The sequence below is a fragment of the Streptomyces sp. NPDC055287 genome (assembly GCF_053646035.1).
On sequence record NZ_JBSHNE010000014.1, the window covers coordinates 1 to 110,629 of the forward strand.

The following is a 110,629-nucleotide window of genomic DNA, read 5'->3' on the forward strand; positions in this document are numbered from 1 at the left end:
GTCCTGGTCATCCAGTCCTGGCTGGTCGGCGTGGGCATCGTCATCTTCGGCGGTGCCCTGGTCGGCCGACTGCTGCACGAGGAGATCCCCCGCGCCGCACACGCGCTGAAACGGCGACGATGAGATGGGGCGGCCTGCCGTCTTGTGGCGCGTCGCGTACCTTCGCATCCGCCCTCCGCGACTCCTGCCGCCGACTGTTCGGCGGAGTGCCGGTAGATCTCAGCGAAGCCATCCGCTCACACGTGAGCTGCGCAGCGAAGCCGGACGTGTCCTCCAGCTAAACCGCAGCGGCGTCCACTTCGGCGGTCAGCACAGTCGAAGATCGGGTACGCCGGGGGCGTTTGTGCCAGTGATCGGGCGAACGAGGTACGGGCAGCGGCGGTCCGTGCAGCACATGGTCGACGGCCCGCTGCTCGTTCGGCAGACCTCATGCCCCTCCCAGAGGTCAGTCCACAGCAAACAGGTCCGCCGTGCCACAGTTGTGCCAGAACGAGCGGGGAACCACGGGAAAACAAGGTTCCTGACGGCCACGACACCCGGAACCGGCCCTAGCCGGGCTCTCGCAGGTCAGCCCGCATGTTGCCCCACCTCGCTTACAAAGCAGATGTCGGCGGTTCGAACCCGTCCGCGCCCACCAGTACAAAGGCCCCCAGCCGATCATGGCTGGAGGCCTTTGACATCCAGATCTGACATCAACCGGGGCGGTCATTCACGACCGGCGGTCGCTTTAGCATCCGGTCCAGGTGGCTCACTGCCTCACGCTGCGTGTCCTGGACGACGTGGGCGTAGATGTTCATCGTGACGGCGATCTGGCTGTGACCGAGGATCTCCATCACGACACGGGGAGCGACGCCAGCAGCGGTCAGCAGCGTCGCGCAGCCGTGCCGGGCACCGTGCAGCCGGATCACTCGAATCCCGGCTGTCTGCGCCACGCGGGTGAACGAGCGGTACAGGTTGCGCGGCTCGATCGGCCGGCCGGTGCGTGTCGTGAAGACGTAACCGGTCTCCTCCCACTCGTCCCCGGCGCTCTCGCGCAGCGCCGCCTGCCGCATCCGCTGCCACCGCAGGGGAGCGACGCAAAGAGCGGGCTGAGGCAAGGTCTGCCGACGGCGGCGCCCCTTGGGATCGTCCTCGTATGCCTCACCCCGGACACGCTGTCGCTGGGTACGGACGCGGATCTCACGCTTTTCGAGGTCGAGATTCTCCCAACGGAGGCCGACCACCTCACCGCGGCGGAAGCCGAGCGCGATGGCGATTGCGAAGGCCGCGTAGAGCGGGTCCTTTCGGGCGGCCGTCAGGAAGGCCAACGTTTCGTCCAAGCGACCACGGCGATATGTTGCGCGATTCGACCGAGGGCGGCTCGACCAGCGTCGCCACGTTCCGCATGACCAGCTCTTCCCTGCACGCGGCGGTCAACGCGGTCCTCAGGACGCTACGGCCCCACCCGGCGAGCCAGAGCATGGGCCCGGGTTGCGGGATGCAGTGAGCGGGCGAAGAGTTGTTTTGTAGTGCCAGTGCACCGTTGAGCTATGGAGCTCCGGTGACCTTGGGCCGCCTCGAGGGGCCAAGTCCACAAAGGCAGAGCAGCACACTGCAAGCGCACCTGGATTCCTCATGGCCAAAAACGCCCGGCGACGAATCTCCCGCATTGTTGGCGCGTCCTGCTTGGCTGCCGCGCTCGCGGTGCCGGTAGGCATGGGCACTGCTGTGGCAGCGCCTGATGTCATCGCTCAAGTTGCGACGGCGGGGTCACCAGATCCTCCGCCGCCGCCGCCTCCGCCGCCGCCGGATCAGCAAGAGGAGCAGCCGGAACAGCAGGAGGAGCAGCCGGACCAGCAGGAGGAGCAGCCGGAACAGCCGGAGGAACAGCAAGAGCAGCAGCCGGACCAGCCGGAACAGGAGCAGCCGGACCAGCCGGAACAGGAGCAGCAGGACCAGCCGGAGCAGGACCAGCAGGAGCAGCAGCAGGAGCAGGAGCAGCAGCAAAAGCAGCAGCAGGAGCAGCAGGAGCAGCAGGATGGACAGAAGCAGTTCGTGACGCCGCAGCGGCAGCAGGAGATGGAGGAACAGGTAGAGAAGGCGCCGGAGCAGGTGAAGGCCGAGCTGGACAGGGTTGTGGCCGAGACGCTGAAGATAATCAACAACCCGGCAACGTCGGCCAAGGACAAGGCCGTGTACACAGAAGTCCTGAACCAGCTCAGCGTAACGCTGAACAAAATCGATGACGTGAACACCTCGGCGGAGGACAAGGCCATGTTCACGAAGGCCGTGGCGGGGATGGCCGAAGCGCTGAAACTGGCCCAGGACACGAAGAGGTCAGCGGCTGACCGGCTCGCGTACAGGGATATCGCGCAGAGCATCGGATTTTTCTCTTCGGTTGCGGGGGATCCCAGTGTGTCGGCGGAGAGACGAGCTTTTTACAGGGTGAACACGGAATTGCTCAGCGACGCGCTGGTCGCACTCGCGAAGCCGAAGGCGACCCCGATGCCTCCGCAGGAGCAAAAGAAGATCGAGACGGGCGTGAAGAAGACCGTCGAAGCGATGAAGGCAATCGAGAATCCGAAGACGAAGCCGAAGGATCCGAAGGATCAAAAGGCGATCCAGCAGGTCGTGGAGAAGAACACCAAGGCGCTGCTGACAGTCCAGAACCCGGACGCGCCGGAGGGTGAGCGGAAGGAAGCTCAGACAACGGTGGACCGTCTGGACGGCGCTTCCCAGAATTCCCAGTACCAGGAATTCCTGCAAGAAGTAAAGCGCCTCGGGGCGCCCGCGTCCTGTGTCGAGAAGATCGAGAGCCGAACGGATGAGGCTGGTTGGCCGGAGGGATCTCTCTGGGGTCTTTCTGACCCGTCGTGTGCCGATACGGTATCTACGGGTGCCAGCGAAGGCGGCAAGTGGGGTCCGCTGTTTGAATGCGTGGGGCGCAATCCATTCTCTGAATGTGTGGGTACCGTTCCCAAGGAGTAAGGCCCCGAGGTCAGGTCCAGGCTTCCGGTAGGCCACGAGAAGGCCCCCCCGCGGCGAATCCGCATGGGCCTTCTTCTGGTCGCGTTCCTGCTCTTCCGTCCACGCTGTTACGGCCAAAGGCCCCGAGGATGGCCGAGCGGCTGGTCGACGAGCCCTTCGCCGCTCTGGACGAGCAGACCGTCGTCGTTCCGGGCACTGAGGCAGCCGCGCTGATCGTCCCGAGCCTGGCAAGTTCACTAATTAGCAGCGGTTCAGATCAAGAGTGGCGTCAAGTACCGCCGGGCGGTTGGCTACGCGATCCCATGCCGAGAGCACGTCGAAGACTGGACCAGGAGCCGAATCCCTGTCATCGGCGTCGCCTATGACCCTGAAATGCGGAATTACTATTGGGTCGCCTTGGTCGAGTATCTCCGCCATGAGGTATTGGGGGGAAGAAGCCCAAAAGCGTACCCGTAAGCGAGGAATCTGCGCTCGATGACGTAGGCATTGATGAAATGGTGACATCGGTCCGCGAGTGCATCTCTGAAACCCTCGGGAACAACGAGCAGCAATGCAGGGGGCTGCGCGGCGCAATCCAAAGAACGGTTGATGACCGCCGCCAGAAAAAGGCCGACCATTTCGCTTCGGCACCCCTTGGTGGACAGCGCGGGGCTCGATTGGTGGCTGGCCTTGTTCTCTGTGCTGGAGTCAGAGTCGCCGCAGCCAGCCAGCAGGGTGGCGGATGCGGCGAGGAGCAGGGCGGCGGTGGTGGTGCGCATGGTCCCCCCAAGGACGTGCGTCTCGTGGTCGCGTCATCCCGGCTGTGCGGATTCCGGGGACCAGAGTGACGGAATGGTGACCCTCACGAGCGACAGGTCGAAGTGCGCGGACCGCGCGGAGGACCCGCTGGAACTGGGCCTGGCCTACCTGAGGCATAGAACTAATGGTCGAACTTAAGAAGCAGATGTCGGCGGTTCGAACCCGTCCGCGCCCACCAGTGCAGAGGGCCCCAGCCGATCATGACTGGGGCCCTCTGCCGTGCGCTGCCGGCACATGGCGCGCGTGTGTCCGCCGGTCGTGATGCACTGGACTGACAGGAGGTGCGTCGTGTCAGGTCGCGTCGGCAAGTCCCGGAACATCCTTCTCGTTTGGCTGGTCTGGCCGCTGATCACGCTGGGTATCTACCATCTGGTCTGGTACTACAAAGTGAACCGTGAGGCCCGCGACTTCGACCATCGGATCGAGGTCAGTCCGGTGTACGCCGTGCTGGCCGTCACCGTCGGCTTTCTGGTGATCGTCCCGCCCTTCGTGTCGGTGTACAACACCGGTCAACGCATTGCCCAGATGCAGCAGTCGGCCGGGATGCGGCCCACCTGCAATCCCTGGATCGGGCTGATTCTCATGATCGTCGCCGGTCTGCACTCGCTCTACTACCAGCACGAGCTGAACCAGATCTGGGCTCAGTACCAGAACCTGCCGGAGGGCGAGCAGGTGCCGCTGGCTGCCTGACGTGCAGAGGGACCCATGCCCCCCCCCGGCTGTGATCAGCCGGGGGTCTCCTTCGTGGGCGAGGGTGGGCGCGGGCGGGTGTGGAGGGTGGGGCTCGGGGGACGGCTCGGGGTGTGGTCACGGGGGGTGAGCTATGTTGAGCACCAGTGGGACGAGAGGGAGGCACACCGGTGCCATCACGGCAGCAGGCACGCGCACAGGCGTCTGCGATCACGCCTGGTAGGCAGACTCCGGATACGGAGGCCTCTCCCACCGACCGGGTTCGCGCACTGTTCGGCGGGCACCGGCTGTCCCCGGCGCAGCGGCGTATCGCCCAGTACATCGTCGACCACCTCACCGAGGCCGCGTTCCTGTCGATCACGGATCTCGCCGAGCGCGTGGGGGTGAGCCAGCCGTCGGTCACCCGCTTCGCGTCCTCCCTGGGATTCAGCGGGTTCCCCGCACTCCGCGAGGCTCTGCAGCCCATCGCGCTCAGCTCTGTCGCCGGTGCCCCGGACACGCGGGAGGAGATCCGCCGCAATGAGCTGCAGGCGGCCGTCGATGCCGAGATCGAGAACCTGGAGAGTCTGCGGCGCACCCTTGCCGACCCCAGCCGGGTGCTCGACATGGGGCGGGAGCTGGCCCGTTCGGTGCCTCTGACCGTTCTGGGCCTGCGGATCTCCGTGTCGTTGGCGGAGTACTTCGCCTACGCCGCGCGGCGCATTCACCCCGACGTGCGGCTGGTGACCCGCGGGGGCAGCGTCGCCTACGACGCGTTGCTCCAGTCGCGGGAAGCGGGCGGGACCTGGGTGGTGGCGTTCGCCATGCCCCGGCATGCCAACGAGACCCTCGCGGCGATGCAGGCCGCCCGCAGCACGGGGCTGCGCGTCGCGCTGATCACCGACCTGACGCTCGGGTCGCTCGTGGACGAGGCCGACGTCGCCCTTACCGCCGGCACCGGCTCCCGCCTCGTCTTCGACTCCTACTCGGCACCGGGGGTCCTCTCCGCAGCCGTTCTCCAGGCCATGGCCGACGCCGACCCCGTACGCACCCAGTCGCGGCTCGAGGGGTACGAGCAAGTCGCCGAGCAGCACGACTTCTTCCTCGAGGACTGACCCGACCCGGGCCCCTGACTCCGGGGCCCCGGCTCCGGGCACCGACTCCGGGCCCCGGAGCCTGACTCCCGCTCCCGGCCTCCGACCACCCCGCCGGTTACAGAGCGCCTCCTTTCAGCGCACGGAGGGTATGAATTTTTTCATACCCTTGCGTACTCGGCGGTATATATGTTTACTGCGTGTGGCCGACAGAGCCTATGCACCTCACATCAGTGGATACCCACGAGCGGCGCACTCCTCCTCACGTCGCCCGCGGGTGTTCTCTCGGGGCTCCGCTTTCCTCGGCGGAAGCCCTCCTTGGCGGTCCCGGTCTACCCCTGGGCCGGGACCGCCGCATACTTCCGCGGCATCCCGCGATCAGAGCCCGTCCACCACCCGCCGGAGCGACGACGATGTCCCAGACCCTCTCAGCGATCAGCCCCGACTGGCCGTGTCAGGTCAAGGCCCCCGGCAGTCACGACTGGGAGCGCACGGCGGCCCGCTGGCTGCGAGACCTCCTGCCGGCCCGTTACGCCGGATACTCGACGCTCACCCGCCACCCCGTCCTCCTCGCCCGCCACGCGCAGCTCCAGGTCGAGCACGAGATCCGGGCCGTGCGGGTCGCGCTGCGGACCTGCCGGGCGGAACTGCCCACCATCGGCGTCTCCGAGACGGTCATCGAGGGCACCATCAAGATGTACGCCGTCGAGCTCGAGCAGCTCAACCGCCTGGCCCGTGCCGTCCGGCTCATCACCGAAGCGCTCCTCGCGGGCACCGGCGCCGGCCGGGGATGGTCGGGCCGCTAGCGGGACCGCCGCCCGCGACGGCTGTGCCGAGGAAGCCTCCGACCCTGCCCGCCCGTGCCAAGGGCGGGCGTCCGGGGCTACCGTCGTGGTATGTGCCGCAGCATCAAGACGCTCCGCCCGCCCGTCATCCCCGAAGAGGCCACCGACGAGGAGATCCACGCCGCTGCCCTGCAGTACGTGCGTAAGGTCTCCGGGTTCCGGGTGCCCGCCGCCCACAACCGCGAGGTCTTCGACCAGGCCGTCGCGGAAGTGGCCGAGTCGACCCGGAAGCTGCTCGCCGGTATCGAAGTGCGAGGAGCGCGGGGAGCGAGAGCGGCCGTACGAGACGTGGCCGGGCAGAACGCTTAAGCCGTCGCCGTCGCCGTCGCCGTCGCCGCCGTCGCAGGCACCGGGCGGCGTACGAACAGCGCCGCCAGCGAGCCCGCCACGAACAGCGCCAGCATCGAGACCGCCGCGCCCAGCCACGACGCGCCCAGCCACTGGCCGCCGAAGTATCCGAGTCCCACGCTGTAGCCGGCCCACGCCATGCCCGCCAGGACCGACCAGGGCAGGAACTCCTTGACCTTGCGGTGCGCGGCCCCCGCCCCCAGGGAGACGACGGAGCGCCCCGCCGGGGCGAAGCGGGCGATGACGACGAGGATGCCGCCGCCGCGGCTGAGCGCGGTGCCGAGACGTTCCTGCGCAGTGGTCAGGCGGCGGGAGCGGGCGATGGCGCGGTCGAGGCGGTCGCCGCCGCGCCAGGCCAGCCGGTACGCCACGAAGTCACCCAGTACGGACGCGGTCGTCGCGCAGACCATCAGCGCGAGGATGTCGGGCACCTGGTGCGCCACCTGGCCGGCTGTCGCGACGGTCGTCGTGCCCGCCGCCGCGGCGGTGGCGGCCGTGATCACCAGTACTCCGCTGGGGAGGACCGGCAGGAAGACGTCCATGACCACCGAGACCGCGACCACCGCGTAGATCCACGGGCTGCCGGTCAGCGCCCCCACACTTTCGAACAACGTGACTCCCCGGTTCGTAACAACGCCGCGACGTCGCAGGGGAGCGGCAGGGGCGGCTGTACAGCCATACAGCGTACGCCTGCCATATCGGCGGAGATCGTCAGGGGCCCGACGATGTTGGACATGTCACGTTCAATGCGGTGTCGGGAATACGCCCGGGAATACGCCCCGGATACGGCCTGTATGCGGGCCTGGGCACACCCCCGGGGAGCCCGGAGCGTGGAGCGGACCCGCGGCTCAGCCCGGTGTCCGGTCCGCCGGCTGCGAGGTCAGGACCGCCGTCGTACGCAAGCGCACCGCCGCCCGCAGCGCCGCGCGGGCCACCGCGTCCGCGTCTGTCAGCGTCACCGAGTCCACCCCGGGCCTGGCGCCCGCCGCCGTGACCCAGTGCACGCCCTCCGTGGGCACTCCGAACGCGAACCGCCGTGGGTGTGCCCGCCCCTGACTGTCGATCAGGCGGTACGGGCGGCGGGTGACGTCGAGGCCGCCCGTCTCGTACCCGCCGACCGTGTGCGGTCGGCACTGGCCGGTCTTCAGGAGCCGCGCGAGGAGCTCGTCCGACGTGCGCCGCAGATCGGGCTCCGGCAGCCGGGCCTCCACGAGGGTCCTGGCCGTGACCTCGGACCCCGGGATGTCGGGGGACCGGGCGACGAAGGCGTCGCCGGTCGTCTCCACTGTCATGCGCGGGCCTATGACGTCCAGTACGCCCGCCTCGATCAGTGCCGTCATCTCCTCGATCCTGCGACGCGGCGGGCCTATGGAAAGAAACGCGTTCAGCGGTGTGTACCAGCGGTCGAGGTGGTCGCGGCGCGACGCGCCGGGCAGGCCGGCGTGGTCCACGATCTGCCGCAGTTCGTTGCGCAGGTCGCGCAGTACGTCGAGGGCCGCCTTGCGCGGACCCGCCACATTGCCGAGCGCCGCGTGCGCCGCGTCCCGCCGCAGGTGGCGCAGCAGCCAGGCGCGGTGGTCCGCCGGGTCGCGGAAGGCGTGTCCGGTGTACGGGCGGGCCGTCCGGTCCCAGCACCAGCGTTCGTCGTGCGGTACGCCGAACTCGCCCAGTACGTCCGCCTCCTGGGCGCTGCGGTGCGCGGTGGCGAGGAACCGCCCGCGAAAACCGGTGCCTTGTGCGGCGGCCTGCGCACCGAGCAGCGTCTCGTAATAGACCGTCTCCACCTCCTTCGCGACCAGCGGCCATATCTCGGCCAGGAAGTCCGGAGGGTCCCCGGCGTCCGCGCGGGCGCGGAAGGCCGCGATCACGCGGGGGGTGAGGAGCAGCGGCTCGTGCCTGCCGTACGGGCCCTTCGCGTTGTCGCCGCGCGCCTGGTGCGGTACTCCGCGCCGCGACCCCGCGTACAGGCGCGGTTCGCGGCCCGACGGGTGGTAGACGAGGCCGCCGCCGGGGGCGCGGGTGAACGTGCCGCCGCGTCCCGCTGTGAGGAGGGCCATGTGGTCGAAGAAGTTGAGTCCGAGGCCGCGCAACAGGACCGCTTCACCGGGCGCGAGGGCGGAGAGGTCCAGATCGGCGGGGTTCGCGGGCGGCAGGTGACGCAGGCCGCGGCGGGCGGCGTACGCGGCGAGGTGCGAGTCCGACCGGTCCGGGTGGACCGGGAGATGACCCTGGGCGAGGACGACCGCGCTCAGGCCGGTCAGCGTCTCGCCGTTGTCGAGCGCGAGTGTCTGGGTTGAGTCGGGGGCGTCCTGGAGGCTCACGGCCCGGGCCCGGTGCACCCGCACGGTGACCGACTCCGGTGCGCCGCGCACCACTTGGCGGAACACCCACTCCAGGTAGCGGCCGTAGTGGGCACGGGTCGGGTAGTCGTCGGGGCCGAGCGCCGCCTCGCCGTCACGAGGACCGTCGCCCTGGCATTCGCCGCCGTGCGAGGTCGCCCACTCGTACAGGCTCGGCCCCGGGCGTATCGGGCCCTCGCAGGCGACGCTCGCGTCGGTGAAGAGCGTGACCTGCGAGGCGACGGTGTTCATCAGCAGCTCGGCGGGCTGTTTGGTACGCCAGACCTGACCCGCCCCCGGGGGCGCCGGATCGACGACGTGCACCGTCAGCCTCGCGTCCGGTGCCAGCGCGGGCACGGAGGCGCAGAGCCTTTCGAGCACGCTGGTGCCACGGGGGCCGGCGCCCACGACAGCGAGGGCTTGGTGCACGGACAAGGCGGTGACTCCCGGGGCGAGCGTGGTGTGGGGCGCTGGAGGCGGAGGGTCCGCATCATCATGCCGGTGGAGTGCGGGAAGTCGTACCCCTGTCGGGCAGGATCCCCGCCGCTGTGGGAAGGATCACGGGAGGCCCGCCGGGGTGCCCGCGCCGGGCCCGGCGCGGCCCGGTCACCCCCGGGTCGCGTGTTCGGGATCCGGGTCCGCCAGTTCCCTCTCCAGTACGGTCGACAGCCCCGCGCCCCCGCCCTTCCTCGCCCGCGCCTGGTCCAGTCGCAGCACTGCCGACCGGCCCCGCAGCGTCAGGGTCATGAGCTGGTTGCCGAACCACGGACCCGACGTCTTGCGCCAGTCGATCCGTGGTTCACCGACCCGCCCGTGCCGTGCCAGGAAGCGGCCGAGGCGCCGTCCGGTTCTGCTCCAGCCGAAGCGGAACCCGAGCCGTATCGAAGCGGGAATGCTGTTGTGCACGGGGGAGCAGGTCAGCTGGAGCACCCGCGCCGCCGGGCCGCCCCCGCCGAGCCAGTCCGGTTCGGCGACGTACGCGTGATGCACGTCGCCCGACAGCACGCACACCGTCGCCGGCGCCGCGGGGCCCGAACCCGCCTCCGCGATCAGATCCGTGAGCTGCTCGAAGGACGCCGGGAACGCGGCCCAGTGCTCCAGGTCCGATCTCCGGCGCAGATCCTCGCCGAACCGCGCCCAGCGTCCGCCGCGGCCACCCCGCTCGCCCCGGCACAGCGCCGCGTTCCATCCCTCCGCGTCATGGATGAGCGGCGGCAGCAGCCATGGCAGCGAGGTCCCGATCAGCAGGTGGTCGTACGAGCCCGGGTCCTCCAGCGCCTGTTCGCGCAGCCACCTCGCCTCGGCGTCGTTCAGCATCGCGCGCCGGTCCTCCTCCAGGACGCGGGCCGCCCGCGTGTCGACCATGAGCAGTCGTACCCGCCCGAAGTCGCGCCGGTAGCTCCAGCGCACGCAGGCCGTGTCGGCGTCGGCCCGCGCCGCGAACGCGCGCAGGTGGTCCGTCCCGTCGGGGACCGCCCGTACGGCCGCGAACAGCTCGTCGGCCGCGAGCACGGCGGGCGGGAGATTGCCCAGGTGCTGGTAGACCCAGTACGACATCAGGCCACTGAGTATCCGCTCCCGCCACCAGGGGGTGGTGCGCATCTCCGCGAGCCACGACGCGCTGGTGTTCCAGTCGTCTATGACGTCGTGGTCGTCGAAGATCATGCAGCTGGGGATGGTGGAGAGCAGCCAGCGCACCTCGGGGTCCAGCCAGGACTCGTAATAGAGGCGGGTGTACTCCTCGTAGTCCGCGACCTCGGCGCCCGGCGGCTCGCGCAGATCGCGCCGTGCGGCCAGCCAGCTGCGCGTCGCCTGCGACGTCTCGTCGGCGTACACCTGGTCGCCGAGCAGGAGCAGCACGTCGGGGCGTACCGCCGTGGGGTCCGCCGCCAGGCTCGTGGCCAGCGTGTCCAGGGCGTCGGGCCCCACCGGGTCGTGCTCGCCGTCGGCCGGCGCGGCCCACCGGCACGAGCCGAAGGAGACACGCACCTCCTCGGTGCCCGCGGCCGGTGTACGGATGGTGCTCGGCGGGAAGCGGGTGCCTTCGAGGGGCCACACCCGCCGCCCGTCGAGCAGCACCTCGTACGCCGTCTCCGAGCCGGGCCGCAGCCCGGTCACGGTGACGAGCGCGTAGTGGTGGCCGGCGATCTGGAACGTACGGGACGAACCGCCCGCGCCGTCGTCGCACCGCACCTGCGCCGTGCACGGCCGGTCCGTCTCGACCCAGACGGTCGCCGCGTCACCGGCCTCACGGTCGACGTACCGCAGCAGTGGTCCCAGCCGAAGCCCGGCCATAAGTCGTCCTCCTCAGTCGCCCCGTACGGTACGGAACGACGGAGGGGGATGGCGAGGTTCCTGCGTTCCCGGTTCTGATCCCGGTGCTGGTCGCGGGCTGATTCCGATCCTGGTCAGCAGTTGTTGAGCACGCCCTGGAGCGCGCTCTTCTCGGCGGAGTCCACGCTCAGGTTCCAGTGGTGCTTCACGTGGACCCACATCCGGGCGTACGTACAGCGGTAGGCCGTGCGGGACGGCATCCACTCCGCCGGGTCCAGGTCGCTCTTGGCCTGGTTGACGTTGTCGGTGACGGCGATGAGCTGCGGGCGCGTCAAGTCGTTGGCGAACGACTGGCGCTGGGCGGTCGTCCAGCTGCTCGCGCCCGAGCGCCAGGCCTCGGCGAGGGCCACGACGTGGTCGATGTCGAGGTCGGACGCGGCCGTCCAGGTGGCGCCGTCGTACTCGGAGTACCAACTGCCGCTGACCGCCGCGCAGGCGGAGTCCTGCTGGACGTTCGTACCGTCGCGCTTGAGGACGACCTCGCGGGTGTTGCAGGCGCCCGACTGGGTGATCCAGTGCGGGAACTTGTCGCGGCTGTAGCCGGTGGACGAGCCCTCGGCGCGCTCGGTCAGCTGGCCGAGGTACGTGCGGGCGGTGGCGGCGCTCACGGGGGTGGGCGGGGCGGCCTGGGCGGTGGGGGCGGTGAGCAGGACGCTCGTGCCGACGAGGGCGGCGGTGGCGGTGAGGACGGCTATTCGGCGCACTGCTCGACGCGCGTAGACACCTGACATGCGAACTCCTCGATGTGTGGGGGGGCTGACCGGTACCGGGACGTGGCGATGCCCGTCGCCGGGCTCGGTCATCGTGGCGGCGCCAGGTTGCCGGGGGATGGGCGCCAGGTAACAGAGTGACGACATGAGCACGTCACATCAAGGGATTCTGACGTCCCGACACGGTTCCTTCACCGCCCTAGAGTTGGCCGGGTGCCCGACCCGCCAGCGACCCCCCTCGCCGCCGATGCCCAGGTCCTGCTGCCCGCCAACCCCACGCTCGGGGCGGTCCTCGCCGTGCTGCTCGCGGTCGCCGTGACCGTCGTCGCCTGCGCCCGCCTCTCCGACGACGGATCGCGGCGCCGGGCCCGCTCCGTCGCCGTCGCCGGTCTGCGGGCCGCCGTCCAGCTCGCCGCCGTGTCGCTGCTGATCGGCTGGGTCGTGCGGTCGGGATGGCTGCTGCTCGCCTTCCTCGCCCTGATGTACGCCGTCGCCGTGCGCACCGCCGGACGCCGGATCACCCCCAACGCCACCTGGTGGTGGGCCGCCGTGCCGATCGCCGCCGGTGTCTTTCCCGTCGTCACCGCGCTCCTGCTCACCGGCCTCGTGCCGGCCGACGGCATCGCGCTCGTCCCCGTCACCGGCATCCTCATCGGCGGCGCGCTCACCGCGACGGTGCTGGGCGGGCGCCGGGCGCTCGACGAGCTCGTGGTACGGCGCGGGGAAGTGGACGCGGGCATGGCGCTCGGCCTCCTGGACCGCGACGCCCGGCTGGAGATCGCCCGCCCCGCGGCCTCGGACGCGCTGCTGCCCGGACTCGACCAGACCAGGACGGTGGGCCTGGTCACCCTGCCCGGCGCCTTCGTCGGCATGCTGCTGGGTGGCGCCTCGCCGCTGCTCGCGGGGGTGGTGCAGCTGTTCGTACTGGTCGCGCTGCTCGCGGTGCAGGCGGTGGCGGTCGCGGCGGTGCTGGAACTGGTGGCACGGGGGCGGCTGCACCGGGAGGCGGCGGAGAAAGAGGACGCGGAGGAAGAGGATGCGGACGAGGGGGGAGGGGCGGGGGACCAAGGGCCCTGACGGGGCCCGGCCCCGGTCGCGTACCCTGTTCGGAGCAGAAGGGGAGTAGCTCTTCGCCGGACCGTCGACATACTGCTGAGCACGCCTCAGCCGGCGCCCGGAGGCGGACAGGAATCCAGCCGGAATCCAGCCCGCCAGCGAGACCTTCGGCCGCAGTGTTGTTGTCTTTGCGACGCTGCCGTGCCGAAGCGACCCCTGATTCACGCAGGTTTCTCTCGGTGCGGGCAGCCCGACCGATTGAGGAACCCCACCCCATGATCAGTTTCACCATCATGGCGATCACCTTCGGCACCGTCTTCCTCGCCGAACTTCCCGACAAGACCGCCCTGGCCGGCCTCATGCTCGGCACCCGCTACCGCGCGTCGTACGTCTTCGCGGGCGTCGCGGCCGCCTTCGCCGTGCACGTGGCCCTCGCCATCGCGGCGGGCAGCGTACTGACCCTGCTGCCGCACCGGCTGGTGCAGGCGGTCGTGGGTGTTCTCTTCCTCGCCGGCGCGCTGGTACTGCTCTTCAAGAAGGACGACGGGGAGGAAGAGGTCAGGGCCCCCGCCGACCAGTCGTTCTGGAAGGTCTCGGGCGCGGGCTTCATGCTCATCCTCGTCGCGGAGTTCGGCGACCTCACGCAGATCATGACGGCCACCCTGGCGGCCCGCTACGACAACCCGGTGTCCGTGGGCATCGGCGCGGTGCTGGCCCTGTGGGCGGTGGCGGGCATCGGGATCGTGGGCGGCCGCACGCTCATGAAGTACGTCCCCCTGAACCTGATCACCAAGGTGGCGGCGGCGCTGATGCTGGCGCTGGCGGCGTTCAGCCTCTACGAGGCGATCGCCGGCTGACCGCCGGACCGGCCCGCCCTCGTGCGGCGCTCAGGCGGCGATGTGAAGCCGCAGCGTGCCGTCGGGCAGGGCCTCGATCCGCACCTGCGTGAGGTCGTCCACGTGCACCGTCGGGCTGTGGACGGCCGCGCGCGGGCCCACGCCCACGACGCGCATGCCGGCCGCCCTGCCCGCCGTGATGCCCGCCTCGGAGTCCTCGAACACGACGCAGTCGGCCGGGGCGTGGCCCAGCTCCGCCGCGCCCTTCAGGAAGCCCTCGGGGTCCGGCTTGCTCGCACCCACTTGCTCGGCCGTGACGCGGGTGACCGGCATCGGCAGCCCGGCGGCCGTCATGCGCGCCTGGGCGAGGGCTTCGTCGGCCGACGTGACCAGGGCGTGCGGGAGGCCGGACAGCGCGGACATGAACGCGGGGGCGCCGGGGACCGGTACGACGCCGTCGACGTCGGCGGTCTCCTGGGCGAGCAGCTCGCGGTTGTCGGCGTGGTTCTGCTCGACCGGACGGTCCGGCAGGAGCACGGCCATGGTGGCGTACCCCTGGCGGCCGTGTACGACCTTGAGGGCGGCCTCCGGGTCCAGGCCGTGCGCCTCGGCCCAGTGGCGCCAGACGCGCTCCACGACGGCGTCGGAATTGACCAGGGTGCCGTCCATGTCCAGCAGGAGCGCGTTGGCGTTCAGAACGGTGGTGGCCGGCATCGACGTACTCCAGAGCGCGGAAGAAAGAGACAAGCGGCCCCGCCCGCCGGTCAGGGAAAACGGGCGGAGGCCACTTTGTTTCTCCAAGGTACAAAACAAACGGGGAGAGCGCCACCCCGCCCCCCGCCGCCCCCTCCCGAACTGCCGCACGCTCCGGCTCTCGCTCCGGCTCACGGCAGCGGCAAAGCCTCCGTGACGGCGGGTGGGGAGGGCTTCGGCCTGCGCGGTTCGCGCACGCCGGAGGGCGGCGGCCCGCCGTCGGGACCGTTCCAGGTGCCGGCGGTACGGCGGCGCAGCAGCCGGAAGATCAGCAGCAGGGGAAGGAGCGGAAGGAGCGGAAGGAGTGGCAGGGCCCGCAGCAGCCAGGAGTTCTTGTTCATCCTTCGACAGTCCGCCCGGCGCGGCGCGAAGGCCATAGTCCGTCAGGGCCCGTCGGAGCGCCCGACTTCAGGGCTCCCCTCTCAGGGCTCCCGCGTCTCCGCCTCCAGCGCGCTGCGGGTGTGGGGGCCGTAGGTGCCCGCAGGGTCACCCTGGATGTCGTGGGACGACTGGTACGCGCGCAGAGCCTGCTCCACGCGGTCGTTGAACTGACCGTTGTCGGGACCGTTGTAGAACTGGGCCTGGGCGAGCCGGTCCTGCAACTCCGCGACCTCGGGCCCCCGGTCGCCCCTGCTGAGCACCGCGCCGCCGGCGGGCGGCTCCGGCGCCTGCTTCACAGTGCCGGTGTTCTCCGCCGTGGAGGGCGCCGACGACGGGGTCGCCGTGCCCGGCTCCGACGAGCCGGCCCCGATGCCCGGGGAGGCGCCGGCCGACGCCGGGGCGGACCCGGTCGCGGCCCCGGGCGAGGAGGCCGTCGCCGACGGGCCCGGAGCGTGGGACGCGGCGGCGGACTCGGGGCCCTTCGACGCGGACGTCTCGGGGGTGCCGCTCGGTGCCGGTGGGCTGGTCGCGATGTCCGGCAGCGCGAACTCCTGCTCGTCGCTCCCCGAGAACAGGCCCCCGGCGAACGCGGCGGTGCCCACGACGGCGACGACGGCCGCACCCACCGCGAGCCACAGCGAGGGCCCCTTGCGCTGCTCACGGCGGCGTGCGGCACGCCCCTGACCGGAGCCGAATGCGTACAGGTCCTCGGCGGTGTCGGCGCTCGGGTACTCGGAGTCGAAAGCGCTGCCCGGACCCGCCCCGGGCAGCGGTACGGCAGCCATGGCCGCGGTCGCGCCGTCCTCCTGCCCGCCTTCCGGCCCCGGCCCGTTTCCGGCCGGCCCGCCGAGCACCCCCAGCGCTCGTGTGACGGCCGCGGCGCAGTCGTGCTCCGGGTACGGAGGAGTTGCGCGCCCTCCCGTCTCCGGCGGGCCGTGGAGCGTCACGTACGGGCGTATGCGCAGCGGACTGAAGTCCTCCGCCGCCCGCTCCGCACACCCGCACCCGGGTCTGCCGTCGTTGGACGCGGCACCCCGGTCCGTACCGCACTCGGGACATGCATGTCCGTTCACCGTGGGTCCCCTCCCTCGAACTGCCAGCGATTATGCAGACCGGCGGACCCGATGCCCAGCGGGGTTCCCCGCTCGGCAGGCCATATCGGCCCACAACGATCAGGATGGAAGATGCACGACTCCCAGGGGACCCGAGGAGTAGTCCATGGCCCAGCAACCGAGCGGCGCCCCCGCCGCGGCCCCGGTAGCCGGCCCCGGCACAGAACCGGGCGACAGCCGACGGACCGTTCTTGTAGCCATCGGAGCGCTGCTGCTCGGCATGCTGCTCGCCGCGCTCGACCAGACCATCGTCTCCACCGCCCTGCCGACGATCGTCAGCGAACTCGGCGGCATGGAGCACCTGTCCTGGGTCGTCACGGCGTACATGCTCGCCGCGACCGCGGCCACGCCGCTGTGGGGCAAGCTCGGTGACCAGTACGGCCGCAAGAAGCTTTTCCAGGCTGCGATCGTCATCTTCCTGATCGGCTCGGTGCTGTGCGGCGTCGCGCAGGACATGTCGCAGCTCATCGGCTTCCGCGCGGTGCAGGGACTGGGCGGTGGCGGACTGATGGTGCTGTCCATGGCCATCGTCGGCGACCTCGTGCCACCACGCGAACGCGGCAGGTACCAGGGCCTGTTCGGTGCGGTCTTCGGCGCCACCAGCGTCCTCGGACCACTCCTCGGCGGGCTCTTCACCGAGCACCTCAGCTGGCGTTGGGTGTTCTACATCAACCTTCCCATCGGCGTCGTCGCGCTCCTCGTGATCGCCGCCGTACTGCACATCCCGGTCGGCTCCGCGCGCCACACCATCGACTACCTCGGCACCGCCCTGATCGCATCGGTCGCCGTCTGTCTCGTCCTCGTCGCCTCGCTCGGCGGCACCACCTGGGCCTGGGGATCGGCGCAGATCATCGGGCTGGCCGTCCTCGGCGTCGTACTGCTCGTCTGGTTCGTTCTCGTGGAGCGCAAGGCCGCCGAGCCCGTCCTGCCGCTGAAGCTCTTCAAACTCCGTACGTTCACGCTCGTCGCCGTCATCAGCTTCATCGTCGGCTTCGCCATGTTCGGCGCGATGACCTATCTGCCGACGTTCCTCCAGGTCGTTCAGGGCGTCACGCCCACCATGTCCGGCGTGCACATGCTGCCGATGGTGCTCGGCATGCTGATCACGTCGACCGCCTCCGGCCAGATCGTCAGCCGTACGGGCCGCTGGAAGGTCTTCCCCATCGCCGGTACGGGCATCACCGCCCTGGGCCTGCTCCTGCTGCACCAGCTGACCGAGACCACCGGCACCTGGGAGATGAGTGCCTTCTTCTTCGTCTTCGGCGCCGGCCTCGGCCTCGTCATGCAGGTGCTGGTGCTCGTCGCGCAGAACGCCGTCCGGTACGAGGATCTCGGCGTCGCCACCTCCGGCGCGACCTTCTTCCGCTCCATCGGCGCGTCCTTCGGCGTCGCCGTCTTCGGCACCATCTTCACCAACCGGCTGCTCGACAAGCTCGGCGACGCCCTCGCCGGCCAGCAGCTCCCGCCGGGCATCGGCCCCGACCAGGTCGCGGCCGACCCCCGGGACATCGCCCTGCTGCCGTCCGGACTGCGTCCTCCGGTCCTGCACGCGTACTCCACGTCCATCACCGACGTCTTCCTCTACGCCTCGCCCGTCGTCCTCATCGCCTTCGTGATCGCCTGGTTCCTGAGGGAGGACAGGCTGCGCAGGTCGGTGACGGCGCCCGACGCGGGCCAGACGCTCGCGTCCAACCCTGTCGAGCGTTCCTCGTACGACGAGTGCGTCCGCGCCCTGTCGGTGCTCGCCACCCGGGAGGGGCGTCGGCACATCTACGAGAAGATTACCGCGAAGGCGGGCTACGACCTGCTGCCCGCGGCCAGTTGGCTGCTGCTGCGCGTCAAACGCGAGGGCGCCGTCGAACCCGCCATGCTCGCCGATGTCACCCCGGTGCCGCTGCGGGTCGTCACCGACGCCGCACGGCAGATCGAGGAGCGCGGGCTCGCCCGGCGCGACGGCCTGCAACTGGTGCTGACGGACAAGGGGAAGGAGGTCGCGGAGAAGCTGGTCAAGGCCCGCGAGGAGTCCCTGGCCGAGCTGCTCGGCGACTGGTGGGGGCCCGACCGGCCGACCGATCTGATCCAGCTGGTCGAGCAGTTGAGCGCCGAGGTGAGCGGCTCCGACCAGGACCGCCCGTACAGCCCGGCGCCCACACCCGATCATCACTTGTGAGCGCGGGCGACAGGGCCGGGCGCGTTACAGCGGCTTGGCGAACCAGTGCTCCGCGTACGGCCCCTGGTTGAACGCCGGCACCTCGGTGTACCCGTGCCGTGCGTACAGCGCGCGTGCCTCCACCAGGTCGTTGCGCGTGTCCAGCCGGACGCGCTTGACCCCGAGGTCGCGGGCCGCCGCCTCGGCCTCGGCCAGCAGCAGCCCGCCGCCGCCGGTGCCGCGGAAGGCGGGGCGTACGTACACCCGCGTCAGCTCGGCGGTGTCCGGGTCCACCACGCGCAGCCCGGCGCAGGCGGCGGCCGTGCCGTCGTACCGGCCGACGACGAACTCGCCCGTGGGCCGCACGAGTCGCTCCACGCCGTCGTCGGTGAGTCCCTCGTCGATCTCCCGCGCGGTCGCGGGCCGCCCCCAGTAGCGGCTGGCCACCTCGTCGTAGTAGTCGCGGCGCAGGGCCGTCGACTCCCGGGTGTCGTAGCGCTCGGGGGTCACGTTCCAGTTCATGGTCACGTCTGTACCGGAGCGCCCGGCCGTTTGACCAACGAATTACGGGCAACTCGCAGCGTGACAAGCCGTTGACAGACCGAGAACCGGGAAGGCAGCCATGTCCACAGTCTGGATCATCGCCCTGATAGCGGTGGTCGTCATTCTCCTCGTCTCCGTGTTCCTCGTCGCCGGACCCGGCAGGCGCGGTGGCGGGCGCGGGCTGAAAAGGCGGTTCGGTCCCGAGTACGACAGGGTCGTCGCCCACCACGACGGCGACACGAAAGCGGCTGAACGCGAGCTCGACGAGCGCGTGAAGCGGCACGGGTCGCTCGAACCGCGGCCGCTGACCCCCGAGATCCGTGAGCAGTACGTCGCCCGCTGGGCGGCGGTCCAGGAGCAGTTCGTCGACTCCCCGCAGCACGCCGTCGCCGAGGCCGACCGGCTGCTGGCGCGGCTGGCGGCCGACCGGGGCTTCCCGGCGGACGGCCAGTACGACGAGCAGGTCTCCGCGCTCTCCGTCCACCACGCCGACAAGGTGCACGGCTACCGCAGGGTGCACGGCGCGGCGCACACCGACAGCAGTACGGAGCAGATGCGCGAGGCCATGCTCGACGCGCGTGAGCTCTTCGAGACGCTGGTCACCGCCAAGCCGACGGACAGCGGCAGGAACCGCCCGCAGCGCGCCGACGACCGCCACAGCCGTTCGCACGCCCCGTGGTCCCTGGGCAAGGGCCATCACCCGAAGGGGAGTGGTGCGTGATGACGTACGACGCCGATCCGGACACCAGGGCCCAGCAGTCGCGACAGCGGGCGGAGCAGCCGCCGCGCGCCGTGCCCGAACGAGGCACCCCACGGCCGGCCGGTCCCGGCCCGGCCCCGACCCCCGAATCCACCTCTGTGGGGATTCCCGCGGACACCTCAGCGACCACCTCTGCGGGCACCCCGGCCGGCACCTCCGCGACCACCTCCACCCAGGCGCAGCTCATCCCGCGGGGCGAGCGCGACAAGCTGGCCCTGCGTCTCCAGCAGGCCGTCAACACCTTCGTGGACGGCCCCCGGCGCGCGGTCGAGGAGGCCGACAGCGTCTTCGAGGAGGTGACCCGCTGCCTGACCGACGCCGTCACCGAACGGCGCGGCTCCCTCCGCTCGGGCTGGGCGGCCGAGGACCACGAGGCCGAGACGGAGGAGCTGCGGGTCGCCCTGCGCACGTACCGCGAGGCGACCGAACGCCTGCTGCGGATGTGACGCGGCGGTTCCGGCGGTCAGCCGTTCTTCGGACCGGCCTGCTGGACCACCTCGAACGACCACAGCGTGGAGCCGGAGGCGGCGGGCTTGGGACGCTCGCCGCCTTCACCCGCGCCCGGACCCTGGTGCGCGGCCTTCATCGGCCCCTCCATCCAGGCCTGGAACGACGCCTCGTCGGCCCACCGGGTGTAGACGAGGTACTGGTCGGTCCCCTCGACGGGCCGCAGCAGCTCGAACCACTCGAAGCCGTCGGAGTTCTCCACGGCCCCGGCCCGCGCGGAGAAGCGCTTCTCCAGTACCTCACGCTGCTCGGCCGGCACACTCAGCACATTGATCTTCACGATACTCATGCGCCCATCCTGCCGTACGGAGCGCGCAGTTCCCGGGCTTCCTCCTCCGTGGCCACCGACGGCGGCGAGCCGGGCAGCGGCCTGCGGGCGCTCTCCGTCATGAAGAACACCGCCACGCCGCCGACGACGGCCGCGGCCATCATGTAGTAGGCGGGCATCATCATGTTGCCGGTGGCGCCGATCAGCGCGGTGACGACCAGCGGCGTCGTACCGCCGAAGAGCGAGACCGAGATGTTGAAGCCGATCGACAGCGAGCCGTAGCGCACCTTGGTCGGGAAGAGCGCCGGCAGCGCGGACGGCATCGACGAGGTGAAGCAGACCAGGAGCAGTCCCAGCGCGCCCATGCCGCACGCGATGGCGAGCAGCGAACCCTGACGGATCAGCAGCAGGGCGGGGACGGACAGGACCAGGAATCCGGCGCAGCCCGCCGCGATCACCGGGCGGCGGCCGACGCGGTCGGTGAGGCGGCCCATGAAGAGCTGCGCGCACATCATCAGCGCCATCACGCCGAGGACGACGAGCAGGCCGTGCGTGGCGTCGTACTTCAGCTGCTCGGTCAGGTACGTCGGCATGTACGACAGGAGCATGTAGTCGGTGACGTTGAAGACGAGCACCAGGGCGATGCACAGCAGCATCGCCCGCCACTGGCCGACCACCATGTCCTTGAGGCCGGCCTTCTTCTTGCGGTCGGCCTGATCGGCGCGCGCCTCCTTCTCCAACTGGGCGAAGGCCGGGGTCTCTTCGAGGCGCAGCCGCAGATAGAGGCCGATGATGCCCATCGGGCCCGCGATCAGGAACGGGACGCGCCAGCCCCAGGAGAGCAGGTCGTCCGCGCTGAGCAGGGCGGTCATCAGGGTCACCAGGCCGGCGCCCCCGATGTAGCCCGCGAGGGTGCCGAATTCGAGGAAGCTGCCGAAGAAGCCACGGCGCTTGTCCGGGGCGTACTCCGCGATGAAGGTGGAGGCGCCGCCGTACTCGCCGCCGGTCGAGAAGCCCTGGACCAGGCGGGCGAGGAAGAGGAGCGCGGGCGCCCAGATGCCGATGGACGCGTACGACGGGATCAGGCCGATGGCGAAGGTGCCGGCCGCCATCATGATCATGGTGATGGCGAGGACCTTCTGGCGGCCGACGCGGTCGCCGAGCGGACCGAACACCATGCCGCCGACGGGCCGCACCAGGAAGGCCGCGGCGAACGCTCCGAACGTCGACAGCAACTGCGCGGTGGGGTCGCCGGACGGGAAGAACACCTTCCCGAGCGTGACCGCGATGTAGCTGTAGACGCCGAAGTCGAACCACTCCATCGCGTTGCCCAGAGCGGCGGCCTTCACGGCCCGCTTCACCATCGCGGGGTCGGTGACGGTGATGTCGGCGGTCCCGGCCGGGTGGACGCGGGAGTCAACAGGTATGGAAGTCGGCACGAATTTGCCCGCCTGCGCTTTCTCTTGATGGACGACATGACACGAGCCGCCCTGCCCGGCGGCTCAAACACGACCATAGGGGTCCAACCGGCCTTTACGGGCAGTGTGGAGTTGATCGCTCTTCGTCCACCTGACCAGCCACAAGCTGGGCAAACGTGCCGCACGCCGAGTCCGCCGCACCCCCCTCACTTGTGATCCATCTCGCGCCCTCACGGCGGAACGTGGATCGTGGAAAGTGAAGTCGTTCGGACAAAACCGGATGACAGCCAGGCGAAGCGGGGGTTGCCTGCGTCTTCTGTACAGGTCAGTGCGAGGCTCTACGCACCATGCACGCGGGTGCGGGGACAGTGGGGAGGGTCAGCGCGACGTGGCGAATGCGGAGCGGGGCGCGGCGGGCGGCGCCGTAGGGGCAATGGGCGCCGGAAACAGGCTCGGAGCGGCACGGATCGCCCTCTGGGCCGTCGTGGCCGCACTGGGCGTGCGGCAGATCGCGATGTTGCTGCGTACGCCGCCGGGCGAGCGCCTCACCGACCTGGAGACCTGGATCGGCGACGAGGGCGTACTGCACGTGGCGGGTTCGCTCTACGACACCGACCGTTTCATCGGTACACCCTTCGCCGGGCTCGTACTGAAGCCACTGGCCCGCTCCGCCGAGCAGAGCCTCGGCGTGGCGTGGACCTTCGGGACGCTGCTGCTCGTCGCCGTACTCGGCATGGTCGCAGCCCGCGCCCTGCCAGGGCCCGTGTCCCGGCGCACCGCGCTGCTCGCCGCACCCGTCGCCATCAGCCTGCTGATGCTGTCGCTGCCCGTCCGCAACACACTCCACCTCGGCCAGACCAGCGTCATCCCCGTCCTCTTCGTCCTCCTCGGCTGCTTCCAGGCGCGCGGGCAACGCAGTTCGGGCGTCCTCATCGGCATCGCCGCCGCCCTCCAGCCCACCGTGCTGCTGTTCGCGCCCCTGCTGTGGCTGACGGGCCGCAGACGCGCGGCGCTCACCACCGGCGCCACGTTCGCCGCCTGCTCGGCGCTCGCCTGGGCCGCTCTGCCGCAGGACTCCTGGACGTACTGGGTGCACCATGTGGCCGGCGCCGGGCTCGGCGCCCGCCCCGACAGCCTCGCCAACCAGTCGCTGCACGGCGCGCTGCTGCGGCTCGGCCTCGAGGGCCCGCTGGAGATCGCCCTCTTCCTGCTCCTGGCCGCGACCGTCGTCGTACTCGGACTGCGGCGGGCCGTCCGTTACGCCCAGGACGGCCAGCTGCTCCTCGCCGTGGCCCTGACCGGCTGCGTCGCCGTCGCCGTCTCGCCGACGGCCTGGCAGCACCAACTGCTGTGGGTGCTGCTCGCGGTGGTCGGCCGGGTCGGCAAGCGGGCCTCGGACCGGATGGTGTGGCCCGCGGCCGTCGTCCTGGTGATGACGCTGCCCGGCACGATGCTGCTGCCGAACGTGGGACCGCTCATCCTCATCCGCGACAACATCCTGCTGGTGGCGGCCGTCGCGGCGGCCTGCGCGGTGCCCTTCCTCTCGCGAACCTCGCCGTACTGGCTCCAGCCCCTCCCCACCGACTACGCGAAACCCGTCGCCGGCCGCTGGAGCCGGGTTCCGCTGCTGCCGTTCTGGCGCCGCGTCCTCACCCGCCCCAACCTGCTCCTCGAACTCCTGCTCATCCGGGCCGGCTACTCCGCCTACTCGCAGGTCCGCACGGCCGCGACGGGCGGGCGCGCCACCGCCGAGGAGAACGCCCGCCAGGTCGTCTCGGCGGAGCAGTTCCTGCGCATCGACATCGAGCGCTGGATCAACCACGCGGTCGTGAAGGCGGACTGGCTGGAAGGCTTTTTCAACTTCTACTACTCCTCCTTCCACTTCCTCGTACCGCTGGCGATCCTCGGTCTGCTGTACGCCCGCCGCCCCGCCGACTACCGCTGGGCCCGCAGCTCACTCGGCTTCGCGACCGTCCTCGCGCTGGTCGGCTTCTGGCTGTACCCGCTGGCCCCGCCGCGCCTGATGCCGGGCCTCGGGTACATCGACACGGTCCACGGAGCGCAGGACCTCGCGAGCCCCGAGTACGGCGCGCTGACCGCCCTCACCAACCAGTACGCGGCGATGCCCTCGCTCCACTTCGGCTGGTCGCTGTGGTGCGGCCTGGTAGTCGTCCTCATCGCCCCGAAGCTGTGGATGAAGCTTCTCGGGCTGCTCCACCCCTTCTTCACGGTGTGCGCCATCGTCGCCACCGCCAATCACTGGGTACTGGACGCGGTGGGCGGGGCGGCGGTCGTCGTTGCCGGCTTCGGCCTGACGTACGTCCTGGCCGGCCCGCGCAAGCTCCTTCAGCCCGCGTCGGCCGAGCGTGAACCGTCACTGCCCAGTGCCGATATGTGCGACGGCAGGGAGATCCCGGCCGGCAGTGCGGGGTCCGGCTCCGGTATGCCGAAGTAGGTGCTCATCGGCACGACTCCCGCCCACAGCCCCAGCTCTCCGTCGGGCCCGTCCCCGTCCTCGGGCGGTCCTGACGCCACCTTCACCGACGCTTCGTCGAGAGGGAGCGCCAGCAGGGAAGTGGCGGCGAGCTCCTTGGCGTTGGGGCGTCGGGCGTAGTCCCACTGCCCCGGCGCGCAGTGCTCGGTGACGACCCGCAGTCCGTGCAGGAGTGCTTCGGGATCGGTGCGCTGCGTGATGAGGCGCGGTACGCCGTAGACCATGGCGCTGCGGTAGTTGACACCGTGCTCGAAGACCGAGCGCGCGAGAACCAGCCCGTCGACATGGGTGACCGTGACGCAGACGGTGGTGTCGTCGGGCGAGGGCGCGAGGCTGCGGCTGGCGACGGACCCGTGGACGTAGAGCGTGCGGGTGCCGAAATCGACGCCGTAGACAGTGGGCAGCGCCATCGGGGTCCCGTCGACCACGACCCCGAGGTGGCAGACGAAACCGGCCCTCAGGACGGCGTCGAGGTTCGCCCGTGAGGTGCGGCCCTGGTCGCGCAGGCGGCGGTGGCGGGTGCGCTCGGTGACCGCCAGTTTGTGCTGATTCTGTTCTTTGTCGCTCATTCCCCAACCGATCCAGTTGATTAATTGCTCCGGATCAACTGTTTCAGTTGTTGCGAGGATGCTCAAGGGGGTGCCGGGACATCGCTGTCCCGACACCCCCTCGCATGGATCGTCGCGTTCAGCCAGGATCCGCCCGTACGTCCCGATCCGCCACTTGTGTGGTCACGGACCGCCGTGGGCAACTACGCTCAGCAACTGTACGAACACAACCCGCTCCGGACGGGGTGGAGTTGAGCGAAGGGGTGTCCGCCTTGGCCAACATCAACGTTCTCGACCCGAGTGCGTCGCCGCTCGACTACTACGGCTACGAGCTGCGCCGCTACCGCGAGGCCGCCGGGCTCACGCAGCAGCAGCTCGGTGTCGTCATCAACTACACCGGTTCGCTGATCGGCCAGGTGGAGACGGCCCGCAAACTCCCCACCGCCGAGTTCAGCGAGCGCGTGGATCTGGCCCTGGAGACGGGCGGGATGCTGTCCCGCCTGCTCGGGCTCGTACTGCGCAGCCAGCTTCCGGCGTGGTTCAGGAAGGTGGCGGAGCTCGAAGTGCGGGCCGTCGAGATCTGTACGTTCCACACGCACATGGTGCACGGGCTGTTGCAGACGGAGGCGTACGCACGGGCCGTACTCGGCGCCATGGACCAGAGCAATCTGGACGACCGCACGACGGTCAGGCTGGCCCGGCAACGCATCCTGGAGAACGGCGAGCCGCCGGTGCTGTGGGCGATCCTCAGCGAGGCGGCGCTGTGCCAGGCGATCGGCGGCCCTGAGGTTATGCGGGGGCAGTTGCGACACCTGATGTCCTTCGCGGACGACCCCAGGGTGTTCATTCAGGTGCTGCCGTTCGGATCGGGGGCGCATGCGGGACTGACGGGTTCCTTCAGCCTCTTTCGCTTCGCCAGCGATCCGGGCATTGTCTACACCGAGGGCTATGGAATGGGGCATCCGACCGCCAATCCGGAGACTTTCCAGGACTGTTCACTCCGTTACGATCACCTCCAAGCGGCGGCCCTGTCCCTCAAGGACTCGGCGGAGCTGATCCGGCGCATCATGGAGGAACGCTATGGGGAGCACCTCACGACTGACCGGCGCCCAGTGGCGTAAGTCGAGCTACAGCGGTGACCAGGGCGGCGACTGCGTCGAGTGCGCCCCCCTGGGCGCGGCAGCCTGGCGCAAGTCGAGCTACAGCAGTGACCAGGGCGGCGAGTGCGTCGAGATCGCCGAAGGCGCTTGCCTCGTCGCCGTGCGCGACTCCAAGGACCCCGAAGGCCCCGCCTTCACCGTCTCCCGTACCGCCTTCGCGGCCTTCGTCCGGGCCGCAGGGGTGGCCCTCTGAGCTGCGGCGGAACCTCCGGGGCCCGCGTGGTTGCGCCCCTTACCGGAAGGCCGCGACGTGGCGGGCGGCCCAGTCGGCGAAGCTGCGGGGCGCGCGGCCGAGGACCTTCTCGATGTCGGGGCTGATCCGCTGCTCGGCGGGCTTGGGGTCGCCCAGGATTTCCAGGGTCGTCCCGACCACCGGCGCCGGCATGAACTCCAGCATCTGCGCCCGCGCCTCCTCCCGCGTCTGTTCGGTGAACCGGACCGGTTCGCCGAGCGCGGCACCGATCGCCTCGGCACGTTGCCGGGGCGTGGTCAGGGCGGGCCCGGTCAGTTCGTAGATCCGGCCGGCGTGACCGTCCCCGCGCAGGGCCTCCGCCGCGACCTCGGCGATGTCGGCCGGGTCTACGGTCGGCAGGCCGACGTCGGCGAACGGTGCGGCGATGGTCCGCCGGAGGCGTACCGACTCGACCCAGGCGTACGCGTTGGAGTCGAAGCCGCCGGGCCGCAGGATCGTCCAGTCCATGCCCGACTGCCGGACGGCGTCCTCCGTGGACCGCCCCGTACCCCCGTGCGAGGCGGACTGCGGACGGGTCGCGACTCCCTGGGACGACAGCAGTACGACGCGTGTCACCCCGCCCGCCTGCGCGACGTCGAGGATGTGCTGCGGTCTGAGCAAATGCGCCCCTGCGCCGGTGTCGTGCAGGAACAGCGCCTCGGCGCCGTCCAGTACGGGCCGAAGGCTCTCGGGGGCCGCGAGGTCCGCCTGGTGGTGCCTGACGCCCTCCGGTACGTCCGCGCCCGTGATTCCCCGGGACACCGCCGTCACCCGCGCACCGGCTGCCGCGAGTGCCTGTACGAGCGGTCGGCCGACGTTTCCGGTCGCTCCCGTTGCCACGATCATGAACAACTCCCCTGTCGCTGCGCTGTGTTGTCCATGCCGACGCTAACAGCGTCGGTATAGTAGGTACCTAGAGGAAAGTGACTACCGGTGGAGGAAGCGCATGGCCGGCAATGCGGCAACCGGGGCGGCGCTCGCGCCGCCGGTGGACCCCGAACAGGCCTGTCCCATCGCTCCGGTCGTGGACATCGTGTTCAGCCGGTGGACCACACCGATCCTGTGGACGCTCCACACACACGGCCGGCAGCGCTTCGTCGAGCTGGAGCGGCGCATCACCAGGATCACGCCGAAGGTGCTGACCCAGCGCCTGCGGCAGCTCGAACGCGACGGCATGATCGTGCGCACGTACCACCCGGAGGTCCCGCCCCGGGTGGAGTACGAGATCAGCGCGCTCGGCGGCAGCCTCGCCCCGCTGTTCGCGCACCTCGCCGAATGGGCCGGCGCCAACCTCGACAAGGTGGACCGGGCGCGCCAGGACTACGACGCCGATTCGGCTCCGTAACGCGGCCAAGAGACCGCAGGGGCGGCAGACCCGGTGAGAGGTGGGGGCGGGGCGGTGGGGGGAGTTGGCCCCCACCTCCCATGTCCGGGGTCTGTCCGGCGCCCTCCCGGTCAGGTGCGGGTGACCTGGAGTTCTTTGATGCCGTTCAGCCACGCCGAGCGCAGGCGGCGCGGGTCGCCGGCGAGTTTGAGGTCCGGCAGGGCGTCGGCGATCGCGTTGAAGATGAGGTTGATCTCCAGTACGGCGAGTGATTTGCCGAGGCAGAAGTGCGGGCCGCCGCCACCGAATCCGAGGTGCGGGTTCGGGTCGCGGGTGATGTCGAAGGCCTCGGGCTCGGCGAAGACGTCGGGGTCGTTGTTGGCAGACGAGTAGAAGATGCCGACGCGGTCGCCCTTCTTGATCTGCTGCCCGCCCAGTTCGAGGTCCTGCGTCGCGGTCCGCTGGAACGCGACCACGGGCGTTGCCCAGCGCACGATCTCCTCCGCCGCCGTCTCGGGGCGGTCCCTCTTGTAGAGCTCCCACTGCTCGGGATGGGTCAGGAAGGCGTGCATGCCGTGGCTGATCGCGTTGCGCGTCGTCTCGTTTCCGGCCACCGCCAGCAGGATGACGAAGAAGCCGAACTCGTCGGAGCCCAGGTTTCCTTCGCCCTCCGCCGCCACGAGCTGCGACACGATGTCCTTGGCCGGGCACTCCTTGCGGGCGGCGGCGAGGTTCATGGAGTACGAGACGATCTCCATGGCGGCCTCGGTGCCGACCTCCTCGGTGATGGCGTACTCGGGATCGTCGTACGCCGCCATCTTGTTGGACCAGTCGAAGATCTTGACGCGGTCCTCCTGCGGTACGCCGATGAGCTCGGCGATGGCCTGGAGGGGGAGTTCGACGGCGATGTTGGTGACGAAGTCGAAGGACTTGTCGTCGGCCGCCTCGGCGATCGCCGTCTCGACGATCGAGCGGGCGCGGTGGCGCAGGGCGTCCTCCAGGGAGCGGATCGCGCGCGGGGTGAAGCCGCGCTGGACGATCTGGCGGACACGGGTGTGCTCCGGCGGGTCCATGTTGAGCATGATGAGCTTCTGGACCTCGATCTGGTCCCGGCTGATGGTCTCGTTGAAGCGGATGACGGCGGTGTTCGTGTTCGACGAGAAGAGCTCCGGGTGGGTGGAGACGTACTTGACGTCGGCGTGCCGGGTGACGGCCCAGTAGCCCGCGTCGTCGAAGCCCGAGATGCCGGGCGGCTGCGCGCACCACCACACGGGCGCGGTCCGCCGCATCTGCGCGAACTCCGGATGCGGCACGCGGGCTTGGAGCAGGTCGGGGTCGGTGAAGTCGAACCCTTCGGGCATCGCGGGGCAGTGCATCGGCAGCTCCAATGTCTGACGACCCATCAGAAGTTGCCGGGAATGTAGTAACGAGTTCTACAAGTGGCAAGGGTCGCGGCGCCATCTGTTGCGTGTGGAGTACGTGCACAGGCGTGCAAGACCCTTGCGCTGCCGGGGCGGCACTCATAAGACTGCATAGAGAACTAGAACGCGTACTAGTTCGGAGCCTGCCGTGGGCCGCCGGGACGTCCTGCGGGTAAGGAGAGGACGAGCTCATGGCCGCGGAACCCGTCATCGTCGAAGCTGTACGCACCCCCATCGGCAAGCGCGGAGGCGCGCTCGCCAACCTCCACCCCGCCTATCTGCTGGGCGAGACGTACCGCGAACTCCTCGGCCGTACGGCCATCCACGCCGACTGCGTCGAACAGATCGTCGGCGGTACGGTCACCCACGCCGGCGAGCAGTCCATGAATCCGGCCCGCAATGCCTGGCTGGCGGTCGGTCTGCCGTACGAGACGGCCGCGACCACGGTGGACTGTCAGTGCGGCTCCTCGCAGCAGGCCAGTCACATGGTCGCCAACATGATCGCCGCCGGGGTCATCGATGTCGGCATCAGCTGCGGAGTCGAGGCCATGTCGCGGGTGCCGCTGGGGTCGGGGTCCAAGCACGGGCCGGGGAAGCCGTGGCCCGACGAGTGGAACGTGGACCTGCCGAACCAGTTCGAGGCGGCCGAGCGGATCGCCCGCAAGCGCGGGCTCACGCGCGAACGCGTCGACTCGCTGGGCCTGTTGTCGCAGGAGCGGGCGGCGACGGCCTGGGCCGAGGAGCGTTTCAAACGGGAGACCTTCGCTGTGCAGGTGCCGACGACCGAGGAGGAACAGGTCGCGGGGCAGGGCATGTGGCGGCTCGTCGACCGAGACGAGGGACTGCGGGACACGTCGATGGAGGCGCTGGCACGGCTCAAGCCCGTCATGCCGACGGCCGTGCACACGGCCGGGAACTCGTCGCAGATATCCGACGGCGCGAGCGCGATCATGTGGGCGTCGAAGCGGATGGCGCGCGCCCTCAAGCTCAGGCCGCGCGCGCGGATCGTGGCCCAGGCGCTGGTCGGTTCGGACCCGCACTTCCATCTCGACGGACCGATCGACGCGACGCGGGCGGTGCTCGGCAAGGCGGGCATGTCGCTGAAGGACATCGACGTCGTCGAGATCAACGAGGCCTTCGCATCGGTGGTGCTGAGCTGGGCGCAGGTCTTCGAGCAGGACCTGGAGAAGGTGAACGTGAACGGCGGGGCGATCGCGCTGGGCCATCCGGTCGGAGCGACCGGGGCCCGGCTGATCGCCACGGCTCTGCACGAACTGGAGCGGCGGGACAAGGAGTTCGCGCTCATCACGATGTGCGCGGGCGGCGCACTGGCCACCGGGACGATCATCCAGCGGCTGTAGGTCCGTGCGTACGGGGGTGGCTCCCGGAGCCCTTTGGAGGGGCCGACGGTGGGTTCGTGGGCCTACTGCCCTGGTTGGTGGAGGGCCAAGGTCCTGTGGGCCCTCTCACCGCCGGGTCAGCGCTGCGGGCTTTCGAATGTGACCTGGGCCTCGAAGGCCGCACGGCGTGTGGCCCGGCGCAGCGCCTTGAGGAGGGTGGCGCCGATGGTGAGGGTCAGTACGACGGTGAGCGCGGCCCGGCCCAGATCCCAGCCGAGGGAGGTGGTGAGGCAGTACACGAGGAAGCGAACCAGGTTCTCGTGCACCGGGTCGCCGGGCTGGAAGGAGATGCTGCTCGACAGGTCGGCGCCGCCGATGTACGGCCAGCCCTGCAGGTTCATGACGGTGCCGTAGAAGAAGGCGGCGAGGCAGCCGTACGCCGCCAGCATCGCCAGCTCCGCCCGGCCGCGCAGGCGCTCCGCGCCCGGCAGCAGGCCCGCGCCCATCGTGAACCAGCCCAGGGACAGCATCTGGAACGGCATCCACGGCCCGACGCCACCCGTGAGCAGCGCGGACGCGAACATCGTCACCGAGCCCAGTACGAAGCCGAAGCCGGGGCCGAGGACGCGGCCGCTCAGCACCATCAGGAAGAACATCGGTTCCAGGCCGGCCGTCCCCGCTCCGAGCGGGCGCAGTGCCGCTCCGACGGCGGCCAGTACGCCGAGCATCGCGACGGCCTTCGCGTCGAGCCCGGAGTCGGCGATGGTCGCCACGACGACAGCCACGAGGAGGGGGAGAAGGGCGGCGAGGAGCCATGGGGCGTCCTGGGAGTGGTCCCGCGCCAGCCCCGAGGCGGGGTCGGCGAGCAGCGGCCAGCCGAAGGCGATCACCCCGATCGCGCTGATGAGGAGGAGCGCTGCCACGGAGCGGGGGCCGAGGCGTACGGGGCGGGGCGGCTTCGTCGCGCTCATGGCGTCGCCCCGCCCAGCGCGTCGCGCACCTGTGGAACGGTCAGCCACTTCTGCGGGGTGAGGATCTTCGCCACCTGCGGGGCGAAGGCGGGGGAGGAGACGACGACCTCGGCCGTCGGGCCGTCCGCGACCACCTCGCCGTCGGCGAGGATCACGACGCGGTGCGCGAGTTCCGCCGCGAGCTCCACGTCGTGCGTCGCCAGGACGATCGCGTGCCCTTGGGCGGCCAGCTCGCGCAGCAGGCCCACCAGGCGGGACTTCGCCGCGTAGTCCAGGCCGCGGGTCGGCTCGTCGAGGAGGAGCAGCGGGGGCCGCCCGGTGAGCACGATGGCGAGCGCGAGGGCGAGGCGCTGGCCCTCGGACAGGTCGCGCGGATGTGTGTCGTCGTGGATGCCGGGGAGCAGCTCGGCGACAAGGGCCCGGCAGGCGCCCGGTGCGGCGCCCGCGTCGCTGTCGGCCGCCGCGCACTCGGCGGCGACGGTGTCGGCGTACAGCAGATCGCGCGGCTCCTGGGGAACCAGGCCGACCTCCCGGACCATGTCGCGGGGGCGGGTGCGGTGGGGGGTGCGGCCGCCGACGGTGACGGTGCCGGAGGTGGGCTCGACCATGCCGACGAGGGCGGACAGGAGGGTGGACTTGCCGGCGCCGTTTCGGCCCATCAGGGCGACGGTCTCGCCCCGGGACACGGTGAGCGTGACCCGGCGCAGGGCCTCGATGCGGGCGCGGCGGACACCGAGGCCGGTGACGGAGGCGACGGTGGTGGTGGGGGTGCTCGCGGCTTCTGCGGCGGGGGACGGGTCGGTGCGGCGCCGCAGCAGGCGGGCGAGCTTCTCCCCTGCCCGGCCCGTGCCGGAACGAGGGACAGGCCCCCGGGCCCCCGGGTGTCCGGCGGGCGCATCCGGCGCATCGTCAGTCGCCGGACGGGCCTGATCCCGGTCGGCGGCGGGCGGCCCGGGGCGCGCCGGCTCCGCGTCGGCCAGTCGGGCCCGCAGGGCCGTGGCGCGCCGGCGGGCGTCCCGTACGGAAAGGGGGAGCGGCTCCCAGCCCGTGAGGCGGCCCAGCGCCACCACCGGCGGGTGCACCGGTGAGACGGCCATGATGTCGGCCGGCGCCCCCACGAGCGGTGCCTCGCCCGCGCCCGGCAGCAGGATCACCTGGTCCGCGTACTGCACCACCCGCTCCAGGCGGTGCTCGGCCAGCAGCACCGTCGTACCCAGGTCGTGGACCAGGCGCTGCAACACCGCCAGCACCTCCTCGGCCGCCGCCGGGTCCAGCGCCGACGTCGGCTCGTCCAGCACCAGCACCTTCGGATGCGGGGTGAGCACCGAGCCGATCGCCACGCGCTGCTGCTGGCCGCCGGAGAGCGTGGCGATGGGGCGGTCGCGCAGCTCCGCGAGGCCGAGCAGGTCCAGCGTCTCCTCGACCCGGCGCCGCATCACGTCCGGCGCAAGGCCGAGTGATTCCATGCCGTACGCCAGCTCGTCCTCGACGGTGTCGGTGACGAAGTGGGCGAGCGGGTCCTGACCCACCGTCCCGACCAGATCGGCGAGTTCGCGCGGCTTGTGGGTCCGGGTGTCACGGCCGTCGACCGTCACCCGTCCGCGCAGGGTGCCGCCCGTGAAATGGGGGACGAGGCCGGAGACGGTGCCCAGCAGGGTCGACTTGCCGACTCCGGAAGGGCCGACCAGCAGTACCAACTCGCCCTCGGGCACCGTGAGGTCCACACCCCGGATCGCCGGCGACGCGGCGTCCTCGTAACTGACCGACACATTCTCGAACCGGATCACTTCGGAGTCGCCTTCACTGCGGGAGGTACGGAAAGTGCGGGAGGCACCGGGGCCACGAACGCCGGCAGCAGGCCGATCAGTACGGACGCCGCCGGCCACAGCGGCAACTCGGGAGCGACCAGGGGGATCACCCCGGGGTGCAGCGCCGCCGGGTCGTACGCGGCCGCCCAGATCATCAGCGCCGCGACCGTCACCCCCGACCCCGCCACCAGCCATGCCCGTACGCCCCACGTGTCGGGCCGGTAGCGGGTTCGGACGCTGCGCCGGCCGCCGAGGCGCAGCCCCGCCAGCGCCGCGACGAGCCCAGCGGCCATGACCGGCAGACCGTACGTCGCCCCGTCGGCGGTCAGCAGCCCGTACGCCCCGGCGCACACCCCCAGCAGCCCGCCCAGCGTCAGCACGGTCGTGGTGTGCCGTACGGCGGGCGGTACCTCGGCGGTGCGGCCGTACCCGCGCGCGTCCATCGACGCGGCCAGAGCCACCGACCGCTCCAGCGCCCCCTCCAGGACGGGAAGCCCGATCTGGAGCACGGCCCCGACGCCCCCGGTCGGCCGGCCGCGCAGCCGGCGCGCGGTGCGCAGCCGCACCACGTCGGCCACCATGTTCGGCGCGAACGTCATCGCGACGACGACGGCGACCCCGGCCTCGTACAGCGCGCCCGGCAGCGACTTGAGCAGCCGGGCCGGATTGGCGAGCGCGTTCGCGGCGCCCACACAGATGAGGAGCGTGGCCAGCTTCGCCCCGTCGTACAGGGCGAAGACGAGCTGCTCCGCCGTCACGCGCCCTCCGATCCGCACGCCCTGCGCCCAGTCGGGCAGGGGCACTTCGGGCAGCGTGAAGAGGATGTGGGCGCCCGGGATCGGTGAGCCCAGGAACGCCGAGAAGACGAGGCGGATGCCGATGACGAACAGGCCGAGCTTCACGAACGCCCCGTACGAACGCGCCCACGGGGCGTCCGTCCTGCGCGCCGCCACCACGAACCCGGCCACCCCCACCAGCATGCCGAGCAGCAGCGGATTGGTGGTCCTGGACGCGGCGACGGCCAGACCGAGCGCCCACAGCCACCACGCCCCGGCGGGCAGGGCGTTGCTACGGGCGGCTTGCGGCGCGCGCAGGGTCATGGAGGTCATCCGCGGCGGCGGCGCGCCTGCCACACGCCCGCGGCACCGAGCGCGAACACGGCGGCGAGGCCGACGAGCAGCCCGGCGGAGGGGCCGCTGCCGTCGTCGTCGGTGGTCCGGCCGACGGTCGCGGTCGCTGTCACGGACGAGCGAGGCGTGTCCTCGCGGCCGGACACCTGCTCCCCGCAGCCCGTCTTCGGGTAGCCGGAGATCGCGCAGAGCAGCGCCGCGCTGTCGTAGCGCAGCGGCTTCGCCACCTGGGCGAGCGCGTCCGCGGCGGTTGCGTCCGCACCGGTGCGCGCACACGCCGTGCGCAGTGCCGGTGGACGCTCGCCGGCCGGGGCGTCGGCCGCCGTACCGGGGTCGATGACGACGGCGATCCGCTTGGCGCCCTCCTTGGCGGGCGTCCCGCCGCAGACGTCACCGAAGGCACCGGCCGCGTGGCGCGGCCGCGCCGAGTCCCGCGCGTCCTCGCTCACCGAGAACCGGAAGCCGATCACATCGCCGTCGGCGGGCCTGGCGGACGCCGGGCCCTGAGTGGCGTACGTCCACCGGCCGCCGTCGCTCTCCCAGAACGACCAGTAGCGGTAGCCCGTGCCCGCGTGCGCGGGCCCCGCGCCCAGTACCGCGAGGAGCGCGGCGCCGAGCACGAGGACGAGGGAGAGGGAGGCCGGCCGCGTACGTACCGTCGTCACCGCTGCTGGTTCTTCTTCTTGCGGCCGCTGAACAGGATGCCGACGCCGACGCTGGCGACGAACAGGATGCCGACGAGCCACCAGTCGCCGAAGCCCTGCTCGGAGCCCTTGTCCTCGTCGGTCTTCGTCTCCGTGGTCTCCGGCGCCGGCCCGGTCGCGTTGAGCGACTTCACCAGGTCGGTGCCGCCGAAGTTCTTCGGGTCGGTGCCGGTCGCGTGCGCGGCGAAGACCAGCTGCGCGTATGCGGCGGGGCCGTTCCCCTTCGCCCAGGACGCCGCATTCTTCTTCAGCCACCCCAGCGGCTTCTCGGCCTGCTCGGCGCCGCCCTGCGCGGCCAGCGCGACGACGGCGTCGGCCGTGTTGCCGAAGTCGGGCTGCGGCTCGCTGTCCTCGGCGCCGGGCATGGGAGGCGTGTCGAGGTGGCCCGTCTTCGCGAGTACGCCGTCGAGGTACGCGGCGCCGTTCGCGGCGGCCCGCTCGGGCGTCGGCTTGCCGGACTTGTCGCACTCGGCGGCCTTCTGGCCGTCCTTCTTCCCCTGGGCGTCCAGGCCCTGGCCGAGCCCGCCGAGTACACCCGCCGCCGTCGCGTCGGCGTTGGGCGCGAGCTTGCCGCCCTTGTCCGGCTGGTACGCGAACGCGCCGCCGCCCGACTTCGCGTCGCAGGGGACGGAGAAGGTGACGAGGGCGTCGTACGGCGACTTGCCCTGCTGCGACGTGACCTCACCGGGTTTCTCGCCCGCCGCGGCCAGCGCGCCGATCACGATCGACGTGGAGTTGGAGTCGCTCGCGCCGCCCGGGTTGTAACCCCAGCCGCCGTCCTGGTTCTGCGCGCCCTTCAGCCAGCTGACGCCCTTCTTCACGGCGGCGTCCTGCCCGCCGAGCGCGCTCAGCGCCTGCACGGCCGCGGCGGTGGCGTTGCTGTCCACCATGGTCTTCGACGTGCACGGCTCGGCGGCGTCGGCACGGAACGACGGGAAGCCGCCGCTGTCGCACTGCTGGCCGACGAGCCAGTTCACGGCCTTCGCGGCGGGCTTGACGCCCACCGTGTCCTGGGCGAGGAGGGCCAGCGACTGCCGCCAGACACCGTCGTACGTCGGGTCCTTCTCGCCGTAGAGCCCCGAGGGAACCACGGGAGTGGGGGAAGGCGCTGCGACGGCGGTCGTGGCCGTGGCCGCGGTGGCGCAGAGTACGGCGGAAGCTGCGAGCACGGCTGCTGCGCTGCGGCGAAGGGTCATGACGGGCGGGGGCCTCTCCTGCTGAGGAGCCGGGCCCGGGCACGCGGAAACCACGCACCAGGCTCCGGCTCCGTATACCTCGACGGTGCCGAGCCAGTAGTCATGCCGGACCGGGCGTTCCGACTCACCGCCCTCGGCGGGCGGCTCACGGTTGCGGGTCAGTGCCGGATTCGCACCGGCTTCCCCCAGAACGGCATGATGACGACTCGCACACTCTACCGGCCCGTAGCAAGCGGCCCCCGGGCGGTCCGGGCGCGGCGGCGGCGCCCGGCGCGGCCCCTACAGCGGCGCGGACGCGTCCGCCGGGAACGCGCCGCCGTGGCCGGGGACGATGACGTCGGCGATCGCGAGGACCCGTTCCCTGCTGGCCCGCAGTTGCGCGAGGTCCGGGGAGACCGGGTCTTCGACCGGTCCGTTCGGCCGCCACCACAGGTCTCCCACGAACGCGACCACCTCGTCCGGTGTGCCGACGAGCACCGTCACGTCCTCCCGGCTGTGTCCCGGAGTCCTGATCAGCCTTACGGACGGGGTCAGTTCGTACCCCTCCGCGTCGCGGTCGGTCCACTGGTCGCCGTGGTAGATCGCCTTGTGGTCGTGCATCCTGGCGCTGCCGAACAGCCCCGCGTTGATGATGTTGTCGGGGTGGTGGTGGCTGAGCACGACATCGGTGATGTCGTCGGGGCCCACGCCCATCGCGGCGAGCGGGCCCAGGATCCGGTCGCGGCTCGCGACCATGCCCGGATCGATGACGATCCGCAGGTCGCCGTCGGTCACGTACGAGACGGTGGCGGCGACGCCGGGGCCGGTGGAAGTGGTGTAGCCCGTGGTCAGGATCGTGTAGCCGGCCGTACGGCCGCGCGGTGTGTCGCTCATGGGGATCAGCTTTCCGTCGATGCGCGGTGCGCACGAGTGGCAGATGTGCCAGGCATCGCGGGATTCGTGCCATAACCGCGCCTGCCTGCTGCCAGACTGCGGGCATGACCCCGTTCCGTACCGTCGCCGCCTACGCGCCACCGGGGGTCGGCATGCTCAGCGTCGGCGTCGTCAGCGAGATCTTCGACGAGAGGGACTTCGACTTCACCCTGTGCACGGACCGTCCGGGCCCGGTCCCCACCGACCACGGCCTCTCCCTCACCGTGGAGCACGGCCTGGACCGGCTCGCCGAGGCCGACCTGGTCCTCGCCCTGCCGTGGAGCGGCTTCCGCACCCCGCCTCCGCCCCCCGTCCTCGACGCGCTGCGGTCCGCCCACGAGCGCGGCGCCACGGTCGCCGCCCACTGTGTCGGTACGTTCGCACTCGCCGCCGCCGGACTGCTCGACGGCCTGCGCGCCACCACCCACTGGCGCTTCGCCGCCCTGCTCGCGACCCTCCACCCCGGCGTCACCCTCGACCCCGGCGCCCTCTACGTCGACGAGGGCCGCACGGTCACCGGGGCGGGCGCCGCCGCGGGGTTCGACCTCTGCCTGCACCTGCTGCGCCGCGAACACGGCGCCGCGGTGGCCAACACCGTAGCCAGGGACCTCGTCCTGCCGCCGCACCGCGAGGGCGGCCAGGCCCAGTACCTGGCCGCCCCGGTACCCGAGGGCTGCGCCGACGACCGTCTCGCCGAGGTCCTCGACTGGGCCCGCGCCCACCTCGACCAGCCCCTCCCGGTCGACGAACTGGCGCGCCGCGCCCTCATGAGCCGCCGCTCCTTCGCCCGCCGCTTCACCGCCGCGACCGGCACCACCCCGCACGCGTGGCTGCTCACGCAGCGCCTCAACATCGCCGAGGAGCTGCTGGAGACGACGGAGCTGTCCGTGGAGGACATCGCCCGCCGCGTGGGTTACGCCGGCGCCGCCGTCCTGCGCGAGCAGTTCGTCCGCCGGCGGGGCATCCCGCCCCGCGACTACCGCCGGGCCTTCACACAGCGACGTACGTGACGGGTTCGCCGCCCGGGACCGCCTCCGCGTGCCCCAGCTTCACCAGGCGGCGCAGGTGTGCCTCGGCCTCCGAGACCGCGATGTTCCTGGACCCGTACGGGATCTGGTCCCAGGGCCGGTTCCACTCCATGCGCTCGGCCAGCTGCCAGGGGGTGAGGGGGGTGGCGAGGAGGGCGCGGAGGCCGGTGAGGCGGTCCTCGTGGTGGGCGAGGAGCACCCCGACGCGGGCGGGGGCGTCGGTGAACGCGTGCTGGTGGGCCGGAAGCACCTCGGCGGGCGCGAGACGGGCGACGCGTTCGAGGGAGTCGAGGTAGTCGCCCAGGGGATCGGTGACCGTGGTGTCGTCGGGGTCCTCGTACAGGCCGATGTGCGGGGTGATGCCGGGGAGCAGGTGATCGCCCGAGAAGAGGCGGCCGTTGCCGGGGAGGTTCGCCGGGTGCGTCTCCTCCAGGTGCAGGCAGACGTGGCCGGGAGTGTGACCCGGCGTCCAGATCGCGCGCAGGCGGCGGCCGGTCAGGGGGAGGACGTCACCGGGGACGATCTCGCGGTCGGGGAGCGCGGCCCTGAGGCCGGGCAGGGTGCGCATGCGTCCCGAGCCGCGGGCGGCGCGGAGCGGCGCGAGGTGGTCGTCGGGCGCGCCGGCGGCGGTGAGTTTGGCGGTGATGTAGCCGAGCCAGGTGCCGGGCTCCGCGCCGCGGGTCCGGCGTACGACCTCGGTGTCGGCGGCGTGCATGGCGATCCACGCGCCGGACGCGTCGCGCACCTGGCCGGACAGGCCGTGGTGGTCGGGGTGGTGGTGGGTGATGACCACGCCGTGGATGTCGGTGACCGCCGTACCGAGCGCGGCGAGACCGGTGACCAGCGCGTCCCAGGACGTGGGGTCGTCCCAGCCCGTGTCGATCAGGACCGGGCCGTCGTCGGTGTCGAGCAGGTGGACCAGGGTGTGGCCGAGGGGGTTGTCCGGGATGGGCACCTTGAGGGACCAGACGCCACCGCCGTGCTCGGTCACCTGCGTCATGGGTCCCCAATTCCTCGTCCAGGACTAGAACTCGTTCCAATAGTCGCCCAGGTCGACTTCTTTGCAAAGGGGTCGGGTCATGGACTCCGACGACCGCAGCTGGTAACAGTTCTGATGAACCGTCAGATAACTCGGGAGCGTTGCCGGGCCGTGGGAGGCACACAGTCATGACCGAGCTTGTGGAGCACCGGAAGCTTTACATCGGCGGCGAGCTGACCGATCCGCTGGGGACCGAGGTCATCGAGGTCGTCTCGCCGCACACCGAGCAGGTCATCGGGCGGGTGCCGCACGCGTCCCGGGCCGACGTCGACCGCGCGGTGGCGGCGGCACGCGAGGCGTTCGACGAAGGCCCCTGGCCCCGGACGACGCTCGACGAGCGGATCGCCGTCGTCACGCGGATCAAGGACGCGATCGCCGTACGGCACGAGGAGATCGCCCGCAGCATCACCTCCGAGAACGGGACGCCCTACACCGCGAGCGTCATGATGCAGGCGCTGGCCGCGATGATGGTGTGGGACGCCACCCTCGCCGTCGCGCGCGACTTCCCGTACGAGGAGCGGCGGACCGGTGTGCTCGGCCCGCTTCTCGTACGCCGGGAGCCGGTCGGGGTGGTCGCGGCCGTCGTGCCGTGGAACGTCCCGCAGTTCACGGCGGCGGCCAAGCTCGCGCCCGCGCTGCTCTCGGGCTGCACGGCCGTGCTCAAGGTGTCGCCGGAGACGCCTCTCGACGCGTACATCCTGGCCGAGATAGCCACCGAGGCCGGGCTGCCGGAGGGCGTCCTGTCGATCATCCCGGCCGACCGCGAGGTCAGTGAGTACCTCGTCGGGCATCCGGACGTCGACAAGGTGTCGTTCACCGGCTCGGTCGCGGCGGGCAGGCGCGTCATGGAGGTCGCCTCGCGCAACCTCACCCGCGTGACGCTGGAGCTCGGCGGCAAGTCGGCGGCCGTGATCCTGCCGGACGCGGACCTGGAGAGCGCCGTCGCGGGGATCGTCCCCTTCGCCTGGATGCTCAACGGGCAGGCGTGCGTGGCCCAGACCCGCATCCTCACCCCGCGCTCGCGCTACGACGAGTTCGCCGAGGCGTTCGCCGCGGCGGCCGGCGCGCTGAAGGTCGGCGACCCGCTCGACCCGGCCACCGAGGTCGGCCCGCTCGTCGCCGCACGCCAGCAGCGGCGCTCCCTGGACTACATCAGGATCGGACAGGAGGAGGGAGCGAAGATCCTCACCGGCGGCGGACGCCCGGCCGGCATGGAGCGGGGCTGGTACGTCGAGCCGACGCTCTTCGGCGGCGTCGACAACTCGATGCGGATCGCCCGCGAGGAGATCTTCGGCCCGGTCATCTGCCTGCTGCCGTACGACGACGAGCGCGACGCGGTGCGGATCGCCAACGACTCGGAGTACGGGCTCAGCGGCAGTGTGTGGACCGCCGACACCGAGCACGGGATCGACATCGCGCGGCAGGTCAGGACCGGTACGTACTCCGTGAACACCTTCAGCGTCGACATGCTCGGGCCCTTCGGCGGCTACAAGAACTCCGGCCTCGGGAGGGAGTTCGGGCCCGAGGGGTTCGGCGAGTACCTCGAGCACAAGATGATCCATCTGCCGGCCGGGCACGGCCTCGGGGAGGCGTGATGGGGGACCGCTGGCACGTCGAGGTCGACCGGGGGGTGTGCATCGGCTCCGGCATGTGCGTGAACCACGCGCCGGGCTCCTTCACCCTGGACACCGCCCGCCAGTCGCACCCCGCGGACCCCGACCTCGACGCCGACGAGAAGGTGCTGGCCGCGGCGGAGGGCTGCCCGGTCGAGGCGATCGCGATCACGCTGCCGGGAAGCGGGGAGGTGGTCTTCCCGCCGGAGGACTGAACCGGCCGCCGCCCGGCGGAAGTTCAGCGTCGAACAAGTGCGAACGGTTCTTTACCTGTGAGTACCGCACTGTCATGACGTGACAGGTGTGACTGTTCCTCCCCCTCGGCCGCGTGGAAATCTCGGTGTCACCGCAGCCGAGGGGGGCCCATGGACAACCGGTACGAGGTCTTCTGCCTCGCCGACAGACAGTTCTACGAGACCCCGGACCGTCTCTCCGCGATCCGGCCCGGACAGTCCGGCCGGTCTTCGTCGGATGCGCTCTTCGAAACGGCCAGGCGTGAACTGCCGCCGGGCTGGCGGAGGTTCGTGTCCGGCGACTGGATGCACATCAACCCGGTCGACGACACGGGGGCGCCACTCCCCGGCCGGCCGCTGCAGGGCTGGAAGATCCACGTCTCGGCCTGCCTGGACAACGCGGAGAAGACAGCCGCGAAGGTGTGGGACTACTGCGTGCCGCGAGCCGTCCCGTTCAAGTTCGTACCGGGCCCGCAGCCGCTCCACCTGCGCAACTCCAAATACGCCGGACGCGGCTCCAGCGGCAAGTTCGTGACCGTCTATCCCGCCGACGAGAACGAGCTGCACGTCATCCTCCGGGAGCTGGGCGAGCTGCTCGACGGCGAGCCGGGACCGTACATCCTCACCGACCTCCGCTGGGGCGACGGCCCGCTGTACGTCCGCTACGGCGGCTTCGCGCACCGCTACTGCGTCGACGCCACCGGCACCCTCGTCCCGGCGATCGAGAACCAAGAGGGGACGCTCGTCCCCGACCTGCGCGAGCCGGCCTTCCACGTACCGGACTGGGTGGAGTTCCCCGCGTTCCTGGAGCCGCACCTCGCGGCCCGCAACGCCACCACCACCAACGACCTGCCGTACCGCATCAAGAGCGCGCTGCACTTCTCCAACGGCGGCGGGGTCTACCTCGGCGAGGACCTGCGCAGCGGGGAGAAGGTGGTCCTCAAGGAGGCGCGGCCGCATGCCGGACTCGCCGCCGACCGGGCCGACGCCGTCACCCGCCTGGAGCGGGAGCGCACCGCCCTGGAGCAGCTGTCCGGGCTCGGCGTCGCCCCCGAGGTCCGTGACTGGTTCATGCTCGGTGACCACCGCTTCCTGGTGATGGACCACCTGCCCGGCCGCACCCTCAACTCGTTCTTCGCGCAGCGGCATCCGCTGCTCGAACCGGAGCCGGACCCGGCCGCCGTGGCCGACTACACGCAGTGGGCGCTGCGCATCCATAGCGCCGTCGAGGAAGCGGTCGCCGCCGTGCACAGACGGGGCGTCGTCTTCAACGACCTGCACATGTTCAACATCATGGTCGGCCCGGACGAGGAGTCCGTGCGCCTGCTGGACTTCGAGGCCGCCGCGCGCGTCGAGGAGAACCACCGCCAGGCCATCGCGCACCCCGGCTTCATCGCGCCCCGCGAGCGCACCGGCTTCGACGTGGATCTGTACGCCCTGGCCTGTCTGCGGCTGGCGCTCTTCCTGCCGATGACCACCCTGCTCGTCGTCGACCGGGACAAGGCCCACCACCTGGCGGAGGTCACCGCGCGCCAGTTCCCGGACGTACCGAAGGAGTTCCTCGACGACGCGGTGGCGGTGATCTGCGGGACGGACACCGCACCCGACCGGCCGTACGTGCCCGTGGAGCCCGCCGACTGGCCGCGCAGCCGTGACGCGATCGCCGCGGGCGTCCTGGCCTCCGCCACACCCGGCCGCGACGACAGGATCTTCCCCGGCGACATCGCCCAGTTCGCGGACGGCGGCGGCCTCGGCATCGCGCACGGCGTCGCCGGTGTCCTGCACGCACTCGGCCAGGCCGGCGCCGGCCGGTACGAGGAGGGCGAGGAGTGGCTTCTGCGGCAGACCGGTCCGCCGCCGCTCGGCACCCCGCTCGGCCTGTACGACGGCCTGACAGGTGTCGCCCACGTGCTCGACGGGCTCGGCCACCGCGAACGCGCCCTGGACCTGGCCCAGCGGGTGCTGGACGAGAAGTGGCAACGGCTCGTTCCCGGGCTGTACGGCGGCCTCGCCGGCGTCGGGCTCGTCCTGGCGGAGCTGTCCAGGACCACCGGGGAATCGTTCCTGCGCCAGCGTGCCCTGGAAGCCGCGCAACTCCTCGCCGACCAGCTGCAGCCGGGGAGCGCCGCCGGCAGCGGCAAGCGCGCCGGACTGCTGCACGGCGCCACCGGCCCCGCGCTGCTCTTCCTGCGGCTGTACGAGGACACGGGCGCTCCGCAACTCCTGGACCTGGCCGCCGACGCCCTGCGCGCCGACCTCGCGCGCTGTGTCAGCAACGGCACCGGCACCCTGCTCGTCGACGAGGGGACGCGCACGATGCCGTACCTCGGGGCCGGGTCCGTCGGCATCGGCATGGTCCTCGACGACTTCCTCGCACACCGCGAGGACGAGGAGTTCGAGGCCGCGCGGGCCGGCATCCTACGCGCCGCCCGCTCGCGCTACTACGCCCAGCCGGGGCTGTTCAACGGGCGCGCCGGCATGGCGCTCCACCTGGCCAGGACCACCGCCCCCGGGGCGCGGCCCGAACACCTCGCCGCGCAGCTCGAAGGACTCGGCTGGTACGCCCTGCCGTACGAAGGCCACCTCGCCTTCCCCGGCGACCAGATGATGCGCCTGTCCATGGACCTGGGCACCGGCGGCGCCGGTGTGCTCCTCGCACTGGCAGCGGCGCACGGCACCGGCGCGCACCTGCCCTTCCTCCCGCCGCTCCGGCGGCCCTAGAACCGGTCCGGCTCCGGCCTGGAGCCGTACCGCCCAAAAGAACCCGTCCCCACGGGAACGGACAACCGAAGGGAAACACCATGGCACTTCTCGACCTTCAGAGCCTGGACACCCCCGAGACCGACGGCGGCGACCAGAGCAGCCTGAGCCTGCTGGCGTGCGACAAGCACAGCTCCAACAGCTTCCTGCTGTGTCTGTGACGTCGAGAGAGATCTCTGCGGCGTTCTGACAGAGATGCGGCCCCGGGGGGTACGGCACACCTCCCGGGGCCCGCACATCTGCCCGCACGAGGGGAAGGGGCGAAGGCGGATGCACCGGAAGCCGGCCCAGGAGCCGGACCAACCCCGTGCGGCCGACCGGCTGCTGCTCGGCTCCGTACGGCACAGCGCGGTCCCCGGCGCCGCGATCCTGGTCCTCAGTACCGCGGGCGCCGCGACTGGCCTGGCGCTGCCCGCCGTGCTCGGCCACACACTCGACCTGCTGCTCTCCGGGCGGTCCGCCACCGCGTGGCTCACCGCCTGCGCGGCCCTCACCTGCCTGCTCGTCCTGGTCGACGCGGTCGACGGGGTACTGACCGGCACCACCAACGCCCGCTCCACCGTCTGGTTCCGCCGCCGCCTGCTGCGGCACGTCCTGGCGGCCGGGCCACGCTGCACGGACCGGGTGCCGCCCGGCGACCTCGTGGCCCGACTGGTCGGCAACGCGGCCCACGCCGGAGGCGCCCCGGCCGCGCTCGCGGGCACGCTCGCCGCCGTGGTCACCCCCGTCGGCGGGCTCGTCGCCCTCGCGGTCGTGGACCTGTGGACGGCGGGGGCGTTCCTCGTCGGCATGCCGTTGCTCGTCCTGCTGCTGAAAGCCTTCGTCCGCGAATCCGGCGACAGCGTCGCGCGCTATCAGGAGGGCCAGGGCGAGATCGCCGCACGCCTCGTGGAGGCGGTCGGCGGCGCCCGTACGATCGCCGCCGCCGGCACGGCCCGCCGCGAACAGGCCCGCGTCCTGGAGCCGCTGGCGGGGCTCAGCGCCCAGGGCTACCGGATGTGGCGGGTCCAGGGGCGCTCCACCGCCCAGGCCGCCGTGATCGTGCCGCTGCTCCAGATCGCCGTGCTCGCGGTGGCCGGAACACGCCTCGCGGCCGGTGAACTCTCGGTGGGCGGGTTGCTCGCCGCCGCCCGGTACGCGGCGCTAGCCACCGGCATCGGCATGCTGGTCGGGCGGCTGAACGGCCTGGTGCGCAGCCGGGGCGCGGCCCGCCGACTCGCCGGCCTGCTCGCCGTACCGGCCACCGCGCACGGCGACGCGGAGCTGCCGCCCGGCGCCGGGACACTGGAGCTGCGCGGCGTCACGGTCGCCCACGGTGACCGTACGATCCTGGACGCTCTCGACCTCACCGTCCCCGGCGGCACCTCGCTGGCCCTCGTCGGCCGCTCCGGTTCCGGCAAGTCCACTCTCGCCGCGGTCGCCGGGCGCCTCGCCGACCCCGACGCGGGCACGGTCGCACTCGACGGCGTACCACTGCGGGAGCTGCCCCGTGACGTGCTGCGCCGCGCGATCGGCCAAGCCTTCGAGCGGCCCGCGCTGCTGGGCGGCACGATCGGCGGCACGATCGCCTTCGGTGGCGACGAACCGGACGCGTCAGCGGTGCGGGAGGCGGCCGGGGCAGCCTGCGCGGACGACTTCGTACGCCGCCTTCCGCTCGGTTACGACACCCCGTGCGCCGAGGCGCCGCTCTCCGGCGGCGAGGCGCAACGCCTCGGGCTGGCCCGGGCGTTCGCGCATCCCGGGAGGCTGCTGATCCTCGACGACGCGACCTCCAGCCTCGATACGGTCACCGAGCTGCGGGTTGGTGAGGCGCTGACCCGGGAGGCCGGTGCCCGTACCCGCCTGATCATCGCCCACCGGGCGTCGACGGCGGCCCGCGCCGACCAGGTTGCCTGGCTCCATGGGGGCCGCATCCGCGCGGTGGGGCCGCACGCGGTGCTCTGGCGGCAACTGGCCGGATACCGGGCGGTGTTCACCGACCCGGCGGCCGACGCTGACGTCGACGCCCACGCCGACCCGGGCACCGCGCCGGAGACCGTGCATCCCGCGACGGACCCCGCAACGGACCAAGGCAGGTCATGACGCCCGACGCATCCCCCCTGCGCACCGAAGGGCTGCGCTTTTTGAACCGGCGGCGGCCCGTGCTGGCCCGACTGGGCCTCTGGTCGCTGCTCGAAGCCGCGCAGACCTTCCTCTTCGGGTACGCCGTCGCGCGCGCGCTCGACCACGGGTTCCTGGCCGGACGTACGGCCGAGGGGCTGGGCTGGCTGGGGGCCGCCGCCGTGGCCGTCGCGGCCGGGGCGTACGGCACCGCGCGGGTCTTCCGGGCCGTGTCCGAGCTGGTGGAACCCTTGCGCGACGGCCTCGTACGCCGGGTCGTCGGCCGTGCCCTGCAGGACGCCGACCACGCGGCGGTGTCCCGGCTCACCCATCAGGTGGAGATCGCCAGGGACACCTTCGCGGGTCTGGTGATGGTCTCCCGGTCGTTCGTCTTCACGGCGGCCGGTGCGCTGGCCGGGCTGGCGTCGCTGGCGCCCGCGCTGCTGCTCGTCGTGGTGCCGCCGCTGGTCCTGGGGCTCGGCCTGTTCCTCGTGACCCTGCGCCCGATGGCCCGTCGGCAGGAGACGTTCCTCGACGCCGACGAGGCGGTCGCGGAGGTACTGGACGCCACCGCCGCCGGGCTGCGGGACATCGCCGCGGCGGGCGCCGAGACGCGGACGGCCGCCGGGGCCGACGCCCGGTTCGCCGCCGAGTTCCGCGCCGCGCGCACCCTCGCCCGGTGGGGCGTGCTGCGGGTGCTCGCGGTGGCGGTGGGCGGCCGGCTGCCGGTGGTCCTGCTGCTGGTGACCGCCCCCTGGCTGCTGGGCCGCGGGGTGACACCCGGCGACCTCGTGGGCGCCCTCACGTACCTCATGTACGCCCTGGTGCCCGCCCTCCAGAGCCTGATGCAGGCCCTGGGAACGGCGGGCTCCCGCCTGACGGTGGTCCTCCGCCGCCTGACGGAGCGGGGGTCCGGGCCGTCGGCGGACGAGGACGTCCCGGACACCGGACGGGCGCGGCCCCGACACCCGGATGCCGGGCGGGCCGAGTCCCGACGCCCGGATGCCGTCCGGGGCGGGTCCGGCCCGCGGCCCGACCCCCGGCACGGGGAGGACGCGGAGGCGGGCAGTTCCGTGGGGACGCCCATCTCCCGGCGGCCCCGAGCGGACGCCGACGTCGGCGGCGGTGCTCCTCCCGGTGCCGGAGCCCCGGTCCGGGAAGGGGCGGCGTGGGGAGGGAGCCCGTCCCGCTCGGCCGTTCGCGGGCGGCCCGCGGTGGAGCTGCGGGGCGTGACCTTCGCCTACGGGCCGCGCGCCGAGCCGGTGTTCCGGGCGCTGGATCTCGCCGTCCCGGCAGGTGGCCGTCTCACCGTCGTCGGGCCCAGCGGTATCGGCAAGTCCACCCTGACCGCCCTCGTCGCGGGACTTCTGGCCCCCGGCCGCGGCGAAGTCCTGCTCTGCGGCGAGCCGGTGCGCGACGCCGCACACCGGCGGGTACTGGTGCCGCAGGAGGCGTACGTCTTCTCCGGCGCCCTGCGCGACAACCTCACCTATCTGTGCCCGGAGCCGCCGTCCGATTCAGCCGTGCTCGCCTCCGCCCGCGCGGTCGGGGCGTACGAGCTGCTCCTGCGGCTCGGTGGTCCCGACGCCACCGTGGCCCCCGGCGAACTGTCGGCGGGCGAGCGGCAGTTGATCGCCCTCGCCCGCGCCCATCTGGCACCCGTGCCCGTCGTCCTGCTGGACGAGGCGACCTGTCATCTCGATCCCGCCGCCGAGGCCCGCGCCGAACGCGCCTTCGCCGAGCGCCCGGACACCACGCTGATCGTCGTGGCCCACCGGATCAGCTCGGCCCGGCGCGCCGACCGCGTGCTGGTGATGGACGGTACGCACGCGGTCTGCGGCAGCCACGACGAGCTGATCCGGCGCTCGGCTCTGTACCGGGACCTGGCCGGCGGCTGGTCAGAGCCAGCCGGCGCCCTGGGAGATGCGAATGGCGTCCACGCGATTGCGGGCCCCGGTCTTCCGGGTGATCGCGGCCATGTAGTTGCGCACCGTCCCGTTGGTCAGGTGCAGGCTGTGGGCGATCTCGGTGACGTCCGCCCCCTCGGCGGCCAGTGACAGCACGCTCAGTTCCCGTGTGGTGAGGGGACTCCGCGCGGCCTCCAGGAAGCCGCACGCCAGCGAGTCGTCGACGAACCGTTCGCCCGCCGCGACCCGCCGTACTCCTTCGAGGAGCCGCTCGGCCGGGGCGTCCTTGCTGACGTACCCCTGGGCGTCGGTCTCGTACGCGCGCCGCAGCAGACCGGGTTTGCCTGCCGGGACGAGGACGAGCAGCGAGCAGCCGGGGTGCGAATCCGACACTTCGGCGGCGGCGGTCAGGCACGGTGATCCCGGCCCTTCGGAGTCGGCCACGCAGACCTGCGGCGGCATTGACCCCGCGCTGCGTAACGCTCCGAGTGATGTGCTCGTCGATATCTCTATGCCGGACTCCTTTTCGAGCAGTGCGGCGAGTCCCGACCGCACCAGACAGACATCGTGCACGAGAAGAACGCGGATCATGCTTGTCACTGCCTGTTCCCCCTGGGGTCCCCCGGTGTCCTGCATGGACATGGCACGTCGCTCATTAGTACCCGGGGCGGCCGATCTCACGGTGCGAAATCAGGCCATTGGGGAGCGCGGCAGGGGCGCGGCGGGCGCACTCCAGGCGTGCGTGCGCCTGTTACCGGCGGTAGGTCACCGGGGTTCCGCCGGGGCCGGCCGGGTCGGTCAGATCGATCAGCCGGCACACCGTCTCGATGTCGATCTTCACCTGCGCGATCGACGCCCGGCCCGAAAGCCAGGTGATCAGTGCCGAGTGCCAGGTGTGCTCGATGACCCTGACCGCCGACAGCTGCTCCGGGGTCGGCGGTCCCTTCAGGTCCATCGCGTCCAGGATGATCGCCGTCGTCTGGCGCGAGACCGTGTCCACCTCGGGGCTGACGCTGCGGTCCGCGAAGGTCAGGGCCCGCACCATCGCGTCCGCCAGCTGCGGCTCCCGCTGCAGGGCCCGGAAGGCGCGCATCAGTGTCTCGGCGACCCGCTCGGCCGCGCTCTCGCCGCCCGGGGGCCGCTTGCGCAGCGTGGTGTGCATGTGCTGGAGCTGGTCCTGCATGGTGGCGACCAGCAGGTGGACCTTGGACGGGAAGTAGCGGTACAACGTGCCCAGCGCGACGCCGGCGGCCTCGGCGACCTCGCGCATCTGCACCGCGTCGAAACCGCCCCGGCTGGCCAGCTGGGCGCTGGCGTGCAGGATCCGGCGGCGGCGCGCCTCCTGGCGTTCCGTCAGAGGCGGCGACGAGGGCTTGACTTCCGCTGTCATGCGTCCCATTCCATGGCATTTGTCCGTACGCCGGGCATGGGGGGCCGGGGCCCCCGGGTGGCACAGCATGGCAGGGTGCCGGTCGTGGTGCGAATCACCTGATCCGGCGCTTACGGTTGCGCTACCTGCCGGTAGATTCAGACCTCGTCGGACGTTCGATACTGAAACTTGTTCTAGGTTAGCGCCAGCGGCTACGCTCCGGTGAAAGAGCAGTAAGAAGGGGGCCGGGAGTGACCGCTGAGGCCATAGAGGCGGGCCCCCACGCGGGGGACCTCGTCAAGGGCGACCGTCCGCTGCGCATCGCGCTCCTGACGTACAAGGGCAACCCCTTCTGCGGAGGCCAGGGCGTCTACGTCCGCCACCTCTCGCGCGAGCTCGCCCGGCTCGGCCACAGCGTCGAAGTCCTCGGCTCCCAGCCCTACCCCGTGCTCGACGAGGGCGTCCCGCTCACCGAGCTGGCCAGCCTCGACCTGTACCGCAGCCCCGACCCGTTCCGTACGCCGGGGCGCGACGAGTACCGCGACTGGATCGACGCCCTCGAAGTGGCGACGATGTGGACCGGCGGCTTCCCCGAGCCCCTCACCTTCTCGCTGCGCGCCAAGCGCCACCTGGCGGCCCGCCGGGGCGACTTCGATGTCATCCACGACAACCAGACGCTCGGCTACGGACTGCTCGCCGACCTCGGCGCCCCCCTGGTCACCACGATCCACCACCCCATCACCGTCGACCGGCAGCTCGACCTCGACGCCGCCGGCAGCCGCCGCAAGCGCGCCTCCGTGCGCCGCTGGTACGGCTTCACCCGCATGCAGAAGCGCGTCGCCCGCCGCCTGCCCTCCGTGCTCACCGTCTCCGGCTCCTCGCAGGAGGAGATAGTCGAGCACCTCGGGGTGCGCCGCGACCGCATCCGCGTGGTGCACATCGGCGCCGACACCGGCCTGTGGTCCCCGGACCCGTCCGTCGCCGAGATCCCGGGGCGGATCGTGACGACGTCCAGCGCCGACGTACCGCTCAAGGGACTCGTCCACCTCGTCGAGGCGCTCGCCAAGCTCCGCACCGAGCAGCCCGACGCCCACCTCGTCGTCGTCGGCAAGCGCGCCGAGGACGGTCCGGTCGCCCAGGCCATCGAGCGGTACGGCCTCCAGGGCGCCGTCGAGTTCGTCAAGGGCATCAGCGACCAGGAGCTCGTCGACCTCGTACGCAGCGCCCAGGTCTCCTGCGTTCCTTCCCTGTACGAGGGCTTCTCACTGCCCGCCGCCGAAGCCATGGCCACCGGCACCCCGCTCGTCGCCACCACCGGCGGCGCGATCCCCGAAGTCACGGGAAGGGACGGCGAGACGTGCCTGGCCGTGCCGCCCGGCGACGCGGGCGCGCTGGCCGCCGCTCTCGGCCGGCTCCTGGACGACCCCGCGCTGCGCCTGCGCCTCGGCGCGGCCGGACGGGCCCGCGTGCTGGACCGGTTCACCTGGGCCAAGGCCGCCCAGGGCACCGCCGAGCTCTACCGGGAGCGGATCGCCGCCCACAGCGCGGTGCGCGGGGGAGCCCGGTGAGACCCCGTTGACGCGGACGCCCCCGCCGACACAGAACCCCCGCCGCCCCGCGGCCCCCGCCATGCGCGCCCGGTGATCCGGCGCCGTAACCATCTCCATCCGGAAGGGCAGACCCCGTGCTGACCGTGGACTTCTCCCGCTTCCCGCTCGCCCCGGGCGATCGCGTACTCGACCTGGGCTGCGGCGCGGGCCGGCACGCCTTCGAGTGCTACCGGCGCGGCGCCCAGGTGGTGGCCCTCGACCAGAACGGCGAGGAGATCCGCGAGGTCGCCAAGTGGTTCGCCGCCATGAAGGAGGCCGGTGAGGCCCCGGCGGGCGCCACGGCCACCGCCATGGAGGGCGACGCGCTCAACCTCCCCTTCCCCGACGCCTCCTTCGACGTCGTGATCATCTCCGAGGTCATGGAGCACATCCCCGACGACAAGGGGGTGCTGGCCGAGATGGTCCGCGTACTGAAGCCCGGCGGGCGCATCGCCGTCACCGTGCCGCGCTACGGGCCGGAGAAGATCTGCTGGGCGCTGAGCGACGCGTACCACGAGGTCGAGGGCGGCCACATCCGCATCTACAAGGCCGACGAGCTGCTCGGCAAGATGCGCGAAGCGGGCCTCAAGCCGTACGGCACGCACCACGCCCACGCGCTGCACTCGCCGTACTGGTGGCTGAAGTGCGCGTTCGGCGTCGACAACGACAAAGCGCTGCCGGTCCGGGCCTACCACAAGCTGCTGGTCTGGGACATCATGAAGAAGCCCCTGGCCACGCGCATCGCCGAACAGGCCCTCAATCCCCTCGTGGGCAAGAGCTTCGTGGCGTACGCGACCAAGCCGCACCTGCCGGCCACGTCGGTCACGGCGGACGCCAAGTGACCATCCCCGAGCGCACGGAACACCTCGTCCTGCCCGGTGTCCTCACCTCCGAGGAGGCCGCCGCGACCGTGGCGGGCATCCTCGCCGCGCAGCGCGAGGACGGCGCCATCCCCTGGTTCAGGGGCCACCACCTCGACCCGTGGGACCACACCGAGGCCGCCATGGCGCTCGACGCGGCGGGCGAGCACGACGCCGCCGCCCGTGCCTACGCGTGGCTGGCCCGGCACCAGAACGCGGACGGCTCCTGGTACGCGGCGTACGACGACGGGGACGCGGAGCGCGTCACCGACCTGGGCCGCGAGACCAACTTCTGCGCGTACATCGCCGTCGGCGTCTGGCACCACTACCTGGCCACCGGCGACGACGCGTTCGTCGACCGCATGTGGCCGGCCGTCTACGCGGCGGTCGAGTTCGTCCTCGCCCTCCAGCAGCCCGGCGGCCAGATCGGCTGGAAGCGCGAGGAGGACGGCACGCCCGTCAACGACGCGCTGCTCACCGGCAGTTCCTCCATCCACCAGGCACTGCGCTGCGCGCTCGCCATCGCCGAGCAGCGCGAGGAGCCGCAGCCCGACTGGGAGCTGGCGGTCGGCGCGCTGCGCCATGCCATCCAGCGCCACCCGGAGCGGTTCCTCGACAAGAACCGCTACTCGATGGACTGGTACTACCCGATCCTGGCGGGCGCGGTCACCGGGCCGGAGGCCAAGGCCCGCATCGAGGCGGACTGGGACCGGTTCGTCGTCCCGGGGCGGGGCGTGCGCTGCATACTCCCGAACCCGTGGGTGACCGGCGGCGAAAGCTGCGAACTCGCCCTCGCCCTGTGGGTGATGGGGGAGTCGGACCGCGCGCTGGAGATTCTCCAGTCGATCCAGCACCTACGGGCGCCGGGCGGCATGTACTGGACCGGGTACGTCTTCGAGGGCAACCGGGCCGTCTGGCCCGAGGAGCTCACCACCTGGACGGCGGGTTCACTGCTGCTGGCGGTGGCCGCCCTCGGAGGAGACGAGGCGACCACCGCGGTCTTCAGCGGCGAACGGCTGCCGCTCGGCCTGGACCCGGACTGCTGCTGACAGCGGGCTCAGTGACGGCGGACGACGTTCGCCAGAGCGTGCCCGGCGAAGAGGTACACGATGGCCGCGAGCCCGTAGCCGGCGACGACGCGTGCCCAGGCCTCGTCGAAGGTGAACAGGTCGTAGGACCAGCCGGCCAGCCACCGGGCGGCGTCCTGGACGAAGTTCACCAGGTCGTTCGCGCGGTTGGCGTCCAGCAGGTACATCAGGATCCACAGGCCGATGATGACGGCCATGATGTCGGCGATGACGACGATGACCGTCGCTGCCTGGTTGCTTCCACTGCGATGGCGTGGGGACATGTCGAACGTGTTGCCGTTTTGCGCCGGTCAAAACCGGGCCGCCCGATTGCTCGATTCACTAGAGTGCCCGCATGACTGACCTGGGGCACGCGCAGTACTGCGACGAAATCGTCCGGCAGACCGACCTCCTGCGGGCCGTCCTGATCGGCGCGGACCTGGGCGCGAAGGTGCCGACCTGCCCCGACTGGACCCTGGGACACCTCGCGCGGCACGTCGGCGGCGCGCACCGCTGGGTCGAGACGATCGTACGGACGAAGGCTTCCGGCGACGTCCCCGAGGACCGGGTGCGCGGTTTCACAGGGCCCGGCGACGCCGAGCCGGCCGCCCTGGACACGTGGTTGGCGGAGGGCGCGCAGAAGGCGGCCGACACGCTGCGCGCGGCCGGGCCGGACGCCCAGGTGTGGTCCTGGAGCGCGGACCACCGGGCGGCGTTCTGGGCGCGGCGCATGACCCACGAGACGGTGGTCCACCGCGCGGACGCGGCGATCGCCGCCAAAATCGCCTTCGAGGTCGCTCCGGAAGTGGCGGCCGACGCGATCGACGAGTGGCTGGAGATCGTCGCCTGGACGCAGTCCACCGGCACCGACGCGGAGGCGAACGAGCTGCGGGGCGCGGGCCGCTCCCTCCACCTCCACGCGACGGACGTGCCGGACGCGGAGTGGCTGATCGAGTTCGGCGCGGACGGCTTCACCTGGCGCCGGGCCCACGAGAAGGCGACAGTCGCGCTGCGCGGCCCGCTCGCCGACGTACTCCTGGCCTTCTACCGCCGCCTGCCCACCGACAGCGACCGGGTGGAGGTGCTGGGCGACGCGGCGCTGCTGGACTTCTGGCTGGAGCGGGCGTCGTTCGGCTGAGAGCCGCGTACGGTCCGGCCCGCAGACCGACCGGCAGGAGCCGGAAGGCCGTCCGGCTCGGTACCCCGGTCGTACAACTGGCTCCTGATCAGCTGTTCAGGTCGGCCAGTACGCGCAAGGTATGCCGGTCGGGGGCCGTCACCAGGAGGTCGGTGACCGGGCCCTCGCGCCACAGCTCCAGGCGTTCCGCGATCCGCTCGCGCGGGCCCACGAGGGAGATCTCGTCGGCGAACGCGTCGGGAACCGCCAGGACCGCCTCCTCCTTCCGGCCCGCGAGGAACAGCTCCTGGACGCGTCGGGCCTCCTCCTCGAAACCCATGCGGGCCATCAGGTCGGCGTGGAAGTTGCGGGCCGCGTGCCCCATGCCGCCGATGTAGAAGCCCAGCATCGCCTTGACCGGCAGCAGGCCCTCCGCCACGTCGTCGCAGACCTTGGCCCGCGCCATCGGCGCCACCATGAACCCGGCGGGGAGAGCGGTCAGCGACGCGGCGTACACCTCTGTGCGCATCGGCGACCAGTAGAGCGGGAGCCAGCCGTCGGCGATGCGGGTCGTCTGGGCGATGTTCTTCGGGCCCTCTGCGCCGAGCAGGAGGGGGAGGCCGGACCGCAGCGGGTGAGTGATCGGCTTGAGTGCCTTGCCGATTCCGACGGCGTCCGCGCCCCGGTACGGGAGCGGGTGGAACCGCCCGTCCACCTCCACCGGCGCCTCACGCGCGAGCACTTGGCGGATGGTGTCGACGTACTCCCGCGTCGCGGTGAGCGGACTGGCGGGGAAGGGGCGCCCGTACCAGCCCTCGACGACCTGTGGGCCCGAAAGTCCGAGCCCGAGCGTCATCCGGCCGCCGGAGAGGTGGTCGAGGGTGAGGGCGTGCATGGCGGTGGCGGTGGGCGTGCGGGCGGCCATCTGGGCCACGGCGGTGCCGAGCCCGATGCGGGAGGTGTGCGCCGCGATCCAGGTGAGGGGAGTGAAGGCGTCGGAACCCCAGGCCTCGGCGGTCCACACGGAGTCGTAGCCGAGGCGCTCGGCCTCGCGGGCCAGGGCGAGATGGCCGGGGTCGGGCCCGCGGCCCCAGTAACCGAGAGCGAGTCCGAGGCGCATCCCTGAGTCCTCCCCGTACGACCGTTGCTGACGGTGCGTCAGAACAATGACCGGGCGACTGTACGACAACGGCCCCCCGCCCGGAAGGGCGAGGGGCCGTCGCTGTCGCGCTACGGGATGTCAGCCGCGCTGGATGCCGGTGGTGTCCTGGAGGACACCGCGGCGGCCGTCCTGCGTCTGGGCGACCAGACCGGGACCGCGCTGCTCCACCGCCAGGTACCAGGTGCCGGGCGCCAGCTCGGCGATCGGCGTCTGCGAACCGTCCTCGGCGTACAGCGGACGGGCGACCGGAACCGCGAACCAGAACGGCGCGAAGTCCGCGGCGGCGGTGGTGGGACCGCCACCCTGCTGCGCCTGCGGTGCCGGGGCCTGCTGCTGCGCCTGCTGCTGACCCTGCTGGGGCTGCTGCGCACCGTACGGCTGCTGCTGGCCGGGGCCGGGCTGACCGGGCTGCCCGCCGAAGGGCGGCTGCTGGGCGCCGGGGTAACCGTAGCCACCGGGGCCCGGCTGACCGGGCTGCCCGCCGTACGGCTGCGCGACCTGCGGCTTCGGGGCGCCCATGAGCGGGGCCTTGAGCGCGGGCACGAGCGGGGCGGCGACGGCGCCGGCGGCGAGGATCAGCACCGCGAGCAGGCCGAGGATCTGGCCCGGACCGGAGTCGCTGCCGTCGATGATCGTCCAGAACGCGGTCCAGGCCGCGAAGACGGCGAACGCGACGCCGAACTGGCCGAGGTCGAGGCCCGCGATCTTGCGCTGCTGCGGCAGGGAACGGGACACCACGATGAGCGCCGCCGCGATCACGCCGGCGAGGTAGATGCTCATCAGGAGGCCCAGGCTGTCCCAGGCGTTGAAGGAGCCGACGTCCGGAGGGCAGAAGTTGCCCGAGCAGGCCGGCTTGTCGTACGACTTGAAATCGAGGAACGAGGCGATGAACAGCACCACCGCTGCTCCGATCACCACGCCGTCGCCTCGAGTGAGGGAGCGGATGTTCACTTTGAAGGTCCTTAGTGGGTCGACTCGTCGGGGCGGCACAGTGTGAAGCTCGGGGGCAGCTCCCCATCGTACGGATGAATGTATCGTCCCCTCCGCGGGGTCGGCCCCCGGGTGTCAGACCTACCCCTTCAGGTAACTCCCGATGCCGTCCGCGATCCCCTGCGCCGCTTTCTGGCGCCAGCCTTCGTTCGTCAGCAGAGCCGCGTCCTTCGCGTCACGCATATTGCCGCATTCGATGAACACCTTGGGCACAGTCGACAGGTTGAGGCCGCCGAGGTCCTTGCGTACGTCCAACGCGGTGCCGTCGCCCACGTAGTTGGAGGGCGCGCTGCCCGTCGCCTGGACGAACTTGCCCGCGATGCGCGTTCCCAGATCGCGCGAAGGGCCGACGATCTTCGTGGTGTCCGCGGCTCCGTCCTTCACCAGGGCGGGCAGGATCACGTGGAAGCCGCGGTTCCCGGCCGCCGAGCCGTCGGCGTGCACGGAGACCACGGCGTCGGCCTTCGCCTCGTTGCCGATGCGTGCCCGCTCGTCCACGCACGGGCCGTACGGGCGGTCCTCGTTCTGCACCAGTTTGACCGTCGCGCCCTGTGCCTCCAGGAGGGAGCGCAGGCGGCGCGAGACGTCGAGGGTGAACGAGGCCTCGGTGTAGCCGCCGTTGGTGGACGTGCCCGTGGTGTCGCATTCCTTGTGATGCGTACCGACATCGACGAGTTTGTTGATTTCGCGCGTATGGCGGAAATTGCCGGGGTTGTGACCGGGATCGACCACTACGACCTTGCCGGCGAGCGGCCCGGTCCCGTCCGGCTTCGGGGTCTTCCCGTCCTTCCCGTCCTTCTTGGTTCCGGAAGGGGAGGGCGAGGCGGCGGACGGGGAGGCGCTCGACGCGGGCGGCTTGGTGGGCGCCGACGGCTTTCCGTCGGCGGGCGGCGACGCGGACCGGCTCTGGCCGGGGAGCGGCATCACCTTCGGCGGATCGCTGTCGCCGGGGCCGCTCATCGCCTGCCACACGAGCCAGCCCGCCAGCGCGGTCGGCACGAGCGCGGCGACCGCGACGGTGACGTTCCCGCGGCCGAAGCGGCGGGAAGAGGACGGGGGGGTGGGGGGCTGGCTGTCGTACGACACCCGGCGATGCTATCCGGGCCGGTCAGATCCCCGGGGAAACGCGGCGCAGGACGCGCAGCGAGTCGGTCACCGAGACTTCGGTGAAAGCGCCGGACGTGAGGGCGCGCTGGTGCACGCGGTAAGGGGCCTGGCCTCCGTCCGCCGGGTCCGGGAAGACGTCGTGGATCACCAGTAGCCCGCCGTCGGCGACGTACGGCGCCCAGCCCTCGTAGTCGCCGTTCGCGTGCTCGTCGGTGTGGCCGCCGTCGATGAAGACGAGACCGGCCTTGCCGCCCCACACGGCCGCGACCTGCGGCGAACGCCCGACGATCGCGACCACGTGGTCTTCGAGGCCTGCCTTGTGCAGCGTGCGGCGGAAGGTCGGCAGGGTGTCCATCAGGCCGACCTCCGGGTCCACGACCGTCGGGTCGTGGTACTCCCAGCCGGGCTGCTGCTCCTCGCTGCCCCGGTGGTGGTCGACGGTGATCGCGACCGTGCCGGCCTCGCGGGCGGCGTCGGCGAGCAGGATCGTGGAGCGCCCGCAGTACGTACCCACCTCGACCAGCGGCAGCCCGAGCGCACCGGCTTCGGCGGCGGCGGCGTACAGGGCGAGCCCTTCGCGCACCGGCATGAAGCCCTTGGCGGCCTCGAAAGCGGCGAGCGTCTCCGGCTTGGGGGCGGCGGCCATGGGGTTCCTCCTGGTCGTGCGCGTCTACTGGGCGGTCACATCGTAGGCGGGGGCCGCCCGACACTGCGGGGCGGCCGTTCGCGATGCCCCCTGATCCCCGTCGCCACAGCGCTCCGCCCCGGTGCGGGTGCGGGCACCGGGGCGGAAGGGGTGGTTGTCAGTGGAAGACGACCGAGCGCACCTTGAGTCGCTCGGAGCCGTGGCCGGTGTGGGCTTGGAGGTCGAACTGCGGGCCGGTGCACTCTGCCCCCGCGTAGACGGTGGCGGCCGCATTCGTCGCGTTCCCTGGCGTGTGGGCCGGCAGAACGGTCTCGTCCGCCACCTCGGGAAGGGTGACGCACTCCCCGCTCGGAGGGTTGGTCAGCGTGCCGGTCTGGTCGGCGTACTTGTACGTGAAGGTGCCGTCGGCCGCACCGGCCGGGGCGGGCAGCGTCAGTACGAGCGCGAAGGCGCCGACAGTGGCCGCCAGGGTGCTGCGGAGTCGCATGAAGTTCCATCCGGTTGATGTTGAAGGCTTTGTGCCTTCTGTCCGTTGCCCACGCGGATGCCCCACGATGTCCCCGCCACTCGAACGGGTGTAGCCGTATCGATTCTTCACCCCACACCTGACCTTCCGTCAGATTGAAACGTGTTCTAGTCTGCCGCGCATGGGTATCGGAATCACGCAAGAGCATCGCGACCTGGCGGACTCCGTACGCCGTTGGCTCGCGCGGGCCGTGCCGCCCGAGGCCGTGCGGAAGGTGCTCGACGGGACTGTGCTCGACGGGACTGTGCTCGACGGGACTGGGTTCGACGGGACGAAAGAGCGGCGGCCCGGGTACTGGGACGGGGCCGCGGAGCAGGGCCTGCACGGGATTCATCTGCCCGAGGAGTGCGGCGGCGGAGGCGGGACGCTGCTCGACCTCGCCGTCGTACTGGAGGAGACCGGCCGTGCCGCGCTTCCCGGGCCGTATCTGCCGAGTGTGCTCGCCTCAGAGGTGCTGCGGCGCGGCGGCCGTGGTGAGCTCGTCGCCGCGCTGGCGTCGGGCGCGCGCATCGGGGCCGTAGCGCTCGGCGCGGGGACACTCACCGCCACGCCCGTCGACGGCGGCTACCGGCTGGACGGGACCGCCCCGCCCGTCCTGGGCGGCGCGCAGGCGGACGTCCTCGTGCTCGCCGCCGGGAGCGAGTGGTTCGCCGTGGACGCCGGGGAGCTGGCGGTCCGCACGCACGACAGCGCCGACCCGACCCGGCTCACCGCCGAGGTCACCGCGCACGCCGTCACCGTCCCCGCCGACCGGCTGCTCGTCTTCGGTGCCGACGGCGGTGGTGCCGGCGGTGTGCGCGGTGTCGGCGACGGTGAGGGTGGCGGTGCGTCCGTCACCGTCCACGATCTCGCCGCCGTGCTGTACGCGGCCGACGCGTGCGGCACCGCCGGCTGGGCGCTGCACACCGCCGCCGAGCACGCCAAGGTGCGCGAGCAGTTCGGGCGGCCCATCGGACAGTTCCAGGCGGTCAAGCACCTCTGCGCCGACATGCTCGTACGTCTCGAACAGGCCAGGGCGCTCGCCTGGGACGCGGCCCGTTCCGTCGGAACCGAGGCCGGGGGGCTGGTCGCCGCACTCGCCGCGTCGGCCGCACTCGACGCCGCGTACTCCTGCGCCAAGGACTGCGTCCAGATCCTCGGCGGCATCGGCTTCACCTGGGAACACGACGCCCACCTGTACCTGCGCAGGGCGCTGGTCGCCCGGCAGCTGCTCGGCACGGGCGACGCCCACCGGCTGCGCGCCGCGCGCCTCGCCGCGGCCGGTGCGCGGCGCGAGCTGCGGCTGGAGCTCCCGCCGGAAGCGGACGCGTACCGGAAACAGGCGTGCGAGGCGATCGGGGTCGCGCGCGGCCTCGACCCGGGCGCCGCCCGCCGCGCCCTCGCGCCGACCGGGTACGCCGCCCCGCACCTGCCGCCGCCGTACGGGCTGGGGGCGGGCCCCGTGCAGCAGCTCGCCGTGCAGCGGGAGATGCGGGAGGCGGGGGTGAAGGTGAGCGACCTGGGGATCGCCACCTGGGTCGTGCCCTCCCTGATCACGTACGGCACGCCGGAGCAGCAGGAGCGCTACCTGGGGCCGACGCTGCGCGGCGACGTGCTGTGGTGCCAGCTGTTCTCGGAGCCGGAGGCGGGGTCGGACCTCGCGTCGCTGCGGACGCGGGCGGACAGGACGGCCGACGGGTGGCGCGTCAACGGCCAGAAGGTGTGGACGAGCGCGGCGCAATGGGCCGACTACGGGATCCTGCTCGCCCGCACGGACCCGGACGCGCCGAAGCATCAAGGGCTGACGTACTTCGTCGTCGACATGAAGGCGGCCCGCGGCATCGACATCCGGCCGCTGAGGGAGATCACCGGCGACTCGCTCTTCAACGAGGTCTACTTCGACGACGTACTGCTGCCCGCCGACGCGGTGGTCGGGGAGGTGAACGGCGGCTGGCAGGTCGCCCGCAACACCCTCGGCAACGAGCGGGTCCACATGGCAGGGCAGGTCGCCTTCGACACCGGGCTCGAAGCGTTGATCGCGGGGTCCGACAGACTCGACGGCGCGTACCGGGCGCGCATCGGGGCGCTCCTCGCCGAGGCACACGCCCTCGCCTGCATCGGGCTGCGTACGACGACGCGCCAGGTGTCGGGGCTCGATCCGGGCGCGGGAGCGAGCGTACGCAAACTCGTCCAGACACCCCACCAGCAGAAGGTCGCCGAACTCGCCCTCGAGCTGCTCGGCCCGCGGGGCGCGGTGCGCGAGGGGGCGGGGGAGCGGGCCGTGCACGGCTTCCTCATGTCGCGCTGCCTGACGATCGCGGGCGGCACGACGCAGGTCCAGCTCAATGTCGTCGCCGAGCGCCTGCTCGGCCTGCCGCGTGACTGAAGGGAGCTCCGCTGATGAAGGCGTACATCGTCGGTGTCGGGATGACGAAGTTCGAGAAGCCCGAGCGTCGTGACTGGCAGTACTGGGACATGGCGAAGGAGGCCGGGACGAAGGCGCTGGCCGATGCCGGGGTCGCGTACGGGGAGGTCCAGCAGGTCCCCGTCGGCTACTGCTTCCAGGCCTCGACAGCCGGCCAGCGGGCGGCGTACGAACTCGGCCTGACCGGCGTCCCCGTCTACAACGTCAACAACAACTGCGCGACCGGATCGACGGCGCTGATGATGGCCCGGCAGTTCGTCGAGGGCGGCATCAGCGACTGTGTGCTGGCGCTGGGCTTCGAGAAGATGAAGCGGGGCGCACTGGGCGGCGGCTCGGACGGGGGCGACTTCGCCACGTCGCCCGTCGCCCGCCACTACGGCGTGATGGCTGCCGCGCACGGCTTCGAGATGACCCCGCCCACCGCGCAGATCTTCGGCAACGCGGCGCGCGAGCACATGGAGCGGTACGGCACGACGGAGGCGCAGCTGGCCGCAGTCGCCGCCAAGAACCACCGGCACTCGGCGGACAACCCCAACGCCCAGTTCCGGGACGTGTGGACGGCCGAGGAGATACTCGCCGCGAAAACCGTCCACCGGCCGCTCACCAGGCTCCAGTGCTCCCCGACCTCCGACGGGGCGGCGGCGGCCCTGGTCGTCTCCGAACGATTCGTCGTCCGGCACGGCCTGCACGGCAAGGCCGTCGAGATCGTCGCCCAGGCGATGACGACGGACACCGAGGAGTCCTTCGCGTCCGGTTCCTGCGTCGACGTGGTGGGCAAGCCGATGTCCCGGGCGGCCGCGCGGCAGGTGTACGAGGCGTCCGGCCTCGGCATCGAGGACGTCGACGTGATCGAGCTGCACGACTGCTTCTCCGTCAATGAGCTGCTGACGTACGAGGCGCTGGGCATGTGCCGGGACGGCGAATCCGGCAAGCTCGTGGAGAGCGGAGCGACGACGTACGGGGGGCGCTGGGTCGTCAACCCGTCCGGCGGCCTGATCTCCAAGGGCCACCCCCTGGGCGCGACCGGCCTCGCGCAGGCGGCGGAACTGACCTGGCAGCTGCGGGGCGAGGCGGGGGCGCGGCAGGTGGACGGGGCGCGGGTGGGCCTGGCGCACAACATCGGGCTGGGCGGGGCGGCGGTGGTGACGCTGCTGCGGGGAGCGTGAGCCGCGGGGCGTGGGAGGATTCGTGCGGGCCGGCAACTGGCCGGCCCATGGAAAGGGCGTCCTCACATGGCAGCGGGATATTCGGAATGGAAAGTCAACCGGCAGTATTCGGTGAATGACCGCGTCGCTCACCTGGGTAAGCAGTACCGCTGCCTGGTGACGCACAAGTCGAATTCCGCGAGCAATCCGAAGACGACCGTGAAGATGTGGCAGAAGGACGCCGCCTAGGACCCGTGAGGCCGTGCCCCGGGCGATCCCGGAGGGTGAGCGAGGACGTGGGCCGCCACGCCGATGTACGGGGTGCAGTGTTGCTGCGAGCATGACAGGCATGGTCCAAGCCTCCCCCTCCTCCGAAACCCGGATACCCGCCGCCCGCAAGCCGTCCCGCACCTGGGCCGTCGTGCTCGCCGCCTGTGCGGGCCAGTTCCTCGTCGTCCTCGACGTCTCCGTCGTCAATGTCGCGCTGCCCTCGATGCGCGCCGACCTCGGGCTCAGCGCGATCGGGCTGCAATGGGTCGTCAACGCCTACTCGATCGCCTTCGCCGGATTCATGCTGCTCGGCGGACGCGCCGCCGACCTCTTCGGCCGTAAGCGCACGTTCCTGACCGGGCTCGGCCTGTTCACCGCCGCCTCCCTCGCCGGCGGGCTCGCCCAGGAGGACTGGCACCTGCTGGCCGCCCGCGCCGTGCAGGGCCTCGGCGCGGCGGTGCTGGCCCCCGCGACGCTCACCATCCTCACCTCGGCCGTCCCCGAAGGCCCTGCCCGGACGCGGGCCATCGGAACGTGGTCGGCGGTCGGCGCGGGCGGCGGCGCCGCGGGCGGGCTCGTCGGCGGCGTACTGACGGACGCGCTGTCGTGGCGCTGGGTCCTGCTGATCAACGTGCCGGTCGGCGCCCTGGTCCTGGCCGGCGCGGCCCTGTGGCTCGTCGAGAGCCACGCCAGGGACGGCCGGCGGCTCGACCTCCCCGGCGCACTGCTGGTCACCGCCGGGCTCGCGACCCTCGCGTACGGGATCGTGCAGACCGAGGCGCAGGGCTGGACGGCGGCCGAAACCCTGGTGCCTCTGGCGGCGGGGCTCGTGCTCCTCGGCGTCTTCGTGGCGGTGGAGGCGCGGACGAAGGCACCGCTGATGCCGCTGAAGTTCTTCCGCGTACGGGCGGTCTCGGCGGCGAACGCGGCGATGTTCGTGAACGGCTCCGCGCTGTTCTGCATGTGGTTCTTCATGACGCTGTACGCCCAGAACGTCCTCGGCTACACCCCGCTCGGCGCCGGGCTCGCCCTCGTCCCCAGCTCGATGAGCATCGTCCTCGGCGCCAAGCTGGCCCCGCGTTTCATGGCCGGGTTCGGGGCCCGCCGGGTCGCGGTCACCGGCACCCTGATCGCGGCCGCCGGCATGGCGTGGCAGTCCTCGATGGACGACGACGGCACGTACCTCACGGCCATCCTCGGCCCCGGCATCGTGATGATGGCCGGCGCCGGCCTCGCGTCGACCCCGCTGGCCGCGCTCGCCACATCGGGCGGCGAACTGGGCGACGCCGGGCTCCTGTCGGGCCTCATCAACACCTCGCGCACGATGGGCGGCGCACTGGGCCTCGCGGTCCTGTCGACGGTCGCGGCGTCCAGGACGGCGGGCGGTGCGAGCGCGGAGGCCGTCACGGCCGGATACGCGCTGGCGTTCCGGGTGGGCGCGGGGGCGCTGTTCGCCGGGGTCGCGCTGATGCTGGTCTGGCTGCCGCGCCGGAGGAGGCAGGGGTAGCGGGCAGGGTCAGAGCCAGCCCTGCTGCCGCGCTGCCCGTACGGCTTCCATGCGGTTGCGGGTGCCGGTCTTGCCGATGGCCGACGACAGGTAGTTCCGTACGGTCGACTCCGACAGGCGCAGCTTCCCCGCGATGTCCGCCACCGTCGCGCCGTCCACCGCCGCGTTCAGTACGTCGCACTCGCGCGCGGTCAGCGGGCTCGGCCCCGAGCTGAGGGCGGCCGCCGCCAGCGCCGGGTCGATGACGGTCTCGCCGGTCAGCACCCGGCGGATCGTCGCGGCCAGCTCCTCCACGGGACCGTCCTTGACCAGGAAACCCGCCGCGCCCGCCTCCATCGCGCGCCGCAGGTATCCCGGCCTGCCGAAGGTGGTGAGGATGACGACCCGGCAGTCGGGCGCCTCGTCGCGCAGCAGCGCGGCGGCGTCGAGACCGCTGAGGCCCGGGAGTTCGATGTCCAGGAGTGCCACGTCGGGCCGGGAGGCGACGGCGGCGTCCACGATCTCGTCGCCCGCGGCGACCTGGGCGACGACCTCGATGTCCGCCTCCAGGCCGAGCAGCAGGGCCAGGGCGCCGCGCATCATGCCCTGGTCCTCGGCGAGGAGGACTCTGATCATGGGGTGGGCTCCAGTTCGAGGTCGGTACCGGCGGGCAGTTCGGCGCTCACCAGGAAGCCGCCGCGGGTGGAAGGGCCGGCGTCGAGCGTGCCGCCGGCCGCCGCGAGACGCTCGGTGAGGCCCTTGAGGCCCGTGCCGCCGATCGAGGCGAGGGGCTGGTCGGAGCTTACGCCCCGGCCGTTGTCGGTGATCTTCAGATGCACGCGTTCGGGTGAGCTGTCGACGGAGATCTCGCAGCGGTCCGCGCCACTGTGCCGTACTGCGTTGGTGACGGCCTCCCGCACCACCCAGCCGAGCAGCGCCTCCGTCTGCGGGGACAGGGGCGGACCCGTCCGGCGTACGACCGGCTCGATGCCGGCCGCGCCGAGGGCGGACCGGGCGCCGTCGAGTTCGGCGGCCAGACTGCCCTCGCGGTAGCCGGTGACGGCTTCACGGATCTCGGTCAGGGCCTGGCGGCCGACGGACTCGATGTCGGAGACCTGGGCGAGGGCCGCGTCCAGGTCGCGCGGGGCGAGGCGGCGGGCGGCCTCCGACTTCACGACGATGACGGACAGCGTGTGGCCGAGGAGGTCGTGCAGGTCGCGGGAGAAGCGCAGGCGTTCCTTCTCGACGGCGGCGTGGGCCAGTTGCTCGCGGGTGGCGCGCAGTTCACGGACCGTCGCGGAGAGGGACAGGATGGTGGCGGTCACCAGGCCGCTGATGAAAGTGCCGTAGCCGACGGCGGCGGAGTCCCAGATCCGGCCGCCGTCCCCGCTCGCGAGGTATCCGGCGGAGCCGGAGACGGCGCTCAGCACCACGATGAGCGCCTTGTCGCGCAGTACGGTCCCGCAGGCCAGCGCGAGCAGGGGGAAGAGCAGCCGCCACGGGCCGCCGTAGGCGTGCGCCACCGCGTAGGTGACGCCCGCCATGCCGGCCAGTGCCACCAGTACCGACGGGTGCTTGCGCCTCTTCTCGTCGAAGGCGTTGAACACGACGTAGATGTAGAGGGAGTTGAAGGCGAGCAGTCCGGCGCCGCCCAGCCAGGGGTTCGGTGTCCTGCCCTGGATCAGGTTGGACAGGCCGCCCAGGCCGAACAGCAGCCACGGCAGCATGGTGAAGCCGCTCGGCGGGCCGGGCCGCCGCAGTTCGTCGCACTTCCCGCCGCCCACAGCCGTCCCCGTTTCTCCCCGTACTGCCAGGGCGCTCACGCGGTCCTGGCCGACCGACGGTAGGAGACCACGGCGTACGACCCGAAGGCCAGCAGCCAGCAGCAGAGCACCACGAGCGTCACCGGGTCCGGCGCGCCGCCCGCCGTCGTGGACCGGCCGAGGTCCGCGAAACGGTAGGCCGGGCTGTACTCGGCGAGGGCGCGCAGCCAGCCCGGGAAGAACTCGGTGGGGAACCACAGTCCGCCCAGGAGCGAGAACCCCGTCAGGCACGCCATGTTGACGAGGCCGGCGGTCTGGGCGGTCAGCCGGTAGCCGTTGCCCATGCCGAACAGGGTGAAGGGCAGCGCCCCGAGCCACAGCAGCAGCGTCAGCGCGGCCCACTGCCAGGCGTCGAGCCGTACGCCGTTGACCAAAGCGCCGGCCATCAGCACCGCCAGCACCGCCGGCAGCACGGTCACCGAACCGCTGATCGCGCGCCCCAGCACCACGCGCCGGGGGTCCAGCGGCGTGATGCGCAGCTGCCGCAGCCAGCCGAGCGCCTTGTCGGATGCGACACCCGTACCGATGGAGGTCGCGGCGCCCAGCGCTCCGTACGCGGCCATCCCGACCATGGCCGAGACGCGCCAGGTGTCGGCGGTGTTCTCGGTGGCGTCGCCCTTGCCGATGTTGGTGAACAGGAGATACATCAGCACGGGCATCCCGATCCCGAAGATGACGAACCCGGGATCGCGCAGGGTGCGGCGTGTTTCCAGCCTGATGTATCCGAGCATCACACGGTCTCCCCGGTGAGCTGGAGGAAGGCGTCGTCGAGGGAGGCGGGGGCCACTTCGAGGCCGCGGATCGCGCCCAGTCCGGCGAGGGCGACCACGGTGGCGTCCGAGTCGTCCGTACGCAGATACGTGCGGCCGCCGCGCGTCCGCGCCGAGACGACGCCGGGCAGCAGCGCGAGCGCCACGTCGTCCCGCGGGCCCGCCGGGCCGCGGTCGAAGGAGACCAGGCTCCCGCCCGCCGCCCGCTTCAGGCGGTCGCCGCTGTCGTCCGCGACGATCCGGCCGCGGTCGATGACGACGATCCGGTCGGCGTTGTCGTCGGCCTCCTCCAGATAGTGGGTGGAGAAGAGGACCGTGTTGCCGCGGCCCGCGTAGGCCCTCATCGAGTCCCAGAAGGCGCGTCTGGCCTCCACGTCGAGCGCCGCGGTCGGCTCGTCCAGCACGATCAGCTCCGGGCCGCCCGCCAGCGCGACGGCGAAGCGCACGCGCTGCATCTGGCCGCCGGACAGCTTGTCGACGCGGCGGGACCCGAACGCGCCCAGCCCCGCCAGCTCCAGCGCCTCGGCGACCGGCATCGGGCTCGGATACGTCGACGCGACGAAGGCGACCAGCTCGCGCACGGTGACCCGGGGGATCGGCCGCCCGTCCTGAAGCATCGCCCCGACCCGCCCGGCGCGGACCGCCCGCGCCGGGGTGTCCCCGAAGAGGCGGACCGTGCCCTCGTCGGGCTCGTCGAGCCCGAGCAGCAGCGAGAGGGCGGTCGACTTGCCGGCGCCGTTGCGGCCGAGCAGCGCGACCGTCTCCCCGCGCCGGATGTCCAGCCCGATCCCGTCCACGGCACGCACGGCGCCGAAGCTCTTGACCGCCCCGGTGAAGCTCACCGCGAGCCGGTCGTCCCTTGTCGTCTTCATAAGGACGACGCTACGGAGAAGGGGCGGTGCGGCGGCAGATGCGCTTGTACGGACTCGGCCGGGACAAATGTACCGGCGGCCCGTCGCCGGTGATCTGACGCAGCGTCAGCGAGCTGTCTTCACAACTGTCCGGGCGTGAGCTATACATAGGCCCCATCGGCCTAGAACGCGTTCTAGAACGGGCGGTCCACGGCCGGTCCCGTACGACCTCGGTGCGGCCGACGGTGCGGACGGCCGCACCGAGGTCTTCCATCCGACAAGGGAGCAGCATCCCCATGCCCATCGATGCCGCAAAGGCCGTAGCAGCCGAACCCCGCAGCGCCGAGATCGCCTGGGACCACAAGGACGTCCAGCTCTACCACCTCGGCCTCGGCGCCGGCACGCCCGCCACCGACCCCGACGAGCTGCGCTACACCCTCGAATCCCGGCTGCACGTTCTGCCCAGCTTCGCCACCGTCGCGGGCGCCGGCATGGCCGTCGCCGGCGGCCTCTCCGCGCCCGGCATCGACGTGGACCTCGCGCACGTCCTGCACGGCGGCCAGAGCATCGAGCTGCACCGCCCGATTCCCGTCCGGGGCAAGGCGGTGCAGACCTCCAGGGTCCAGGCGGTGTACGACAAGGGCAAAGCGGCCGTCATCGTGCTGCGCTCCGAGACCGCCGCCGACGACGGCCCGCTGTGGACCAGCGACGCGCAGATCTTCGTACGCGGCGAAGGCGGCTTCGGCGGCGAGCGCGGCCCCTCCGCCCGTACCGAACAGCCCGCCCGCCCGCCGGACGCGGAAGCGGAACGGCGCGTACGCGAGGACCAGGCGCTCCTCTACCGGCTCTCCGGCGACTGGAACCCGCTGCACGCCGATCCGGAGTTCGCCGCGCTCGCCGGCTTCGACCGGCCGATCCTGCACGGCCTGTGCTCGTACGGCATGACGCTCAAGGCCGTGGTCGACACCGTGCTCGGCGGCGACGTCGCACGCGTGAGCTCGTACAGCACCCGCTTCGCCGGGGTCGTCTTCCCCGGCGAGACCCTGCGCCTGCGGATGTGGAAGTCGCCGGGGCGCGTCCAGGTGTCGGTCACCGCCGTCGAGAGGGACGACGCGCCGGTCCTCGCCGACACCACCGTCGTACACACCTGACCTCCGTGAAGGGAGCCGTACCGTGCGCGCAGCCGTACTGCACGAGATAGGGCAGGACAAGCTCGAAATACTCGACGACGTCGAGGCGGTGGGCTTTGGCCCCGGCAAGGTCAAGATCCGCGTCCGGGCCACCGGACTGTGCCACTCCGACCTCTCCGCGATGAGCGGCGTACTACCGCAGCCCGCCCCCTTCGTCCCGGGCCACGAGGGCGCGGGCGAGGTCCTCGACGTCGGCGACGGCGTCATCGGCATCAGCCAGGGCGACCGGGTCCTCGTCTGCTGGCTGCCCGCCTGCGGCGCCTGTCCGTCCTGCAAGCGCGGCCAGACGCACCTGTGCCTGGCCGGACTCATGAACGCGGGCACGCCCAACTTCAAGCGCGTCGGCGGTAGCACTTCCGACGTATTCGGCTTCGCCGGGACCGGCACCTTCACCGAGGAGGTCGTGGTCGACGCGGGCTGCGCCGTCCCGATACCCGACGACCTGCCGTACGAGATCGCCGCGCTCATCGGCTGCGGCGTGACGACGGGCCTGGGCGCGGCCATCAACACCGCCCAGGTGGAAGCCGGTGCGTCGGTCGCCGTCATCGGCTGCGGCGGCGTCGGCATCTCGGCCATCCAGGGCGCGCGGGTCCAGGGCGCGGCCCAGATCGTCGCCGTCGACCCGGTGGCGTCGCGGCGCGAGGCGGCGCTGAGGTTCGGCGCGACGGAAGCGGTCTCGCCGGACGAACTCGCCGACGCCAGGCAGCGCGTCACCGCCGGGGAGGGCTTCGACTACGTCTTCGAGGTCGTGGGCAGGTCCGCCACGGCCCGGACGGCGTACGAGACGACGCGGCGCGGCGGCACGCTGTGCGTCGTCGGAGCGGGGGCGATGGACGACTTCTTCCAGGTCAACATGTTCGAGCTGTTCTTCGACGAGAAGCGGATACTGCCGTCGATGTACGGCGGCGGTGACGTGCTCCGTTCGTACGAGCGGGCCATCGCACTCTGGCGTGCGGGACGGATCGACCTGGAGAGCCTGATCACCCACCGGGTGCGGCTGGACGGGATCAACGACGCCCTGGACCAGATGCGTACGGGCGAGGCCCTGCGCACGTGCATCGAGATCTGAGGGACCGCGGATGTCACTGTCACCGGCACTGCCGCTCGACGGCCTGTCCGCCGTCGTCACGGGCGCGGGGCGCGGGCTCGGCCGCGCGGAGGCCCTGGAACTGGCCCGGCTCGGAGCGAGCGTCGTGGTCAACGACTACGGGCAGCCGGGGCGCGACGGCTCGGGCGAGGCGTCGGCGGCCCCGGCCGAGGAGGTGGCGGCGGAGATCCGGGCGGCTGGCGGGCAGGCCGTGGCCCACCTCGGCGACGTATCGGACCATGAACAGGCGGGCGCGCTGGTCCAGTTGGCCGTCGGTACGTACGGAAAGCTGGACATCCTGGTCAACAACGCGGGCATTCTCCGTGACCGGATGGTCTTCTCGATGACCGAGGACGAGTGGGACTCGGTCATCCGCGTTCACCTCAAGGGCCACTTCAACACCACTCACTTCGCGGCGGCGCACTGGCGGGCGCGCTCCAAGTCGGCGGGCGCCCCGGTCTACGGCCGGATCGTCAACACGTCGTCCGAGGCGTACCTGGCGGGATCGGCCGGCCAGCCCAACTACGCGGCGGCGAAGGGTGGCATCGTCGGACTGACGACTTCGACGGCGCTGGCGCTGGGGAAGTACGGCGTCACGGCCAACGCGATCTGTCCGCGCGCGCGGACACGGATGACGGAGGACGTGTTCGCCGGCTTCGCGGAGCCGGCGGGGGGCGAACTGGACGCGCTGGCCCCCGAACACGTGTCCCCGCTGGTCGGCTACCTCGCGTCCCCGGCGGCCGGGAAGGTCAACGGACAGCTGCTCGTGGTGCACGGCGGCATGGTCGCGGTCATGGAACGGCCGAAGGTGGCGGTCAAGTTCGGCACGGCGAAGGAGGCCTTCACGTACGAGGAGCTGGCCGAGCAGCTGTCGCCGCACTTCGAGGGACGGCCGGCGGACGAGACGTTCGCGGCGACGGAGGTGCTGGGCCTGAAACGGGAGTGAGGGCGGCCCTGCGGGCGGTTTGTTCCCCACCCCGTCCCTTCCCGGGCCCGGGGTGGAGCCCCGGGCCGGGAACTGCGCTCCTACGCCCGGCGGTGGCGGCCATGGGCCGGAGCGGTGGAGTCCTCCGTCGTGGCCGCACCCCCTCGGTGCTTACCGGAGCGGTGGCCGGCGTCGTCCCGTTCGGCGGCCGAAAGCTGCGGCCGCGTCTGGGTCGTGTCGGTTCGGGCTTCAGACATGTTGGGAGATCCCCTGGAATCGCTGCGATCACTTTCAGGTGGTGCAAGGCCCGCCCCGCCGTCACCACCGGCGTTCAGCCGAAACGACCGCGTAGCCCCGGACCGAGTCTAACCACGTGCTCAGCGCCCGGTGAGGGGCGCCTGCTGGAGCGGTACGGGCTTGCACACCACAGGAGTGCCGGGAGCCTCGAATGGTTCCCCACCTGCGGGTTCCATGGGTGGCGGTTCAGTGATCACCTCGCCTTCCGGGGCCTCGATCCGGGCCACTCCGCACGGCACCGCCCCCGTCGCGTACGGCAGTCGCAGCACCCCCTGGCGCGTCCAGAGTCCTGCCCCGGCCAACCACCCCTGCGGCGCCGCGCGGTGATGAAGCTTCCGCTCCGAGGGGCGCCACACCCCGACCCAGCGCTCCGCCGCTCCGTCGATCCGCAGCGCCACCGCGCAGCCCTCCGGCGTCAGGACCTGCCCCGGCTGCACGGCGAACGGCGTCACCGCGCAGTCGGCCGGCCCCAGGCACTCCGGAAAACGCACTGGCAGCATGCTGCCCAGCACGCCCCACCCCAGCCGGTCGCGCCCCGGCGCGTCCGACCGGATCAGCAGCAGACCGCTGTCCGGATCGGCCAGCAGCAGCCGGTCGTTGCTGCCCTCCGCGATCTGCAGCAGCGGCGTCGTCTCACCGCCCCGCTCCAGATCGACCGCCACCGCCTTCGTCACCCCGTCGGTCTCCCGGTCCAGGGCGAGCATCCGGCCCGTACGGTCCAGCCATACCCCGCCCGAGCAGCGCCCGGCGACCTCCGCGACGTGCTCGGGCCCGAAGGCACCGCCCGCCACCTGCCACACGGTGGTGGACAGTTCGCCCACCGACAGGGCGTACGCACGCGAGCCGCCGGGAGCCGGCGGCAGCAGCTCCAGGCGCTCGCACTCGACCGCGCCCACCGGCAGCTCCCCGGTCCGCGGTCCCGTCGGATACAGCAGGGAGAAGCGGTGCCGCCCTCCGCCACTGCCGAAGGCGTGCGAAGCGCCCCCCTCCCGCCGGTGGATCAGCACTCGCCCGTCCGCCAGCGGCAGGAGGCCGGTGTCCGGCTCCTCGGGCTGGTCGGCGGGCAGGGGTACGGCGTAGGGCTCGGGTCCGTCGAGCGTCCACCGCTCCGGGAACCGCGCGTCCCCTTCGCCCGCCAGCCGCGCGGCGTAGGAACCGTCGGCGGCGATCGTGAACACCGACTCACGCACCGCGTCGCCGTCAGCCGCGGTCTCGATGGCACAGGCCGTCATCAGGCCATCACCTCCGGCGAACGAAGCTAGTTTTCGCACTTCCTGCCGAACAACACGAGACAGACCTCTTCACACATAAGGGTGGCCATCATCCGATTCGGCTGAGGTCGCGGGGGCTGGTGTGCTGGGAGATGTCCCCATGTCGATAAAGTAAGGCGCGCCTAACCGACCCTGTCTGGAGCTCTTGATGTCCGTACGACGCCGTGGTGCCGCCGCAGTCTCCCTCGCCGTGGCCGCGGCGCTCGCCCTCACCGCTTGCGGGAGCGGCGACACCGACGCCAAGAGCGAGGGCACCGGCGACAAGAAGACCGTCGCGCAGGGGGGCGAGGACTTCGCCGACGCCGCCGCCAAGACCGCCGCGTACGGTACGGACGCCAAGGCCGGCCAGTTCCCGCGCACCCTCACCCATGCCATGGGCAGGACGGAGGTCGAGTCCGCGCCCAAGCGCGTCGTCGTCCTCGACGTCGGCGAGCTCGACAACGTCGTCTCGCTCGGCGTCGAGCCGGTCGGTTACGCGCCCGCCGAGGGCGACGAGGGCATCCCCGGCTACCTCAAGAAGGACGCCGGCACCCCCAAGAACGTCGGCACCATCAACAACCTCAACCTCGAGGCGATCGCGGCTCTCAAGCCCGACCTCATCCTCGGCAGCCAGCTGCGCGCCGCCGACAAGTACAAGGAATTGTCGACGATCGCGCCGACGGTCTTCTCCATCCGCCCGGGCTTCACGTGGAAGGAGAACTACCTCCTCAACGCCGCCGCCCTCGACAAGAGCGCCGACGCGAAGACCAAGCTCGCCGCGTACGAGAAGAAGGCGAAGCAGCTCGGCACGGACCTCGGCGACAACAAGCCCACCATCTCGATGGTCCGCTACCTCCCCGGCAAGATCCGCCTGTACGCGAAGGCCTCCTTCATCGGCACGATCCTGGAGGACGCCGGCCTGCCGCGACCGGCCAACCAGCAGATCAACGACCTGGCCGCCGAGATCAGCCCCGAGAAGATCGACGAGGCGGACGCCGACTGGATCTTCACCGGCGTCTACGGCGACCCCAAGGCCACCAGCCAGGACAAGGCCGAGGACAACGCGCTCTGGAAGAAGCTCGGCGCCGTGCGGAAGGGGCAGGCCAAGGACGTCCCGGACGAGACCTGGTACCTGGGCCTCGGCGTGACGGCGGCCGACCGGGTCCTCGACGACCTGCGGACGCATGTGACCAAGTAGGCGCCCGGCCGAGCAGGCCGCGTACGCCATGGGCGGCGGGGCACGCGGCGCAGGTAACCTGTCTGCGTGCCCCGTCTGTCTGAAGTCATCGCCGCACTCGACGCCCTCTGGCCCCCCGAGCGGGCCGAGAGCTGGGACGCGGTAGGTACGGTCTGCGGCGAACCCGACGCGGAAGTCACCCGGGTGCTCTTCGCCGTCGACCCGGTCCAGGAGACCGTCGACGAAGCAGTGAAGCTCGGCGCGACCCTCCTCGTCACCCACCACCCGCTCTATCTGCGCGGTACGACGACGGTCGCGGCGTCCACCTTCAAGGGCCGGGCCGTGCACACCCTGATCAAGAACGACATCGCGCTGCACGTCGCCCACACCAATGCCGACAGCGCCGACCCCGGCGTCTCCGACGCCCTCGCCGGAGCGCTGGACCTGCGGGTCACCGGGCCTCTCGTCCCCGACCCCACGGACCCCAAGGGCCGCCGCGGCCTCGGCCGCGTCTGCGAGCTCGACCCCCCGGCCACCCTCGGCCACTTCGCCGCCCGGGTCGCCGCCCGGCTGCCCGCCACCGCGCAGGGCGTCCGCGTCGCCGGCGACCCGGACGCCCTCGTCCGCACGGTCGCCGTCAGCGGCGGCTCCGGCGACAGTCTCTTCGCCGACGTATGGGCAGCGGGGGTCGACGCCTTCGTCACCGCGGACCTGCGCCACCACCCGGCCTCGGAGGCCCGCGAACACACTCCCCTCGCGCTGATCGACGCCGCGCACTGGGCCACCGAGTGGCCCTGGTGCGAACAGGCCGCCGCCCAGCTGGACGAGATCTCCGACCGTCACGGATGGGACCTGCGGGTCCACGTCTCGAAGACGGTCACCGACCCCTGGACCTCCCACCACGCCCCCACCACCGCCCTTCCGACGAGCGCTTCGCGCGCCCCTTTTGATCCTTCTGGAGCCCCCAACTGAACGCCGCGCCCGCCGACCAGATCCGTCTCCTCGACGTACAGGCCCTCGACCTGCGCCTGTCCCAGCTCGCCCACCGGCGCAACTCGCTCCCCGAGCACGCCGAGATCGAATCGCTCACCAAGGACCTCGCGCAGCTGCGCGACCTGCTGGTCGCCGCGCAGACCGAGGAGAGCGACACCACCCGCGAGCAGACCAAGGCCGAGCAGGACGTCGACCAGGTCCGCCAGCGCGCCGCGCGCGACCAGCAGCGTCTCGACTCGGGCGCCGTCTCCTCGCCCAAGGACCTGGAGAACCTCCAGCGCGAGATCGTCTCCCTCGCCAAGCGCCAGGGTGACCTGGAGGACGTGGTCCTCGAGGTCATGGAGCGCCGCGAGTCCATCCAGGAGCGGGTCGCCGAGCTGACCGAGCGCGTCTCCTCCGTCCAGGCCAAGGCCGACGACGCGACCGCGCGCCGCGACGCCGCGCTGGAGCAGATCGACGGCGAGGCCGCCACGGTCACCAAGCAGCGCGAGGTCGCCTCCGCGACCATCCCCGCCGACCTCCTCAAGCTGTACGAGAAGCTCCGCGTCCAGTCCGGTGGCGTCGGCGCGGCCCGCCTCTACCAGCGCCGCTGCGAGGGCTGCCAGCTGGAACTCAACATCACCGAGGTCAACGAGGTGCGGGCCGCCGCCCCCGACACGGTGCTGCGGTGCGAGAACTGCCGCCGCATCCTTGTCCGTACGTCCGAGTCCGGCCTGTAGCCGTGGGACGCAGCCTCCTCATCGAGGCCGACGGCGGCTCCCGGGGCAACCCGGGACCCGCCGGCTACGGCGCGGTCGTCCTCGACCCGGAGACGGGGGAGACGCTCGCCGAAGCCGCCGAGTACATCGGTGTCGCCACGAACAACGTCGCGGAGTACAAGGGCCTGATCGCCGGCCTGCGCGCCGCGCACGCGCTCGCGCCCGACGCGACCGTCCATGTCCGCATGGACTCCAAGCTCGTCGTCGAGCAGATGTCCGGCCGCTGGAAGATCAAGCACCCGGACATGAAGCCGCTCGCGGCCGAGGCCGCGACGGTCTTCCCGCGCGTCCGGGTCACCTACGAGTGGATCCCCCGCGAGAAGAACAAGCACGCCGACCGGCTCGCCAACGAGGCGATGGACGCGGGCAAGAAGGGCAAGAAGTGGGAGCCGTCGGCTTCCACGGCCGACCTCGCCGCCCGTGCCTCCGCCCCGCCGCGTGTGGTGGGCGACGCGGTGGCCGGCGCGGCGAAGGCGCGAGCGGCGCTGGGCCGCGCGGTGGCCGAGCCGCTGACCCTGCCGGACGCCTCGGAGGCGGAGCCCGCTCCTGCCGCGGCGACCGTGGGCTGGGGCGTCCCCGCCGACCTGGGTGCGCCCGCGACGTTCGTCCTCCTGCGCCACGGCGAGACCGCGCTCACACCCGAGAAGCGGTTCTCGGGGAGCGGGGGCTCCGACCCGGAGCTGTCGGCTGTCGGCCGCCGCCAGGCGGAGGCGGTCGCCACGACCCTGGCGGCGCGCGGCACCATCCAGGAGATCGTCAGCTCGCCGCTGCGGCGCTGTCGCGAGACGGCGGACGCGGTGGCGGCGCGCCTCGGGCTCGACGTACGCGTCGAGGAGGGCCTGCGCGAGACGGACTTCGGCGCATGGGAGGGCCTGACGTTCGCCGAGGTCCGCGAGCGCTACCCCGAGGACCTGGACGCCTGGCTGGCGTCTCCGAAGGCGGCCCCGACGGGGGGCGGCGAGAGCTTCGCGACGGTGGCGCGGCGGGTGTCGGCGACGCGGGACAAGCTGATCGCCCGTTGCGCGGGGCGCACGGTCCTGGTCGTCACGCACGTGACCCCGGTCAAGACGCTGGTACGCCTGGCTCTGGCCGCACCGCCCGAGTCGCTGTTCCGGATGGAGCTGTCGGCCGCGTCGCTGTCGGCTGTGGCGTACTTCGCGGACGGCAACGCGTCGCTGCGCCTGCTGAACGACACGTCGCACCTGCGGTAACGCTTCCGTCCCGAATGCCGGGCCCCACGGGAACGGCATTCGGGACCGCGGTCGGGCACCTTTCAGCCCCGTCGCAGGCCCTGCCGGCGCAGCCCCGCCGCCTCCCGGGCCAGCGCCTCCACCTGGCCCCAGTCCTTCGCGGCCAGCGCGTCCGCCGGGAGCATCCAGGTGCCGCCCACGCAGCCCACGTTCCCCAGAGCCAGGTACGACGGCGCCGAAGCCAGGGTGATGCCGCCCGTCGGGCAGAAGCGGGCCTGGGGGAGTGGGGCCCCCAGGGACTTCAGGTACGGCGTACCGCCCGCCGCCTCCGCCGGGAAGAACTTCATCTCCGTCACGCCGCGCTCCAGCAGCGCCACGACCTCCGACGTCGTCGAGACCCCCGGCAGGAACGGCACCCCGGACGCCTTCATCGTGTCCAGCAGCGTGTCCGTCCACCCCGGGCTGACCAGAAACCGCGCCCCGGCCGCGACCGCGTCGGCGACCCCGGCCGGGGAAATCACCGTCCCGGCCCCCACCACCGCGTCGGGCACCCGCGCGGCGATGGCGCGGATCGAGTCGAGCGCGGCCGGCGTCCGCAGCGTGACCTCGATCGCCGGGAGTCCGCCCGCGACCAGCGCGCGCGCCAGCGGCACGGCGTCGGCGGCGTCCTCCAGGACAACGACAGGGACGACGGGCGCGAGGTCGAGCACGGAAGTCATGCCGCCATCCTGCCGTGGGCGTGCGGTAGGTGCAACGAGCGTTGCGCAGAGCGCAACGGCTCAGTGGATCTGGCTCACCACGACGTCCAGCGCCCACGCCTTCCCCGCCTTGGGCGGAGCCGCCGCCTCCACGACGTATCCGAGCTCCCGCAGCACCGGGACGAGCTCCGCCGGGTGGGCGGGAGCGGCACCGGCCACCAGGAGGTCCCGTACGATCCGCCCCTTCGTCGCCTTGTTGAAGTGGCTGACGACGGACCGCTTCTCGACCCCGTTCGCGTCGGTCTGCGAGTGCAGCACCCGCACGGTGGCCGTGCGCCCCGCCACGTCCCCCTTGGGCTTCCAGGCGGGCGTGTACGCCGACGACCGCAGGTCCAGCACCAGTCCGTCGCCCGCGGCCACCGGCATCGCGGCGGCCATCGGCCCGCGCCAGTACGCTCCCAGCGCGCCCAGCGCCGGAAGCTTCACACCCATGGAGCACCGGTACGAGGGGATCCGGTCGCCGATGCCGACCGCGCCCCAGAGCCCGGAGAACACCAGCAGTGACTGCCGGGCCCGCTTGCGCGCGGCAGCGTCGAGGGTGGCCAGACCAAGAGCGTCGTACAGCACGCCCGTATAGATCTCGCCGGCCGGCCGCGCCCCCGCGGTCCGCAGCTCGACGTTCTTGGCGACCTCGCCGCGCAGCCCCTCGCTCAGCCCGAGGACGACGCGCGCCTTCTCCTCGTCCGCGGCGCACAGCTCCACCAGCTCGTCCAGTACCGCGGCCCGCGCCCCGGCCAGCTCCGGCAGCGAGAGGGTCTCCGGCTTCAGGGGCGCGCCGGAACCACTGGCGGCCTTTCCTTCGGACGGCGGCAAGAGCACGAGCACAGCGGGACTCCTTCGGATACGTACACGGCGAAACGCCAGGGTAAGCGGAGCCCGCCGTGCCGCCCGGCCCCACCGGACCTACGCTCGGACCATGCCCCGCCGCCCTATCCACGTGACCGGTGCACCGGAGGCCCCCCTCCGGGCAGCCCTGCGCGCCCTGCGCACCACGCTCGACGCGCCGGAGGCGTTCCCGGCCGAGGTCCTCGCGGAAGCGGGACAGGCCGCGAAGGCTCCCCGGCTGCCCGCGTACGACGCGACCGGCATCCCGTTGTTCACCATCGACCCGCCGGGTTCCGCCGACCTCGACCAGGCGATGCACCTGGCCCGCCGCGAGGGCGGCGGCTACCGCGTGCACTACGCGATCGCCGACGTCGCCGCCTTCGTCGCGCCGGGCGGCGCGATCGACGCCGAGGCGCACCGCCGGGTGGTGACCCTGTACTTCCCGGACGGGAAGATCCCACTGCACCCGCCGCGGCTCTCCGAGGGCGTCGCGAGTCTGCTTCCCGGGCAGACGTGCCCGGCCCTCCTGTGGCGCATCGACCTCGACGCCCACGGCGGCGCCGAGGCCGTCGACGTGCGGCGCGCGCTCGTACGCAGCCGGGCGAGGCTCGACTACTCCGGCGTCCAGCAGCAGATCGACGCGGGCACCGCCGAGGAGCCCGTCGCGCTGCTGCGCGACATCGGACGGCTGCGCGAGGCGCTGGAGCACGAGCGCGGCGGGATCTCGCTGAACGTGCCGGAGCAGGAGATCGTCGAGCGCGGCGACTCGTACTTCCCCGGCTTCCGCGCGCCGCTGCCGGCCGAAGGCTGGAACGCCCAGATCTCCCTCCTCACCGGCATGGCCGCCGCCGATCTGATGCTCGCCACCGGCACCGGCATCCTGCGCACGCTGCCCGCCGCCCCCGTCGGCGAGGTGGCACGCCTGCGCCGGTCGGCCAAGGCGCTGCGCATCGAGTGGCCGCATCACACGTCGTACGCCGGGATCGTCCGTTCGCTGGACCCGACGAAGGCCGCGCACGCCGCGTTCCTCCAGGAGTGCACGACGCTGCTGCGCGGCGCGGGCTACACCGTCTTCACCAACGGCGAGGTGCCGGACCCCGCCGTCCACGCGGCGGTCGCGGCCCCGTACACCCACTGCACGGCCCCGCTGCGCCGCCTGGCCGACCGCTACGCGGGCGAGCTGTGCGTCGCCGCCGTCGCGGGCGAGGAGCCGCCGCAGTGGGTACGGGACGCGCTGCCCGCCCTCCCGCAGGAGATGGCGGAGGGGGCGCGGCGGGCGAACACCGTCGAACGCGAGTGCGTCGACATCGTCGAGGCGGCGCTGCTGAGGGACCGGGTGGGCGAACTGTTCAACGCCCACGTCGTCGATGTGAAGGAGAGCGACCGGGCGGTCGGGACGGTCCACCTGGAGGACGTGGCGGTCGTCGGCCGGATCGAGGGCGGCGACGGGGAGCTCCCGCTGGGGGAGCGGATCAGGGTCCGGCTCACTCAGGCGGACCCGGGCACGGCGAAGGTGCTGTTCTCCCCGGCGTGACTCCGGCGACGTACGCGCGCGGTCGCCCCGCCTCCCGGCGGGTAGCATGGTCGGCACGGCAGACGAGCCGGGCGGACGGCCGCGTGGAGATCCTCGGATCTCCCCGAGGAACGTCCGGGCTCCACAGGGCAAGGTGGTGGCTAACGGCCACCCGGGGTGACCCGCGGGACAGTGCCACAGAAAACAGACCGCCGGGGACTTCGGTCCTCGGTAAGGGTGAAACGGTGGTGTAAGAGACCACCAGCGCCTGAGGTGACTCAGGCGGCTAGGTAAACCCCACTTGGAGCAAGGTCAAGAGGGGCCGTCGCGAGGCGGCCCTGCGCGGACGACCGAGGGCTGCCCGCCCGAGTCCGCGGGTAGACCGCACGAGGCCGGCGGCAACGCCGGTCCTAGATGGATGGCCGTCGCCCCGACGACCGCGAGGTCCCGGGGCACAGAACCCGGCGTACAGCCCGACTCGTCTGCCGCCCACCCGCCACGCTTGCCGGCCCGCCCGCCCGAGGGCGCGGTCGCGTTCGTGTTCCCGCGTACGGCCGGTGGAGTGGCGCCGGAGTGCGGGGAGCCCCGGGCGTGCGCATCCTTGACGGGGGTGCAGCAGCGAAGAGGAGTTCTCCCGTGGTCATGACTGCCGATCAGCTGTCGGAGCCGGCCGTGCGCGCGTTCGTCGTCGCGGTCAACGCCCACGACCGTGCCGCGTTCCAGGACGTTCTCGTGCCCGGGGCGACCATGTCCGACGACGGGACCGAACGGGACCTCGCCGAGTGGACGGAGCGGGAGATCTTCTCCTCGGGCGGGCAGATGGTCGTCGAGTCGGAGAAGGCGGGCGGCCGGTCACTGGTCGTCCGGTACCGCAACGACACCTGGGGCGAGATGCGTACCGCCTGGGACTTCGTCGTCGACGGCGGGAAGATCACCCGCTTCGAGACGGGGCAGGCCTGAGACCAGGCCCGCCCCGCGGTGTGTCAGTGGCAGTATGTGATGCCGTTGTTGCCCGTCGCCCGGCAGCAGGAGTCCAGCCGGGTGCCGCTCGGCTTGATCAGGCGGCCTTGTCGCCGGTGTTTCCAGAAATGAGCCGGCCGGAACGGGTCGATCACGCGGTCGGGCTGTCGGCCGTCCTCTCCGGGATGCGCGCGCCCGCGCCGCCGACCCTGATCCGCCTGTCGCCCGCGCGGAGTTCGACCGTCAGGACACCGGGGCGCCCCATGTCGTCGCCCTGGTGGAGCGTCAGCACCGTCTCTTCCGGCACCAGACCCAGTTCCCGTGCGTACGCCCCGAACGCCGCGGCCGCGGCGCCCGTCGCCGGGTCCTCGACCACGCCGCCCACCGGGAACGGGTCGCGGACGTGGAACGTCGTCGCGTCCTCGCGCCACACCAGCTGCACCGTCGTCAGGTCCAGACGGCGCATCAGCGCGGCCAGCCGCTCGAAGTCGTACGACAGATCCGCCAGCCGGTCGCGGGTCGCCGCCGCCAGGATCAGATGGCGGGCGCCGGCGTACGCGATGCGCGGCGGGAACGCCGGGTCGAGGTCGGCGGCCGGCCAGTCCAGCGCGGCCAGCGCCTCCGCCACATCGTCCCCGGCCGCGTCCTCGGTGTGCGGTTCGACGCTGGTGAGGGTGGCGCGGTACGTGCCGTCGGCGCTCTCGGTCACCTTCACCGGGATCGTGCCGGCCGGCGTCTCGAAGACCAGGTCGCCGGGGCGGCCGTCGCGCTCGGCGAGCGCCACGGCCGTCGCGACCGTGGCGTGGCCGCAGAAGGGCACCTCGGCCTGCGGGCTGAAGTACCGGACGGTGAAGGCGCGTCCGGGCTCGAGTTCCTCCGTGAGGAACGCGGTCTCGCTGTAGCCGAGGCCGGCCGCGACGGCCAGCATGTCCGCGCCGTCGAGCCCCGCCGCGTCCAGGACCACCCCCGCCGGATTGCCGCCCGCCGGGTCGGTCGAGAAGGCGGTGTAGCGGAGGATTTCGGTATCAGTGAATGACTTCATACAGCGGCCAACGGCGGGCGGCCCTCCCGTGTTCCCGTGTTCCCGCGCTCCCGTCGGCCCTCAGCCTCGTCCGACGTACGGCATCGTCGTCGCCAGTACCGTCGCGAACTGCACATTCGCCTCCAGCGGGAGTTCCGCCATGTGCAGCACCGTGCGTGCCACGTCCCGTACGTCCATCACCGGCTCCGCCATCAGCTCACCGCTGGCCTGCAGGATTCCGGCCTGCATCCGCTCCGTCATGTCGGTCGCCGCGTTGCCGATGTCGATCTGGCCGCACGCGATCCGGTGCGGCCGCCCGTCGAGCGAGAGGGACTTCGTCAGGCCCGTCATGGCGTGCTTGGTGGTCGTGTACGCGATGGAGTTCGGCCGGGGCGCGTGTGCCGAGATCGAACCGTTGTTGATGATCCGCCCGCCCTGCGGGTCCTGACCCTTCATCTGCCGGAACGCCGCCTGCGCGCAGAGGAACGAGCCCGTGACGTTCACGTCGACGACCGCGCGCCACTCGGCGTACGGGATGTCCTCCACCGGCACTCCGCGCGGCCCGAACGTGCCCGCGTTGTTGAAGAGCAGGTCGAGCCGCCCGTACCGCTCGCGCACGGCGGCGAAGAGGGTGTCCACATCACCCGGAAGCGACACGTCCGCCTGTACGCACAAGGTCTCGCCGCCCGCCTCCTGCGCGGTCTCCTCCAGAGGGCCGGTGCGCCGCCCTGCCAGTGCGACCGACCAGCCCGCACCCGCCAGGGCGAGTGCGACGGCGCGGCCGATGCCCGAGCCCGCTCCGGTCACGACAGCGATCTTCGTCTGAGGGTTCATGGCCCAGCAGCGTACGTGACACGTACATGAAAGCGCGGCGACGCCCCGTGCCACTCCAATACCTCTGACAACAGCCGTCAGGGGAGGGGCAGATGACCATCACATCGGGCCATGACCAGGAGCTCAGGGCCGCCGCACGGCACATCCACCGCCGCAGGTTCCTCACCGTCACCGGGGCCGCCGCCGCGCTCGCCTTCGCGACGAACCTGCCGGGGACCGCCCAGGCCGCGGAGCTCGACGCGAAGAGAATCACCGACGACCCCTTCACCCTCGGCGTCGCGTCCGGGGACCCGCTCCCCGGGTCCGTACTCCTGTGGACGAGGCTCGCCCCGAAGCCGTACGAGCCGGACAGCGGCCTCCCGCGGGCCCGCGTCCAGGTGCGCTGGGAACTCGCGCACGACGCCCGCTTCCGCCGGACCGTCAGACGCGGCCACGTCACCGCGCACCCCGAGTTCGCCCACAGCGTCCGCGTCGAGGCCGCCGGGCTCGACCCCGACCGCGTCTACTACTTCCGCTTCCGCGCCGGCGACTGGACCAGCCCGGTCGGCCGTACGCGCACGGCCCCCGCCCGTGGCGCCCGCATCAGCGAGCTGCGGCTCGCGGCCGTCTCCTGCCAGGCGTACCACGACGGGTACTTCACCCCGTACAAGCACCTCGCGGAGGAAGACCTCGACATCGTCTTCCACCTCGGTGACTACCTGTACGAGTACGCCGTGAACGGCGTCGGCGGCGCCCGCGCCTACACCGACCGCCGGCTGCCCGCGCACTTCAACCGCGAGACGGTCACGCTGGAGGACTACCGGCTGCGGTACGCCCTCTACAAGTCCGACCCGGACCTGATGGCCGCGCACGCCGCGCACCCCTTCGTCGTCACCTGGGACGACCACGAGACGGAGAACAACTACGCGGGCGGGACCCCCGAGAACGACGTACCGCCCGAGGAGTTCCTGCTGCGCCGGGCGGCGGCGTACCGCGCCTACTGGGAGAACCAGCCGCTGCGCGCCCCGCAGCAGCCCGACGGCGCCGACATGCGGCTCTACCGGCGGCTGCACTTCGGGCGGCTCGCGCAGTTCGACATCCTCGACACCCGCCAGTACCGCTCCAACCAGGCGTACGGCGACGGCTGGCAGCTCCCGGGCCCCGAGTCCGAGGACCCGTCGCGCACCATGACCGGCGCCGGGCAGGAGCGGTGGCTCATCGACGGCTGGCACGCGTCGCGGGCGCTGTGGAACGTCGTACCGCAGCAGGTCACCTTCGCCCGGCGGCGCAGCGTCGGCGACCCGAAGGTCAGCATGGACGCGTGGGACGGCTACCCCGCCTCGCGCAAGCGGGTGCTCGACGGCGCGGAGGCGGCCGGCGCCGAGAACCTGGTGGTGCTCACCGGTGACGTCCACGTCTCGTACGCCTTCGACCTGAAGAAGGACTTCGAGGACCCGGATTCGCGCACGGTCGGCACCGAGTTCGTCACGACCTCCGTATCGAGCGGCAAAGACGGTGCGGAGAGGCCGGCCAACTACGACCGTCTGATGCAGGGCAACGCGCACCTGAAGTTCTACAACGGCAGGCGCGGCTACACCACGGTCACGCTCGGGGAGGACGCGGCGCGCGCGGACTTCCGCACGGTGGCGGGGGTCACCACGCCCGGCGCGCCGGTCACGACGGCGGCGTCACTGGTGACGGAGGCGGGAAACCCGGGCCTGAAGCCCGCCTAGACCTGCGGCTCCTTCTCCTCGCCCGGGTAGCGGACGCCGATGCGGTCGCGCACCGCGTCGAGCGTCCGCATGACGGCGAGAGTGCCGGCCAGCGGAACGAGCGGCGACTCCTTCTCGCCCGCGCGCAGGCAGCGCATCACCTCGGCCGCTTCGTACTGGAGGCTGTGACGACCGGCGACTCCGGCGGTGAACTCCTCGGGCTCCGCGCCGTCCCGGTGCAGCACGAACCGGTCGGGGTAGAAGAAGCCGCGCCCCAGCTCGATCCGGCCCCCGGTCCCCGTCACGGCCGCCGTGATGGGGGTGTCGGCGGTGAGGGAACAGCTGAGCAGCGCCGTCGCCCCCGCGTCCCACCCGAGGAGCATGCCGGTGTTCAGGTCCACGCCTTCCGGCGACAGCAGCGCGTCGGCCTGTACGCGGTCGGGCTCGCCCAGCAGCAGATGCGCGAACGACACCGGGTACACACCGAGGTCCAGCAGCGCCCCGCCGCCGAGCGCCGGGTCACGCAGCCGGTGCCCGGCCGCGAAGGGGCCCGCCAGCCCGAAGTCGGCCTGCACGGTCCGCACTTCGCCGATCGCGCCGTCCCGCACCAGTTGCACGAGGCGCCGGACGACCGGGTTGCAGTACATCCACATCGCCTCCATCAGGAAGCGGTCGTGCCGCCGGGCCACGGCGACCAGTTCCTGCGCCTCACGGGAGTTGAGCGTGAACGCCTTCTCGCACAGCACCGCCCTGCCCGCCTCCAGGCACAGGCCGGCGGCCGCCCGGTGCGCGGAGTGCGGGCCCGCGACGTACACGACGTCGACGTCCTCGTCCGCGGCGAGCTCCGCCCAGCTTCCGTACGCCCGCGGTATCCCGAACCGTTCGGCGAACGCCTTGGCGGTCGCGGTCGTACGGGAGGCGACCGCGATCACCTCGGCGCCGTCGGTGTCCCGCATCGCCAGCAGGTCCGCGGTGAACGACGACGCGATGCCGCCCGTTGCCAGCACGCCCCACCGCACGGTTTGCTTGCCCATGCCAGCCCCCAGGAATAGGTCTCGACCACTCTGGACGAGCTGAGAGCATAGGTGCAGATTCAACGACATGGAGATGCGAATGCCGGAGACAGGCCAGTCCACGCAAGGTCATATATCCGGCACAGGGGCGGAAATGGGGGCAGTCCCCGCTTCAGCCACCGCCGCCCGTCGCACCGGGCTCCTCGTCACGCTGGTACTCGGCGGGCTCACCGCACTGCCCCCGCTGTCCATGGACATGTACCTCCCCGCTCTGCCCGAGGTCACGGAGTCACTGCGCTCGCCCGCCGCCACCGTCCAGCTCACACTGACCGCCTGCCTGGCCGGCATGGCGCTCGGGCAGCTGGTCGTCGGCCCGATGAGCGACCGGTTCGGCCGGCGCGGGCCGCTGCTCCTCGGCATGATCGTGTACGTCGTGGCCACCGCGATCTGCGCCTTCGCGCCCTCCACCGAACTCCTGATCGCGTTCCGGCTGCTCCAGGGGCTCGCGGGGGCGGCGGGCATCGTGATCGCCCGCGCGGTCGTCCGTGACCTGTACGACGGCGTGGCGATGGCCCGATTCTTCTCCACCCTGATGCTGATCTCCGGCGTCGCGCCGGTCATCGCGCCCGTCATCGGCGGCCAGGTGCTCCGCCTCACCGACTGGCGGGGCATCTTCGTGGTCCTCACCGCCGTGGGCCTCCTCCTCACCGTCGTGGTGTGGAAGTGGCTGCACGAGACGCTGCCGGCGGAGCGACGGCACGCGGGAGGCGTCGGCGAAGCCCTGCGCACGATGCGCGCCCTGCTCGCGGACCGGGTCTTCACCGGCTACGTACTGGCCGGTGGCCTGGCCTTCGCCGCCCTGTTCGCGTACATCTCGGCTTCCCCCTTCGTCGTGCAGGAAATTTTCGGCGCTTCGCCCCAGACCTTCAGCCTGCTCTTCGGCATCAACTCGGTCGGCCTGATCGTCGTCGGCCAGATCAACGGCAAGCTGCTGGTGGGCCGGGTCAGCATGGACAAGGTCCTGGCCACGGGCCTGGCCCTCATCGCCCTGGCGTCCCTCGCCCTCCTCCTGATGACCACCGGGGTCTTCGGCGAGGCGGGCCTGGTGCCGGTCGCGGCCGGTCTCTTCGTCCTGATGTCGGCGATGGGCCTCGCCCTGCCCAACACGAACGCCCTGGCCCTGATGCGCACCCCGCACGCGGCGGGCTCGGCGTCGGCGCTCCTCGGTACGTCGTCGTTCCTGATCGGCGCGATCGCCTCCCCCCTGGTCGGCATCGCGGGCGAGGCGACGGCGGTCCCGATGGCCGTGGTCCAGCTGACCTGCGCCCTGGCGTCCCTGACGTGCTTCGCGACGCTGTGCCGGCCGTGGCGCCGCGCGGCGTCGGTGTGACCGGGGGACCCCGGCAGCGCCGGCCATCGGCCCCACGCGCCGCCCCCCGGTCGCCCCGGCGTTCACCCCCGCCGCGCGTAAGCGATCAGGTGCGGGCGGTCCTTGCGGTCCGTCCAGGGGAACAGCGCCGTGCCGCCGACCTCCACCGCCGGTACGTGCACATGCGCCGGAAGCGCCGTCGGCCGCGAGGCCGTCAGGTCGGCCTCCGCCGGCGTGCGGGTCGCCGTCGTCCCGTACGCGACGCCCGTGTCCGTCACCACCGTCAGGGACAGCGGCTTCGTACCGTCCGCGTCCTCGTAGCAGTGCCCGGCGCCCGTCTCCAGGTCGAAGCCCAGACTGCCCGCCACCACGTACCGGCCCTCCGGCGCCACCGCCGCCCGCGGATACGTCCCCGGCTCTATGGCCGGCTTCCGGCACTCCGCCTTGGCCAGCACCTTCCCCGTCGCCGCGTCGTGCACCGCCCACACGTCGTAGTCGGCCGCGCCCTCACTGCCCCGCGTCTTCTGCCACTTGGCGAGAATCCGCCCGTCCGTCACCGACGTCGGCACGCCCGACGCCGCCTCAGTCCCGCCCGGCGCGGTCTTCCTGCTGTGCCAACCGCCCCGCACCCAGAACTCCCGGCGCCCGCTCACCAGCAGCCCCTTCTCCGTCACCGCCCGCACCTGCGTCTGCCTCCGGCAGTCCCCGCACCCCTTCGGGGGCCGGAGATCCTTCGCGGAAACCCGGGTCACCCGGCCCGTCGCCGGATCGACGACCGCGCTGTCCGCGCCACCGTCGCTGACGAGAATGCCGGGGCCGTCCCCGTTCACGCTCGGTACGTCGGCCCACGGCAGCTCGACCCGCTGCTGCGCGCCGCTCCGGACGTCGTAGACATCCAGCGCCACGATCATGTCGGCCGAGGTCAGGGCGTCCTCGCCGACCTTCCCGTACGACCAGGTGACGAAGAACTCCCGGCCGTCCTTGGCCACGGACAGCAGCCGGGGAAAGTACGCCGGGTCCGACAACGGCTGCCACGCGTCACCCGCCCACCGCGTCTTCCCGCTCGCCGCGTCGACGGTCCGCAGCCGGAAGCGGGTGGCGGACACCCGCTCCAGGAACCCCACCCGCGCCGCGCTCGCGGCGACGGCGTACTCCACCGACGCGCCGGACGCGCCGGTGACCTCCCAGCCCCGCGCGTTGCTGTACGCCGACGGTACGGCCAGCCGCGTCGCGGGCCCGGCGGCCGCACTCTTCCTCGCGGGTTGCGGAGCCCCGGACGGCTTGCGTTTCCCGTCCGCGCCGCCGCTGCCGCCACCGCACGTGGCCAGCAGGAGCAGCAGCGCCAGGACGATCACACCGGCCACCAGAGCCACCCGTACGACCCGCTGTCCCATGGTCCCCCCGAGGGTCAAGTCAAGGGCGCCAGCGTAGCAACTGCCTCTGCCGGAACATCGGTTCAGCCGCGCCCCGTGCCCGCGCCGGTACGGGCGCCCGCGGCGCCCTCCGCGAGTGCCTAAAATTCGACAGTGAACTCCACCCTCCCCACCGCGGAAGCCCTGCGCAGCGCACTCGCCGGCCTTCTCGACGGGCTGCCGCCCAAGCAGGCCGCACAGGCCGTCGAGCGGCTGATCGCGAACTACCGCGGGACCACCCCCACCGGCGCCCCCGTGCTCCGCGACCGCTCCGACGTCGCCGCGTACGCCGCGTACCGGATGCCCGCGACCTTCGAGGCGGTGCGTTCCGCGCTCGCCGCACTGCGCGACGCGGCCCCGGAGTGGACCCCGGCGACGCACGCGGACATCGGCGGCGGGACCGGCGCCGCGACCTGGGCCGTCGCGGAGGCGTGGCAGGAGAAGGCGGCCAGTACGGTCGTCGACTGGGCGGAGCCCGCCCTCGCGCTCGGCCGCGAGCTCGCCGAGGCCTCCGGTTCCCCCGCCCTGCGGGCCGCGACGTGGCAGCGCTCTCGTATCGGATCGGCGCTCCGGATCGAGAGCACCGATCTCGTCACCATCTCGTACGTCCTGAAGGAACTCACCCCGGCCGACCGCGCGCACCTGGTCACCGAGGCCGCCCGCGCCGCGCAGGCCGTCGTGATCGTCGAACCCGGCACCCCCGACGGCTACCTCCGCGTCATCGAGGCCCGGCAGCAGCTGATCGACGCCGGCCTGAGCGTCGCCGCCCCCTGCCCGCACAGCGGTGCCTGCCCCATCGAGCCGGGCACCGACTGGTGCCACTTCTCGGCGCGGGTCAGCCGCTCCTCCCTCCACCGTCAGGTCAAGGGCGGCTCGCTGCCGTACGAGGACGAGAAGTTCAGTTACGTCGCCGCCGTGCGCGACGACGCGGACGGTCCGGCCGCCGTCCCGGCCGCCAACCGCGTGATCCGCAGGCCTCAGATCCGCAAGGGCATGGTCCTGCTGGAACTGTGCACGAAGCCGGAGGAACTCACCCGCGAGACGGTCACCAAGAAGCGCCACGGCGACCTCTACCGGGCGGCCCGCGACATCGACTGGGGCGACGCATGGCCGCCGCCCCGGCCCGAAACCGACTAGCCGCGCAGCTCCTGCGTGCAGCACTTCACGCTTCCGCCGCCCTTGAGCAACTCCCCGAGGTCCATCCCGACCGGCTCGTACCCGCGCGCCCGCAGAGGCCCGAACAGCCCGAGCGCCGTCTGCGGCAGCAGTACGTGCCGCCCGTCGCTCACCGCGTTGAGCCCGAGCGCCGCCGCGTCCGCCTCCTGCGCGACGATCGCGTCCGGGAAGAGCCGGGCGAGGACGGCCCGGCTGCCGGGAGAGAAGGCGCCGGGGTAGTACATGACCTCGTCCGTACGGTCGTCGAGGACGGCCAGTGCGGTGTCCAGGTGGTAGTAGCGCGGGTCGACGAGGTCCAGGCCGATGACCGGACGGCCGAAGAACTCCTGCGCCTCGTCGTGCGACAGCGGGCTGGAGCGGAAGCCGCGCCCGGCGAGGATCCACGACGAGGTGACGGCGAAGTCGCCCTCGCCTTCGTTGATGTGCGCGGGCTCGCAGATCTCGGTGAAGCCGTGGGCGCGGAACCACTCAAGGTGTGCCTCGGCCTCCAGGGACCGTTCCGCGTACGCGAACCGGGCGCCGAGCACCCGCCCGTCGACGACGGTGGCGCCGTTGGCGGCGTACACCATGTCGGGCAGGCCGGGCCTGGGGGTCAGGAGTTCGACAGTGTGGCCGAGGCTCCGGTAGCGGTCCCGCAGGTCCTCCCACTGGGTGAGGGCCAGGGGCAGGTCGACCGGCTTCCCGGGGTCCATCCACGGGTTGATGGAGTACGTCACCCTGAAGTGCTCCGGGGGGCACATCAGGTAGCGGCGGGGCGAGGCTTCACGAGGCAATGAGGGCTCCTCACGAGCGGCATGGGGCACAGAGTGTGCGTGAGAGCCATGGTCCGCCGAACCGGCCCGTAGCGCAGTGAACCGATCGGGTGGTTCCCGACTGGTCAGGCGGCATCCATGTTGCGAGACGTCTCGTCTCGCCGCGCTGATAGATTGACGTCATGGCCGAGACCGGAAGCACCAGCGACCCCAGCACCCCCAAGCCCCCCAGCGCCTCCAGCACGTCCAGCGCTGCGAGAACCCCCGACGCCACCCGCCGCAGCGAGCGCTCCCGCCGAGCGATCTACGATGCGGCCCTCTCCCTCGTCGGTGAGGTGGGCTACCCGAAGACGACGATCGAGGGCATCGCCGCCCGCGCCGGCGTCGGCAAGCAGACGATCTACCGCTGGTGGCCCTCCAAGGCGGCCGTCCTGCTCGAAGCCTTCCTCGACCTCGGCGAACAGGCCGCGGAGGCGGCCGGCGCGGGCGACGGCGCGTACGAGATCCCGGACACCGGCGACCTCGCCGCCGACCTGAAGATCGTCCTTCGCGCCACCGTCGACGAACTGGTCGACCCGAAGTACGAGGCCCCCTCCCGCGCCCTCACCGCCGCGGGCATCGTCGATCCGGCCCTGGGCGCGGAGTTCGTGGAGAAGCTGCTCGAACCGTCGCTCCAGCTGTACGTGAGGCGGCTGGGCGCCGCGCAGGAAGCCGGCGACGTTCGCGCGGGAATCGACCCGCGCATCGCCCTGGAACTCCTCGTCGCCCCGCTCGCTCACCGCTGGCTGCTGCGCACGCTCCCCCTCACGCACGAGTACGCCGACGCCGTCGTCGACTATGCGCTCGGGGGCCTCGCGCCGCGCTGAGACCCCGGGGCGCCGCGCCGGGTGAGTTCGCTCACGGAGTTCGCCGTACGTTCACCGCGAGGCCACTTATCAGGGCAAAGGCGCCAATCGCGCCACCGCTGTGATATCGCCCCGTGTACCCCGGATGGGGACTGCGGCCACCCGAGGCGCAGGATGGTGGCAGCATGGACAGCACAACGCTGAGGTGAGGGGTTGAATGGGCGCCGATTTCGGCCGCTATCGCGGCACAGAGAGCAGGCAGACAGTGGAAAGCAGACTTCCCCAGTGGCTGCGCCGCCGCCCGAAGGCCACCGGCGCCGAGGACCTGGCCGAGGACCGCAAGGCCCTGCTCCTGGCCGCCGCCGCCGCGGGCCTCCCGCTCGCCCCCGCCGCGTACCCGGCGGGATACCGATGTTCGTGCGAACGCGTCGGCTGTCCCACCCCCGCCAGGCACCCGGTCTCGTTCGCCTGGCAGACCCAGTCCACGACCGACCCCGCGCAGATCAAGCGCTGGGCCGAGGGCCAGCCGCAAGCGAACTTCATCACCGCCACCGGCATGGTGCACGACGTACTCGACGTACCGCTCGAAGCGGGCCGCAGCGCGCTGGAGCGGCTGCTCGAAGCCGGGGTCGACGTCGGCCCGGTGGCCGAGTTCGGGGCCGGCAACGGCGACGCGCGGCTGCTCTTCTTCACCGCCACCCGGGGAACCCCGGACGACGAGGACGAGTGGTGGCCGTGCGAGCTGGACTGCCACCCCGAGACGATGGACGAGCATCCGGGACTGCGCTGGCACTGCCGGGGCAGCTACGTCCTCGTACCGCCGGCGAAACTCCCCGGTGAGCACGAGGTCAGCTGGGTCCGCGGCCTCGAGCACCCGCTGCCCGACCCGCTGAACCTCCTCGAGACACTGACCGACGCCTGCGCGCGGTACGTCGGCGAGGACGACCCGGAGGACCACCACGCGGTGGCCTGGCCCCTGGGCCGCTGAGCCCCTGACCGCGAGAGCGCGGTCAGGGCACCGACGGAAGCCGGGACGAAAGCCGCCTCGGAAGCCGGCGCAGCCCGGCGACGGGGCGGTGCGGGCAACCGGGCCCGTCAGGACCCCTTGGCGGCCGTGAGTCCCTGAATCCGGGCGAGCACGGTCACCTGCGGCTTGCCCTTGCCCGCCCCGGCCGCGCCCGACCCGCCCGCCGCGGTCTCCGGCGGCACCTGCACGACCTGGCTGGAGACCCGCTCCTTGGTGAGCTTGGTTTTCGCCGTGCCCGTCATCAGCGCCCGTACGTCGGCATTGAGATCCAGCCGCACGCCCTTGGCCACGGTCTGCTGCTCGAACTGCCGGGTGGCGAAGAACACCGTCGCCCCGCCGTCCTCCGTGACCAGCCCCAGCGGCGCGAACGCCCCGCTGTCCAGCCGCTGGTCGAGGTACTGGACAGTGCGTCCGAGCTGCCGCGCCGACTTCTGCCGCGTCTGGCGCACGGCGGAAGTGTGCGGGCCGGGCGCGAAGTTCGCGGGCGCCCCGTCCTGCATGTACGACGCGTACTGCACGCTCAGGTCCTTCGGCGGCACCACGAGCCCGGGCCCGTCCGGCCGCACCGGCTCGGCCCAGCCGTCCTCGTCCTTCTTGAACGCGGGCATCTCGTCCGGCGTGAGAACCGCCAGGTGCGAGACCTCCCACAGCTGATTGGCCCCGCCCCGTACGAACACGAGCAGCCAGCGGGTGTCGAGCCGGCCGCTGTCCTTGTCACGGTTGCTGTCGGTGTCCGCGACGAACCACCGGGGCCAGCCCGCCTTCTTGGGGATGGAGTACTTCGCGTCGGTCAGCTCCAGCGGATCGTGGCGCGGATTGCCCTGCGGGCTCTGCGCCTGGCGCGCTTTGAGACCGGCCTGGTTGATCGCGCCGAGCGCGCCGGTGACCCGGCCCGCGTCGAGGGCCGGGTCGTACGCCTTGTCCGCCTTGTTGTACGCGGCGGTGAAGTCCTTCAGGGCCTGTGCGGCCTCAGACTTCGTCGCCGCCGGTACGACTTCCAGCTCGCCGTGCACCGTCACGCACCCGCTCGCCGTCATCGACAGCGCCGTCGCCGTCGCGAGACCCGTCCCCAGCCGCCTCAGCGTGCTCAGCCTGCTCATGCGCTGCCTTCTGTGTCTTCGTCCCCACCGACTTCCGGAACCCTACCGGGGACAGGAAAAGCGCGAGCGTGGGGATCAGGTACAGCAGCCACACCGTGACCTGAAGGACGGTCGGGTCGGGCTGGAAGTTGAACGTGCCCTTGAGGAGTGTGCCGTACCAGCTGTCCGGTGGAATCGTGCTGGAGATGTCGAACGCCTTGTTCCTCAGACCGCCGACGAACTCGGCCTCCTGGAGGTCGTGCACGCCGTACGCCAGCACACCGGCGGCCACGACGACGAGCATGCCACCCGTCCAGGTGAAGAACTTCGCCAGGTTGATCCGCAGCGCACCCCGGTAGAACAGCCACCCCAGCGCGACCGCCGCCCCGATTCCGAGCAGGGCGCCGCCCATCGGGCGCCAGCCGTCCTCGGCCGCGTGCACCGCCCGCCACACGAACAGCGAGGTCTCGATGCCCTCCCGGCCGACCGCGAGGAAGGCCGTCGCGACCAGTGCGCCGGTGCCCATCGCGAGGGCGGCGTCGAGCTTGCCGTGCAGCTCGGCCTTCAGATGGCGGGCGGTGCGGCGCATCCAGAAGACCATCCACGTCACCAGCCCCACGGCGACGATCGACAGCGTGCCGCCGATCGCCTCCTGCGCCTTGAACGTCAGTTCCTGTGTGCCGAATTCGAGCGCGAAGCCGAAGGCGAGGCTCACGGTGACCGCGATGCCGACGCCGGTCCAGATGGGTGGCAGCTTGCGCCGGTTGCCGGTCTTGACCAGATAGGCGACGAGGATGCAGACGACGAGGCTGGCCTCCAGCCCCTCGCGCAGACCGATCAGGAAGTTGCTGAACACGTAGATCCGTCCCCTTCCGCTAGGAGAACAGCCCCTTGCCCCACCAGTCGTCCTTGTCGCGGACGCCCGGCGGGACGGCGAAGAGCGCCGAACCCACGTGCTGGATGTACTCGTTGAGCGCGTCACCGCGCGCCAGACTGCGCTGTACGGGAATGAACGCCTCGCGCACGTCCCGCTGGTAGGCCAGGAAGAACAGCCCCGCGTCGAGGCGGCCCAGCCCGTCCGTACCGTCGGTGAAGGAGTAACCGCGACGCAGCATGCGCGCCCCGCTGTTGGAGTCGGGATGGGCGAGGCGCACGTGCGAAGTGGGCAGCATGGCCTTGAGGTTCGGCTCGTCGCGCTCGCGCGCCTTGCCGACCGCCGCACCCTCGCCCTTGTCGCGGCCGAAGATGTCCTCCTGCTCGGTCAGGGAGGTGCGGTCCCAGGTCTCGATGCGCATCGCGATGCGGCGTGCGACGAGGTACGAGCCGCCCGTCATCCAGGCCGGCCCGTCCTTCTCCCGTACCCACACATGCTTGCCGAGGCTCTCGGTGTCGGTGCCCGCGATGTTGCGGGTGCCGTCCTTGAACCCGAAGAGGTTGCGCGGGGTCTGGGCGTCGGGCGTCGTCGACGACGTCTTGCCGAAGCCGAGCTGGGACCAGCGGACCGCGGCCTTGCCGAAGCCGATGCGGGCGAGGTTGCGGATGGCGTGCACGGCCACCTGCGGGTCGTCCGCGCAGGCCTGGACGCACAGGTCGCCGCCGCTGCGGGCCTTGTCGAGATTGTCGCCGGGGAACTCCGGGAGGTCCACGAGGGCCTCGGGCCGCCGTCCTTCGAGCCCGAAGCGGCCCTTCTCGAAGAGCGAGGGCCCGAAACCGACGGTGAGCGTCAGCCGGGACGGCTTGAGGCCGAGCGCCTCGCCGGTGTCGTCGGGCGGAGCCTCGGGGAGACCGCCGTACGCGCCCTCGCCGACCGGCTGTCCCGCCGTCATGAGGGCGGCGGCCGCCGTCCAGTCCTTCAGGAGCGCGACGAGTTCCTCGCGGTCCTCGGTCGTCACGTCGAACGCGGCGAAGTGCAGCCGGTCCTGGACGTCGGTCGAGATCCCCGCCTGGTGCACACCGTGGAACGGCACGGCGGCCCCCGCGGAGGCCGCGGTGGTGCTCCCGCTCCCCTCACCGTCCCCCGCGCCGAGCGCGGCGACCGTACCGCCCGCCGCGACGGCGCCGAGCGCGAGCCCGGCACCGCCCCAGCCGAGCACGGAACGGCGGGACGCCACAGGGGACTCGGACTCGGACCTGGTCTCGTCGGACATGCGCGGGTGCCCTCCTACTTCACAACGGCGGCGGCGAGCTTCGACAGCGGCTCGGCGAGCGCGTTGACGCCGTCGTGCAGCTCATTGCGCTCGGCCTTGCCGACCTTGTCGTACGACGTGAACGCGTACGACCTCTTGTCCTCGCGGTACTGGTCGAGCAGGTCGTTCAGCGCCTTGAACTGCTTGTCCAGCTCGGCGGTGAGCTTCGGGTCGTTCTTCGACGCGATCGGCTTGAGCAGGGCGTACGACTTCTCAGCGCCCTCGACGTTCGCCTTGAAGTCGACGAGGTCGGTGTGGGAGTAGCGCTCCTCCTCACCCGTGACCTTGCCGGTGGCGACCTCGTCGAGGAGCTCCTTGGCGCCGTTCGCCATCGAGGTCGGAGTGATGTCCGCCTTGCCGACCCGCTTCTGCCAGTCCGTGAGGTCCTTCAGGAGCGTGCCGGCGAGGGCCTTCTCCTCGGCTCCGAGCTTCTTGTCCTGCCACAGCGCCTTCTCCAGGCGGTGCCAGCCGGTCCACTTCTGGCCCTTCTCCAGACCGTCCTCGCGCAGGTCGACCTTCGGGTCGATGTCGCCGAACGACTCGGCGACCGGCTCCGTGCGCTCCCAGCCGATGCGCGAGTCGGCGTACGCCTTCTTCGCCGCCTCGATGTCACCCTTCTTCACGGCGTCCGTGAAGACCTTGGCCTTGGGCAGCGTCTCGTCCGCCTGCGCCTGTACGTACGTGCGGAACGCGGCGACGGCTGCGTCCTTCTCGGGGCTGCGCCGGACGGCCTTGCCACCGCCCGTCGCCTCGACCTTCTGGCGGATGCCGTCGCCCTTCATGCCGGGCTTGCAGGCGATCTCGTACGAACCGGCCTTGACCTCGGCGGTGATGTTCGCCTTGGTGCCGGGGCCGATGTTCTCGCGCTCGGTGACGATGCGGTCGTCCGGGAAGAGGATGTAGACCTCGGTGACCTTCGAGCCCTTGTTCTCGACGGCGAGTTCGACGTGCCCGGCGGGGAACTTCTTCTTCGACACGTCGCAGGAGTCGTCCTTGGCGACGACCGTGATCGCTCCCTCGCCGCCCTTGGCGTCGCTCTTCTCGGCGCAGCCCGTGACGGCGGTCAGGGCCGCCACGGTCGCGGCGGCGGTGACGACGGACAGACGGACGGGTCGCATTCGGACTCCACGCGGATCGAGGTGAGGCGGGAACAGGGGTGGGGTGAGGCGGACCTAACTTAACCGAGCCTTACTTTGCCGGTACCCGCCCGTGCAGTGATTCAGCTCTCACGGGGCCACTCCGGATACAGCGGGATCACGACTGCTTCACGACGCCCCCACGGCAGGGTCAAGCGCGGGTCAAGTCCCGCGGAGGAGGTGAGCAGGAAGGGGCTGGTGCTTCAATGCCGGGGTGAACGAACTCGACGTACTCCGCGTCTTCTGCGGCCCCGACGGACGCCACGGCAACGCCCTCGGTGTCGTACGCGACGGACGCGCGCACCCCGACGAGGCCTCCCGGCAGGCGCTCGCCGCCGAACTCGGATTCAGCGAGACCGTGTTCGTCGACGACCCCGAGCGCGGCGTCGTGGACATCTACACGCCCGGCCTGCGCCTGCCCTTCGCCGGACACCCACTGGTCGGCGCCGCCTGGCTGCTCGACCTGGAAGTCCTCAACCCGCCCGCGGGGGAGGTGTGGGCGCGCCAGGACGGCGAGTTCACGTGGATCACGGCGCGCGCCGAATGGGCGCCGCCGCGCCGCCTCCAGCAGTACGCGTCGGCCGCCGAGGTCGACGCGCTGCCCGCGCCCCCGCCGGGCGACGGCTGGTTGTACGCCTGGGCCTGGGAGGACGAGGCCGCGGGCCGGGTCCGCGCCCGCGCCTTCCCGCGTCGCGACGACGGCATCTCGGAAGACGAGGCGACCGGCGCCGCGGCGCTCCTGCTCACCGCCGCACTGGGCCGCGCCCTGAACATCACTCAGGGCCGGGGCTCCCAGATCCTGACGGCGCCGGGCCCGGATGCCACGATCGAGATCGGCGGCCGTGTCCGCTTCGCCCCGCACGCGCCGTGACCACCAGGGCTCACGCGCTGAGCGGGAACTCTCCACCCAGCTCGCGGAACACCGCCCCGTTGAAATCGAAGGCGCGCTTGCATTCGTCGATGATGCGCTGCTTCTCCAAGTCGTCCGCGTTCACCCGGTCCAGCAGCTCGCGGTAACCCCGCTTGAAGGCGGCCGGGTTGGAGATGTTCTCGAAGACGTAGAAGCGCACCCCGTCACCCTTGCGCTCGAAACCCCAGGTCCGCTCCGCCTTGTCACGGATGATCTGGCCGCCCGAAAGGTCGCCGAGGTAGCGGGTGTAGTGGTGCGCCACGTACCCGGCCGGCCAGCTGCGCGCGCACTCGGCGACGCGTGCGGCGTACGCCGCGGTCGCGGGCAGTGGCTCGACACTCTCGCGCCAGTGCGCCCCGCGCAGGTGCGCCAGGTCGCGTTCCAGCTCGGCGGTGCGCATCAGCTCGGGCTGGATGAACGGCCCGGCGACCGGGTCGTCCGCCAGCGACTCCGCGGCCTCCTCCAGCGCCCGGTACACGAACCACAGCTGTTCCGTGTAGCGCGCGTACGCGTCCACGGAGAGCTTTCCGCCGAGCAGGTCGCTCATGAAGGTGGAGGTCTCCGCCTCGGTGTGCTGCTCGTGCGAGGCGACGCGGATCAGCGTCGAGAAGGGGGTCGCGGTGTCGGCGGCACTGGCTGCGGCTGTGGCGGTTGCGTCCAAGGCGGACCTCCGGGGACCGAGGGAACGGGAAAGGAAGGGCCTGCGGTGGCGGCACGCGCAGCCACCACCGCCGATCTTCCTGCTTAGGTATGCCTAAGTCAATGTGTTCCCGACGGCCTGTCGGTAAAAACGCTACGCCCTCCACGGGTTCACGGCAGCGTGAGAATTTCCGCCCCGGTCTCCGTCACCACCAGCGTGTGCTCGAACTGCGCCGTCCGCTTGCGGTCCTTTGTCACGACCGTCCAGCCGTCTTCCCACATGTCGTACTCGTGCGTACCGAGCGTGAGCATCGGCTCGATGGTGAACGTCATGCCGGGCTGCATCACCGTCGTGGCGTGCGGGCTGTCGTAATGCGGGATGATCAGCCCGGAGTGGAACGACGAGTTGATGCCGTGCCCCGTGAAGTCCCGCACCACGCCGTAGCCGAAACGCTTGGCGTACGACTCGATGACCCGCCCGATGACGTTGATCTGGCGCCCCGGCCTGACCGCCTTGATGGCGCGGGCCAGCGACTCGCGGGTGCGCTCGACGAGCAGCCGCGACTCCTCGTCGACGTCACCGCACAGGTACGTCGCGTTGTTGTCGCCGTGGACACCGTTGATGTACGCCGTGACGTCGAGGTTCACGATGTCGCCGTCGCGCAGCACCGTGGAGTCCGGGATGCCGTGACAGATGACCTCGTTGACGGAGCTGCACAGCGACTTCGGATAGCCCCGGTAACCGAGGGTAGAAGGGTACGCACCATGGTCGATCATGAAGTCGTGCGCGACCCGGTCCAGCTCGTCCGTGGTCACACCGGGCGAGATGTGCTTCGCGGCCTCCTCCATCGCCTGTGCGGCGATGCGGCCCGCGATGCGCATCCGCTCGATGGTGTCGGAATCCTGGATCTCCGGGCCGGTGTACGGCGTCGGTGCCGGCTTCCCGACGTACTCGGGACGCCGGACATTGCCGGGAACGGAACGGGTGGGAGAGAGCTCCCCTGGTACGAGCAGCGACTGGCCAGACATGCAAGCGAGTGTATCCAGCCGCCATCGGGCAGCATGGCGGCAGAGGAAGGAGCCGACGATGGCCCTGTTCAAGAAGCGCACAGCCGGAAAGCCGGGCGAATGGTTCTACTGCCTGGAACACAAGAAGGTCGAGGAGGGCCCGGAGTGCCCGGCGAAGGACCGCTTCGGCCCGTACGCCACGCGCGGGGAGGCGCAGCGCGCGATGGAGACCGCGGCCGAGCGCAACCTTGAGTGGGAGACGGACCCGAAGTGGCACGACAAGCACGGAGCGCAGCCGGACGGGGACGACGCCTGAGCGGGCCCGTCGCCTAACCCACCGCTTCAGCCGCCGTCGCGTCCTGCTGGGCCCGGCGGCGCTGTGCGTCCGCGTCCGTACCCGCGTCGTACGTCATCAGCCTGGGAAGCGCCGCGGCGAGCAGGCCCACAGAGACGACGCAGGCCAGGCCGCCGCTCCAGATCGCCGGCCTGGTCCCCGACCAGCCGGCGAGGGCGCCGGCCCGTACCTGCCCGAGCTGCGGACCGACGCTGTACGACAACACCTCGATGCCCGCGAGCCGGCCGCGCAGCTCCTCCGGGATGGTCTGGTTCCAGATGGTCGAGCGCCCGAGCCCGCTGAGCATGTCGCCCGCGCCCGCGAACGCCAGACACACCAGCACGGCCCATACGTTGCTGAACCACCCGGCGGCGGCGATCGCGAGGCCCCAGCCGGCCGCGCCGTACACGACCAGCTGCCCGTGCCGCCTGATGCGCGAGGCCCAGCCGCTCGTCAGGCTGACGACAACCGACCCGACGGATCCGGCGGCGTACATCAGCCCGAGTGCCCACTCGGAGTCGAGGTCGTCAGCGAGGAACGGGAAGACCGCGTTGGGGAACGCGAAGAACATCGCGGCCATGTCGACGGCGTACGTCCCGAGCAGTACGGGCCGGCTCCACGCGTACCGCGCGCCTTCCGCTATGCCACGCAGGGAGGGCTTCGGGGCGTCGTGGGAGGCCGGGGCCGCCTTGAGGCGCGTACACAGCGCGACGGACGCCGCGAACCCGACGACGGTGACGCCGTACGCCGTGGCATGCCCGGCGTAGGCGACGACCGCGCCCGCGACCGCGGGGCCGGCGATCGCACCGGTCTGCCAGCGCAGCGAGTTGAGCGCGGCCGCGGCGGTGAGCTGGTCGTGCGGCACGATGCGCGCCATGAGGGAGTCCAGTGCGGGGCGCTGGAGCCCGGCGAGGGCGGAGACGCAGGCGGCGACGACGTACAGCGGCCAGAGCAGCGGCTCCGGCAGCAGCGCGTTGACGAGCAGCAGCCCGGCCAGTACGCCGAGCCCGGCCTCGGTCAGCAGGATGACCTTGCGCCGGTCTGCCGAGTCGGCCAGCGCGCCGCCGTACAGCCCGAACACGATCAGCGGCACCAGCTCGACGGCGCCCATCGCGCCGACGGCGAGCGGGGAGTCGGTGAGGTCCTTGATCTGCAGGGGCAGCGCGATCATGGCCATGAAGCTGCCGAAGTACGTGACGAGGCCCTGGACGAACAGCAGGCGGAAGTCGCGCGAGGAGCGCCACGGGGCGAGGTCCGGCAGTATCGCCGCGAGCTTGGAAGTCACGACCGGCCATGGTCCGCGACGCCGGTTCCCCGGACAACCGATTTACGGGCCGAACGCGGCCCCGCCCGGGCATCCGGCCGGGTCGGCATGTCCAGCCCCTCCGGCGTCCGAAGAGCGGGTCCGGGGCGGAGCCCTGGTTCGGGAAGGGGTGGGTCGGGGAAAGCCCGCGCAGCGGCCCCGAGCCAGCACCGGCCCGAAGCCCGCTCCCGTACCGGATCCGGCACAGGCACCCGCACATGCCCCGCACCAAACCCCCTACCACCGCCCCGGCGGCGGCGCCGTCAGCTGGTCGGCCAGGCGGGAGAGGCGGTCCCGGAACCGCCGGGGCCCCCGCGGCGCGGGCAGGCTGTTCTCCCCCGCCGCCGCACTCACCAGGTGCTGCACGGTGTCCAGATCCACGTCCCCGCCCGCCGGCACGGACAACGCCTCGTGCGCCAGCCCCCGGATCTCCCGGTCCCCACCGTCCAGCGACAGCACGGTCGCCCCGGCCCGCCGCGCGTCGTGCACCCGCTCCAGCAGCCCCGCCCCCGGCCGCTCCGGCGCCACGACGAGCAGCGTCTCGCCCCGCCCCGCCGCCTCGATCCTGCCCAGCCCCACCGACAGGTGCGCCGGCTCCCCGGGCCCCACCCGGTGGCGTACGAGCGTGGGGTTCAGTTCCGCGAGCCCGGACCACGCCGCCTCGTCGACGAGGTGCGCTGCCAGGTGCCACGGCTCGTACACCTCGGTCCCCACGAGCAGCAGCCCGCCGCGCTGCGGCACGACGGAGGACCGCAGCGCCCCGGCGAACCGCCGTGCGGCCGGCAACCACTCGGTCCCGTCGAGGACTTCACGCAGCAGGGCGACACGCACGGCATCCATGCGGCGGCATCCTGCCCTACCCCGGTGCAAGCCGCGGGCGAATGCCACCGCCTCACCCGGACGAGCGTGCTACCTGCAAGTAGGGTCGGCGTATGACTTCGACTGACAGCGCGGACAGCGCGAAGAAGCCCGCAGCCAAGGACCCCTGGGACCTCCCGGACGTGTCCGGCCTGGTCGTGGGGGTACTGGGCGGGACCGGCGACCAGGGACGCGGGCTCGCGTACCGACTGGCCAGGGCCGGCCAGAAGGTGATCATCGGCTCGCGTGCGGCCGAGCGAGCCGGGAACGCCGCCGCCGAGCTGGGCCTCGGCGTGGAGGGCGCGGACAACGCGGAGTGCGCCCGGCGCAGCGACATCGTGATCGTCGCCGTGCCGTGGGACGGCCACGCCAAGACGCTCGAAGCGCTGCGCGAGGAGCTGAGCGGCAAGCTCGTCGTCGACTGCGTCAACCCGCTCGGCTTCGACAAGCAGGGCGCTTACGCCCTGAAGCCGGAGGAGGGCAGTGCCGCCGAACAGGCCGCCGCGCTGCTGCCGGACTCGCGGGTGACCGCCGCCTTCCACCACCTGTCGGCCGTCCTCCTCCAGGACGAGGCGATCGAGGAGATCGACACCGATGTGATGGTGCTGGGCGAGGCCCGCGCCGACACGGACATCGTGCAGGCTCTCGCGGCCCGCATCCCCGGCATGCGCGGCGTCTTCGCGGGCCGGCTGCGCAATGCCCACCAGGTGGAGTCCCTGGTCGCCAACCTGATCTCGGTGAACCGGCGCTACAAGGCGCACGCGGGCCTGCGCGTGACCGACGTCTGAGCGGAGACGCACGGACACGGACCGACGCCCGAGGACGGCGTACAGGCGACGGCGTACCAGCACGGACGCACGGACCCGTGTCCGAAGGCCGACGTACAAGCACGATCGGGGCATGGGGGACACTGGACCGGAAGCTTTCCGCACCCCGACAGGAGCCGCCCCCCATGCCCCGCCTCGCTCTGTACGCCCTCGTCGTCTGCGTCCTCGCCGTGGCCGCGGCGGTGGTGTCCTTCGTCCAGGGCAGCTGGCTCGGTGTCGTCTGGATCCTGCTGGCCGGAGTGGCCTCCAACATGGCCTGGTACTACGTGCGCAAGGGCTCCGGCTCGCCGTCCCAGAACGTGTAGAAGGCGCGGCCGGTCTCCCAGTCGGTCACTCCCAGTGCCCGGAGCACCGCGTCGACCGCGTCGAAGAACAGTTCGTTGACCTCGGGGATCCACAGGATGCCGAAGATCAGCAGCAATCCGAACGGGGCGAGCGGCTCGACCTGGCGGCGGATCTTGTGCGAGAGCCACGGCTCGATCACGCCGTAGCCGTCCAGTCCCGGCATCGGCAGGAAGTTCAGGATCGCGGCCGTGATCTGGAGCAGGGCGAGGAAACCCAGCGCGTAACGGAACACGTCGGGGACGCCCGTCATGGCGTCCAGCCAGAACGGCGCCGTGCACACGATCGCGAACAGCAGGTTCGTCAGCGGGCCCGCCGCCGAGATGAGGCTGTGCCTCCAGCGGCCCTGGATGCGGCCCCGCTCGATGAAGACCGCGCCGCCGGGCAGGCCGATGCCGCCCATGATCACGAACAGCACCGGCAGCACGATGCTGAGCAGCGGATGGGTGTATTTGAGTGGATTGAGAGTCAAGTACCCCTTCGCGCCCACGGAAATGTCGCCGCTGTGGAGTGCGGTGCGGGCGTGCGCGTACTCGTGCAGACACAGCGAGACGATCCACGCGGACGTGACGAAGAGGAAGACGGCGAAGCCCGTACTCGCCGAGGCCTCCGTCCACACCGCCCAGCCGGAGACCGCCATGACGGCGACGATCCCGAGGAAGACGGCACTGATCCGCCGGTCGCGGCGGGTGAGGGCGGTGGTCATGGGCGGATCTCCAGGGATGGGCGCGGGCCGGACAGCAGGACTACCTACCCAGCACGACTACGAAAACGTCTCGCGCCGCTAAAACGTCTCGCGCGGTGACGGTGGTTCCGGCGAAGCTGCATGCATGGCGCTCTGGCGAATCCTGTACGACGACTGGCAGATGGAATGCTGCGGTGAGCCGTTCTCGGTGGGTGACGAAGTGCGGTGGCAGCTGTCGCTGCGCGGGCCGGAGGACCTCACCTCGCCCGGAATATGGGCGGACAGCTACAGCGAGCTGGTGGCGGTGGCGGGCGGGGGCGGGCTGGTGAGCGGCCCCGGCGTCACCGCGCTCTGCGGTGGCGAGCCGTACGCCGAGCAGCCGATCCGTCTTCCCGACCCGGTCGTCGGACTCCTCGCCGTCGAGACGCACGGCCCGGGACCGGACGACGTCCCCGAGACCGTCGGCATGGTCCGCTCCATCCGGATCGTCACCCAGGGGTACGCCGAGACACGCGCCGGGTCGCGTTCGTACGAGCCGGTGCCGGGGGAGCGGTGGCTGCGGCCGGTGGAAACGTGCCCCAAGTGGTTCAGCGACAATGCGCGGCCGGACCGCGCGGGGCGCGGCTACCGCTCGACGACACGGGGGTCCTGGTCGAGCTGGAGACGCCGCACGGCGGGCCGGCGCCCGGGCGCCGGGGACAATAGATCCGTGCGCTATCGCATCCTCGGCCCCACGCAAGCACTCCGCGACGACGGCACGCCCGTCGCCGTCGGCGGAGCGCGGCTGCGTGCCCTGCTGACGGTACTGGCGCTGCGGCCCGGGCGTACCGTCACGGCCGGCGCCCTCACCGACGAGGTCTGGAACGGCGAACCGCCCGCCGACGCGACCGGCGCGCTCCAGGCCCTGGTCGGCCGCCTGCGCCGCGCCCTGGGCCACGCCGCGGTCGCCTCCGCCGACGGCGGCTACCGGCTGTGCGCCGACCCCGACGATGTGGACCTGTACCGCTTCGAACGGCTGGCGGGGGAGGGCGCGCGAGCGCTGGGCGACGGCGATCCGGGCAGCGCGGCGGAGCTGCTCGACGAGGCGCTGAGCCTGTGGCACGGCCCGGCCCTGGCAGGCCTCCCGGACCGTACGGCGGAAGCGGCCCGGTGGGAGGCCCGGCGCCTGGCCGCCCGCCGCGCGCGCCTGGCCGCCCTGCTCGCCCTGGGGCGGGCGGAGGACGCCCTGCCGGAACTCGCCGCGCTCTGCGACGACCACCCGATCGACGAACCGCTCCAGTCCCTTCGCCTGCGCGCGCTGCGCGACACGGGCCGTACCGCGCAGGCTCTGGCGGCGTACGACGAACTCCGCCGCGACCTGGCATCCCGCCTGGGCACCGACCCGTCCCCGGAACTCCGCACCCTCCACGCGGAACTCCTCACCCCACAGGAACCTGAGAAGCCCGCGGCGGCGCGGGCGCAGGCACCGAAGGCTCCGGGAACGGACGGCCCCGGCCTCCCCGTGGGGCCGGCGATGCACCGAGCCGGTGCGGGCGCCTCTGCGGCGGGCTCCGCCACCCTGGAGGGCTCGCGCGGCGCACCGGCCCGGCTCGACGGGCACGCGCAGGCGGCGGCCGGAGGCCGGCACGACCCGGCTGGGGGCTCGCGGAGCGGCGCGACGGGGCGGGACAACGACGCCACCCCCGGCTCCGACGAGCACACCGCCGCCGCTGACCCCCAGGCGCCACAAGCCCACGAGCCCACCACGCCCGACGCCTCGCCCGCCACCCAGCCGGGCGTGCCTGCCGACGCGCCCGGCGTCCCGCGTGACGCGGAGGAATCCGCGGCCCGCGCCGCACACGCCTTGGACGCCGCCCCGCCCGCCGCACCGCACTCCCCGCACGCCGAGAACACCACCCCGCCCGCCGCACCGCACTCCCCGCAGGCCACCGCGCACGGCCGTGCCTCGAACGGCACCCCACCCGCGCCCGGCTCGCTGTCCGCTCCCGGAACGCCGCTGCCGCACGGAAACTTGCGGGCCCGGCTGACCTCCTTCGTGGGGCGCGAGGGGGACATCGCGGCCATCACCGCCGACCTGGGGCGGGCTCGTCTCGTCACCCTGCTCGGGCCCGGCGGCGCCGGGAAGACGCGGCTGTCGCAAGAGGCGGCCGAGGTCGCCAACGGTGCCTGGCGGGACGGCATCTGGCTCGCCGAGCTCGCCCCCGTCGACGACCCCGAGACCGTGCCCGAAGCCGTACTCGTCGCGCTGGGCGCCCGCCAGACCGTCCTGCGCGGCGCCGGCGCCGAGGAGCTGCGCGCCGCGGACCGGCACGGGGACGATCCGCTCCTGCGCCTCGTCGAGCACTGCGCCCGCCGCCGGATGCTGGTCCTGCTCGACAACTGCGAGCACGTCATCGACGCCGCCGCCCGCCTCGCCGAGGAACTTCTGGCCCGCTGCCCCGGCGTGACCGTGCTCGCCACCAGCCGTGAACCGCTCGGCGTCCCGGGCGAGTTCGTGCGTCCCGTGGAACCGCTGCCCGACCCCATGGCCCTGCGCCTCCTCGCCGAGCGCGGCGCGGCCGCGAGCCCCGGTTTCCGTGTCGACGACGACCCGGCCGCCACCGCCGAGATCTGCCGCCGCCTCGACGGAATGCCCCTGGCCATCGAACTGGCCGCCGCCCGGCTCCGGATGCTCACCCCGCGCCAGATCGCGGACCGTCTCGACGACCGGTTCCGGCTGCTGACCGGCGGCAGCCGCACCGTACTGCCGAGGCAGCAGACGCTGCGGGCGGTCGTCGACTGGTCGTGGGACCTGCTGGACGAGCAGGAGAGGGCGGCCCTGCGTGCCCTGTCCGTCTTCGCGGGCGGCTGCGACCTGGCCGCCGCCGAAGCGGTGATCGGCCCCGAAGCGCTCGATCTGCTCGGTTCACTGGTCGACAAGTCGCTGGTGGTCGCGGCCCCTTCGGGCGACGGCACCATGCGCTACCGCCTCCTCGAAACCGTCGGTGAGTACGCCGCCGAACGCCTCGACGAGGCAGGTGACCGCCCCACCGCCGAGCGCCGGCACCTCGTCCACTTCCGCGAGTTCGGCCGCCACGCCGAACCTCTGCTGCGCGGCCGCGAACAGCTCGCCTGGTTCAGCCGCCTCGAGGTCGAGTACGAGAACCTGCGCACCGCACTGCGCCGCGCAGTCGCCGCCCGCGACGAGCACGAGGCGCTGTGCCTCGTCCACTCGCTCGCCTGGTACTGGACGATCCGCGGCCTGCGCGCCGACGCCCGCCACTGGTCCCGGGCCGCCGCCGAACTGGGCCCCGACCCCTTCGCCCCGCCGGCCGCCCCCGCGCCCGCCCTGCACGAGCGGTGTACGGACACACCGCCGCCCATGGCGCCCGATCAACTGCTGGAGGCCAGACGGGGAGCCTGGCTCATCCACCTGGCGAGCATGAGCCACGAGCTCGACCAGTGGACCACCGACGAGGCGACGGCATGGCTGCGCCGCGTCGTCGACGTCTACCGGCCCGGCCTGCCGCAGACCTGCCGTACCCCGGGAACACTCTGGTTCTACGCGATCATGCTGACCGGCACACCGGGGCAGCTGTACGAGGTCGCCAACCGGACAGTCGCCGCCTGCCGGGAGTACGGCTACACCTGGGAGCTCGCCTCCGCCCTCCAGCTGCGGGCCAACCTCCTCGCCAACCGGAGCGACTGGGCGGGCGACGCGAGCGCCGACGCCGACGAGAGCCTGGAGATCTTCACCCGGCTCGGCGATGTCTGGGGCGCGGCCGAGGCGCTCGCCGCGCGGGCCGAGGCCCGTGAGCGCAAAGGCGAGTTCACCCCGGCCGCCGACGACTACCGCGCCGCGATCGGCCACGCGGCCCTGCTCGGCGCCCAGACCCAGGTCTCCTTGCTGCGGGCCCGGCTCGCGGGGGCACTACTGGAGACGGGCGACGGCGAGGTGGCCGAGCCGATGCTGCGCGAGATCCTGGCCCAGGTCGCACACCAGGGACACGAGTCGGAGCCCGCCGCCCGCATGTATCTGGCGATGTGGCTCGGCCGCACGGGCCGTACCGGCGAGGGGCGACGCGAGCTGGACCTGATGCGGCGGTCCTTCAACCGGTCCAACCTCGCCATCTTCGAAGGCTTCGTCATCGGCCTCCTCGCCTGGATGGACAATCTGGACGGGAAGTACGACGAGGCGCTCGGCCAGGCCCGCCAGGCACTGGAACGCTCACGCGAACCGCTGTCCCGCCTGGTCGCCCCGCAGATGCCGGCGGTCCACCTGATGACGGCGGCCCACGCCCTGGCCGGACTGGGCGGTCCCGACCGGGCCGGCGACGCCGCCCGGCTGCTCGGCGGGTACAAGGCCCTTCTGCCGCCCGGCCACTTCGCCACCACCCAGGAGCGCGAGGCCGTGGAGGCCGCCGAGACGGCGGCGCGCGCCGCGCTCGGCGACGCCGCGTTCGAGGCGGCGTACGACGAGGGCGGCGCCCTCACGCTGGATCAGGCCGCCGCCCTCGTCGGCGCCCCTGGAGGGCCCTGACGCGTCAGGTCTTCTTGCGGAACTTCGAGATCGCGAGCGGCGCCGTCACGAGCGTGATGGCGGCCGCCCAGGCCAGCACCATCCACACATCGCGGGCGATGGGCCCGCCGATGAACAGCCCGCGCGCCGCGTCCGCGAGGCTCGACAGCGGGTTGTAGTCGGTGAAGGTCTGGAGCCAGCCCGGCATCGTCGACGGCGGGGTGAAGATCGAGGACCCGAACTGCAGCGGCATCAGCACGAGCATCGCCATGCCCTGCACGGCCTGGGCCGTCTTGACGGAGAGCCCGATCAGGATGAACACCCACATCAGCGACGCGCCGAAGAGGAGCGAGAGCCCGACGGCCCCCAGTACGTGCAGGGGCGACGTACCGACCGACATGCCCAGCACGAAGCCCACGGCCAGCAGGATCGCGAAGGCGACCAGCATCCGGCCGACCTCGACGACGATCTTCGCCACGAGGACGGAGGACCGGGCGATCGGCATCGTACGGAACCGGTCCATGACCCCCTTCTGGAAGTCCTCGTTGATGCCGGTGCCGACCGCCATGGAGACGTTCAGGCCCATCATCGCCATCAGACCGGGCACCAGATAGCTGACGTACTCGTCCTGTTTGCCGTTACCGGCGACCGCGCCGCCGAAGACGAAGACGAAGAGCAGGGTGAAGACGATCGGCATCAGCAGGACGTCGAACATCGACTGCGGGTCCTGCTTGATCTGGAACGCGTTGCGGCGGGCCAGCGCGCCGATGTGGCGCAGATTGGCGCGCAGGCCGATCCTGCCCTCGCCGGCGCGCGCCTTCGTCGTCGTCTTCACGGGCGCGGGCGCCGGTGGGGTCACTGTCGCCGCGCTCATGCCGCGACCTCCTCGTGCTTGTTTTCCGCGGCGGACTCGACGGCCTCGGCCGCCGCGTCGCTCGTCTTCTCGCCCGTGATGGCCAGGAACACCTCGTCCAGGCTGGGCAGATGGGTCCCGATGTGCGCGATGCCGAAGCCGCGCGCGCCCAGCAGGCCGACCACGGCGGTCAGTTGCTCGTCGCTCAGGATCGGTACGTACAGCAGGCCCTCGCCGGCGTCGACCTGCGAGCCCGCGATGCCGTCGAGCCCCGCCTCGCCCAGCGCCCGCGCCATCGAGGACAGCAGCGCCGGGTCGGACGGACGGACCTCGAGCGTGCGCCCGCCGACCTTCGCCTTCAGTTCGTCGACCTTGCCGCCCGCGATGACGCGGCCGCGGTCGATGACCGTCAGCTCGCTCGCGAGCTGCTCGGCCTCCTCCATGTACTGGGTGGTGAGCAGCACGGTGACCCCCTCGCCCACCATCCGCTTGACCTCGTCCCACACCTCGTTGCGGGTACGGGGGTCGAGCCCGGTCGTGGGCTCGTCCAGGTAGAGCACGGCGGGCTGCCCGATCATGGACGCCGCCAGGTCGAGGCGCCGCCGCATGCCGCCGGAGTACTGCATCACCGGCTTCTTCGCGGCCTCGGTGAGCGAGAACCGCTCCAGCAGCTCGTCCGAGCGCCGGCGCGCGTCCTTGCGGGACAGATCGAGCAGGCGCCCGATCATGTAGAGGTTCTCCCAGCCGGCGAGCTTCTCGTCGACCGAGGCGTACTGCCCGGTGAGGCCTATGGTGCGGCGAAGCTGCCGGGGCTGCTTCACCACGTCGTACCCGGCCACGAAGGCCGTGCCGGCGTCCGGCTGGACCAGGGTGGACAGGCAGCGTACGAGAGTGGTCTTGCCGGCGCCGTTGGGCCCGAGGACACCGAGCACGGTGCCTTCCCGTACGTCCAGGTCCACGCCGTCCAGTGCCTTGGTCTCGCCGTAGTGCTTGACCAGTCCCCTTACCTCGACGGCGTTGGCCGCGCCGCCTGTGGGGCTCTTGTCGATTCGCGTCATGCCGACTATGAGAACAGCCACCACTGACAACGCGCCGACAGAACGCCGACAAGCGCCCACCCACGCCGACTGACGCCCACAAAACACCGACAGCCCGCCGATGGGGGATGTCGGCGGGCTGTCTGTGGTGCGGCAGTGGCTCCGGTGTGTCTAGTGGAAGGTGTGCTCCTCCTGCGGGAACGTTCCGCCGACGACATCGCCGGCGAACGCCTTCGCCGCGTCCCCGAGGGTCTGCCGCAGGTTCGCGTACTGCTTGGTGAAGCGCGGCACCTTGCCGCCCGTCAGACCCGCCATGTCGGTCCACACGAGGACCTGCGCGTCCGTGTCGGGCCCGGCGCCGATGCCGATGGTCGGAATGTGCAGCGAGCGCGTCACCTCGGCGGCCAGCTCGGCCGGTACGAGTTCCAGCACGATGGCGAAGGCACCCGCGTCCTGCGCCGCCTTCGCGTCCCGGAGCAGCTGGTGCGCGGCCTCGTCGCTGCGCCCCTGGACCCGGTAGCCCATGGTGTTCACGGACTGCGGCGTCAGGCCGAGGTGCGACATGACCGGGATGCCGGCCTTCACCAGCAGCTCGGTCTGGGCGTGCGAGCGCTCGCCGCCCTCCAGCTTCACCGCGCCCACGCCCGCGTCCTTGATCAGCCGGGTGGCGTTGCGCAGGGCCTGTACCGGGCCTTCCTGGTACGAGCCGAAGGGCAGGTCGCCGACGATGAGAGCGCGCGTGGTGCCCCGTACGACAGCGGCGGAGAGCAGCGTCATCTCGTCCATCGTGACGGGCACGGTGGTCTCGTAACCGAGGTGACAATTGCCCATGGAGTCGCCGACGAGCATGACCGGGATGCCGGCCTCGTCGAAGACCGAGGCGGTCATCGCGTCGTACGCGGTGAGCATGGGCCACTTCTCGCCGCGCTCCTTGGCGGCGGCGATGTCGTGGACGGTGATGCGGCGAGTGCCCTTGCCGCCGTACAGCGCCTTGCTGCTGTCGGCGGATGTCTTCTGGGCAGCCTGAAGCGTCATGACCAACGGCTCCTTCGAAATCTCGAGGCGCCCTGACGGCGTCCCCGGACCACGTCCATGGTGGCATCCCGGCGGTGCTCACGGGAAGTGGGGACTCGCGGCCGTCTCGCGAGCACTGGCTGGTTTGTGCGCGTTTCGTCACAGGCCGCCTCCGACGCGCCCGAACCGGAACCCCCCGCGCCGCGGTGTCGTCCTCGTGGCAGTACGGCCGTCGTGTGACGGCGGCAGGGAAATTCACCGGCCATCCCCTAGGGTCAGACGCGGGGCGGGGTGGTGTGCACGGCAAGGCAGTCAGTGAGGGCAGCGGAATGGCGCAGGCGTACATGACGGACACGGGGAACGGCAGCTCAGGGCCTGAGCGACCCGGGTCCCGGCTCCGGCGCCGCCTCGAAAGCCTGCGTCACGATCGTGGCATCTGGCGGCGCGGCATCGTCCTCGCGCTCTGCGCGGTGCTGCTCACGCTGCTGATGGTCTTCCACGCGGAGATCCCCAACACGGTCGGCAACCTCGGCAGCCTTACCGAAACCTTCCTCCCCTGGCTGGGCCTGGGCGTTCCGCTCCTGCTGGCGGGCGCCCTGCTGCGCCGCTCGGCGACCGCGCTCGTCGCGCTGCTGCTGCCGGCCGTGGTCTGGCTCAATCTCTTCGGCGGCCTGCTCACCGACAAGGCGGGCCCCGGCGGCAATCTCACCGTCGCCACCCACAACGTCAACGCCGACAATCCGGACGCCGGGGGCACGGCCCGCGAGCTGGCCGATTCCGGCGCCGACGTCGTGGCGCTGGAGGAGCTCAAGGCCGGCGAGGTGCCGGGTTACGAGCGCGCCCTGTCCGGTACGTACAAGTACCACGC

103 protein-coding genes, 1 other RNA gene, 6 pseudogenes and 1 riboswitch (1 of these 111 cut by a window edge) are annotated in these 110,629 nt (G+C 71.8%); of the genes and pseudogenes, 55 read left to right on the plus strand and 55 right to left on the minus strand.

The window, feature by feature from the left end; all coding sequences use genetic code 11:
• Positions 1-123 (plus strand): annotated as a pseudogene (locus tag ACWIHY_RS22330) (ribonuclease BN); the annotation flags it as partial.
• Between the two features lie 569 nt (positions 124-692).
• On the opposite strand, the pseudogene ACWIHY_RS22335 reads toward ACWIHY_RS22330, so the two are convergent.
• Positions 693-1,431, minus strand: a pseudogene (locus ACWIHY_RS22335) (tyrosine-type recombinase/integrase); the annotation flags it as partial.
• 183 nt (positions 1,432-1,614) lie between these two features.
• On the opposite strand from ACWIHY_RS22335, the gene ACWIHY_RS22340 reads away from it, so the two are divergent.
• The 3 genes and pseudogenes from ACWIHY_RS22340 (at position 1,615) to ACWIHY_RS22350 (ending at position 3,423) form a co-directional block, all read left to right on the plus strand.
• The gene (locus ACWIHY_RS22340; RefSeq protein WP_454377419.1) at positions 1,615-2,967 is read left to right on the plus strand and encodes a hypothetical protein; all 1,353 of its coding nucleotides are present in this window, start codon (positions 1,615-1,617) and stop codon (positions 2,965-2,967) included.
• A 104-nt stretch (positions 2,968-3,071) separates the two neighbouring features.
• Positions 3,072-3,206, plus strand: a pseudogene (locus tag ACWIHY_RS22345) (IS110 family transposase); the annotation flags it as partial.
• Between the two features lie 58 nt (positions 3,207-3,264).
• Positions 3,265-3,423 carry a hypothetical protein gene (locus ACWIHY_RS22350; RefSeq protein WP_454377557.1) on the plus strand — a complete coding sequence of 53 codons (159 nt, stop codon included), beginning with the start codon at positions 3,265-3,267 and terminating at the stop codon, positions 3,421-3,423.
• Here the strand turns inward: ACWIHY_RS22350 and ACWIHY_RS22355 are convergent.
• Entirely contained in the window at positions 3,351-3,725 is a 375-nt protein-coding gene (locus ACWIHY_RS22355; RefSeq protein ID WP_454377420.1) for a hypothetical protein, read from the minus strand. The two genes, ACWIHY_RS22350 and ACWIHY_RS22355, sit on opposite strands and share 73 nt — an antisense overlap.
• 328 nt (positions 3,726-4,053) lie before the next feature.
• Between ACWIHY_RS22355 and ACWIHY_RS22360 the strand changes: the two genes are divergently transcribed.
• The 4 genes from ACWIHY_RS22360 (at position 4,054) to ACWIHY_RS22375 (ending at position 6,682) form a co-directional block, all read left to right on the plus strand.
• Entirely contained in the window at positions 4,054-4,455 is a 402-nt protein-coding gene (locus ACWIHY_RS22360; protein WP_454377421.1) for a DUF4234 domain-containing protein, read from the plus strand.
• A 170-nt stretch (positions 4,456-4,625) separates the two neighbouring features.
• On the plus strand, positions 4,626-5,549 hold the full coding sequence (locus ACWIHY_RS22365; RefSeq protein ID WP_454377422.1) for a MurR/RpiR family transcriptional regulator: 924 nt from the start codon (positions 4,626-4,628) through the stop codon (positions 5,547-5,549).
• A gap of 392 nt (positions 5,550-5,941) precedes the next feature.
• A complete protein-coding gene (locus ACWIHY_RS22370; protein WP_454377423.1) occupies positions 5,942-6,334 on the plus strand; it encodes a hypothetical protein in 393 nt (130 codons plus the stop codon).
• A gap of 90 nt (positions 6,335-6,424) precedes the next feature.
• Positions 6,425-6,682 carry a DUF2277 domain-containing protein gene (locus tag ACWIHY_RS22375; RefSeq protein ID WP_454377424.1) on the plus strand — a complete coding sequence of 86 codons (258 nt, stop codon included), beginning with the start codon at positions 6,425-6,427 and terminating at the stop codon, positions 6,680-6,682.
• On the opposite strand, the gene ACWIHY_RS22380 is transcribed toward ACWIHY_RS22375, so the two are convergent.
• From ACWIHY_RS22380 to ACWIHY_RS22395, 4 genes are all read right to left on the minus strand, one after another.
• Entirely contained in the window at positions 6,679-7,332 is a 654-nt protein-coding gene (locus tag ACWIHY_RS22380) for a DedA family protein (RefSeq protein ID WP_454377425.1), read from the minus strand. The genes ACWIHY_RS22375 and ACWIHY_RS22380 overlap by 4 nt on opposite strands.
• A gap of 237 nt (positions 7,333-7,569) precedes the next feature.
• A complete protein-coding gene (locus ACWIHY_RS22385) occupies positions 7,570-9,489 on the minus strand; it encodes an FAD/NAD(P)-binding protein (RefSeq protein ID WP_454377558.1) in 1,920 nt (639 codons plus the stop codon).
• A 177-nt stretch (positions 9,490-9,666) separates the two neighbouring features.
• Positions 9,667-11,355, minus strand: a complete 1,689-nt coding sequence (locus ACWIHY_RS22390) for an alkaline phosphatase D family protein (protein ID WP_454377426.1) — start codon at positions 11,353-11,355, stop codon at positions 9,667-9,669.
• Positions 11,356-11,468: 113 nt separating this feature from the next.
• Positions 11,469-12,125 carry an HNH endonuclease family protein gene (locus ACWIHY_RS22395; RefSeq protein ID WP_454377427.1) on the minus strand — a complete coding sequence of 219 codons (657 nt, stop codon included), beginning with the start codon at positions 12,123-12,125 and terminating at the stop codon, positions 11,469-11,471.
• 192 nt (positions 12,126-12,317) lie between these two features.
• On the opposite strand from ACWIHY_RS22395, the gene ACWIHY_RS22400 reads away from it, so the two are divergent.
• Together ACWIHY_RS22400 and ACWIHY_RS22405 are read left to right on the plus strand one after the other, a co-directional pair.
• The gene (locus tag ACWIHY_RS22400; protein WP_454377428.1) at positions 12,318-13,181 is read left to right on the plus strand and encodes an ABC transporter permease; all 864 of its coding nucleotides are present in this window, start codon (positions 12,318-12,320) and stop codon (positions 13,179-13,181) included.
• Positions 13,182-13,435: 254 nt separating this feature from the next.
• On the plus strand, positions 13,436-14,017 hold the full coding sequence (locus ACWIHY_RS22405) for a TMEM165/GDT1 family protein (protein WP_454377429.1): 582 nt from the start codon (positions 13,436-13,438) through the stop codon (positions 14,015-14,017).
• 30 nt (positions 14,018-14,047) lie between these two features.
• Here the strand turns inward: ACWIHY_RS22405 and ACWIHY_RS22410 are convergent, their stop codons facing one another.
• The 3 genes from ACWIHY_RS22410 to ACWIHY_RS22420 all read right to left on the minus strand — a co-directional run bounded on the left by ACWIHY_RS22410 (position 14,048) and on the right by ACWIHY_RS22420 (position 16,203).
• The gene (locus tag ACWIHY_RS22410; protein WP_454377430.1) at positions 14,048-14,710 is read right to left on the minus strand and encodes an HAD-IA family hydrolase; all 663 of its coding nucleotides are present in this window, start codon (positions 14,708-14,710) and stop codon (positions 14,048-14,050) included.
• A gap of 170 nt (positions 14,711-14,880) precedes the next feature.
• Positions 14,881-15,090: a hypothetical protein gene (locus ACWIHY_RS22415; protein ID WP_454377431.1), complete on the minus strand. Its 210-nt coding sequence runs from the start codon at positions 15,088-15,090 to the stop codon at positions 14,881-14,883.
• An 81-nt stretch (positions 15,091-15,171) separates the two neighbouring features.
• Entirely contained in the window at positions 15,172-16,203 is a 1,032-nt protein-coding gene (locus ACWIHY_RS22420) for a peptidoglycan-binding protein (protein ID WP_454377432.1), read from the minus strand.
• A 145-nt stretch (positions 16,204-16,348) separates the two neighbouring features.
• On the opposite strand from ACWIHY_RS22420, the gene ACWIHY_RS22425 reads away from it, so the two are divergent.
• Complete coding sequence (locus ACWIHY_RS22425; protein ID WP_454377433.1) at positions 16,349-18,412, plus strand: MFS transporter; 2,064 nt, start codon at positions 16,349-16,351, stop codon at positions 18,410-18,412.
• 24 nt (positions 18,413-18,436) lie between these two features.
• On the opposite strand, the gene ACWIHY_RS22430 is transcribed toward ACWIHY_RS22425, so the two are convergent.
• On the minus strand, positions 18,437-18,913 hold the full coding sequence (locus ACWIHY_RS22430; protein WP_454377434.1) for a GNAT family N-acetyltransferase: 477 nt from the start codon (positions 18,911-18,913) through the stop codon (positions 18,437-18,439).
• A 100-nt stretch (positions 18,914-19,013) separates the two neighbouring features.
• On the opposite strand from ACWIHY_RS22430, the gene ACWIHY_RS22435 reads away from it, so the two are divergent.
• Both ACWIHY_RS22435 and ACWIHY_RS22440 read left to right on the plus strand, forming a co-directional pair.
• Positions 19,014-19,655 (plus strand): hypothetical protein, encoded by a 642-nt coding sequence (locus tag ACWIHY_RS22435; RefSeq protein WP_454377435.1) that lies wholly within the window; start codon positions 19,014-19,016, stop codon positions 19,653-19,655.
• Positions 19,655-20,140, plus strand: a complete 486-nt coding sequence (locus ACWIHY_RS22440) for a hypothetical protein (protein WP_454377436.1) — start codon at positions 19,655-19,657, stop codon at positions 20,138-20,140. The genes ACWIHY_RS22435 and ACWIHY_RS22440 overlap by 1 nt, the downstream gene beginning before the upstream one ends.
• A 17-nt stretch (positions 20,141-20,157) precedes the next feature.
• Here ACWIHY_RS22440 and ACWIHY_RS22445 read toward each other — a convergent pair whose 3' ends face one another.
• Both ACWIHY_RS22445 and proP read right to left on the minus strand, forming a co-directional pair.
• The gene (locus ACWIHY_RS22445; RefSeq protein ID WP_454377437.1) at positions 20,158-20,490 is read right to left on the minus strand and encodes an antibiotic biosynthesis monooxygenase family protein; all 333 of its coding nucleotides are present in this window, start codon (positions 20,488-20,490) and stop codon (positions 20,158-20,160) included.
• Entirely contained in the window at positions 20,487-21,908 is a 1,422-nt protein-coding gene (gene proP, locus ACWIHY_RS22450; protein ID WP_454377438.1) for a glycine betaine/L-proline transporter ProP, read from the minus strand. The genes ACWIHY_RS22445 and proP overlap by 4 nt, the downstream gene beginning before the upstream one ends.
• A 412-nt stretch (positions 21,909-22,320) precedes the next feature.
• Here proP and ACWIHY_RS22455 point away from each other — a divergent pair, with 412 nt between their 5' ends.
• Positions 22,321-24,342, plus strand: a complete 2,022-nt coding sequence (locus tag ACWIHY_RS22455) for a bifunctional glycosyltransferase 87/phosphatase PAP2 family protein (protein WP_454377559.1) — start codon at positions 22,321-22,323, stop codon at positions 24,340-24,342.
• Here the strand turns inward: ACWIHY_RS22455 and ACWIHY_RS22460 are convergent.
• A complete protein-coding gene (locus ACWIHY_RS22460; protein ID WP_454377439.1) occupies positions 24,234-24,950 on the minus strand; it encodes a pyridoxamine 5'-phosphate oxidase family protein in 717 nt (238 codons plus the stop codon). The genes ACWIHY_RS22455 and ACWIHY_RS22460 overlap by 109 nt on opposite strands.
• Positions 24,951-25,201: 251 nt before the next feature.
• On the opposite strand from ACWIHY_RS22460, the gene ACWIHY_RS22465 reads away from it, so the two are divergent.
• Both ACWIHY_RS22465 and ACWIHY_RS22470 read left to right on the plus strand, forming a co-directional pair.
• Positions 25,202-26,050, plus strand: a complete 849-nt coding sequence (locus tag ACWIHY_RS22465) for a helix-turn-helix domain-containing protein (protein ID WP_454377440.1) — start codon at positions 25,202-25,204, stop codon at positions 26,048-26,050.
• Complete coding sequence (locus tag ACWIHY_RS22470) at positions 26,010-26,282, plus strand: DUF397 domain-containing protein (protein ID WP_454377441.1); 273 nt, start codon at positions 26,010-26,012, stop codon at positions 26,280-26,282. The genes ACWIHY_RS22465 and ACWIHY_RS22470 overlap by 41 nt, the downstream gene beginning before the upstream one ends.
• A 39-nt stretch (positions 26,283-26,321) precedes the next feature.
• Here the strand turns inward: ACWIHY_RS22470 and ACWIHY_RS22475 are convergent, their stop codons facing one another.
• Positions 26,322-27,167 (minus strand): NAD(P)H-binding protein, encoded by an 846-nt coding sequence (locus ACWIHY_RS22475; protein WP_454377442.1) that lies wholly within the window; start codon positions 27,165-27,167, stop codon positions 26,322-26,324.
• Positions 27,168-27,267: 100 nt separating this feature from the next.
• Between ACWIHY_RS22475 and ACWIHY_RS22480 the strand changes: the two genes are divergently transcribed.
• Positions 27,268-27,666 carry a winged helix-turn-helix transcriptional regulator gene (locus ACWIHY_RS22480; protein WP_454377443.1) on the plus strand — a complete coding sequence of 133 codons (399 nt, stop codon included), beginning with the start codon at positions 27,268-27,270 and terminating at the stop codon, positions 27,664-27,666.
• 110 nt (positions 27,667-27,776) lie between these two features.
• Here the strand turns inward: ACWIHY_RS22480 and ACWIHY_RS22485 are convergent, their stop codons facing one another.
• Entirely contained in the window at positions 27,777-29,021 is a 1,245-nt protein-coding gene (locus ACWIHY_RS22485; RefSeq protein ID WP_454377444.1) for a cytochrome P450, read from the minus strand.
• Positions 29,022-29,257: 236 nt separating this feature from the next.
• Between ACWIHY_RS22485 and ACWIHY_RS22490 the strand changes: the two genes are divergently transcribed.
• Positions 29,258-30,427 (plus strand): steroid 3-ketoacyl-CoA thiolase, encoded by a 1,170-nt coding sequence (locus ACWIHY_RS22490; RefSeq protein WP_454377445.1) that lies wholly within the window; start codon positions 29,258-29,260, stop codon positions 30,425-30,427.
• A 116-nt stretch (positions 30,428-30,543) separates the two neighbouring features.
• On the opposite strand, the gene ACWIHY_RS22495 is transcribed toward ACWIHY_RS22490, so the two are convergent.
• The 6 genes from ACWIHY_RS22495 to ACWIHY_RS22520 form a co-directional block, all read right to left on the minus strand.
• Entirely contained in the window at positions 30,544-31,377 is an 834-nt protein-coding gene (locus ACWIHY_RS22495; protein WP_454377446.1) for an ECF transporter S component, read from the minus strand.
• Positions 31,374-33,164 carry an ABC transporter ATP-binding protein gene (locus ACWIHY_RS22500; RefSeq protein WP_454377447.1) on the minus strand — a complete coding sequence of 597 codons (1,791 nt, stop codon included), beginning with the start codon at positions 33,162-33,164 and terminating at the stop codon, positions 31,374-31,376. The genes ACWIHY_RS22495 and ACWIHY_RS22500 overlap by 4 nt, the downstream gene beginning before the upstream one ends.
• Positions 33,161-34,294 (minus strand): energy-coupling factor transporter transmembrane component T, encoded by a 1,134-nt coding sequence (locus ACWIHY_RS22505; protein ID WP_454377448.1) that lies wholly within the window; start codon positions 34,292-34,294, stop codon positions 33,161-33,163. Before ACWIHY_RS22505 ends, ACWIHY_RS22500 begins: the two co-directional genes overlap by 4 nt.
• Positions 34,291-34,980, minus strand: coding sequence for an SCO2322 family protein (locus ACWIHY_RS22510; protein WP_454377449.1), 690 nt, complete (start codon positions 34,978-34,980; stop codon positions 34,291-34,293). The genes ACWIHY_RS22505 and ACWIHY_RS22510 overlap by 4 nt, the downstream gene beginning before the upstream one ends.
• On the minus strand, positions 34,977-36,215 hold the full coding sequence (locus ACWIHY_RS22515; RefSeq protein WP_454377450.1) for a prenyltransferase/squalene oxidase repeat-containing protein: 1,239 nt from the start codon (positions 36,213-36,215) through the stop codon (positions 34,977-34,979). The genes ACWIHY_RS22510 and ACWIHY_RS22515 overlap by 4 nt, the downstream gene beginning before the upstream one ends.
• Before the next feature lie 57 nt (positions 36,216-36,272).
• Positions 36,273-36,426, minus strand: a riboswitch (adenosylcobalamin (AdoCbl) riboswitch).
• 68 nt (positions 36,427-36,494) lie between these two features.
• A complete protein-coding gene (locus ACWIHY_RS22520) occupies positions 36,495-37,088 on the minus strand; it encodes an MBL fold metallo-hydrolase (protein ID WP_454377451.1) in 594 nt (197 codons plus the stop codon).
• A gap of 104 nt (positions 37,089-37,192) precedes the next feature.
• On the opposite strand from ACWIHY_RS22520, the gene ACWIHY_RS22525 reads away from it, so the two are divergent.
• Positions 37,193-38,137 (plus strand): GlxA family transcriptional regulator, encoded by a 945-nt coding sequence (locus ACWIHY_RS22525; RefSeq protein ID WP_454377452.1) that lies wholly within the window; start codon positions 37,193-37,195, stop codon positions 38,135-38,137.
• Here ACWIHY_RS22525 and ACWIHY_RS22530 read toward each other — a convergent pair.
• Positions 38,118-39,155, minus strand: coding sequence for an MBL fold metallo-hydrolase (locus ACWIHY_RS22530; RefSeq protein ID WP_454377453.1), 1,038 nt, complete (start codon positions 39,153-39,155; stop codon positions 38,118-38,120). The two genes, ACWIHY_RS22525 and ACWIHY_RS22530, sit on opposite strands and share 20 nt — an antisense overlap.
• 167 nt (positions 39,156-39,322) lie before the next feature.
• On the opposite strand from ACWIHY_RS22530, the gene ACWIHY_RS22535 reads away from it, so the two are divergent.
• The 6 genes from ACWIHY_RS22535 (at position 39,323) to ACWIHY_RS22560 (ending at position 47,957) form a co-directional block, all read left to right on the plus strand.
• Positions 39,323-40,789, plus strand: a complete 1,467-nt coding sequence (locus tag ACWIHY_RS22535; protein ID WP_454377454.1) for an aldehyde dehydrogenase — start codon at positions 39,323-39,325, stop codon at positions 40,787-40,789.
• The gene (locus ACWIHY_RS22540) at positions 40,789-41,022 is read left to right on the plus strand and encodes a ferredoxin (protein WP_454377455.1); all 234 of its coding nucleotides are present in this window, start codon (positions 40,789-40,791) and stop codon (positions 41,020-41,022) included. The genes ACWIHY_RS22535 and ACWIHY_RS22540 overlap by 1 nt, the downstream gene beginning before the upstream one ends.
• Before the next feature lie 150 nt (positions 41,023-41,172).
• Entirely contained in the window at positions 41,173-43,761 is a 2,589-nt protein-coding gene (lanKC, locus tag ACWIHY_RS22545; protein WP_454377456.1) for a class III lanthionine synthetase LanKC, read from the plus strand.
• Between the two features lie 80 nt (positions 43,762-43,841).
• Positions 43,842-43,961: a SapB/AmfS family lanthipeptide gene (locus ACWIHY_RS22550; RefSeq protein WP_107357889.1), complete on the plus strand. Its 120-nt coding sequence runs from the start codon at positions 43,842-43,844 to the stop codon at positions 43,959-43,961.
• A 109-nt stretch (positions 43,962-44,070) separates the two neighbouring features.
• Positions 44,071-45,882 (plus strand): ABC transporter ATP-binding protein, encoded by a 1,812-nt coding sequence (locus ACWIHY_RS22555; protein WP_454377457.1) that lies wholly within the window; start codon positions 44,071-44,073, stop codon positions 45,880-45,882.
• Positions 45,879-47,957 (plus strand): ATP-binding cassette domain-containing protein, encoded by a 2,079-nt coding sequence (locus tag ACWIHY_RS22560; protein WP_454377458.1) that lies wholly within the window; start codon positions 45,879-45,881, stop codon positions 47,955-47,957. Before ACWIHY_RS22555 ends, ACWIHY_RS22560 begins: the two co-directional genes overlap by 4 nt.
• Here ACWIHY_RS22560 and ACWIHY_RS22565 read toward each other — a convergent pair.
• Both ACWIHY_RS22565 and ACWIHY_RS22570 read right to left on the minus strand, forming a co-directional pair.
• A pseudogene (locus tag ACWIHY_RS22565) lies at positions 47,883-48,449 on the minus strand (LuxR C-terminal-related transcriptional regulator); the annotation flags it as partial. The gene ACWIHY_RS22560 and the pseudogene ACWIHY_RS22565 overlap by 75 nt on opposite strands.
• Positions 48,450-48,558: 109 nt before the next feature.
• Entirely contained in the window at positions 48,559-49,197 is a 639-nt protein-coding gene (locus tag ACWIHY_RS22570; protein WP_454377459.1) for a TetR family transcriptional regulator, read from the minus strand.
• A gap of 230 nt (positions 49,198-49,427) precedes the next feature.
• Between ACWIHY_RS22570 and ACWIHY_RS22575 the strand changes: the two genes are divergently transcribed.
• From ACWIHY_RS22575 to ACWIHY_RS22585, 3 genes are all read left to right on the plus strand, one after another.
• Positions 49,428-50,744 (plus strand): glycosyltransferase family 4 protein, encoded by a 1,317-nt coding sequence (locus tag ACWIHY_RS22575; protein ID WP_454377460.1) that lies wholly within the window; start codon positions 49,428-49,430, stop codon positions 50,742-50,744.
• A 116-nt stretch (positions 50,745-50,860) separates the two neighbouring features.
• Positions 50,861-51,607 (plus strand): class I SAM-dependent methyltransferase, encoded by a 747-nt coding sequence (locus ACWIHY_RS22580; RefSeq protein WP_454377461.1) that lies wholly within the window; start codon positions 50,861-50,863, stop codon positions 51,605-51,607.
• Positions 51,604-52,674 carry a prenyltransferase gene (locus ACWIHY_RS22585; RefSeq protein ID WP_454377462.1) on the plus strand — a complete coding sequence of 357 codons (1,071 nt, stop codon included), beginning with the start codon at positions 51,604-51,606 and terminating at the stop codon, positions 52,672-52,674. Before ACWIHY_RS22580 ends, ACWIHY_RS22585 begins: the two co-directional genes overlap by 4 nt.
• Positions 52,675-52,682: 8 nt before the next feature.
• Here ACWIHY_RS22585 and ACWIHY_RS22590 read toward each other — a convergent pair whose 3' ends face one another.
• A complete protein-coding gene (locus tag ACWIHY_RS22590; protein WP_454377463.1) occupies positions 52,683-52,976 on the minus strand; it encodes a hypothetical protein in 294 nt (97 codons plus the stop codon).
• Between the two features lie 71 nt (positions 52,977-53,047).
• Here ACWIHY_RS22590 and ACWIHY_RS22595 point away from each other — a divergent pair, with 71 nt between their 5' ends.
• A complete protein-coding gene (locus tag ACWIHY_RS22595; protein ID WP_454377464.1) occupies positions 53,048-53,830 on the plus strand; it encodes a maleylpyruvate isomerase family mycothiol-dependent enzyme in 783 nt (260 codons plus the stop codon).
• A gap of 88 nt (positions 53,831-53,918) precedes the next feature.
• Here ACWIHY_RS22595 and ACWIHY_RS22600 read toward each other — a convergent pair whose 3' ends face one another.
• The 5 genes from ACWIHY_RS22600 to ACWIHY_RS22620 form a co-directional block, all read right to left on the minus strand.
• On the minus strand, positions 53,919-54,929 hold the full coding sequence (locus tag ACWIHY_RS22600; protein WP_454377465.1) for an LLM class F420-dependent oxidoreductase: 1,011 nt from the start codon (positions 54,927-54,929) through the stop codon (positions 53,919-53,921).
• 120 nt (positions 54,930-55,049) lie between these two features.
• The gene (locus ACWIHY_RS22605) at positions 55,050-55,922 is read right to left on the minus strand and encodes a DUF5336 domain-containing protein (protein ID WP_454377466.1); all 873 of its coding nucleotides are present in this window, start codon (positions 55,920-55,922) and stop codon (positions 55,050-55,052) included.
• Positions 55,923-56,042: 120 nt separating this feature from the next.
• Positions 56,043-57,047 carry an N-acetylmuramoyl-L-alanine amidase gene (locus ACWIHY_RS22610; protein WP_454377467.1) on the minus strand — a complete coding sequence of 335 codons (1,005 nt, stop codon included), beginning with the start codon at positions 57,045-57,047 and terminating at the stop codon, positions 56,043-56,045.
• A gap of 22 nt (positions 57,048-57,069) precedes the next feature.
• Positions 57,070-57,714, minus strand: coding sequence for a class I SAM-dependent methyltransferase (locus ACWIHY_RS22615; protein WP_454377468.1), 645 nt, complete (start codon positions 57,712-57,714; stop codon positions 57,070-57,072).
• Positions 57,715-57,871: 157 nt separating this feature from the next.
• On the minus strand, positions 57,872-58,201 hold the full coding sequence (locus ACWIHY_RS22620) for a hypothetical protein (RefSeq protein ID WP_454377469.1): 330 nt from the start codon (positions 58,199-58,201) through the stop codon (positions 57,872-57,874).
• Between the two features lie 160 nt (positions 58,202-58,361).
• Here ACWIHY_RS22620 and ACWIHY_RS22625 point away from each other — a divergent pair, with 160 nt between their 5' ends.
• The 4 genes from ACWIHY_RS22625 (at position 58,362) to ACWIHY_RS22640 (ending at position 63,566) form a co-directional block, all read left to right on the plus strand.
• Positions 58,362-60,605: an acyl-CoA dehydrogenase gene (locus ACWIHY_RS22625; protein ID WP_454377470.1), complete on the plus strand. Its 2,244-nt coding sequence runs from the start codon at positions 58,362-58,364 to the stop codon at positions 60,603-60,605.
• A 14-nt stretch (positions 60,606-60,619) separates the two neighbouring features.
• Positions 60,620-61,810, plus strand: coding sequence for a lipid-transfer protein (locus ACWIHY_RS22630; RefSeq protein WP_454377471.1), 1,191 nt, complete (start codon positions 60,620-60,622; stop codon positions 61,808-61,810).
• Between the two features lie 66 nt (positions 61,811-61,876).
• A complete protein-coding gene (locus ACWIHY_RS22635) occupies positions 61,877-62,038 on the plus strand; it encodes a carbohydrate-binding protein (protein ID WP_454377472.1) in 162 nt (53 codons plus the stop codon).
• A gap of 100 nt (positions 62,039-62,138) precedes the next feature.
• On the plus strand, positions 62,139-63,566 hold the full coding sequence (locus tag ACWIHY_RS22640) for an MFS transporter (protein ID WP_454377473.1): 1,428 nt from the start codon (positions 62,139-62,141) through the stop codon (positions 63,564-63,566).
• Between the two features lie 9 nt (positions 63,567-63,575).
• On the opposite strand, the gene ACWIHY_RS22645 is transcribed toward ACWIHY_RS22640, so the two are convergent.
• From ACWIHY_RS22645 to ACWIHY_RS22660, 4 genes are all read right to left on the minus strand, one after another.
• Positions 63,576-64,181 (minus strand): response regulator, encoded by a 606-nt coding sequence (locus ACWIHY_RS22645; protein ID WP_454377474.1) that lies wholly within the window; start codon positions 64,179-64,181, stop codon positions 63,576-63,578.
• Positions 64,178-65,272 (minus strand): sensor histidine kinase, encoded by a 1,095-nt coding sequence (locus ACWIHY_RS22650; RefSeq protein ID WP_454377560.1) that lies wholly within the window; start codon positions 65,270-65,272, stop codon positions 64,178-64,180. Before ACWIHY_RS22650 ends, ACWIHY_RS22645 begins: the two co-directional genes overlap by 4 nt.
• Positions 65,273-65,364: 92 nt before the next feature.
• Positions 65,365-66,099 (minus strand): ABC transporter permease, encoded by a 735-nt coding sequence (locus ACWIHY_RS22655; RefSeq protein WP_454377475.1) that lies wholly within the window; start codon positions 66,097-66,099, stop codon positions 65,365-65,367.
• Positions 66,099-67,010, minus strand: a complete 912-nt coding sequence (locus tag ACWIHY_RS22660) for an ATP-binding cassette domain-containing protein (RefSeq protein ID WP_454377476.1) — start codon at positions 67,008-67,010, stop codon at positions 66,099-66,101. The genes ACWIHY_RS22655 and ACWIHY_RS22660 overlap by 1 nt, the downstream gene beginning before the upstream one ends.
• 275 nt (positions 67,011-67,285) lie before the next feature.
• On the opposite strand from ACWIHY_RS22660, the gene ACWIHY_RS22665 reads away from it, so the two are divergent.
• Genes ACWIHY_RS22665 through ACWIHY_RS22675 form a run of 3 tightly spaced genes read left to right on the plus strand, consistent with a single transcriptional unit; the run spans position 67,286 to position 70,212 of the window.
• Positions 67,286-68,140, plus strand: coding sequence for a MaoC/PaaZ C-terminal domain-containing protein (locus ACWIHY_RS22665; RefSeq protein WP_454377477.1), 855 nt, complete (start codon positions 67,286-67,288; stop codon positions 68,138-68,140).
• Between the two features lie 22 nt (positions 68,141-68,162).
• The gene (locus ACWIHY_RS22670) at positions 68,163-69,248 is read left to right on the plus strand and encodes a Zn-dependent alcohol dehydrogenase (protein WP_454377478.1); all 1,086 of its coding nucleotides are present in this window, start codon (positions 68,163-68,165) and stop codon (positions 69,246-69,248) included.
• Between the two features lie 16 nt (positions 69,249-69,264).
• Positions 69,265-70,212, plus strand: coding sequence for a 3-oxoacyl-ACP reductase (locus ACWIHY_RS22675; RefSeq protein ID WP_454377561.1), 948 nt, complete (start codon positions 69,265-69,267; stop codon positions 70,210-70,212).
• 80 nt (positions 70,213-70,292) lie between these two features.
• On the opposite strand, the gene ACWIHY_RS22680 is transcribed toward ACWIHY_RS22675, so the two are convergent.
• Positions 70,293-70,448, minus strand: coding sequence for a hypothetical protein (locus ACWIHY_RS22680; protein ID WP_454377479.1), 156 nt, complete (start codon positions 70,446-70,448; stop codon positions 70,293-70,295).
• Positions 70,449-70,568: 120 nt separating this feature from the next.
• On the minus strand, positions 70,569-71,720 hold the full coding sequence (locus ACWIHY_RS22685; protein WP_454377480.1) for a hypothetical protein: 1,152 nt from the start codon (positions 71,718-71,720) through the stop codon (positions 70,569-70,571).
• 187 nt (positions 71,721-71,907) lie between these two features.
• On the opposite strand from ACWIHY_RS22685, the gene ACWIHY_RS22690 reads away from it, so the two are divergent.
• From ACWIHY_RS22690 to ACWIHY_RS22705, 4 genes are all read left to right on the plus strand, one after another.
• Positions 71,908-72,936 carry an ABC transporter substrate-binding protein gene (locus ACWIHY_RS22690; protein ID WP_454377481.1) on the plus strand — a complete coding sequence of 343 codons (1,029 nt, stop codon included), beginning with the start codon at positions 71,908-71,910 and terminating at the stop codon, positions 72,934-72,936.
• Between the two features lie 66 nt (positions 72,937-73,002).
• The gene (locus tag ACWIHY_RS22695) at positions 73,003-73,887 is read left to right on the plus strand and encodes a Nif3-like dinuclear metal center hexameric protein (protein WP_454377482.1); all 885 of its coding nucleotides are present in this window, start codon (positions 73,003-73,005) and stop codon (positions 73,885-73,887) included.
• The gene (locus tag ACWIHY_RS22700; RefSeq protein ID WP_454377562.1) at positions 73,884-74,627 is read left to right on the plus strand and encodes a zinc ribbon domain-containing protein; all 744 of its coding nucleotides are present in this window, start codon (positions 73,884-73,886) and stop codon (positions 74,625-74,627) included. The genes ACWIHY_RS22695 and ACWIHY_RS22700 overlap by 4 nt, the downstream gene beginning before the upstream one ends.
• A 2-nt stretch (positions 74,628-74,629) precedes the next feature.
• A complete protein-coding gene (locus ACWIHY_RS22705) occupies positions 74,630-75,877 on the plus strand; it encodes a bifunctional RNase H/acid phosphatase (RefSeq protein ID WP_454377483.1) in 1,248 nt (415 codons plus the stop codon).
• 62 nt (positions 75,878-75,939) lie between these two features.
• Here ACWIHY_RS22705 and eda read toward each other — a convergent pair whose 3' ends face one another.
• Together eda and yaaA are read right to left on the minus strand one after the other, a co-directional pair.
• Positions 75,940-76,575, minus strand: a complete 636-nt coding sequence (eda, locus tag ACWIHY_RS22710) for a bifunctional 4-hydroxy-2-oxoglutarate aldolase/2-dehydro-3-deoxy-phosphogluconate aldolase (protein WP_454377484.1) — start codon at positions 76,573-76,575, stop codon at positions 75,940-75,942.
• 60 nt (positions 76,576-76,635) lie between these two features.
• On the minus strand, positions 76,636-77,439 hold the full coding sequence (yaaA, locus tag ACWIHY_RS22715; RefSeq protein ID WP_454377485.1) for a peroxide stress protein YaaA: 804 nt from the start codon (positions 77,437-77,439) through the stop codon (positions 76,636-76,638).
• A 91-nt stretch (positions 77,440-77,530) separates the two neighbouring features.
• On the opposite strand from yaaA, the gene ACWIHY_RS22720 reads away from it, so the two are divergent.
• The 3 genes from ACWIHY_RS22720 to ACWIHY_RS22730 all read left to right on the plus strand — a co-directional run bounded on the left by ACWIHY_RS22720 (position 77,531) and on the right by ACWIHY_RS22730 (position 79,912).
• Positions 77,531-78,973 (plus strand): RNB domain-containing ribonuclease, encoded by a 1,443-nt coding sequence (locus tag ACWIHY_RS22720; RefSeq protein WP_454377486.1) that lies wholly within the window; start codon positions 77,531-77,533, stop codon positions 78,971-78,973.
• Positions 78,974-79,036: 63 nt separating this feature from the next.
• Positions 79,037-79,437: RNase P RNA component class A (gene rnpB / locus ACWIHY_RS22725), an RNA gene on the plus strand.
• Positions 79,438-79,594: 157 nt separating this feature from the next.
• Positions 79,595-79,912, plus strand: coding sequence for a nuclear transport factor 2 family protein (locus ACWIHY_RS22730; protein ID WP_454377487.1), 318 nt, complete (start codon positions 79,595-79,597; stop codon positions 79,910-79,912).
• 151 nt (positions 79,913-80,063) lie between these two features.
• Here the strand turns inward: ACWIHY_RS22730 and ACWIHY_RS22735 are convergent, their stop codons facing one another.
• Positions 80,064-80,954 (minus strand): PhzF family phenazine biosynthesis protein, encoded by an 891-nt coding sequence (locus ACWIHY_RS22735; RefSeq protein ID WP_454377488.1) that lies wholly within the window; start codon positions 80,952-80,954, stop codon positions 80,064-80,066.
• Between the two features lie 60 nt (positions 80,955-81,014).
• Positions 81,015-81,767, minus strand: coding sequence for an SDR family oxidoreductase (locus ACWIHY_RS22740; RefSeq protein WP_454377489.1), 753 nt, complete (start codon positions 81,765-81,767; stop codon positions 81,015-81,017).
• 92 nt (positions 81,768-81,859) lie between these two features.
• On the opposite strand from ACWIHY_RS22740, the gene ACWIHY_RS22745 reads away from it, so the two are divergent.
• Positions 81,860-83,479: an alkaline phosphatase D family protein gene (locus ACWIHY_RS22745; RefSeq protein WP_454377490.1), complete on the plus strand. Its 1,620-nt coding sequence runs from the start codon at positions 81,860-81,862 to the stop codon at positions 83,477-83,479.
• Here the strand turns inward: ACWIHY_RS22745 and ACWIHY_RS22750 are convergent.
• Positions 83,476-84,492 (minus strand): Gfo/Idh/MocA family protein, encoded by a 1,017-nt coding sequence (locus ACWIHY_RS22750; protein ID WP_454377491.1) that lies wholly within the window; start codon positions 84,490-84,492, stop codon positions 83,476-83,478. The genes ACWIHY_RS22745 and ACWIHY_RS22750 overlap by 4 nt on opposite strands.
• Before the next feature lie 79 nt (positions 84,493-84,571).
• On the opposite strand from ACWIHY_RS22750, the gene ACWIHY_RS22755 reads away from it, so the two are divergent.
• Positions 84,572-85,861: a Bcr/CflA family multidrug efflux MFS transporter gene (locus ACWIHY_RS22755; RefSeq protein ID WP_454377492.1), complete on the plus strand. Its 1,290-nt coding sequence runs from the start codon at positions 84,572-84,574 to the stop codon at positions 85,859-85,861.
• Between the two features lie 62 nt (positions 85,862-85,923).
• Here the strand turns inward: ACWIHY_RS22755 and ACWIHY_RS22760 are convergent, their stop codons facing one another.
• The gene (locus tag ACWIHY_RS22760; RefSeq protein ID WP_454377493.1) at positions 85,924-87,234 is read right to left on the minus strand and encodes a hypothetical protein; all 1,311 of its coding nucleotides are present in this window, start codon (positions 87,232-87,234) and stop codon (positions 85,924-85,926) included.
• A 132-nt stretch (positions 87,235-87,366) separates the two neighbouring features.
• On the opposite strand from ACWIHY_RS22760, the gene ACWIHY_RS22765 reads away from it, so the two are divergent.
• A complete protein-coding gene (locus ACWIHY_RS22765; RefSeq protein ID WP_454377494.1) occupies positions 87,367-88,389 on the plus strand; it encodes a small ribosomal subunit Rsm22 family protein in 1,023 nt (340 codons plus the stop codon).
• Here the strand turns inward: ACWIHY_RS22765 and ddaH are convergent.
• Entirely contained in the window at positions 88,386-89,231 is an 846-nt protein-coding gene (ddaH, locus tag ACWIHY_RS22770) for a dimethylargininase (protein ID WP_454377495.1), read from the minus strand. The genes ACWIHY_RS22765 and ddaH overlap by 4 nt on opposite strands.
• Positions 89,232-89,362: 131 nt before the next feature.
• Here ddaH and ACWIHY_RS22775 point away from each other — a divergent pair, with 131 nt between their 5' ends.
• Positions 89,363-90,046, plus strand: a complete 684-nt coding sequence (locus ACWIHY_RS22775; protein WP_454377496.1) for a TetR/AcrR family transcriptional regulator — start codon at positions 89,363-89,365, stop codon at positions 90,044-90,046.
• 196 nt (positions 90,047-90,242) lie between these two features.
• Positions 90,243-91,013, plus strand: a complete 771-nt coding sequence (locus tag ACWIHY_RS22780) for a bifunctional DNA primase/polymerase (RefSeq protein ID WP_454377497.1) — start codon at positions 90,243-90,245, stop codon at positions 91,011-91,013.
• Between the two features lie 107 nt (positions 91,014-91,120).
• On the opposite strand, the gene ACWIHY_RS22785 is transcribed toward ACWIHY_RS22780, so the two are convergent.
• Genes ACWIHY_RS22785 through efeO form a run of 4 tightly spaced genes read right to left on the minus strand, consistent with a single transcriptional unit; the run spans position 91,121 to position 95,435 of the window.
• Positions 91,121-92,089, minus strand: coding sequence for a hypothetical protein (locus tag ACWIHY_RS22785; protein ID WP_454377498.1), 969 nt, complete (start codon positions 92,087-92,089; stop codon positions 91,121-91,123).
• Entirely contained in the window at positions 92,022-92,987 is a 966-nt protein-coding gene (gene efeU / locus ACWIHY_RS22790) for an iron uptake transporter permease EfeU (RefSeq protein WP_454377499.1), read from the minus strand. The genes ACWIHY_RS22785 and efeU overlap by 68 nt, the downstream gene beginning before the upstream one ends.
• A gap of 19 nt (positions 92,988-93,006) precedes the next feature.
• The gene (gene efeB / locus ACWIHY_RS22795) at positions 93,007-94,278 is read right to left on the minus strand and encodes an iron uptake transporter deferrochelatase/peroxidase subunit (protein ID WP_454377500.1); all 1,272 of its coding nucleotides are present in this window, start codon (positions 94,276-94,278) and stop codon (positions 93,007-93,009) included.
• 14 nt (positions 94,279-94,292) lie between these two features.
• On the minus strand, positions 94,293-95,435 hold the full coding sequence (gene efeO, locus ACWIHY_RS22800) for an iron uptake system protein EfeO (protein ID WP_454377501.1): 1,143 nt from the start codon (positions 95,433-95,435) through the stop codon (positions 94,293-94,295).
• A gap of 232 nt (positions 95,436-95,667) precedes the next feature.
• On the opposite strand from efeO, the gene ACWIHY_RS22805 reads away from it, so the two are divergent.
• Positions 95,668-96,324, plus strand: a complete 657-nt coding sequence (locus tag ACWIHY_RS22805; RefSeq protein ID WP_454377502.1) for a PhzF family phenazine biosynthesis protein — start codon at positions 95,668-95,670, stop codon at positions 96,322-96,324.
• Positions 96,325-96,334: 10 nt separating this feature from the next.
• On the opposite strand, the gene ACWIHY_RS22810 is transcribed toward ACWIHY_RS22805, so the two are convergent.
• Together ACWIHY_RS22810 and map are read right to left on the minus strand one after the other, a co-directional pair.
• Positions 96,335-97,024 (minus strand): biliverdin-producing heme oxygenase, encoded by a 690-nt coding sequence (locus ACWIHY_RS22810; RefSeq protein WP_454377503.1) that lies wholly within the window; start codon positions 97,022-97,024, stop codon positions 96,335-96,337.
• Positions 97,025-97,173: 149 nt separating this feature from the next.
• Entirely contained in the window at positions 97,174-98,031 is an 858-nt protein-coding gene (gene map / locus ACWIHY_RS22815) for a type I methionyl aminopeptidase (protein WP_454377504.1), read from the minus strand.
• Between the two features lie 58 nt (positions 98,032-98,089).
• On the opposite strand from map, the gene ACWIHY_RS22820 reads away from it, so the two are divergent.
• Positions 98,090-98,326, plus strand: coding sequence for a hypothetical protein (locus tag ACWIHY_RS22820; protein ID WP_454377505.1), 237 nt, complete (start codon positions 98,090-98,092; stop codon positions 98,324-98,326).
• 13 nt (positions 98,327-98,339) lie between these two features.
• On the opposite strand, the gene ACWIHY_RS22825 is transcribed toward ACWIHY_RS22820, so the two are convergent.
• Both ACWIHY_RS22825 and ACWIHY_RS22830 read right to left on the minus strand, forming a co-directional pair.
• Positions 98,340-99,629, minus strand: coding sequence for an MFS transporter (locus ACWIHY_RS22825; RefSeq protein ID WP_454377506.1), 1,290 nt, complete (start codon positions 99,627-99,629; stop codon positions 98,340-98,342).
• Between the two features lie 255 nt (positions 99,630-99,884).
• Positions 99,885-100,487, minus strand: coding sequence for a hypothetical protein (locus ACWIHY_RS22830; protein WP_454377507.1), 603 nt, complete (start codon positions 100,485-100,487; stop codon positions 99,885-99,887).
• Between the two features lie 92 nt (positions 100,488-100,579).
• Between ACWIHY_RS22830 and npdG the strand changes: the two genes are divergently transcribed.
• On the plus strand, positions 100,580-101,293 hold the full coding sequence (gene npdG, locus ACWIHY_RS22835) for an NADPH-dependent F420 reductase (protein WP_454377508.1): 714 nt from the start codon (positions 100,580-100,582) through the stop codon (positions 101,291-101,293).
• 112 nt (positions 101,294-101,405) lie between these two features.
• Positions 101,406-101,637, plus strand: a pseudogene (locus tag ACWIHY_RS22840) (hypothetical protein).
• On the opposite strand, the gene ACWIHY_RS22845 reads toward ACWIHY_RS22840, so the two are convergent.
• A complete protein-coding gene (locus ACWIHY_RS22845) occupies positions 101,595-102,380 on the minus strand; it encodes a site-2 protease family protein (RefSeq protein WP_454377509.1) in 786 nt (261 codons plus the stop codon). The pseudogene ACWIHY_RS22840 and the gene ACWIHY_RS22845 overlap by 43 nt on opposite strands.
• 124 nt (positions 102,381-102,504) lie before the next feature.
• On the opposite strand from ACWIHY_RS22845, the pseudogene ACWIHY_RS22850 reads away from it, so the two are divergent.
• Together ACWIHY_RS22850 and ACWIHY_RS22855 are read left to right on the plus strand one after the other, a co-directional pair.
• Positions 102,505-102,963 (plus strand): annotated as a pseudogene (locus ACWIHY_RS22850) (DUF6578 domain-containing protein); the annotation flags it as partial.
• A 105-nt stretch (positions 102,964-103,068) separates the two neighbouring features.
• Positions 103,069-106,878: an AfsR/SARP family transcriptional regulator gene (locus ACWIHY_RS22855; protein WP_454377563.1), complete on the plus strand. Its 3,810-nt coding sequence runs from the start codon at positions 103,069-103,071 to the stop codon at positions 106,876-106,878.
• Positions 106,879-106,882: 4 nt separating this feature from the next.
• Here ACWIHY_RS22855 and ACWIHY_RS22860 read toward each other — a convergent pair whose 3' ends face one another.
• The 3 genes from ACWIHY_RS22860 to panB all read right to left on the minus strand — a co-directional run bounded on the left by ACWIHY_RS22860 (position 106,883) and on the right by panB (position 109,782).
• Positions 106,883-107,731 carry an ABC transporter permease gene (locus ACWIHY_RS22860; protein ID WP_454377510.1) on the minus strand — a complete coding sequence of 283 codons (849 nt, stop codon included), beginning with the start codon at positions 107,729-107,731 and terminating at the stop codon, positions 106,883-106,885.
• Positions 107,728-108,768 (minus strand): ATP-binding cassette domain-containing protein, encoded by a 1,041-nt coding sequence (locus tag ACWIHY_RS22865; protein WP_454377511.1) that lies wholly within the window; start codon positions 108,766-108,768, stop codon positions 107,728-107,730. The genes ACWIHY_RS22860 and ACWIHY_RS22865 overlap by 4 nt, the downstream gene beginning before the upstream one ends.
• 150 nt (positions 108,769-108,918) lie before the next feature.
• Entirely contained in the window at positions 108,919-109,782 is an 864-nt protein-coding gene (gene panB, locus ACWIHY_RS22870) for a 3-methyl-2-oxobutanoate hydroxymethyltransferase (protein WP_454377512.1), read from the minus strand.
• Positions 109,783-110,090: 308 nt separating this feature from the next.
• On the opposite strand from panB, the gene ACWIHY_RS22875 reads away from it, so the two are divergent.
• A protein-coding gene (locus ACWIHY_RS22875) for an endonuclease/exonuclease/phosphatase family protein (RefSeq protein ID WP_454377564.1) crosses the window boundary here: on the plus strand, positions 110,091-110,629 show its 5' portion. It continues 484 nt past the right edge of the window; the window shows 539 of its 1,023 coding nt (coding positions 1-539); the start codon lies at positions 110,091-110,093; its stop codon lies off the right edge, out of view.

Excerpts from the sequence above, each read along its gene's own strand:
- ACWIHY_RS22340 (WP_454377419.1), top strand. The coding sequence starts at position 1,615 with ATGGCCAAAAACGCCCGGCGACGAATCTCCCGCATTGTTGGCGCGTCC.
- ACWIHY_RS22355 (WP_454377420.1), bottom strand. The coding sequence starts at position 3,725 with ATGCGCACCACCACCGCCGCCCTGCTCCTCGCCGCATCCGCCACCCTG.
- ACWIHY_RS22370 (WP_454377423.1), top strand. The coding sequence starts at position 5,942 with ATGTCCCAGACCCTCTCAGCGATCAGCCCCGACTGGCCGTGTCAGGTC.
- ACWIHY_RS22375 (WP_454377424.1), top strand. The coding sequence starts at position 6,425 with ATGTGCCGCAGCATCAAGACGCTCCGCCCGCCCGTCATCCCCGAAGAG.
- ACWIHY_RS22390 (WP_454377426.1), bottom strand. The coding sequence starts at position 11,355 with ATGGCCGGGCTTCGGCTGGGACCACTGCTGCGGTACGTCGACCGTGAG.
- ACWIHY_RS22395 (WP_454377427.1), bottom strand. The coding sequence starts at position 12,125 with ATGTCAGGTGTCTACGCGCGTCGAGCAGTGCGCCGAATAGCCGTCCTC.
- ACWIHY_RS22405 (WP_454377429.1), top strand. The coding sequence starts at position 13,436 with ATGATCAGTTTCACCATCATGGCGATCACCTTCGGCACCGTCTTCCTC.
- ACWIHY_RS22410 (WP_454377430.1), bottom strand. The coding sequence starts at position 14,710 with ATGCCGGCCACCACCGTTCTGAACGCCAACGCGCTCCTGCTGGACATG.
- ACWIHY_RS22415 (WP_454377431.1), bottom strand. The coding sequence starts at position 15,090 with ATGAACAAGAACTCCTGGCTGCTGCGGGCCCTGCCACTCCTTCCGCTC.
- ACWIHY_RS22425 (WP_454377433.1), top strand. The coding sequence starts at position 16,349 with ATGGCCCAGCAACCGAGCGGCGCCCCCGCCGCGGCCCCGGTAGCCGGC.
- ACWIHY_RS22430 (WP_454377434.1), bottom strand. The coding sequence starts at position 18,913 with ATGAACTGGAACGTGACCCCCGAGCGCTACGACACCCGGGAGTCGACG.
- ACWIHY_RS22435 (WP_454377435.1), top strand. The coding sequence starts at position 19,014 with ATGTCCACAGTCTGGATCATCGCCCTGATAGCGGTGGTCGTCATTCTC.
- ACWIHY_RS22440 (WP_454377436.1), top strand. The coding sequence starts at position 19,655 with ATGACGTACGACGCCGATCCGGACACCAGGGCCCAGCAGTCGCGACAG.
- ACWIHY_RS22445 (WP_454377437.1), bottom strand. The coding sequence starts at position 20,490 with ATGAGTATCGTGAAGATCAATGTGCTGAGTGTGCCGGCCGAGCAGCGT.
- ACWIHY_RS22455 (WP_454377559.1), top strand. The coding sequence starts at position 22,321 with ATGGGCGCCGGAAACAGGCTCGGAGCGGCACGGATCGCCCTCTGGGCC.
- ACWIHY_RS22460 (WP_454377439.1), bottom strand. The coding sequence starts at position 24,950 with ATGAGCGACAAAGAACAGAATCAGCACAAACTGGCGGTCACCGAGCGC.
- ACWIHY_RS22470 (WP_454377441.1), top strand. The coding sequence starts at position 26,010 with ATGGGGAGCACCTCACGACTGACCGGCGCCCAGTGGCGTAAGTCGAGC.
- ACWIHY_RS22475 (WP_454377442.1), bottom strand. The coding sequence starts at position 27,167 with ATGATCGTGGCAACGGGAGCGACCGGAAACGTCGGCCGACCGCTCGTA.
- ACWIHY_RS22480 (WP_454377443.1), top strand. The coding sequence starts at position 27,268 with ATGGCCGGCAATGCGGCAACCGGGGCGGCGCTCGCGCCGCCGGTGGAC.
- ACWIHY_RS22485 (WP_454377444.1), bottom strand. The coding sequence starts at position 29,021 with ATGCACTGCCCCGCGATGCCCGAAGGGTTCGACTTCACCGACCCCGAC.
- ACWIHY_RS22490 (WP_454377445.1), top strand. The coding sequence starts at position 29,258 with ATGGCCGCGGAACCCGTCATCGTCGAAGCTGTACGCACCCCCATCGGC.
- ACWIHY_RS22495 (WP_454377446.1), bottom strand. The coding sequence starts at position 31,377 with ATGAGCGCGACGAAGCCGCCCCGCCCCGTACGCCTCGGCCCCCGCTCC.
- ACWIHY_RS22505 (WP_454377448.1), bottom strand. The coding sequence starts at position 34,294 with ATGACCTCCATGACCCTGCGCGCGCCGCAAGCCGCCCGTAGCAACGCC.
- ACWIHY_RS22515 (WP_454377450.1), bottom strand. The coding sequence starts at position 36,215 with ATGACCCTTCGCCGCAGCGCAGCAGCCGTGCTCGCAGCTTCCGCCGTA.
- ACWIHY_RS22520 (WP_454377451.1), bottom strand. The coding sequence starts at position 37,088 with ATGAGCGACACACCGCGCGGCCGTACGGCCGGCTACACGATCCTGACC.
- ACWIHY_RS22525 (WP_454377452.1), top strand. The coding sequence starts at position 37,193 with ATGACCCCGTTCCGTACCGTCGCCGCCTACGCGCCACCGGGGGTCGGC.
- ACWIHY_RS22530 (WP_454377453.1), bottom strand. The coding sequence starts at position 39,155 with ATGACGCAGGTGACCGAGCACGGCGGTGGCGTCTGGTCCCTCAAGGTG.
- ACWIHY_RS22535 (WP_454377454.1), top strand. The coding sequence starts at position 39,323 with ATGACCGAGCTTGTGGAGCACCGGAAGCTTTACATCGGCGGCGAGCTG.
- ACWIHY_RS22540 (WP_454377455.1), top strand. The coding sequence starts at position 40,789 with ATGGGGGACCGCTGGCACGTCGAGGTCGACCGGGGGGTGTGCATCGGC.
- lanKC (WP_454377456.1), top strand. The coding sequence starts at position 41,173 with ATGGACAACCGGTACGAGGTCTTCTGCCTCGCCGACAGACAGTTCTAC.
- ACWIHY_RS22550 (WP_107357889.1), top strand. The coding sequence starts at position 43,842 with ATGGCACTTCTCGACCTTCAGAGCCTGGACACCCCCGAGACCGACGGC.
- ACWIHY_RS22555 (WP_454377457.1), top strand. The coding sequence starts at position 44,071 with ATGCACCGGAAGCCGGCCCAGGAGCCGGACCAACCCCGTGCGGCCGAC.
- ACWIHY_RS22560 (WP_454377458.1), top strand. The coding sequence starts at position 45,879 with ATGACGCCCGACGCATCCCCCCTGCGCACCGAAGGGCTGCGCTTTTTG.
- ACWIHY_RS22570 (WP_454377459.1), bottom strand. The coding sequence starts at position 49,197 with ATGACAGCGGAAGTCAAGCCCTCGTCGCCGCCTCTGACGGAACGCCAG.
- ACWIHY_RS22590 (WP_454377463.1), bottom strand. The coding sequence starts at position 52,976 with ATGTCCCCACGCCATCGCAGTGGAAGCAACCAGGCAGCGACGGTCATC.
- ACWIHY_RS22595 (WP_454377464.1), top strand. The coding sequence starts at position 53,048 with ATGACTGACCTGGGGCACGCGCAGTACTGCGACGAAATCGTCCGGCAG.
- ACWIHY_RS22600 (WP_454377465.1), bottom strand. The coding sequence starts at position 54,929 with ATGCGCCTCGGACTCGCTCTCGGTTACTGGGGCCGCGGGCCCGACCCC.
- ACWIHY_RS22615 (WP_454377468.1), bottom strand. The coding sequence starts at position 57,714 with ATGGCCGCCGCCCCCAAGCCGGAGACGCTCGCCGCTTTCGAGGCCGCC.
- ACWIHY_RS22620 (WP_454377469.1), bottom strand. The coding sequence starts at position 58,201 with ATGCGACTCCGCAGCACCCTGGCGGCCACTGTCGGCGCCTTCGCGCTC.
- ACWIHY_RS22625 (WP_454377470.1), top strand. The coding sequence starts at position 58,362 with ATGGGTATCGGAATCACGCAAGAGCATCGCGACCTGGCGGACTCCGTA.
- ACWIHY_RS22630 (WP_454377471.1), top strand. The coding sequence starts at position 60,620 with ATGAAGGCGTACATCGTCGGTGTCGGGATGACGAAGTTCGAGAAGCCC.
- ACWIHY_RS22635 (WP_454377472.1), top strand. The coding sequence starts at position 61,877 with ATGGCAGCGGGATATTCGGAATGGAAAGTCAACCGGCAGTATTCGGTG.
- ACWIHY_RS22640 (WP_454377473.1), top strand. The coding sequence starts at position 62,139 with ATGGTCCAAGCCTCCCCCTCCTCCGAAACCCGGATACCCGCCGCCCGC.
- ACWIHY_RS22645 (WP_454377474.1), bottom strand. The coding sequence starts at position 64,181 with ATGATCAGAGTCCTCCTCGCCGAGGACCAGGGCATGATGCGCGGCGCC.
- ACWIHY_RS22650 (WP_454377560.1), bottom strand. The coding sequence starts at position 65,272 with ATGCTGCCGTGGCTGCTGTTCGGCCTGGGCGGCCTGTCCAACCTGATC.
- ACWIHY_RS22655 (WP_454377475.1), bottom strand. The coding sequence starts at position 66,099 with ATGCTCGGATACATCAGGCTGGAAACACGCCGCACCCTGCGCGATCCC.
- ACWIHY_RS22660 (WP_454377476.1), bottom strand. The coding sequence starts at position 67,010 with ATGAAGACGACAAGGGACGACCGGCTCGCGGTGAGCTTCACCGGGGCG.
- ACWIHY_RS22665 (WP_454377477.1), top strand. The coding sequence starts at position 67,286 with ATGCCCATCGATGCCGCAAAGGCCGTAGCAGCCGAACCCCGCAGCGCC.
- ACWIHY_RS22680 (WP_454377479.1), bottom strand. The coding sequence starts at position 70,448 with ATGTCTGAAGCCCGAACCGACACGACCCAGACGCGGCCGCAGCTTTCG.
- ACWIHY_RS22685 (WP_454377480.1), bottom strand. The coding sequence starts at position 71,720 with ATGACGGCCTGTGCCATCGAGACCGCGGCTGACGGCGACGCGGTGCGT.
- ACWIHY_RS22690 (WP_454377481.1), top strand. The coding sequence starts at position 71,908 with ATGTCCGTACGACGCCGTGGTGCCGCCGCAGTCTCCCTCGCCGTGGCC.
- eda (WP_454377484.1), bottom strand. The coding sequence starts at position 76,575 with ATGACTTCCGTGCTCGACCTCGCGCCCGTCGTCCCTGTCGTTGTCCTG.
- ACWIHY_RS22720 (WP_454377486.1), top strand. The coding sequence starts at position 77,531 with ATGCCCCGCCGCCCTATCCACGTGACCGGTGCACCGGAGGCCCCCCTC.
- ACWIHY_RS22730 (WP_454377487.1), top strand. The coding sequence starts at position 79,595 with ATGACTGCCGATCAGCTGTCGGAGCCGGCCGTGCGCGCGTTCGTCGTC.
- ACWIHY_RS22735 (WP_454377488.1), bottom strand. The coding sequence starts at position 80,954 with ATGAAGTCATTCACTGATACCGAAATCCTCCGCTACACCGCCTTCTCG.
- ACWIHY_RS22740 (WP_454377489.1), bottom strand. The coding sequence starts at position 81,767 with ATGAACCCTCAGACGAAGATCGCTGTCGTGACCGGAGCGGGCTCGGGC.
- ACWIHY_RS22745 (WP_454377490.1), top strand. The coding sequence starts at position 81,860 with ATGACCATCACATCGGGCCATGACCAGGAGCTCAGGGCCGCCGCACGG.
- ACWIHY_RS22750 (WP_454377491.1), bottom strand. The coding sequence starts at position 84,492 with ATGGGCAAGCAAACCGTGCGGTGGGGCGTGCTGGCAACGGGCGGCATC.
- ACWIHY_RS22755 (WP_454377492.1), top strand. The coding sequence starts at position 84,572 with ATGCCGGAGACAGGCCAGTCCACGCAAGGTCATATATCCGGCACAGGG.
- ACWIHY_RS22760 (WP_454377493.1), bottom strand. The coding sequence starts at position 87,234 with ATGGGACAGCGGGTCGTACGGGTGGCTCTGGTGGCCGGTGTGATCGTC.
- ACWIHY_RS22775 (WP_454377496.1), top strand. The coding sequence starts at position 89,363 with ATGGCCGAGACCGGAAGCACCAGCGACCCCAGCACCCCCAAGCCCCCC.
- ACWIHY_RS22780 (WP_454377497.1), top strand. The coding sequence starts at position 90,243 with ATGGGCGCCGATTTCGGCCGCTATCGCGGCACAGAGAGCAGGCAGACA.
- ACWIHY_RS22785 (WP_454377498.1), bottom strand. The coding sequence starts at position 92,089 with ATGACGGCGAGCGGGTGCGTGACGGTGCACGGCGAGCTGGAAGTCGTA.
- efeB (WP_454377500.1), bottom strand. The coding sequence starts at position 94,278 with ATGTCCGACGAGACCAGGTCCGAGTCCGAGTCCCCTGTGGCGTCCCGC.
- efeO (WP_454377501.1), bottom strand. The coding sequence starts at position 95,435 with ATGCGACCCGTCCGTCTGTCCGTCGTCACCGCCGCCGCGACCGTGGCG.
- map (WP_454377504.1), bottom strand. The coding sequence starts at position 98,031 with ATGTCTGGCCAGTCGCTGCTCGTACCAGGGGAGCTCTCTCCCACCCGT.
- ACWIHY_RS22820 (WP_454377505.1), top strand. The coding sequence starts at position 98,090 with ATGGCCCTGTTCAAGAAGCGCACAGCCGGAAAGCCGGGCGAATGGTTC.
- ACWIHY_RS22830 (WP_454377507.1), bottom strand. The coding sequence starts at position 100,487 with ATGGATGCCGTGCGTGTCGCCCTGCTGCGTGAAGTCCTCGACGGGACC.
- npdG (WP_454377508.1), top strand. The coding sequence starts at position 100,580 with ATGACTTCGACTGACAGCGCGGACAGCGCGAAGAAGCCCGCAGCCAAG.
- ACWIHY_RS22845 (WP_454377509.1), bottom strand. The coding sequence starts at position 102,380 with ATGACCACCGCCCTCACCCGCCGCGACCGGCGGATCAGTGCCGTCTTC.
- ACWIHY_RS22860 (WP_454377510.1), bottom strand. The coding sequence starts at position 107,731 with ATGAGCGCGGCGACAGTGACCCCACCGGCGCCCGCGCCCGTGAAGACG.
- ACWIHY_RS22865 (WP_454377511.1), bottom strand. The coding sequence starts at position 108,768 with ATGACGCGAATCGACAAGAGCCCCACAGGCGGCGCGGCCAACGCCGTC.
- panB (WP_454377512.1), bottom strand. The coding sequence starts at position 109,782 with ATGACGCTTCAGGCTGCCCAGAAGACATCCGCCGACAGCAGCAAGGCG.